Origin of the sequence: Methylorubrum populi, from assembly GCA_036946625.1 — a bacterium.
Lineage (GTDB): Bacteria > Pseudomonadota > Alphaproteobacteria > Rhizobiales > Beijerinckiaceae > Methylobacterium > Methylobacterium populi_C.
Genome location: JAQIIU010000003.1, coordinates 567,242 through 678,714 on the forward strand (window position 1 = coordinate 567,242; position 111,473 = coordinate 678,714).

Here is a 111,473-nt window from a genome sequence, read left to right on the forward strand (position 1 = left end):
CGGCAACGATATGATCGTGCCGGGCGTCCGCGAAAACCCCTTACGACTCGTCGTTCTTCGCCCTCTTGTCCGCCTTCTTGGCGGCGGGCTTGGCCTCGGGCTTCTTCGCCGCCGGCTTGTGCGCCGGTTTCGCAGCGGGCTTGGCCGCAGCCTTCGGCGCGGATTCGACCGCGGTGTAGGCGCTGGTCGCGGCCGGCACGCCCTTGTCCTTGCCGGCGATCTTCGCGGCGGGTTTCGGCGCGGTCACCGCGGCGGCGCGGGCCTTGGCCGCCTTCTCCGCCGCCGCCTGCCGGGTCGCTTGGCGGGCGGCCTCCTTGGCCGCCTTGGCCTCGGCGCGCTTGCGCTGGGCGGCCTCCTGCGCCGCCTGCCGGGCCGCCTGCTTCGAGGCCTGCGCCTCCTGCTCCTCGCGGGCGAGCGCCATCGCGCCCTCGGTCGGGCTGCTGCCGGTCCAGACGGGAATCGGCTGCAGCGGCGCCCGCGGCGGCAGGGTGCGCCCGCGAACGTTGGCGCTGCTCAGGGCCGCGAAGGCGAGGCTGGAGGCGTCCGCGGTCGCCGAGCCGAGGAGCTGCGTCGCCGCGCCGCTGACGGCCGGGCCGCTCGCGGTCAGGGCGCCGGGCCCCTCGTCGACCGGTATCGGCTTGCGCTTGTCGCAGATGTAGGGCCGCATGTCCGGCGGCGCGGCGACGTTCGAGGAAGGCAGCGAGTCCAGCGTCGGCGCGGTCCAGCCCGCGGACTGGCCGAAGCCGTAATCGAACAGGTCGGCGGCCTTGATGTCGCGCTCGCGGGCGCTCGGCTGGCCCATCACCACGGCGATGATCCGGCGGCCGCCCCGCGTGGCGCTCGCCACCACGTTGAAGCCGCCCGAGCAGATGAAGCCGGTCTTCATGCCGTCGGCCCCGGCATAGCGCCCGAGCAGGCCGTTGTGGTTGGCCATCACGGCCTTGCCGTACTGGATCGCCGAGATCGAGAACAGGCCCTGCTGGTCGGGGAAGTCGCGCATCAGGGCCCGCGCCAGGATCGCCATGTCGCGGGCGCTCGTCCACTGCCGCGGCTCGGGCAGGCCGTTGGGATTGTACCAGCGGCTCTCGCGCATGCCGATCTTGTGCGCGGTCTCGTTCATCATGTCGGCGAAGCCCTCGACCGAGCCGCCGAGCCCTTCGCCGATCGCCCAGGACACGTCGTTGGCCGACTTGACCATGATGATCTTCAGGGCGTTGTCGAGGGTGATCCGGGTGCCCGGCCTGAAGCCCATCTTCGAGGGCGGCTCGGCGGCGGCGGCGGCTGAGATCGTCAGCAGCGTGTCGAGGGAGACCTTGCCCTGGCGCACCATGTCGAGGGCGACGTAGGTGGTCATCAGCTTGGTGATCGAGGCCGGATACCAGGGATCGGTCGCGCCCTGGCTGTAGAGCACCTTGCCGGACTCGGCCTCCACGACGAGGATCGGCGCGGTCACCGCCGCGGCCGTTCCCGCCATCAGGCCGAGGGCGGCGAACGCGCCGATCAGCCGTCCCCAAACACGGTTCACCATCGGGCCAATCTCGAAAGGGTGTGAGGGCGCGGGACGCCGCGGATCAGGGATTTTCGTTGCCGGCACCGGACGCGTCGAGGAGGGGCGTCCGGCAGGTTCGGAGAGGATATCCGCCCATCAACGTGCCCTCCGTGGCAAGAGCATGGCAGAGCGAGCATGGCAGAGCGGGCGGTCGAGTCCACGGTGACGCTACCGATCCCGGCCGTGTTCCCGAAAAATCCGGCACCGCTTGGCCTTCCGCCGCTCCCGGGGCTATGGGCAGGGACGCTACGCGAAACGAAACCCGATGTCCTACGCGGTCAAGGAACTCTTCCACACACTTCAGGGCGAGGGCGCCCAGGCCGGCCGGGCAGCGGTGTTCTGCCGGTTTTCCGGCTGCAATCTCTGGTCCGGACGCGAGGCCGACCGGGCGGAGGCCGCCTGCCGCTTCTGCGACACCGATTTCGTCGGCATGGACGGGGATGGCGGCGGGCGTTTTTCCGACGCCGCGGCGCTCGCCGCCGCCATCGCCGCGACCTGGGCCGGGGGCGCGGCCAACCGCTACGTCGTCTTCACCGGCGGCGAACCGCTGCTCCAGCTCGACGAAGGGCTGATCGCCGCGGTCCATGCCCACGGCTTCGAGGTCGCGGTGGAGACGAACGGGACGCTGGCCGCGCCGCCCGGCATCGACTGGATCTGCGTCAGCCCCAAAGCCGGCAACGCACTGGTCCAGGCCTCCGGGCACGAGCTGAAGCTCGTCTATCCGCAGGCCGAGGCCCTGCCCGAGCGCTTCGCGGATCTGCCCTTCCGCCACCGCTTCCTCCAGCCGATGGACGGGCCGGAGGCGGCCGCCAACACCGCCGCGGCGGTCGCCTATTGCCGGTCGGACGCCCGCTGGCGGCTCTCGCTCCAGACGCACAAGATCATCGGGATTCCGTGACGGCTCGGACGGCGGGTGCATCGATCCGGGGATGATGGTGGCGCTGCTGCTCTACGGCTACAGCCGCGGCCTGTACTCCTCGCGTCAGCTCGCCCGGGCCTGCGCTGAAGGGCAGCGCGTGATCGGGCCGACGGGCGCGGTGCGCGTCATGGTGGCCACGAAGCCGGTGGACTTCCGTAAGGGCGCGGACGGTCTGGCGGCGCTGGTGCGCGAGAGCCTGGGCGCCGACCCGTTCAGCGGCGCGGTCTACGTCTTCCGCGCGCGGCGTGCCGACCGGATCAAGCTCGTCTACTTCGACGGTACCGGGGTGTGCCTGCTGTCGAAGCGGCTGGAGGACGGGACGTTCTGCTGGCCGGCTGTCACCGACGGGGTGGTGCGGCTCACGGCGGCGCAGCTGCAGGCCCTCCTGGAAGGGCTCGACTGGCGGCGCGTGCACACGGTTCGGCCGGCGCCCGTGCCGGTGGCCGCGAGCTGACCCCGGGGGCTGATCGCGCTGGCAAACCCTTGCGATCCATGCTCAAATCGCCCCCGTGAGCGAGCCGAGCCCGCGCCTGCCGGACGATCCCGCCGCCCTGAAGGCGATGCTGGCGGCGCGCGAGGCCGAGATCGACCGGCTGCACCAGATCATCAGGGAGCTGCAGCGTCACCGCTTCGGGCGCCGGGCCGAGAGCCTGCCCGTGGACCCGCTGCTCCTGGGCCTGGAGGAGGTCGAGCAGATCGAGGCGGAAGGCTTCGCCGAGACCGACGCTGCCGACGAGATCGCCCGCGAGAGCCGCGCCCGCACGCGTCGCGCCAACCGCGGCTCCCTGCCGGCGCATCTGCCGCGCGTCGAGCGGGTGATCGACCTCGACGACCGCACTTGCCCCTGTTGCCGCGGCGATCTGCACGTCATCGGCGAGGATGTCGCCGAGCGCCTCGACGTCGTGCCGGCCCAGTTCCGGGTCGTCGTCACCCGCCGGCCGAAGTATGCCTGCCGGGCGTGCGAGGACGTGATCGTGCAGACGCCGGCGCCCGCCCGCCTCGTCGAGGGCGGGATCCCGACAGAGGCGAGCGTGGCGCACGTGCTGGTGTCCAAATACGCCGACCACCTGCCGCTCTACCGACAGGCGCAGATCTACGCGCGCCAGGGCGTAAACCTCGACCGCTCGACCCTGGCCGACTGGGTGGGCAAGGCCGCCTTCCTGCTGCGGCCGGTACACGCGCGGCTGTTCGAGCGGCTGAAGGCGTCGGATCGGCTGTTTGCCGACGAGACCACCGCGCCGGTGCTCGACCCGGGCCGCGGCCAGACCAAGACCGGCCAGTTGTTCGCCTACGCCCGCGACGACCGGCCCTGGGGCGGCCTCGACCCGCCCGGCGTCGCCTACCTCTACGCGCCCGACCGCAAGGCCGAGCATCCGATCCGCCACCTCGCCGGCTTCGTCGGCACGCTGCAGGTCGACGGCTATGCCGGCTGCGAGGTGCTGGCCGCGCGCGGCGGCGTGAGCCTCGCCTTCTGCCTTCTGCTGGGCGCACGTGCGGCGGCGGTTCTACGAGCTGGCCAAGGCCGGCCCTGAAGGCGCTGGTCCGAGCCCGGGGCGGGGTGCCGCTCGATCTCGGTATCGCGTCCGACAACGTGGCCGTCCTTTCCGTCACCCTTCACGGGCGCTCGCAACGGAGGGAATCGATCTTCTCGTCACGTCGGGTGGGGCATCGGTCGGAGACTTCGATCTGCTGAGCCCGATCCTCGGCGGCCTGGGCTTCGAGCCTGCGTTTCGAAAGGTCCGCATGCGGCCGGGCAAGGCGACCCTGTTCGGGCGGCTCGGACACCTCCCAGTCTTGGGGCTGCCCGGAAATGCCGTGGCGGCGCTGGTGAGCGCGCTCCTCTTCCTCAAATCGGCGATGTCGCGGCTGGCAGGGGCCGGATGGGCGGGGAACTGTCGCCAGAGCGAGCCGTCCTGGCGACGCCACTGCCGGCAACAGGGCCGCGCACGACGTTTCTGCGGGGCCAACTCGGCCGCGATGGGCAGGGCATACCGACGTTTTCCGTCCTGGCGGATCAAGACAACGTCATGCTCTCGAGGCTGGCTCTCGCCGACGCTCTCGTCATCCGCCCGGCCGATGCGCTTCCGGCCGCAACGGGCGAGCCGGTGGCAGTCCTCCGTTTCGATCTCAGCCCCGGTTTCTAAAGGGAGGACGCATCCGCCGAGATCGGCCGCCATGACGCGGGCCTCGTCTTCGTCCGTGCAGGCGCTTAGAACGATTCGAACAGCGCGAGGAGAGTGATGGCCCGCTTGAGCATCCGCATCGATCTCGGACCGGATTGGCGGATCGGGCCGGGCAAGGTTCAGCTCCTCGAAGCGATCGCCGAGCACGGCTCGATCTCCGCGGCGGGTCGGGCGCTGGGCATGTCCTACCGCCGCGCCTGGCTCTTGGTCGAGGACATGAACAAGGGCTTCGGGCGCCCGGTGATCGAAGCGCAGATCGGCGGCAAGGCGGGTGGCGGTGCCCGGCTCTCGGCCTTCGGCACCGACGTCGTCGCGCATTACCGGGCGATCGAGCGCGCCGCCGAGAAGGCGGCCGCACCGTTCCTCGCCCGCCTGACGCAACCGGCCGACCCGGCCGCGTAGGATCGTCAGTTCGGAATGGCTCTGGCCAAGGTGCACGTTTTGCGTCACTGACGCTATATCTGATTGGATATAGCAGTCACACAGAGTCGCTCGTGGCGCACGGCTCTTATCACGATGGACCCGCCCTGCTCGCCCTGAAATCGAGCGTCGGACGCCCCGTTCCCCTGTCGCCGGAGGCCGTCGTGGCGGCGGAGAGGCCGAGGGACCGGATCTGGGAGCTGACTGAGACGCTGCATTGCTCCATTATCGGAACCTGTCTGACCACGGCCGACGGCCGGTCCCTGCTGGCCAAGCTCGGCGTCGCGGCGGCGCGCACGATGAGCGAGCACCGGCTGCACGGCGAAGTCGTCCACCTCGCCCGGCGTAAGGACGGGGGCGGGAAGCTGCTGCAGAAGATGCTCGATCGCCGCCACGAGCGGGAGATCCGCCGCTTCGACAAGGCCCGTACCGTCGATGAAGTGCGCGCCCTCTGGCGCGAGTCGGATGCGAAGGGATCGCCGGTGGGTGCAGACCTCACCAGCGGGCGGTGGCTTTGGAGCGATGGAAGCTTGGCGGGCATCGAGCGGACCATCGCGAACGGTGTGCCTGAGCCGAAGGAGCATGGGGGGGCCATGCCTCCGATGGACGGTGTCGCCCTGTCTGAGCCCGATCTGAAGGCGGTGGCGGCCTATGTCTGGGCCGTTGGGCATTCTTCAGCCTTAGCCGATCCAGCCACACGACCGAGCCGGAACGTCACCGCTGTATCCAAAATACCATAGCGATAACGGCCGGTCCGAGATAGCCTGATCTTCAGCTCGTTCCTGAGACCAGCGAGTGATCCTCCGGCGTACCCCTCCCATGGGGTGCGCCGCTTTCATGCCGCGATTGGCTGACGTAGGTGAGGACGAGGGACGCGAGCGCCCTACAGTCGACACCGTTCTCGAAGCGGAGGGCGAGCGGCATGGCAACGCCGGTCCCGGCCCTGACGGGGGGCGTCGAACCCCACGATCCAGGCGCTCCTGCTAACCAGCGCATGGCGTTGGCATCATGCCGGGCGACGGATCGTCGGTGTTGTCGAAGTTCCTTCTTCTAAGGGAGTTGGACATCGGCTCGAGGATCTTGCGACCGGTGCGCAGTACGAGATCTACCAGGAGTTGGGATCCGGCTCCGGAGCCTGCCGGCTCTGCGGTTCGGGGATCATCGAGGCTTGTGAGAGTGTCTGCCGCCAAATCGCCGCCGGTTGCGATCTCGTGGTAATCAGCAAGTTCGGCAAGCTCGAAGCGACCCGTAGCGGCCTCATCGCAGCCTTCTCCGCGGCGATCGTGGCGGAGAAGCCGATCCTGACAGCGGTTGCTCCGAGCTTCGTGGAAGCATGGCAGTGCTTTGCCGGCCCGCTTGCCAGCTTCTCGGCTCCGGACGAGGAAGCGATTGAAGCATGGTGTTTGATGCAAAAGGCCAAATCTTGCGGAATCTAAAAACATATTGCGATATTGTACCTTCACTTGCTTGATAGGATACACTGAATCAGCATTCATATTTGCAGAATACGGAAGATTTAACCTCTTTCGACCGCGAAATATCCAGCTCGTTTGTGACACGTTCGACCACATGATAGACGAGATGTATTTCAGGTCTCGCTGGATCAGGTGTTTGCAGAAGTCGCCCGGTCCAACTGGTCACCGTGCCGGGCGCGGATGAGCTCGTGACGAAACCGATCAACTCGCCTTCGGCAGAACCAACCAGAATTCGTCCTCGACACGGTGCTACAATCTCAGCCCGACTTGGCGTGTACGTTCCCGAGATCGCCTCGCCATACTGGGACAAGTGGATCTCGGCACCACATTCATTGCGCCAGCGGCCCTCGAACATTGGCTTCCTCACCTCTGTCTGTACGCCTGTCCGTCATGCATGGCGGGTGCGGATGAATATCGTTATGCAATTTCATATATAGCGAATGATCCTCCTTGTCGCCTCGACCCCGCTGCGCCCCATGCACGGGTGGGCTGCAGATGCAGGATGTCCGACAAGGCTCATACTCACCAGAGTCGGATGCTGCCGCGTCGTCTCAAGTCAGGCCAACCCCTTACGTTTGATGAGGCCGGCTGAGGCGGGCCTCTTTTCGCCGGAAGATAGATGTCTCATCAGATCTCATAAAATATTTCGGCCTTTCGATTTTTTATGCACGCCGGCAGAATATAGAACCAGCATCGAGACTGCTATTACAGCGAAGATTGCAATCAGCATGATCGCTTCGTCTCCTCGCTAACGGACGCCGGCTTTCAGCGTGAGGAAAGGCCCCACACCGTCTCCAGCATTTCCGAGGCCTCAGTGCGCCGGCGCCGGATGCCTGAGGACGTACCTCCTAAACAGCATTCCGGCGGCGACGATCGTCAGGGCACCGGTCAGAACCGGAACGATGAGAAAGTTCCAACTCGCCCCCGCCAGGATCACGACGATCGGATCGGCACCGGCCGGGGGATGAACCGTCTTCGTAAGAAGCATGGTGACGATGGCGAGGCCGACGCCGAGACCGAAGGCCAGGGCCGTCGAGCCCAAACAGGAAAAGATGAGGAGGCCCATCACCGTCGAGACGACGTGGCCGCCGATCACGTTGCGCGGCTGAGCGAGGGGGCTCTGCGGCAAGCCGAACACCAGCACGCAGCTGGCACCGAATGGTGCGATGAGCAGACCTGCCCCGAACCGGGCTGTGACCTCCGCCAGCAGGAAGATGACGCCGAAGCCACCGAGTCCAGCCATGAGGATCGAGCCCGTTGCGGTAAGAGGCACGGCGCGTGCGAACCGTTGCCTCAGGCTCTGATGCGACGCCATGAGTCTCCAAGCCTTGTCGGTGCGGGTCGTCTGAAGGAGTTGACTGGGGCGGCCGGGCGCCGACAGGGTGCCCGGCCGGGGGAGCCTCAGGCTTTTTTGCCGGCGCTGTAGGAATGCGCGCCGACACCGGCGAGCGTGCCGCCTTCGACGATCAGGTACTCGTTCCGGATCTGCCGCTTCTCGAAGTAGCATTCGAGGATCTCGCGGGTGCCGGCCGCGTAGCGAGTTTGGGCGGAGAGCGAGGTGCCGGAGATGTGCGGGGTCATGCCGTGATGCGGCATCGAGCGCCACGGATGGTCCTCGGGCGCTGGCTGCGGATACCAGACATCGCCGGCATAGCCCGCGAGCTGTCCGCTCTCGAGGGCGCGGACGATGGCGTCGCGATCGGCGAGCTTGCCGCGGGCCGTGTTGACGAGATAGGCGCCGCGCTTGAACAGCTTGAGCGTCTCGTCGTTGATCATGCCCTCGGTCTCCGGGTGGAGCGGGCAGTTGAGGGTGACCACGTCGCAGACGCCGTACATCTCCTCGCGGCTGGCGTGCCACGTCAGGCCGAGTTCCCGCTCGACCGACTCGGGCAACCGGTGGCGGTCGGTATAGTGCAGGTGCATGTCGAATGGCTTCAGGCGCTTCAGCACCGCGAGGCCGATGCGGCCGGCGGCCACCGTGCCGACATGCATGCCCTCGACATCGTAGGAGCGCGCGACGCAGTCGGCGATGTTCCAGCCGCCCTTCATCACCCACTGATAGGACGGGATGTAGTTGCGCACGAGGCCGAGGATCATCATCACCACGTGCTCGGCGACGCTGATCGAGTTGCAGAAGGTCACCTCGGCGACGGTGATGTCGTGCTTGATCGCCGCGTCGAGGTCGGTGTGATCGGAGCCGATCCCGGCGGTGACGATGATCTTGAGGTTCTTGGCCTTCTCGATCCGCTCGGCGGTCATGTAGGCCGGCCAGAACGGCTGGGAGATCACGATCTCTGCGTCGTGAAGATGCTGGTCGAGAACGGAATCGGAGCCCTCCTTCGAGGAGGTGACGATCAACTCGTGACCGAGGCCTTCGAGGTATGTGCGCAGGCCCAGTTCGCCGGAAACGCTCCCGAGCAGGGTGCCGGGCCGGAAGTCGATGGCCTTGGGCGTCGGCAGCGTCTGGCCGTCGGAATAGCGCTCGATCTTGGGTAGATCGTCGCGGGCATATGAGGTCGGATATCCGTCGACGGGATCGTCGTAGAGAACGAGAACGATCTTGGCCATCGCTGACTCCCTTTGTCGGCTTGCAAAGGGGATCGCCTCAGTCGAGCAAAACTGATCACGATGCGTGCGTTGCATTGCGTTGACAGGCGTTTCCCCGCTCGAAGATGTGCCGGCTCTGTCTTTTACTGCAAGCCGGCTCGAGCGAGATGAACTTCCGTTCTCATCACCTCGATATCAAATGAAAGTCCTTGATGATCTGATCGACGCGGCCGATCAGGGCGAAGGCAGCGCCGCCGTCCAGGCCGGGGATTCTTCCAGCCGGAAGTTCAGCGTGGCGCGCAGAAGCGCGGAGGCCATCGGCGGCAGGGGATCACGGTCGGTGAAGACGAGCCCGACACTCTGCCGGGGCGTCGTTTCCGCGAAGTCGCGCATGGCCAGGGCATCGGTGCCGCCGAACAGGTGCCGGAAAGTATGCGGCACGATGCTGACGAACCCGCCCTCACGCAAATGCGCGCAGACACCGAGGAACGAGTTGCTGACGACGGTCGGGCGCAGGACCACTCCGAACGTATCCGCCAAGCCGTCGAGGATCCGGCGGTTCTGCATCTCCTCGCTCAGCAGGCAGAGCCGCTGGCGGCTCGCCTGCACCCAGCTCACCCGCGCCTCGGCCGCCAGCGGATGATCGGCCCTCATCGCGAGGATGTAGCGCTCGTGATAGAGCGGCACGCGCCGCACCCGTTCGAGCGGTTCGTTCTCGAGATAGGTCAGGCCGGCCTCGATCTCGAAGCCGTCGAGGCCCTTCTGGATCTCGCGGGAGGAGAGCGAGCGGATCTCGATCGAGGCGTCGGGATGCACCTCCCGGAACCGCGTCGAGAGGAAGCCGACCGCGCCCATCGCCGCCGGAATGACGCCCAGTCGCAGCGTGCCCTTGAGGCCGGTGCGAAGCCCGGACAGATCCTCTCGCAGGCTGTCGTAATCGATGAGGATCTGGCGCGCCCATGCGAGGAGATGTTCCCCCTCGACGGTGAGGCCCACGAAGCGCTGGTTGCGAACGACGAGGGCGACCTGAAGATCCTCCTCCAGCTTGCGCAGAGCCGCGGAGAGCGTCGATTGCGTGACGTTGCAGGCTTGGGCGGCCCGAGCGAAATGCCGCTCGCGCGCAAGGGTCACGAAGTAGGAGAGGTGCCGAACCAGCATGGCAACGCACGAAGCCTGAGAACGGACACGGTATGTCCAATTGAATATAGCCCATCAGCCGATGGTTTGCGCCGCAGATCGCCGTCATCAACGATCGTCGCCATCGCCATCGAGGATCGCGCAGGGGCGATCGGGATAGGAAAGCTCGCTCCGGCTCAGGAAGCCGAGATCCGTCAGGTCGTGCAGGTAGGTCAGAAGCGCCTCGCTCTGCGCCGCTTCGTAGACGTATCCATGCGCTGCGATGGCTTCCGCCAGCGTGGCGGCCCTGCCATCGTGAAGGTAGGGGGCGGTCTCCGGCCGCAACGCATAGTGGATCACGGGCGTCGGCAGCAGGTTCGCGACAGCTCCGAGCCCTACGGGCAGGGCGATGGCCGCTTCGGCATCCGGACCAGCACTGACGGGAGCCATCTGGCTCCATCCCGCCAACTCGGCCGGCGGCGCCAATGGCGCCGCAGGGAGATAGGACCATGTCCAAACCGTCGCAGGCATAGGGACATCGAGGCCGTGAAGCCGCAGGTCGTCATCGATCCAAATCTTTTGATCGTAGTAGTAGGCGGCTTCGTGGCCGTCCTTGCGAATGACGTTTCGCATTTCCTCAAAATACAAATTGGCATCAGATCCGAAATCGTCTACAATTTTCGCCGCGTTAGCGAGCCGTCTGGCTGTGATAATCGAGATTTCGTCCGCACTGCCGATCCGGAAGGTCTTACGCTTTCTGCGCAGATGCCATGTCGCGGTCTTGGAGCCGAGACGTAGGACTAGCTCAACCTGTTTGCCGTCGCGCCATTCCACGATCGTGCCCTTCAGCGCGCCGGATTGGACGTACTTTCTGGCCTGAAGGACCATGTCGCTCGTGATCACGAGAGTTGCGTCCGTCAGCGGCACCTGCACCTTCCGACCCTCCTCGGCCGTCAGGTTTCGGATCTTTGGTGCTGCCTCCGGCAACCTTCTCAGACCTCCGGTCATTAGTCGCTCCGTACAACCATCTGTACAACCGTGGCAGGCAGCGCCAGCACCTCACGCTGAACCGAAAAACTAGTTTTTCAATGAGTTACGGGGCATACCAGCGGATGGAGCGAAGGTATGTTTTAAGATTTTAGCCGCCGATCCGCTTCCCAAGCTGAATATCATCGGTTCGATCCCGATCGCCCGCTCCAACTAAGTGTCTCTCAGAGCCTGTTTGACTGCAGTGATCCTATCTCGCCCCTCATCCTGAGGTGCCGCGTGAGCGGCCTCGAAGGGGGCTCCAGATCCCGCGCGATTCCTGGAGCACCCTTCGAGGCCTCCGCTCCGCTCCGGCACCTCAGGATGAGGGTTCAGGATGGGAGTAGGATCTTCCTCTCGCCTTGCCGTTGCCTGACGAAGACACGGCGGCCGGTCAAACAGGCTCTCACAAAACTCCCGCTGCGCCGTCGCACCCGGAGCGAGCGCGGTCGGTGATCGGAAGTTTTGTGAGGCACTCTAACCTGCTGAAGCGTCAGCCTTTTTAACGCTCTACCGCTGACCTCGCGTTCCCCATGTTCCCCGTCGCGTTCCCCAAGGTCTGTTCAGGCCCCGTTCTTCATGCCCCGATGAGCGATGCGAAGCGTCGCCACCTTGCGTGATTTTCCGACCGCGCCGCGCGAGTAGCGCGCCGTCGTCGAAGCTTGCGTGTGGGCGGCCGCGGCCCGTGCGTCGTCGAGATCGGCGCCCGCATCCTCGGCTTCCGTGATGGTGCCGGCTCGGGCGCCCATGTTCCAGACGGCATCCGGGATGCCGGCCGCGCGTGCTACGACGCGCCACTCACGACCGAAGGCATCGCCGACGTAAGGCCGGCCTTCATCGACGGTCAGCGGCCCGACACGGCGATCTGTCGGGATCTGCGCCGCGGCCGCCTGGACGTGCGGGCAGAGTGTGAGATCGTGGGTCGCGATCGCCCCCGTCTTCGAGGTCAGGCAACCTTGGGCTGCGGTGGTGTGGGCGGTGATCGGCAATCCGGATGTGTCCAGCGTCAATGCATCGACGTGAAGGCCGTCCGGGACCGATGGCAGGGACGGCTTCGAGATCAGCATCGCGAGGCCCTCGTTCACCACGAAGGACAGCGCCCGGATCAGCCAACGGCCTCCTCACCCGCACGGGCCGCCGCAGCGGCCCCCTCAAGCGGCGGAACGCGAAGTCTCCCGACAACGGCGTGCGCCACGGCACGCGGCCCGCGGCGGGATGCCGATCGTGCAGGATGGTGAGCGCCTCTCTCGCGTCACGTCGCGCCCTTGAGAAAAATCCCTGACATTTCAGGATGTTTTCGCAATATTTCGATCCGCGCGGCGGAACGAACGGAGGCTTTGTGAACGTTTTATGACATGTTGAAGCGCACGATCGTCGTGCGTGGAGGAGGCCCATCACGATGCGGATCGTCCCAACCCTCGCAGCCGGCTTCGCGCTCGGCGCCGTCGGCGCCACGCCCGTTTGCGCCGCGCCCGCCCTGCCGCAGCCGAGTCTCGTCGCGCCGCGCACCGTCGAGACCGTGGACTGGCATCCCAGCACCCGCCACTGGGACCATCACTTCCACGCGCACCAGCCCTCGCTCCGCTACCATCAGCCGACCGAGGCGGAGCGCCGGATCCATCGGTCGATGCGCCGCCCGGCTCCGCACGCCCTGGGGGCCGAACGGTCCGGTTCCTACGGCCGGCTCGGACCGACCACCGGGATCCGGCGCTTCTGATCGGCGCGCGCACGACAGCGCTCGGCGCGGGTGCCCGAACTTTCCGGAAGGGACCGTGTTGAGGGACACGGCTTTTCTCGAGACAGGACATCCCATGCGGTTCACCACCCTCGCGCTGGCCCTGGCGCTGAGCATCCCGGCCGCCTGTGCCACGGCACAGGCGGGGGAAGAGGAACGGCCGGTGCCCTCGCCGCCGAGCCCGAAGGCCTCGGCCACGGGGCCGCGGTCGGTGCCCGGCCCCGGCACCGCCGGCACCCCGAACGAGCCGGCGGTCGTCGGCGGCACGCCGGGCGCGGTGATCGGCGGTACGCCGACCGGCGGACCGCCCGGCACCGGCGGCACCGCGGGCGGTCCGTCGCTGAGCGGGCAATGATATACCTCTACGCGGATAGCATCCCGGTTTTGGTCTGTCCGATGAGGTGGAAGCGGTCCGTGATGAGGCTGACCAAGTCGGCCTGGTGCTCGTGCAAGCGTTGGAAGAAGTCGTCGAAGGCCTGCTTGAACAGCGCGAACTTGGCGTAGGCCTTGTTGAACAGCACCTTGCGCTTCATGAAGTGCCAGAATCGCTCGATCAGGTTCAGGTTGGGCGCGTAGGACGGCAGATAGACCAGCCGCAGGCGACCGTCAGGCTGGTCGCGCCCCGTCCTCAGTTCGCGCGAGCGATTGTAGCGGGCGTTGTCGAGCACGACGGTGACGCTCTCGGCCGCCGGATGGCAGGCCGCGAGGGTCTCGAACAGGCGGATCATCGCCGCGCTGGTGATCTTCTCCTCCTGATGGTGGATCAGGCTGCGATCCGGCCAAGAGAGAGCACCGTTGAGGTTGAGCCGGGTGCGGCCATGGTTGGATTTCAGTTCGCATGGTTGGATTTCAGTTCGACGGTGGCGCCCCGCCGGATCCAGCCGTGCGCAGGCCGACCCGTGTAGGAGGGGTGGCAGCCGTCGACGAAGTCGAGCGGCGCGTCCGGCCCGGCCGCTTGCATCAGCGGGGCCAGCGTGGCGTCGAGGAAGGCCTGCTGGATGAGAGCATCCGCCTTGGCCGGCACGGATTTGGGCTTCTTGAACACGAAGCCCATCTGCCCGAGCAGGCGGGCCATGGCATGCGGAGCGTAGACGAGGCCGAAGGCCGCCTCGACCTGGGCGCACACGGCCTTGGCCGTCTGAGGCACCGCGGCGGCGATCCAGTCTGACAGGGCAGCCCGCTGAACGGCCGACAGGCGCGAGACCCGTCCCGCGTAGGCCAAGCTCTCCACGCCGGCCCGGCCGCGCTCAAAGTAGAGGGTGCGGTGTTCGGCCACCGTGCTCGCGTCGAGGTACAGCGCCGCGGCGATCCGGGCCGGCATCCAGCCGTCGTCGAGCAACAGCAGTACGTTCAACCGCCGGTGCACCGCACTGTTGAGTTGGCGCCGCATCAGCGCCAGGAAATGCGCCCGGTCCGCGGGAGACAGAATCAGCCCTGCCATCTCCACATGGAATCACGCAAACCCGCACTCGCAAACCCAAAAACAGGATTCCTTCCGAGTCGCGGTATACCAACCGGCGATGAGGATCACGCATCGCCGGTTGCCCGCGAAGGCGCGACGGCGGATGTCCGCCGGACGCAGGGAAAACGACCATCGGTCGGCGTCCAGGCAGCTTGATAGAATCGGCCGGGCGGCGGAAAGGCGTGGCCGTCTTGCGCGACCGCGATTAAGTTCGGCGCATGAGTCTCGCTTCTCCCGCCCGCTCCGCCCTCGCGCTCCTGCTCGGACTCACCTTGAGCGTGCCGGCCCGGGCACAGGCGGTCCCGCCCGCGCCCGAGCCGGCGCCGATCCAGTCGGACGAGGCGCGCCTGCTGCCGGTGCTGGCCACCCGCGGCATGGTCTCCTCGCAGGATGCACGCGCCACCCGGGTCGGCGTCGCGATCCTCGACAAGGGCGGCAACGCGGTCGATGCGGCGGTGGCGGTCGGCTTCGCGCTCGCCGTCACCCTGCCGCGGGCGGGCAATCTCGGCGGCGGCGGCTTCATGATGGTGCATCGGGCCGGGCGCAACGAGACCGTGGCGATCGACTATCGCGAGACCGCGCCCGGGGCAGCCACGGCCGACATGTTCCTGAACGGCCAAGGCGAGCCGGACCGCGGCGCCTCGACCCGGACCGGCAAGGCGGTCGGCGTGCCGGGCACGGTGCGGGGCCTGGCCGAGGCGCACCGGCGCTACGGCTCGGGCAGACTCACTCTGGCCGAGCTGATCGCCCCGGCCGAAAAGCTCGCCCGCGAGGGCATCCCGGTCGAGTCGGGGCTGGCCGATTCCCTGCCGCGGGCCTCGGGACTGCTCGGGCAATGGCCGTCGAGCCGGGCCGTGTTCTTCGAGGGCGACCACGTGCTCCCCCGCGGCGCGACGCTGCGCCAGCGCGACCTCGCCGACACCCTTCACGCCATCGCGGTCCAGGGACCGGACGCCTTCTACGAGGGACCGATCGCGGAAAGAATCGCGGCGGCGGTGCAGGGCGCGGGCGGGATCATGACGGCGGCCGATCTCGCCGCCTACCGGCCGGAGATCCGCAAGCCCGTGCGCGGCACCTATCGCGGCTACGAGATCGTCTCGATGCCGCCGCCGAGTTCCGGCGGCGTGCATCTCATCGAGATCCTCAACATCCTGGAGGGCTGCGACCTCGCCGGCATGGGCGCGGGCAGCGCCCAGGCGCTCCATACGCTGGCCGAGGCGATGAAGCCGGCCTACGCCGACCGCGCGACGTGGCTCGGCGACCCGTCGCGCACGCGGGTCCCCGTCGCCGGGCTCACCGCCAAGCCCTACGCCGCCTCTTTGCGCGAAACGATCGATCCGGCGCGGGCGCGGCCCGCCGCCGAGGTGCGCGCGGGCGACCCGCTGCCCTACGAGTCCGACCAGACCACGCATTTCTCGGTGGTCGATGCCGAGGGCAACGCCGTCTCCAACACCTACACCCTGAACTTCTCCTACGGGATCGGGCTGGTGGCCGAGGGCACCGGCGTGCTGCTCAACAACGAGATGGACGACTTCTCCGCCAAGACCGGGGCGCGCAACGCCTACGGCCTCGTCGGCGGGGAGGCCAACGCCGTGGCGCCGGGCACGCGCCCGCTCTCCTCCATGACGCCGACCTTCGTGTTCCGGGACGGCCGGCTGTTCCTCGTGACGGGGAGCCCCGGCGGCAGCCGCATCATCACGACGACGCTCCAGGTCATCGTCAACGTGCTCGATTTCCGCATGAACCTCGCCCAGGCCGTGGCGGCGCCGCGCATCCACCACCAGTGGCAGCCCGACGTGCTGATGGCGGAGGAGGGGATCTCGCCCGACACGCTCGCCCTGCTGCGGGCCAAGGGCCACACCGTGAAGGTCGGCGCGACCTCGGGCTCGGCCAATTCGGTGATGGCCGAGGACGGCCTGCTCGCCGGCGCCTCCGATCCGCGCCAGCGCGGGACGCTCGCCGAGGGGCGATGAGGATCCTGCGAAGCGGGGTTGTGGTGGGCAAGGCCGCGCCCACGCGATAAAGGAGCCCCGCGCCTCACACGCGGATCCAAGATGCTCCTCCTCCGTTCGCTCGCCTTCAGCCTCGCGTTCTACGTCGCGACCGCGCTCATCGCGGTCCTGGGGCTGCCGGCGCTCGCCTCGCGCAAGGCGGTGATCCGGGTGGCGCAGTTCTGGGGCGGCACGGTGAACGTCCTGCTGCGGGTCGTGGCCGGCACGCGGGTGGAGTTCCGCGGCCTGGAGAACATCCCGGAGGGTCCGCTGCTGGTGGCCGCCAAGCATCAGTCGGCCCTGGAGACGCTGGCGCTGACGGTCGCGTTCGAGGACTTCGCCTACGTGCTCAAGCGCGAGCTGATGTGGATTCCCGTGATCGGCTGGTATCTCGGCCGGGGCGGCATGGTGCCGATCGACCGCTCCAAGGGCGCCCGGACCATGTCCGCGCTGAACGCGGCGGCGGCGCAGGCCGTCCGCGAGGGGCGCCAGCTCATCATCTTCCCCGAGGGCACCCGCCGCCCGGCCGGCGCGCCGCCCGCCTACAAGCAGGGCGCCTCCCACCTCTACGCGGCGCTGAACGTGCCCTGCCTGCCGGTGGCGCTCAACACCGGCCTGTACTGGCGCCGCCGGGGCTTTCGCCGGATGCCGGGCACGACGGTGATCGAGTTCCTGCCGGCGATCCCGCCGGGCTTGAGCCGCGCCGCCTTCCTCGCCGAGGTGCAGACCCGCATCGAGACGGCCTCCGACGCCCTGCTGGCGGAAGGCCGGGCCGACCTCGCCCGCCACGGCCATCCGGTCGCCGTGGCGATGGCTGGTTCGGCGCCGGCGGCGGAGACGTCGGGGACGCTCTGAGATCAGGCGGACGCCAAGAGTGCCTCACAAAACTCCCGGCCACCGGTCGTTTCCCCTTCGGGCGCGACGGCGCAGCGGGAGTTTTGTGAGAGACACTAAGACGCGCACGGCCGACCGTCCGCCATGCGAGGTGGGCCGCCACATGAGGCGTTCTTGCCGGAGTTACGTTTTGTAGCTACATTCTGGTATGGGCTTTCAGTGGGATCCTGAGAAGGATTCGGTCAACCAAGCCAAGCATCTCATCAGCTTCCGGCAGGCGGCCGAGATTTTTCGGAGCTTCCGGCTGACCCGCGAGGACACCCGGCGCGATTACGGCGAACGCCGCTTCATCGCCCTCGGGGAATACGACAACGAGGTGCTGCGGGTGGTCTACACCCTGCGCGATGGAGACGTTCGCATCATCTCGGCATGGAAGGCGAACAGGCATGACCGAAAAGCCTACGCAACCGCGCGGCAAGCTCGTCCGCTTCGACAGTCTCGACGACATGCCGCCGGCCGCACCGTTGAGCCGCGCGTTCAAGGATCTGACCGAGGACGAAGCCGAGGGCCGTGCGGCCGGAGATCCGGATGCGGGTCCGATCCCGGTCGGGTTTTGGGATACGGCGAAGCCTGTCGAGACCGAGACGAAGGAGCAGATCACCTTGCGGCTCGATCCCGACGTGCTCAGGCATTTCCGAAGCACCGGAAAGGGTTATCAATCCCGGATCAACGCCGTGCTCAAAAGCTACGTGCGGGCGAAAGAGAAGGCGGTCTGATACGCCATCCGGTTGATGAGTTCGGCCTCTCCTGCGTCATCGCGAGGCGAAGCCGTGGCGATCCAGGGCGCGCCCTTTCCGGACAGGGCGCGCCCTGGATCGCTTCGCGGCCGCTCGCGAGGACGGAGGGGGGCCAAACCCGAAGCGATCAAGCGAGAAACGGTATGAAACCGTTTTTCCCGCGGGCGATTCCTGTAGACTGCGCCACGAAGACCGCCGACATTGATCGCGCGGAGCGTGGCCCGCTCGTTCGCACGTGCGTACGGTGTCTGTCCGGCGGCTCCACCGGCGCTTCGGGGTCAGGCCTCGCTTGACCTCAGCGCCTCTTGGGCACCTCTTGCAGAAGGGCGCGCACGGCACCGGGCCCGCGCAGGACGACCCGGCGGCCGGGGAAGCGCTCGACCAGGGCGAGGTTGCGTGCCCGGCGGATGCGGTTCCACGTCGCCGTGTAGCGCAGGAATTCGAAGGTGAGCTGCTCGGGACAGCCCTCGGGGCCTTCCGGGCGAACCCGCCTCAAGCTCGACAGGGTTCGCCGCAGCACCCGCGCGGTGCAGAGCCAGGCCGGCATGTCGAGGTAGATCACCGTGTCGGCCCGCGCGAACCGGGGCGCGATCGTGTCCGTATAATTGCCGTCGACCACCCAGGCGGGGAAGGCCACGATCCGCTCGACCTCGGCGCGGAAGGCCGCGGGCTCGGCCTCGACCCAGCCCGGGCGCCAGCCGTGGCGGGCCCCGAGACGTCGGGCCAGCGTCGATTTCCCGCTGCCCGGAGGCCCGAGGATCACCACCCGCCGCGGCGAGGCGTCCGGCGCAGGGGTCACCCCCGCGTCCCGCCGCGCCTCAGCAGGAACACGCCCTGCGCGCCGATCAGGTTCCAGAACCACCACGGCATCGAGAAGCGCATCGGCCGTCCCCGCGCGTCGAGGGCGGTGGCCTTCTCGATGCGGGCGCCGACGTCGCGGCACAGGCCGACGAAGTCGCGGATGGTGCAGTGGTGGATGTTGGGCGTCTCGTACCACGTCTCCGGCATGATCTCGGTGACCGGCATCCGGCCGCGGAAGGCGAGTTCGGCCCGCACCCGCCAGTGGCCGAAATTCGGGAACGAGATCACGACCTGCCGCCCGATCCGCAGCAGGTGCTCCAGCACGATGCGCGGGTTGCGGGTCGCCTGGATGGTCTGGGACAGGACCACCACGTCGAAGGCGTCGTCGGGGTAGTTGGCGAGATCGGTGTCGGCGTCGCCCTGGATCACCGGCAGGCCGCGGGCGAGGCAGGCGTTGACGCCCTCGCGCGACAGTTCGATGCCGCGTCCGTCGACCCCGCGGCGGTCGCGCAGGAGCGCCAGCAGCGAGCCGTCGCCGCAGCCGATGTCGAGCACGCGCGCGCCCGGCGGCACGAGGCCGAGCACGACGATGTGGTCGATGCGCGCCGCGCCCTCGCCGCGGGGCAGGGCCTCGGCGGCCTCCCAGGGCGCGCCGGAGGCGGCGTCGGTGAAGCTCTCGCTCATGCGTCTCAGACTCCCCGCGCCCGGGCGGCGGCGTCGATGAAGCCGCGGGCGGCGGAGAACATCGCCGGCTCGTCGAGCAGGAAGGCGTCGTGGCCCTTGTCGCTCTCGACCTCGACGAAGGCGACGGGCGCCGCCACCGCGTTCAGCGCGTGGACGATGGCGCGGGAATCGGCCGTCGGGAACAGCCAGTCCGAGGTGAAGGACATCACGCAGAAGCGGGTCTTCGAGCCGCGGAAGGCGTTGGCCAGCACGCCGCCATGGTCCTCGGCGAGGTCGAAATAGTCCATCGCCCGGGTGAGGTAGAGGTAGGCGTTGGCGTCGAAGCGCTCGACGAAGCTGAGGCCCTGGTGGCGCAGGTAGCTCTCGATCTGGAAGTCGGCGTTGAAGGAGAAGGTCGGGGCCGCCCGGTTCTGCAGGCGGCGGCCGAACTTGCGGTGCAGGGCCGGCTCGGACAGGTAGGTGATGTGCGCGCCCATCCGCGCGACGCCGAGGCCCTTGGCCGGCCGGGTGCCGGCTTCGAGATAGCGGCCCTCCTCCCAGGCCGGGTCGGCCATGATCGCCTGCCGGCCGACCTCGTGGAAGGCGATGTTCTGCGCCGAGTGCCGCGCACCGGTGGCGATGGGCATGGCGGCGAAGACCCGCTCGGGGAAGAGCGAGGCCCATTGCAGCACCTGCATCCCGCCCATCGAGCCGCCGATGCAGAGGAACAGGTCGGGGATGCCGAGCCGGTCGAGCAGCATGGACTGGGCCCGGACCATGTCGCGGATCGTCACGAGCGGGAAGTCGAGCCCGTAGGGACGGCCCGTTTCCGGGTTGAGCGAGGCGGGTCCGGTCGAGCCCATGCAGGAGCCGATGACGTTCGAGCAGACGACGAAGTAGCGGTTCGTATCGACCGGCTTGCCCGGTCCCACCAGCGTTTCCCACCAGCCTGGCTTGCCCGTCACGGGGTGGGGTTGCGCGAAATGCTGGTCGCCGGTGAGGGCGTGGCAGATCAGCACCGCGTTCGAGCGCTCGGCGTTGAGGGTGCCGGCGGTCTGGTAGGCGATCTGGAACGGACCGAGCCGGGCGCCGGAATCCATGGCGAGCGGCTCGTCGGCGGAGAACGGCATCACGGGGCTGCGCGGATCGGAGGACGGGGAGGCTTCGGCCCCCGCCCGGCGCAGGTCTTCGCGCGGGGTGGTCCCGGCGCCGCGCTCGGCGTTTGAGGTGAGGGTGGAATCCATCGCGTGTCCCGGGCACCGGCCCCGCAGCGGCCCGGCACCGACATGTCGCGCCGGCATCACGGGCGGCCTCGCGTGACGATGCGCCCGCATGACGCCGCATGACTTGGCCGGCTGACGACAGGAGGTAATGTGCGGGCCTTCGGGCGTCAACGCGTTGCGGGCGCACGGTCGGACGGCGGCGTTCGAGGGCGCGCATGCCTTCGCCATGGCCCTTCACCCTGGGGTTTTCCTTCTGCCCGCGCGGCGGCGGGGTCTCCGCCGGATGCAGCGATCCCGACCATCGCTCCAAGCCCCGCCACCTCCAAGCCCCACCACTCGGTATGGCGCCGGCCGGAACGCCCTGCGGCGGTTCGTCTTCGCGGCAGCCGGACGCGTTCCGTGCTATCGATTGCGCACGATTGATTGTTTCGGCCGATCGCCCTTGCAGACCGCCCGTGCCGAGGGAGTCCGCCTCCCGGGGACGCGAGCGGGCCGCCCGCCCCATTCGGAGACCCTGCCCATGAACCGCCGCCAGACCCTGCGTGCCGGCGCCTCGCTGCTGGGCCTCTTCGCGGGCTCGCGCCTGATGGAAACGGTCGCGGGCCCCGCCCGCGCCGCCGGCTTCGAGGTCGAGCGCTCCGAGGCCGCGTGGCGTAGCCTGCTGTCGCCCGCCGCCTACGCGGTGCTGCGCGAGCACGGCACCGAGCGGGCGCATACCAGCCCGCTCGACGGCGAGAAGCGCCCCGGACGCTTCGTCTGCGCCGGCTGCGACCTGCCGCTGTTCGCCTCGCAGACCAAGTTCGACAGCGGCACCGGCTGGCCGAGCTTCTTCGAACCCCTGCCCGGCGCGGTCGGCACGCAGGTCGACACCGCCTACGGCCTGCGGCGCACGGAGGTGCATTGCCGCCGCTGCGGCGGCCATCTCGGCCACGTGTTCGAGGACGGCCCGAGGCCCACCGGCCTGCGCTACTGCATGAACGGCGTCTCCCTGCGCTTCGAGCCCGCCGCCGGACCGGCCTGACACGAGGATCCCATGACCGCGACGCCCGAACGCTTCCGCCCGCGCACGCCGCTCCTGCTCGGCGGCCTCGCCCTCATCGCCTGCGCGAGCCTGCCGCCGGCGTCCGCGGAGGGGGCCGGGCAGCGCCTGCCCGAAGCGGCCATGATCGCGAGAGAAGGTTCGGGCCTGCGGACCGCGACCTTCGCCGGCGGCTGCTTCTGGGGCGTGCAGGGCGTGTTCCAGCACGTGAAGGGCGTGACGAACGCGGTCTCCGGCTATGCCGGCGGCCATCGGGCGAGCGCCCGCTACGAGCAGGTCGGCACCGGCCGCACCGGGCATGCGGAGGCGGTGCAGGTCACCTACGACCCGTCGGCGATCCGCTACGACGAGCTTCTGCGGATCTTCTTCTCGGTGGCGCTCGATCCGACCGAGGTGAACCGGCAGGGCCCGGATACCGGCCCGCAATACCGCTCGGCGATCTTCCCGGCGGACGAGAGCCAGGCGAGGGTGGCCCGGGCCTACATCGCCCAACTCGACGGGGCGAAGGTCTTCCCGAAGCCCATCGCCACCCGGATCGAGTCCGGCGCCTTCTATCCGGCGGAAGGCTACCACCAGGACTTCATGGCCCTGCATCCGGACAACGGCTACATCGTCGTCAACGACGCGCCGAAGCTGCGGGATCTCAAGGCGCTGTTCCCCGAGCGGGCGAACGCCCAGCCGGTGCTGGTGGGCCGCCCGCCGGCTTGAGCGGCTTCCCCCCCCCTCCCTGTGAAGGGAGGGGGGACCGCGATCACGCCTTCTCGGGCGCGACCTGCTCCAGGCCGCCGACATGGCGCTGGGCGTAGAGCGGCAGGCCGATCTGGCCGATCAGGTCGAGCTGCGTCTCGAGGAAGTCGATGTGACCCTCCTCGTCCTCGGCCAGATCCTCGAACAGCCGCTTGGAAACCCGATCGTTGATCGAGTCGCAGTACTTGGCGGCTTCGAGATAGAGCGAGCGCGCCTCGTTCTCGGCGGCGAGGTCGCATTCGATGATCTCCTGCACGTTCTGGCCGATCCGCAGCGGATCGAGCTCCTGCAGGTTCGGGAAGCCGTCGAGGAACAGGATGCGGTCGATGAACCGGTCGGCGTGGTTCATCTCCTCGATCGATTCCTTGCGCCAGAACTTGGCGAGGTCGACGTAGCCCCAGTCGTTCAGCAGGCGGAAGTGGAGCCAGTACTGGTTGACCGCCGTCAGCTCGCTGCGCAGGCCGCGGTTGAGATATTCGATGACCTTGGCGTCGCCCTTCATCCGCCTCTCTCCTCGTGAGGCGTCGGGACGAACGGACGGTCGTCTCAGGCTGCGACGCCCTCGGGCTCCCTTGTAGTTTGGAATGATCCCAAACTGCAAGACACCTCGCAGGGGGCCGAACAGGCATGGCCGCCATGCGCGGCGGTATGGGCCTGCGCCTCGTCGAGCGTCTTGCGCAGGATCGAGCGGATGGTGCGGGCGCAGCGCCCGCATTTCGCGCTGCAGCCGAGGCAGCCGTAGACCTGGGCCGGGGTGCGGGGACAGCCCGGTCCCGGCTGCAGGCACGCGCGGACCTGTCCGTCGGAGAGGACGTTGCAAGAGCAGACGATCATGCGGGCTATCGCAAACCTGTCGTGCCTGTCGAAGAAGCCGGACCCCGAGGAGAGCCGACCGGAGCCCGAAGCCTTCCGATCATTCGCGCCGCTCAAGACCACCGGAAACCGGCCGTTTTGGGGCGGGCGCAGATTAGAACGATTGAAAAGATCAAGCTTTTCAGCAATTTAGCGGCCCAAGCGGCCTCTGGCAACTCCAGAAGGGTTCGATCGAACACGGCGCGCGTCTCCGCCGCGGACGGCTTCCGCCCCGCCCGACAGCCCCATGGCCGGGATCGCGCCCGGTCGAAACTCTTCATCGGCCACGCGAAAATCCGCCGCGACGGGCCGGCGGCGCGGACGGGGCCCGTTCAGTGCGCCATCAGCACCGGCACGGTCGCGTGCGACAGGATGTGGCTGGTCGGCCCGCCGAAGATCATCTGGCGCAGGCGGCTCTGGGTGTAGGCGCCCTTGATCAGGAGGTCGCAGCCGAACGATTCGGCGGTGTCGAGGTAGAGTTCACCCGGCGTGCGGCGACCGGCGGGCAGCGCCTTGTGCCCGGCCTCGATCCCTTCGCAGGCGAGCGCACGGGCCACGTCCTCGGCGCTGGGCCCCGGCACCATGCCGCCCTCGGCGCTGAGCACGAGGACGCGCCGGGCGCGGCGCAGGAACGGCATGGCGAAGGCGACGGCCCGCGCCGTCTCGGTCGAGCCGTTCCAGGCGATCAGCACCGCCTCGCCGAGGCAGGACGGGGCGGTGGGCGGCGCCAGGACGATCGGCCGCCCGCTCTCGAACAGGGCGGTCTCGAAGGTGGTCATGCGCGGCGCGCCGTCGTCGGGGCCGGGCCGGCCGACGACGGTGGCCGAGAACAGCCGCGCGTACTGGCCGAGGAAGGCGTCGCCCGGCGGCACGTCGGGCTGCCAGCGGTAGCGGGGGCCGGCATTGGCCGCCGCGTCCGGGGCGATGGAGGCGCCGGGCTCGCGCCGGGGCAGGCCGGCGGCCTCCATCGCCGCCACGAAGCGCCGGCCCGCATCCTGTGCCTCGGCCTGGTCGGCCTCCTCGTCGCGCAGCCACGTCATGCCGCCGACCATGTCGACGGGGACGTATTCGGCGAGCGCCGGGCGTAAGGACACGCCCTCGATCAGGCTGCCGAAGCGGCGCGCCACCAGCACCGCCGTGTCGAACACCGAGGGCAGGGCGTCGTGGAGGGTGACCGGAACGAGCAGGGTCTTCATGGCCGGCCTCCGAGGCGTGCGAGGAACGCTGTGCGTGACAGGCGGAGGCTAGAGCGAAACCGCACGGCGGAAAACCGCTCCCCACGGCGCCGCCCCCAGCCCTTATGTCTCCGGGCGCGCGGCACTTTTCGTGCCGGGCACGGAGGAGACGGCGCGGTCGAGCCGGCGGCGAACGCGGCGGGTCAGAGGCCGCTCGACGAGGCGGTGGGCGAGAAGCGCCGCGGGCAGGGTCAGCGCGACCATCAGGATCAGGCTCGGCCAGGGTCCGAGGAGGGGGGCGAGGCCGCTGCGCAGCAGGATCTCGCGGACCCCGCGCAGGACGAAGGGATGCAGCAGGTAGAGGGCGTAGGAGGCATCGCCCAGCCGCTCCGCGAGGGCGAGAGCATCGTCCCGAAAGGTGGCTGCCGGCTTGTCTGAAAAGACGATGCAGAAACAAGAGTTTCGAGCATCGTCCTGGATCCGGTATCCAGGACGATGCTCGAGCGCCCGGGCGCCCGCGCCGTGGGAGGGGCCGGGCCTGTCCCGCCCGAACACCGCCGCCGCGACGAGGAGCGCGGCGGGCAGGCCCCAGGCGAGGAACCGCAGCGACGGCTCGGCCGGCGCCGCGGCGAGCCCCGCCACCCCGGCGGCGGCGAGCGCGAGCCGGCCGAGGCCGCCCAGGCGAACCCCTTCGGCCCGGGCCAGGGCGAGACCGGCCCCGAAGGCGAATTCGAGGACGATCGGATCGGACCAGAAGGCGAGGGGGACCGGGAGACCGGGGATCAGCCGGCCGACCCCGACGCCGAGCGCGAGCGCGCCCGCGAGCCACGCCACCGCCCCGCGCCGGGTGAGGCCCAGACCGAGGGCGAAGAGTCCGTAGAAGGCCATCTCGTAGTTCAGGGTCCAGCCGAGCCCGTAGAGCGGCAGCACCGCCCCGTCGGCCCGCGCCGCCGGCCAGAACAGGAACGAGGCCAGGGAATGGGCCCAGCCCGGGCGGCCGCCCTCGCCGCCGAGCAGGGCCGGTGCCGCGAGGCCGAGAGCGAGGTAGAGCCCGCTCACCAGCCAGTAGAGCGGCGCGAGGCGGGCGAGGCGGTGGGCGAGGAAGCGGCCCCGCGCCCCGGGCTGCCCGTAGAGCGGGCCGGCGGCGTGGACGATGATGAAGCCGGAGACGACGAAGAAGACGTCGACCCCCGCCGGCCAGGGCAGCCAATCGCCGGGGACGAAGCCGGTTCCCGTGCGTCCGGCCAGGATCGCGGCCTCGTTCTGCCCGTGGTGAATCACGACGAGCAGTGCGGCGAAGGCGCGGAGCGCCTGCACGAGGACCAGTTTTCCCCGGATGGGGTCCGATGCAAAAAGCCTAGTCAAATTCGGGGAACCAGACAGCAAGGTCGCCGTTGTCGCGTCGAAGTGATCTTCGCGGCCTCGACCGGTCCATCCGGGCGTCGAGGCCAGTTGGTATGTCGGCCATCCGATATCAGAGGTTCCTTATGTTGAAGAAATACGCTGCTGCGTCCGCTCTCGTCGTCGCCATGGCGACCCCCGCTTTCGCCCAGGTCGGCGGCGATTTCCGCCTGGATGCCATGCAGGCGAATGCCTTCGAGATCCAGTCCGCTCAGATCGCGCTCCAGAAGAGCCGCAACCCGTCGGTGCGGGCCTATGCCCGCGAGGCGCTGCGTGACCATCAGGCCGCCAACGTCGCCCTGGCCGGCGGCGAGCGCAACTACGCCGCCGCCCGTCAGGCCGGTCCCGGCGGTGTGGTCGGCGGTCTGGTCGAGGCTCCGCTCGCCATCGCCGGCGGCGCGGTCGGCGCGGCCACGGGCGTGGCGACCGGCGTGGTCGGCGGCACCCTGCAGGGCGGCCCGGTCGGCGGCATCGAGGGCATCGGCACCGGCCTGAGCAACGGCGCGACCGCCGGCGCCCGCGCCTTCGACGTCGACACCACCGCGGGCACCACGGTCGTGCAGCCGAACCCGCAGCAGCAGCAGATGCTGGCCGAGCTGAACGCCACCCCGCCCGGCGCCCGCTTCGACCGTCTCTACGGCCGCCAGCAGGTGATGGCCCACCAGATGTCGATCGGCATGACCCAGTCCTACGCCCAGGGCGGCCCGAACCCGGCCCTGCGCAACTACGCCCAGCAGGCCCTGCCGGTGCTGCAGCAGCACTACGCCCAGGCCCAGCGCCTCCCGGGCGCCCGCTGAGGCGGGCACGGACATCCACCATCGATCGTGAGAGCGGCGGGCCGAAAGGCCCGCCGTTTTCGCGTTGGGGTACGTGGCAGGTCGCACCGCTTCCGTCCCCTTGCCGGGGGAATCGACGCGGGTCCCGACACGAAAAGGCGCCCCCGAAGGTTTTCGGGGGCGCCGTGACAGTTCGTCGGGGAAGAGGCGGTCCTCAGGCCTCGGTGCAGCCGATCAGCGCCGAGGAGGCCAGCGTCTGGCCGTCGCGGGCGACCACGGACTGGAACTCGCCGGTCTTCGGGTCGCGGATGCGCAGCTCGCCCGTGATGATGCCGAAATGCGCCCCGTGCAGGTGGAGCCGACCCGCCTCGACCGCCTCGCGGATGAAGTCGAAGGTCATCAGGTTCTCGAGGCTCTGCCCGATCATCGCGTATTCGAGACGGGTGAGGTAGCCCTCCTTGTCCTTGCCGTCGCCGGCCGCGGCGAGCTTCTTCGTCGCCGGCTCGACCAGCGAGACCCAGCGGCCGATGAAGTTGCCCGTGGAGAGCGGGTCGGAGCCGTGCCCGGCCGCCTTGATGCCGCCGCAGGTGGCGTGGCCGAGCACGACGACGTGCTTCACCTTCAGCGCCTGCACCGCGAACTCGATCGCCGAGGAGGTGCCGTGATAGGCGCTGTCGTGCTCGGCCGGCGGCACGATGTTGGCCACGTTGCGGATCGTGAAGATCTGGCCGGGGCCGGTGTCGAAGATCACCTCCGGCGCGACGCGGCTGTCGCAGCAGCCGATCAGCAGCACGTCCGGTTCCTGGCCGTCCGTGCCGAGCGTTTCGTACTTGCGCCGTTCGTTCGGCAGCCGCTCGCCGAGGAAGCTGCGGTAGCCATCGGTCAGAACCTGAGGAAACATAGCCAACTGTCCTTCTTTTTCCGTGCCGTGATCGGGATGCGCTTACCAAACGGATTGATCGTCCGAATCCATCCCCTCCGGCGGATGCGCTTGCGCACACGGTGCACTTCGGGCCGGCCGAACGAAAACCTTCGGAGCGCCGCTCGCCGGACGCGAGCGCCCCCTCGCCGTCCGGCGCACGAGGCGGAGACGCGGCCGTGCGGCGGGGAGGCTCAGGCGTTCCGCCAATACAGGCGGAGGGGCTGGTCCGGAACGCCGCCGGAGGCGATTCGTTGCGCCAGCGCGGCCAGTCCCGCCGGCTCGATTCGCTCGGCCGAGGCCGCGAGTTCGTCGAGCGGCCACCAGCGGGTGCCGCGCACCGGGCTGTCCTCGGTCTCGGCAAGGCGGCTCGTATCGACGCGATCGCTCGCGAGGCGGACCACGAAGTAGCGCTCGCGGGCATGGCGCGGCGTGCGGAACAGGTGGAACGGCCCGTCGCAGACGGCGACGCAGGGGCCGAGTTCGACCTCCGCGACGCCGATTTCCTCGGACAACTCGCGCCGGCAGGCGGCCTCGTGGCTCTCGCCCGGTTCCAGCCCGCCGCCGGGCATGAACCAGAAGCCGAGGGCGTCGGGCCTGCCGGGATCGATCGGTCGCACCGCCTCGTACTCGATCAGCAGCAGGCGGTGCGCGGGATCGAACACCAGGGCGCGGGCGATGTCGCGGATCGGCAGGTCCGCGTCGGGGCGGTCGGTCACGGCGTCATCCTCATGGCAAGGGCGGGTGAATCGGGGCGGGCGCCCAGATCGCGACGGGCAGGCCATAGCTGTCGCGCTCGATTCGGTCGGGAAGCGGCGCGGCGCGGCCCCCGGCGATGTCGCGGGCGACGACGAGGGCGGCCATGGCGTCGAGATGGTCGTCCGCGGCGACCTTCGGCGGCGACCTTCGGCGGCGGCTTCGAGGCGACCAGCGCCTGCGGCAGCCCGGCGGCGATCAGCAGCGCCCGGCGCTCGGCCAGACCCGCGGCGCGGGCCGGCCCCTTCTTGCCGGCGGCGAGGCGGCGGTCGCCGTTGAGGCGGAAGAAGGCGACCTCCGGATGGACCTCGTGCAGGCGTTCCCGCAGGTCGGGCCGCGCCCGCAGCAGGCCGTCGGCCTCGCGGACGTAGCGCAGGATGTTCCAGAGCTGGATCGAGGGGGCGAAGGGCGGCTCGGAGCCGGCCCGCGACAGCGCCTTGGCCTCCTCGTAGCTCCCGGCATGGACCGCCGCGCGCGGCGGCACCGGGAAGACGCTGGCGCGGCCCGCGCCGAGAAACGCCCGGGCCGCCCGGTCGGCGGAGCGCCCGCCGCCGGTCACCCGGTCGGGCAGGCCGATCGGCACGTCGATGCCGGCGATGACCGGCGCCTCCGGGCCGTCGAGCAGATCGGCGATCCGCGCGAACCGGGCGCAGCGCCAGCGGGCGGGATCGTCGAGGTCGATCAGCACGCCGGCCCAGGCGCCCCGGCACCCGTCGAGTCCCGCCACCCAGCGCGCCATCCGTCCGCCCCCGATTGCCCTGCGCCGCAGCCTGGCCGAAAGGTCTTCTCCTCGCGCGTCTCTTCACGCGTCAAGACGGCAGCCGGGAGCACCCTCGTGAAGGTCGGCCTCCACATCCTCGATCCGCGGCTCGCCGGCTGGGGCTTTCCCCGCCGGGGCAGCGCGGCGTCCGCCGGGCTCGACCTGCACGCCTGCCTCGACGCCCCCCTGACCCTCGAACCGCAGGCGCCGCCCGCGCTGATCCCGGCCGGCGTCTCGGTGCGGATCGGCGATCCGGACTGGTGCGGGCTCGTGTTCGCCCGCTCGGGGCTGGGACACCGGGAGGGGCTGGTGCTCGGCAACGGCACGGGCGTGATCGACGCCGATTACGAGGGCCCGCTGCTGATCTCGGCCTGGAACCGCAACCCTCCGGCAAGCGGCGCGGCGATCCGCATCGAGCCGGGCGAGCGCATCGCGCAGCTCGTCTTCACCCGGGTGCTGCGGCCGGATTTCGAGATCCTCGAGGAAGCCCCCGCATCGGACGGCCGTCCGTCCGGACGCGGCCAGGGCGGCTTCGGCTCGACGGGCCGGCGCTGACGACGGGGCGATCGAGGGTCGAACGACGTCTCTTCTGTCATCCGCAGTACAAGCTTGGCCATTCGAAGTCGCAGGCTCCGGTGAAGCAAGCTCGACCGCAATAAACGCTGCGGCGACGATTGAACTCTTTTCCGTGCGTCCCGTTGGTTCGTCACGATTCCTCGCGAGACGCGCCATGGCCGCCCACGACATCCTCGGCTTCTTCGAACACCGCACCGACGGGGCCTGGGTCTGCGTGAAACCCTTCACGCTCAACACCCGATCGACCCGGATCGACATCCGGCGCGGCATGCGCTTCGAGTACGGCCGGCGCGTCGGCGGCCTGGATCTCGCCGAGTATCTCGAACAGCTCGGCTCGCAGTTCGGCTCCTGACGCCGCTGCCCCTCAGAACCGGTAGGCGGTGCGGCAGGCCCCCCAGTGGCGCCCGAGGACGCGGATCGGCGCATCGACCTCGCGCACCAGGATCGACCGGGTGCCGACCTCCCGCCGGTAGGACTGCACGGTGAAGGGGCGGGTCGAGCGTGAGGCGGTGATGCCGGTACGGTCGTCGAAGATGCGCCGGTTGCGGCAATGGGCGTCGTTCCACGCCGGATCGCCCGGCCGCTGCGGCTGCGACGCCCGCGCGTTGTGCACCGGCAGGAAGCCGTTGCGATCGGTCGGGATGCAGAACAGCATCCGCGGATCGGCCTCCAGCGGCGGCTCGATCAGCGGCGGCAGCAGGCGTTCCAGCGGCGCGACCGCGGCGGTCAGGTATTGCTGCGGATCGGTGCCGGGGATCGGCCGGTAGGCCGTATCGAACAGGGCCTCCGGCGTCAGGCGGCCGGCCGCGATCTCGGCTTCCATCGCCTCCGCCATCCGGGCGGCGAGCCCCTGCGCCGCCGCGATCATCGGCGCATAATCCGCCTCGATCTCGGCCAGGGTCGCGGCGAGGGCCGCCTCCATCGCCGGGGACAGGTCCGCGAAGGCGCAGTGCAGGCCCATGGCGCTCAGCCCTACGACCCGCACGTCGATCCGGCCGATCCGCTCGATTTCCAGGGACAGCCTCGCGCCGGGCTCGGCCGGAGCGCCCGCCGGCGCCTCCACGAGGACGCCGCCCCGGCTCAGGTCGATCGTGCGGCCGGCGGTGCCGGCGAAGGTCACGGCCCGTTCGGCGGGATAGCGGTCGAAGCGGCGGCGGTCGCCCATCTCGGTCTGGCGGATCACGGCGACGAAGCGGCGCCCGAGCGCCTCGGTCTGCACCGAGGCTGCGGCGCTGGCGCCCTCGGCCCGCAGGGCGAGCCCGTCCACCTCGGTCGCCGCCGCGGTCGCCGCACCCGCATCGCGGCTCACGCCCGAGACGAAGGCGGCGGCCGCCTGCGCCTCCGCCGCGAGGGCGCTCACCGTGGCGGCCTGCTCCCCGGTGACGCCGCGCACCGTGGCGAAGGCCGGGCGCATGGCCTCGACCGCCCCGGCCATCGCCGCGATCGCCGCGCCCGAGGCGCTGGCCCCCTCGCGCAGGCGGGCGATGCGGTTGCGCACGTCCGCCGCTGCGCGGCCGGTCTCGACCGCGAGCGCCTTGACCTCGCCCGCCACCACGGCGAAGCCCCGGCCGGCTTCGCCCGCGCGGGCGGCCTCGATGGTCGCGTTCAGCGCCAGCAGGTTGGTCTGGCGCGAGACCGCGGCGATGGTCTCGACCACGCTGGCGATCTCGTCGCCCGCCCGCTCCAGTTCCGCCAGAAGGATGCGCGCCTCCACCGAGCGGTCGGTCGCGGTGGCGAGATGGTGCCCGGCCTCGTCCATCGCCCCGGCGATGCGCTCGGAGGTCGAGGACAGGGTCCGGCTGGTATCGAGCATCTCCGCGGTCATGCCCGCCGCGCCTTCCGATGCGGCGGCGAGCCGCTCCATCTGCCCGCGGATGGCGGCGACGCCCGCCTGCATCCGGCCGACCTCCTCGCGCGTCGCGGCGATCGAGCCGCCGACGCCGTCGATCGCGTTCATCACGTCGGTCTCGACGACGTCGATGGTGGCGCGGTCTGCGGCGCGGGCCGCGCCTTCGCCCTCCGACGCGGGCATCCCGGCCGGCGGCGCCTCGGCGGGCGGCACGGCCGAGGACGGTTCTTCGGACTTGGAAGGAGACTCGGCAGGAGCGCGCGAAAGGAAACCCATGCGCGGAACGTTGCAGCACTGCCGTTAAGGTTGCGTTTCCGCGCGCAATGCAAGTTCGATCACATTTTCCAACGGCGTTTCACGAGCTGGCCATGCGATGCGAGAGATGCGGGTCTGAAGATCGATGTTTCCGCCGCGGACGGAAGCCGAGGTGGCCCGGATCGGATCGAGCGGCACCTCGACCCGGGATCGGGTCCCACCCCATTGCAGGGTCAGGCCGCCATCGACCATCAGGGTGTGGCCGGTCACGGCGTCGGCCTCATCCCGATGCGAGGTGAGGCAGAGCATGGTCCCGGCGATCTCATCCGGCCGGCGCGGTGCCACGGGATGCGTTCGAGATCGCGGTCGCCCGGCCGATCCCGGAATCGGCGCCGGTGATCGGGGCGCGCTTGCCTTCGAGCTGCATGCGGTATCCCGGAGGCTCATGCCCGCGGGATGCCCGTCCGGAACCTTGCGCAGGGCCGGTTGCGGGAGGGCGCGTTCCCGGGGCAATCGGAGTGCGGGCGGCGATGTTGCGGCCCTCTTGGTCCCGCCTCACGCGCGCCCCTCGCGGGCCGGCCGTGGAACAGCCTGCCCCTCTGGGGCTTTGTGAAGCCGACTGCCCGCATCAAACGGTTTTGACGCAGGCGGCGTCGAAGCTTAGGTGTTGACGACGATGCCCGCCGCCACGGCCCGCCTTCTTCCCCCCTCCGACGAGACCGCGCCGACCACGCACGACCGGATCGTGGAGGCGGCGGCGCGGTCCTTCCGGGAGATCGGCTACCAGAAGACCACGGTCGCCGACATCGCCCGCACCCTGAAGATGAGCCCGGCCAACGTCTACCGCTTCTTCGACTCGAAGAAGGCGATCAACGAGGCGGTGGTCGAGCGGCTGACCGGCGAGGTCGAGGCGATGATCGTGAGGATCGCCGAGACGCCGAACCTCGACGCCCCCGAGCGGCTGACCCGGATCGTCACGGCGCTCCACAACGATTGCCACCGCCGCTTCGAGGCGCATCCGCGCGTCCACGAGATGGTCGAGGCGGCGATGAGCGAGAGCTGGGCGGTCTGTCAGGCCCATGTCGACCGCATCGGCGCGGTGCTCGCGCGGGTGGTGGCCGACGGGGTGCGCGAGGGCGCCTTCACGGTCGCCGATCCGAAGGGCGCGGCGGCCTGCCTCCACGCCGCCATCACCCGCTACTGCCATCCCGTGCTGGTGAGCCGCCAGCCCGAGAGGGTCGAGCCGCCGCTGCCGGCGATGATCGCCTTCCTGCTCGGGGCGCTGCGGCCGGCGGGCGACGGTTGCCGCCATCCCAAGTAAGACCAACCGGCGCTGATCCCGACGCATCGCCGGTCGCCCGCGCGAAGGCGTGGCGGCGGGCGTCCGCCGGACGCAGGGAAGACGACCATCGGTCGGCGTCCAGGCCGCTTGGTATAAATCATACCGTTTCCGATCGATCGCTTCGGGTTTGGCCCCCCTCCGTCCTCGCGAGCGGCCGCGAAGCGATCCAGGGCGCGGGCATGTCCGGAAAGGGCGCGCCCTGGATTGCTTGCGCCGAGCCTCGCAAGGACGCAGGACAGGCCGAACGCATCGACCGGATATCGTATCACTCCGACGCGGCACCCGGCGTCGGGGCCGGCTCCGAGACGGCGGGCTGCGGGCCGTCATAGCCCTCGATCACCAGGATGTCGGCCTCCGCACCGCCCTTCTGCAGGGCGCGGGCGGACTGGTAGAGGTCGGAGTTCCAGCAGGCGAGGGCGTCGTCGTAGCTCGGGAACGCGACGACGACGTTGCGCGCCCGCGCCTGCCCCGCCACCGCCTCGAAGGCGCCGCCGCGCACGAGGAAGCGTCCGCCGAAGCGGGCGAAGGCGGCGCCGTTGGCGGCCGCATAGGCCTTGTAGGCCTCCGCGTCGCTCACATCGACCCGCACGATCCAGTAGCCCTTGGCCATCGTCTCCTCCTGTCATGTCCGATGACGGTTCTCGCCCCTGGTATCGGAGAGGCGCCGTGAGGGCGAGCACGGACAGTGTGAGACGGCCTCTCGTTCTTGATTTGTTCGTTATGTCGCCTATCGTATCCGCAGCCTCGAATCGAGCGGAGACATCGGATGCAGCCCTATCTCACCCTCGGCGCCCGCGACGCCGCGACCGCCCACGCCTTCTACGACGCCGTCCTGGCGACGGTGGGCTGGGGCCTGCACGCGGATTTTCCGGGCTGGCGCGCCTACTCGCCGGCGGGGCGCGGCGAGGGGGTGATCGTGTGGGTCTGCACGCCCTTCGACGGTCGGGAGGCGAGCGCCGGCAACGGCACGATGATGGGCTTCCCGGCGCCCTCGCGGGCGTCGGTCGATGCCTTCCACACCGCCGCCATGGCCCATGGCGGAACCGACGAGGGGGCGCCGGGCCTCAGGCCGCAATACGGCCCGAACTGGTACGCCGCCTATCTGCGCGACCCGACCGGCAACAAGCTCGCCGCGGTGTTCGGAGGCTGAGCCACCGGAGACCTTGCGTCCTACCGTTTCCGATCGATCGCTTCGGGTTTCGCCCCACGCCGTCCTCGCGAGCGGCCGCGAAGCGATCCAGGGCGCGACAGGTCCGGACAGGGCGCGCCCTGGATGGCCACGGCTTCGCCTCGCAAGGACGCAGGAGAGGCCGAGGTCATCGACCGGATGGCGTATCAGGCCATCTCGGCCACGATTTTTTCCGCGACCGCGCGGGGGTCGTCGGCCCCGGTGATCGGGCGCCCGACCACCACGTGGTCGATGCCCGCCGCCCGCGCCTGTCCCGGCGTCGTCACCCGCTTCTGGTCGCCGGCCTCCGCGCCCGCGGGCCGGATGCCGGGGGTGACGATCAGGCCGGAGGGACCGATCCGATCCCGCACCGCCCCCGCCTCGGCCGCGGAGCAGACGATGCCGTCGATGCCGATCTGCGCGGCCTGCTCCGCCCGGCGCGCGACGAGGTCGGCCACGGGCAGCGCGTAGCCGGCCTCCGCCGCGTCCGCGTCGTCGTAGGAGGTCAGCACCGTGACCGCGAGGATCTTCAGGCCCGTGCCCCGCCCGCGGACCGCCGCCCGCATGGTCTGCGGATAGGCGTGCACCGTCAGGAAGGTCGCGCCGAGCAGGGAGGCCGAGCGCACGCCCTCCTCGACGGTGTTGCCGATGTCGTGGAGCTTGAGATCGAGGAAGGTCTTCCTGCCATCCGCCGCGAGGCGGGCGGCGAAGTCGAGCCCGCCCGCATAGGCCAGCCGGTAGCCGATCTTGTAGAAGGTCGCCGCGTCGCCGATGCGCGCGACGAGCCGCTCCGCCTGCGCGACGTCCGGCAGGTCGAGGGCGACGATCAGGCGGTCGCGGGGGTCGGCAGACTCCGGCATCGAGCTCTCGTTCGTGGGCACGCGCGGCAGCGATCCTCCTGCGGGACGCGCCTGTCAACGCCGGAGATCCATCGCCGCCGCCACCTCGGCCCGCAGCACCGGCAGGAGTTCCGCCTCGAACCAGGGGTTCTTCCGCAGCCAGCCGTTGTTGCGCCAGGAGGGGTGGGGGAGCGGCAGCACCCGCGGGCGGGTGGACGCCGCGAGGATCGCGCGCCAGCCCGCGACCGTCCCGGTCAGGCCGCCCGGCCGGGGCCCGAGATGCCAGGCTTGCGCGGACTGCCCGATCACTAGGATCAGAGCGAGCTGCGGCAGCCCGGCGAGGAGCTCCGCCCGCCATGTCGGCGCGCATTCCCGCCGCGGCGGCCGGTCGCCGCCCCTGGCATCGAGGCCCGGGAAGCAGGCGCCCATCGGCAGGATCGCCACCCGCGCCGCGTCGTAGAAGGCCGCCTCCGGGAGCCCGAGCCACGCCCGCAGGCGAACCCCGGACGGGTCGCCGAACGGCACGCCGCTGCGATGGGCCCGGTTGCCCGGCGCCTGGCTCGCGATCAGCAGCCGCGCGGTGGCGCTGCCCTGGACCACGGGCCGCGGCTCGTGCGGCAGGGGCGCGCCGTAGAGGGGCGCGTCGCGGCAGAGCCGGCAGGCGCGCAGGCGGGCGGCGGTGGCTTCGAAGCGGTCGGGGAGAGAGGGCATCGCCCCGGAGATGGCGCGGATCGCGCGCCGGAGCGATGCGTCACCGCGCCCGAGGCTCACCGATCCCAACGCCATCTTTTCGGGACGATCCTTGAGAGCCTGTTTGACTGCGGTGATCCCATCTCGACCCCTCATCCTGAGGTGCCGCGTGAGCGGCCTCGAAGGGTGCTCCAGGTTCCGCGCGATTTCTGGAGCACCCTTCGAGGCCTCCGCTGCGCTCCAGCACCTCAGGATGAGGGTTCAGGATGGGAGCAGGGCTTTCCTCTCGACTTGCCGTTGCCTGACGAAGACACGTCGGCCGGTCAAACAGGCTCTCAAAGATGGCGTTTGAAATCCATCCGCTGGTGAAGGATGCGGATGAGCTCGATGCCGCCATCGGCGCCTGGGCGATAGAACAGGACGTGTGACCCCACGGACAGGCGGAAATACCCCTTGCGAATCTCGTCGGCTCTTCGGCCCGGAGCCGAACCCTCAGCCAGCTTATCGAAGCTCACGGCGAGGAGGCGGACGGAGCGGTCGGCCTGATCCACGCCCCAGCGTTCGGCCGAGTCGTCCCATAGCCGGCCGAGGTCCGCGCGCGTCCTCGGCGAGAGCCGGACGCTCACCCGCGGACCGAGCCCGCACGCTTTTCCCGGAGAAAGGAGTCCGTATCGAAGGGCTCCGGGGGACCGCTCTCCTCACCCTCGATCAGCGCGGCCCGGAGCGTCTCATACCGTTTCCGCTTGATCGCTTCGGGTTTCGCCACCCTCCGTCATCGCGAGCGGCCGCGAAGCGATCCAGGGCGCGACCTGTCCGGAAAGGTCGCGACCTGGATCGCCACGGCTTCGCCTCGCGATGACGCAGGAGAGGCCGAAGTCATCAACCGGATATCGTATCTAAAGGTGGCCTCCCGCTCCTCAAGCAGGCGAAGACCGGCGCGAACCACTTCGCTCGCGGAGCCGTAACGCCTACCTTCGACTTGCCGATCGACGAACTGCGCAAAGTGCTCGCCGAGCGAGACGGACGTGTTTCGCGTCATATTTCGCGTCATGGGCGCCCTCCGACCGGCAAGCTGTACCCGATTTTGGTACTTCGCAATCCCGATCGGGCCCGATCAGGGATGTGCCGGGCTGCGCAAGCTTGGCACGAACCGCGCAGGCCCTACCTCACCCTGCGCGCGCATCCGGTGCGCCGAAGGGAGGCTTCGCTTGGCAGGATCGCGCGCGTCACGGCTGGGGGCGGGCGTCGGCCCGAAATATCCGCAGGTCGTCGTCCTCGTCGGCGCCACCGGCGACCTCGCCCAGCGCAAGCTGCTGCCGGGCCTGTTCCACCTGTTCAGCGCCGGCTTCATCCCGGATCTCAGGATCGTCGGCGTGTCGCTGGACGATCTCGGCGTCGAGGCGTTCCGCGAACGGGCGCACGGGGCGATCGACCGGTTCTTCACCCGCCATGCCGGCGAGGCGGAATGGGCGGCGTTTTCCGAGAGGCTCGACTACGTGCCGCTCTCCGCGGGCGCCGAGGCGCTGGCCGCCGCCTCGGCCCGGGCCGAGGCGGCGCTCGGGCGGGAATGCCGGCGCCTGCATTACCTGAGCGTCCCGCCGGCCGCGGCGCTGGCGGTGGTGCGGCTGCTGGCCGAGGCGGATCTCGCGGCGGGCTCGCGCATCGTCATGGAGAAGCCGTTCGGCACGGATCTGGAGAGCGCCGTCGCGCTCAACGAGCGGCTGCACGAAGTCTTTTCCGAGGAGCAGATCTTCCGCATCGACCACTTCCTCGGCAAGGAGGCGGCGCAGAACATTCTCGCCTTCCGCTTCGCCAACGGCCTGTTCGAGCCGATCTGGAACCGCACCTTCATCGACCACGTGCAGATCGACGTGCCGGAGACCCTGGGCCTCGGCACCCGCGCCGCCTTCTACGAGGCGACCGGCGCCTATCGCGACATGGTGGTGACCCACCTGTTCCAGATCCTCGGCTTCATGGCGATGGAACCGCCGACCTCGCTCGAACCGGAGCCGATCGGCGAGGAGAAGAACAAGGTCTTCCGAAGCATGCTCCCGCTCGATCCGCGGGAGGTGGTGCGCGGGCAATATGCCGGCTACCGGTCCGAGCCCGGCGTCGATCCGCAATCGGACACCGAGACCTTCATCGCCCTGAAGTGCCGCATCGACAACTGGCGCTGGGCCGGCGTGCCGTTCTTCCTGCGCACCGGCAAGCGGATGGCGGAGGGGCAGCGGATCATCTCGATCGCCTTCCGCGAACCGCCCAAGAGCATGTTTCCGGCCCATTCCGGCGTCGGCGCGCAGGGGCCCGACCACCTCACCTTCGATCTCGCCGACGCCTCGAAGATGTCGCTCTCCTTCTACGGCAAGCGGCCGGGGCCGGGGATGCGGCTCGACAAGCTCTCGCTCCAGTTCGCGATGAAGGATACCGGCCTGATCGGCGAGGTGCTGGAGGCCTACGAGCGGCTGATCCTCGACGCCATGCGCGGCGACCACACGCTCTTCACCACCGCCTCCGGCATCGAGCGGCTGTGGGACGTCTCGACGCCGCTGCTGGAGGCGCCCCCGCCGGTGCGGCTCTACGCGCCGGGCTCCTGGGGTCCGAAATCGATCCACCAGCTCGTCGCCCCGCAGGCGTGGCGCCTGCCCTTCGAGCGGGAATGGCGCAACACCGAGGAGCCGGGCTGGGCGCCGGACGGCGGCGGCACCGCAGGGCAATGATTCGCGCCCGGCGTGATGATCTGGGATGATTCTCAGATTAGTCTCAGAACAGTGGCCGACAAGACCGTTGCCGGCTCACGGCCAATGGGAGCTTGAAGCCAGGCTTGCTCATCGAGCCGATTTGTCTAGATTGCCCCACTACAGATTCGATTGACGGACACTCCGCCGCGCGAGCCGCATGAGCCTGACGACTGCCCAGATCCTCGATCTCGCCCCCGACGCGTCGAGCCGCAAGGCCGGGCAGGACCAGGCGAAACCGCAGAAATGGGCCGGCCTCGGCCGGGCGGGGACGGTGATCTGGGGCGAGATCAAGGGCAGCGGCGCGAGCCCCTACCGCACGGTCGCGGATCTCGCCGGCCCCGCCTCGAAATGCACCTGCCCGAGCCGCAAGTTTCCCTGCAAGCACGGCTTGGGCCTGATGCTGGTCGATGCGGGCGCAGCCCTCGCCGAGGCCGAGCCGCCGGACTGGGCCGCCGCCTGGATGAAGGGGCGCGAGAGCCGCGCCGCCGCGGCCGAGACCCGGGCGCAGGCGCCGGCCAAGCCGGTCGACGAGAAGGCGCAGGCCAAGCGTCGCCAGGCCCGCGAGGATCGCGTCGCGGCAGCCCTCGACGCGTTCGACCTCTGGCTGCGCGACCTGATGCGGCGCGGTCTCGCCGCCGCGCGCTCCGAGCCTTACGCCTTCTGGGACCGCATGGCCGGGCGCCTCGTGGACGGTCAGGCGCCGGGCCTCGCCCGCCGCGTGCGTGCCCTGCCGGGGCTGATCGCCGCCGCGCCTCAAGCAGGCGCCCCCCGGCCGGAAGCCGCGCTCGGGCTCGGCCTCGGCCGGCTCGCCCTGCTGGTCCGGGCCGCACGCCGCCTCGACGCCCTGGCGCCCGAGCCGGCGGCGGGCGTGCGCGCCGCGCTCGGCTACCCCGTCACCGCCGAGGAGATGGCGGCCCGGCCGGACCATGCCGACGACTGGGCGGTGCTGGCCCACGCGGTCGAGGAGGAGGACCGCCTCACCGCCCGCTCGGTCTGGCTCGTCGGCCGCGCGAGCGGCGCCCTGGCCCAGGTGCTCGATTACGGGACCGGCGGCTCGCCCTTGCCGCCGGCCCCCGCCGCCGGCCAGGATTTTTCCGGGGCGCTCGCCTTCCAGCCCGGCGACCCGCCGCTGCGCGCCGTTTTTCGCGATGGGCGCGCGGGCCCGGCGGCACAGGCGGCGCTGCCCGGCGCGGCCAGCGTCGCGGCGGCGCGGGAGGCCTTCGCCGAGGTGCTGGCGCGCGCGCCCTGGACCGAGCGCTGGCCGGTGCGGCTGAAGGGCGTGCGGCTCGGGCGGCTTGCCGCCGCGGCGGCCGGCGGCAAGACAGCTCATTTGCCCGCCTTCGCGGCGGGGGACGAGACCGGCTGCCTCGCGCTGCGGGCCGACCCGCGCCTGCCGAGCCTGCTCGCGGTGGCGGCGGGCCGGCCGGTCGACCTGTTCGGCCTCTACGACGGCTACGGCCTGCATCCGCTCGCCCTCGTCACCGAGGGCCGCCTCTACGCGATGCCGGCGCAGGGCGCGCAGCCGGTCCTGCTGCAGGTGGCCTGATGGAGGCTGCCGACTTCGCCGCGGACGGCTGGGAGCCGGCGCTCGCCGCCGCGCTCCTCGGAGCCGAGCGGGCTCTGCCCACCGCCCCCGGTCCGCTGGCCGATCTCGTCGCCGATCTCGCCGCGGAGAGCGATCCCGGCGCCGCCCTGCTGGCCCGGCTCGCCGCGGAAGGCGTCCACCACCTCGCCGGCACGGAACTCGGGCCGGGGGCGCTGGCGCCGACCGAGCCGCGGGAAACGTTCGGGCCCGAATGCCCGCCCGCCGCCGCGACGCGGCTCCACGGCCTCCTCACCGACGGTTCCAGTGCGCGCAACCGCGTCGAGGAGTGGTTCGAGCTCGCCGCCGCGGGGGGACTGCGCCCGCCCGCTTGGCTGCTCCAGGCGCTGATGCTCCACCGCGACAGCCTGCCGGCGACCGCCCCCGCCGTCGTCGGCGGCGAGCTCGACTGGCTCGCCCGTGCCTGCGGCGAGGCCCAGGCCCAAGGGGCAGACGCGGCGGAGGCGTCGGACTGGACGGAAGGGAGTGTGGCCGAGCGCCGCGCCGCCTTCGCCGCCTTCCGCGCGCGCGATCCCGAGGGCGCGCGCGCCGCCCTGGAGCCGGTGTTCCGCAAGGAGAAGGCCGACATCCGCGAGGCCCTGGTCCACGCGCTGGAGACCGGCCTGTCCCCGGCCGACGAGCCCTTCCTCGAAGCCTGCCTCGACGACCGCGCCGGCGGCGTACGGCTGGCCGCGCAGCGCCTGCTGCCGGGGCTTCCCGGCTCGCGCTACGTGGATCGCATGGCGGCGCGGGCGCGGGCCGCGCTGAGCGTCGAGAGCAAGCGCCGGCTGCTCGGCGGCACCACGCACACACTCGTCGTCACCCTGCCGGAGGAGAGCCCCGAACTCGCCCGCGACGGCGTCGAGGCGAACACCTGGGAGCGGCGGGGCGGCGGTGCCCGTGCCTCCCTGCTGCGGGCGATCCTGGCGCGCGCGCCGCTCCACGCCTTCGCCGAGCATCCGCCGCGGCTCTGGATCGAGCTGGCCCTGCGCAGCGAGTGGGCCGAGCCGGTCTTCCACGGGCTGTTCTCGGTGGCCAAGCGCACGCTCGACCCGGCCTGGACGGAGACGATGGCCGACGTCATGGCCGAGGCCCACGAGGGCAAGGTCGCCGGGGTGCGCCGCACCAACGAGGTTCCGGGGATGTGGGCGGAGGCGCTCGATCTCCTGCCCGACGCGGCGTGGGAGGCCCGGGTCGCGGCGCTGATCCGCGCCCGCAAGATCGAGGTGGTGCTGGCCGTGCTGGGCCAAGGCCCGGAGCACTTTTCGGAATCCTTCAGCGCCGCCCTGCTCGACTGGCTCGCCTTCGTCACCCGCGGCTCGGACGCCCTGCGGCGCGACCTCGCCAAGCCGTGGGTGATCGCCCGCCTCGGCGACCGGCTCTGGCCGAGCGACGACAACGCGGCCTCCGCCGCCGCCATCCTGGCGCGCCTGCCGGGGGAGGACGGCGACCGCCTGCGCACGCAGCTCACGGGATTGACCGGCGTGCTGGAACTGCGCGCCGCGATCCGGCGCGACTTCCAGCCGGAGACGACAGCAGGGGGGATTGCCCAAGGATGACATCGACCACCGGAGTCAAGGCCGCGCAGCTTCGCCAGGCCGCCGAGGACGCCTTCGCCGAGGAGATCGCGGCCCTGCGGGACGCAGACGACCGGCCGCGCCCGCCGAACTGGCAGATGTCGCCTCAAGGAGTCGTCACCTACCTCCTGGGCGGGAAGCTGGCATCCGGCTTCGAGGTCACGCCGAAATACATCGGCGACCGGCGCCTGATGGAGGTCGCGGTGGCGACGCTGGCCACCGACCGGGCGCTGCTGCTGCTCGGCGTGCCGGGCACCGCCAAGAGCTGGGTCAGCGAGCATCTGGCGGCGGCGATCTGCGGCACCTCGCGCCTGATCGTGCAGGGCACCGCCGGCACCAGCGAGGAGGCGATCCGCTACGGCTGGAACTACGCGCTGCTGCTCGCCAAGGGCCCGAGCCGCGAGGCGGTGGTGGGCTCGCCCGTCATGCGGGCGATGAGCGAGGGCCGCATCGCCCGCGTCGAGGAACTGACCCGCATCCCCTCGGAGACACAGGACAGCTTCATCACCATCCTCTCGGAAAAGACCCTGCCGATCCCCGAACTGAACGAGGAGGTGCCGGCCCAGAAGGGCTTCAACCTCGTCGCCACGGCCAACAACCGGGATCGCGGCGTCAACGAATTGTCGAGCGCGCTCAAGCGCCGCTTCAACACCGTGGTGCTGCCGCCGCCCGCCACCATCGAGGCGGAGATCGCCATCGTCGAGAGCCGCGTCGCCTCGCTCGGCCGCGCCTTCGAGATCCCGGCCGAGCCGCCGGGCGCCGACCAGATCCGCCGCGTCGTCACGATCTTTCGCGAGTTGCGCGAAGGGGTGACGGCGGACGGCAAGAGCAAGGTGAAGCAGCCGTCCGGCACGCTCTCGACGGCGGAGGCGATCAGCGTCGTCGGCAGCGGGCTGGCGCTCGCCGCGCATTTCGGCGACGGCCGCCTCTCGGCCCACGACCTCGTCTCCGGGATCAGTGGCGCCGTGGTGAAGGACCCGGTGCAGGACGCCATCGTCTGGCGCGAATACCTCGAGACCGTGGTCAAGGAGCGGGACGGCTGGAAGGATTTTTACAAGGCCGCCCGCGCGAGCGCGTGATCTCGCGATGCCCGATATCCGCCTCTTCGGCATCCGCCACCACGGCCCCGGCTCGGCCCGCTCGCTCAAGGCGGCGCTCGACGGGTTCAACCCCGACTGCCTGCTGATCGAGGGGCCGCCGGATGCCGACGCGCTGATCCCGCTCGCGGCGCAGGAGGGCATGGCGCCCCCCGTCGCGCTCCTCGTCTACCGGCCCGACCGGCCGCGGACCTGCGCCTTCTTCCCCTTCGCGGCGTTCTCGCCGGAATGGGTGGCGATGCGCCACGGAATCGCGGCGGGCGCCACCTCGCGCTTCATCGACCTGCCGCACGCGATCCAGCTCGCCGACGGCTTCGGCGTGCCGGACGCGCCCCCCGAGGGCGAGGCCGCGCCGATCGATGCGGAGCCGGTCGCCGAGGCTTCGTCCGAGGCCGGGCTCGCCCCGGCACCGGCCGCGATCCGGCGCGACCCGCTCGGCGAACTCGCGGCACTCGCCGGCTACCCGGACGGCGAGCGCTGGTGGGACGCGCTGGTCGAGAGCCGGGCGGGCGCGGACGGCGACGTGTTCGACGCGATCGGCGAGGCGATGGCGGCCCTGCGCGAGGGCGCCGAGCCCGACACCGACGAGGTTTTCCGCGAGGAGACTCGTGAAGCGCATATGCGCTCGGCGATTCGGCGGGCGGCCAAGGAGGGGTTCGAGCGGATCGCCGTGGTCTGCGGCGCGTGGCACGTGCCGGCACTCGCCCGCCACGATGCCAAGGGCCAGGCAAGCGCCGACGCCGCGACTCTCAAAAACCTGCCCAAGACCAAGGTCGCCGCCGCCTGGGCGCCGTGGTCCTACGAGCGGCTGGCCTTCGCCTCCGGCTACCGCGCCGGGGTGCTCTCGCCCGAATGGTACGACACCCTGTGGCACCACGAGGGGCGGGTCGCCGCCCGCTGGCTCGCCCGCGCCGCCGCCCTGCTGCGCGAAAACGATCTCGACGCCTCGCCCGCCTCGGTGATCGAGGCGGCCCGGCTCGCCGAGGCGCTGGCCGGCTTCCGCGGCCGGTCCCGGCCCTCCCTCGACGACCTCGACGAGGCGGCTCAGGCCACGCTCTGCTTCGCCGACCCGGCGCCGATGGGGCTGATCCGGCGCAAGCTCGTCATCGGCGAGCGCCTCGGCGCCACCCCGCCGGACAGCCCCGGCACCCCGGTCGAGGCGGATTTCGCGGCGCAGTGCAAGCGCCTGCGCCTGAAGCCCGTGGCGGCCGCGGGCGAACTCACCCTCGACCTGCGCAAGGAGACCGACCTCGCCCGCAGCCACTTCCTCAACCGGCTGAGCCTGATCGGCATCCCCTGGGGCACCCGGCGCGAGGCGCGCGGGCGCGGCACCTTCAAGGAGGGCTGGTTCCTCTCCTGGCAGCCGGAATGGGTGGTGGAGCTGGTGGCGGCCTCCGCCGAGGGCGGCACGATCGCCGAGGCCGCCGCCGGCCGGGTGCGGAGCCGCGCGCGGGAGGCGACCCGCGTCGCCGAACTCTCCGGCCTGATCGGCACGCTGCTCGACGCCGACCTCGCCGACGCCACGGCCGAGGTGATCCGCGCGCTCAACGACCGCGCCGCAGTCTCGGCCGACGTGTTCGACCTGATGGAGGCGCTGCCCCCGCTCGCCGAACTCGCCCGCTACGGCTCCGTGCGCTCCTCCGACACCGAACCGGTGCTCGCGGTGGTGCGGGGCCTCGTGCCGCGGGCCGCCGCCGGGCTGGTCGCCGCCTGCCAGAGCCTCGACGACGACGCGGCGGCGGCGGCCAAGGCGCGCATCGTCGCCGTCTCGGGCGCGGTCGCGCTGATCGAGGAGCCCGAGCTGAAGGCGGTCTGGCAGGAAGCCCTGCGGGCGCTGGCCGATCAGGAGCACGTCCACGGCCGCGTCGTCGGCCGCGCCGTGCGCCTGCTGTTCGACGAGCGCGCCATCGCGGCGGGGGAGGCCGGCGAGCGCCTGCGTCTCGCCCTGTCGCGGGCCACGGGCGCGGTCCCGGCCGCCGCCTGGATCGAGGGGTTCCTGGAGGACAGCTGCACGGTGCTGATCCACGGGCGGGACCTGCTCGCCGTGGTCGACGAATGGCTCTGCGGCCTCGACGAGGCTCTGTTCACGGAATTGCTGCCGCTGGTGCGCCGCACCTTCGCGACGCTGGCGCCCGCCGAGCGCCGGGCGGTCGGCGAGGCGCTGGCCCGGCCGGGCGGGGCCGCCCCCGGCGCGGCGGAGGGGCCTCGGGGCTTCGATGCGGCGCGCGCGGCCAAGGTGCTGCCGGTCCTGCGCCTGCTGCTCGGCCCCGAGCCCAGGACCGCGGACGAAACCACCGGAGACGCCGCATGAGCCAGCCTGCGAACGAGACGGAGCGTCTGCGCCGCTGGCGCCTCGTGCTCGGCGGCGGGGCCGCGGAAGGCACCGGCTGCACCCTGACCGAGCGCGACCAGCGCATCGACCGGGCGCTGGGCGCCCTCTACGATTCCGACCGCAAGGGGGGCCTCGGCGCCTCCGCCCCTTCCGTGCCGCGCTGGCTCGGCGACATCCGCGACTACTTTCCGGCCTCCGTGGTGCAGGTGATGCAGCGCGACGCCTTCGAGCGGCTCGACCTCAAGCGGATGCTGACCGAGCCGGAGATGCTGGAGGCGGTCCAGCCCGACGTCTCCCTCGTCTCGACCCTGATCTCGATGCGCGGCCTGCTCGGCGGGCGCACCAAGGAGACGGCGCGCCTCGTGGTGCGCAAGGTGGTGGACGCGCTGATGAAACGGCTGGAGGAGCCGCTGCGGCAGGCGGTGACCGGGGCGATCGACCGCGCCAGCGTCAACCGCCGCCCGCGCCACGCCGAGATCGACTGGAACCGCACCATCCGGGCGAACCTGCGCCACTATCAGGCGGAGTACCGCACCGTCATCCCCGAGACGCGCCTCGGCCACGGGCGCAAAAGCCGCGGATCGCTGAAAGACGTGATCCTGTGCATCGACCAGTCGGGCTCGATGGCCAATTCCGTGGTGTATTCGAGCATCTTCGGGGCGGTGATGGCCTCGCTGCCCGCCGTCTCGACCCGGCTCGTGGTGTTCGACACCGAGGTGGTCGATCTCTCCGACGCGATGGACGATCCGGTCGAGGTGCTGTTCTCGGTCCGGCTCGGCGGCGGCACCGACATCAACCGGGCGGTGGGCTACTGCGCCTCGCGCATCACCCGGCCCGAGGACACGGTGCTGGTCTTGATCTCCGACCTCTACGAGGGCGGGGTCGAGGCCGGCCTGCTCGCCCAGGCGCAGCGCCTCGTTGCTGCTGGCGTGCAGGTGGTGGCGCTGCTGGCCCTCTCCGACGAGGGCGCGCCGGCCTACGACCGGGGGCTGGCCGCGCGGCTCGCCGCGCTCGGCGTGCCCGCCTTCGCCTGCACGCCGGACCTGTTCCCCGACATGATGGCGGCGGCGATCCGCAAGCAGGATCTCAACGCCTGGGCCGCGGGCGCCGGCATCGCCGCCGTCCCGGCCGCCGCCCGCGACGGCTGAGCGGCCCCGACATCCTCGGCCTGATATCGTTTCCGATTGATCGCTTCGGGTTTCGCCCCCCTCCGTCATCGCGAGCGGCCGCGAAGCGATCCAGGGCGCGACAGGTCCGGAAAGGGCGCGCCCTGGATGGCTTGCGCCGAGCCTCGCAAGGACGCAGGACAGGCCGAACTCATCAACCGGATGTCGTATGACATCCTCGAACCCTGAAATCCGGGAGACTCTTCCTGCCCGTCGTCCCCGCCATCTCCGGCCGCCCACCCGTTCCGGACGCGCCGCTGACCTTCGAGGCTCCGCTGACCGACGCGCACCGGGTCACGGGCAACCTCTACGCGCAGAGGGCGCCGCTCGCAGCGCAGAGGCGGCGCATCCTCACGCTCGGCCTGCCGGTGCTGTGGTTCCTGGCCCTGCTCGGTGCGGTCTCGGCCTGGGCGACGGCGGGCGGCCGGCGCAGCCTGTCGGCGCTCTGGCGCGACCTGCCGGGCTTCGACCTGCTGCCGCTCGCCGCCTGTCTCGCGCTGATCGCGCTCACCCTGCTCGCCACCTACGCGCTCCACCCTCGGTTCGCCCGCCGCCGGGTGCGGGCCCTGATGGGGCCGCCCGGACGGGAGGGGCCGGTCCCGGTGCGCTACCGGCTCGACGGGGCCGGGCTGACCCAGACCGCGCCGGATCTCGTCAGCTTCGTGCCCTGGCCGCGCATCGGCGGTCTCGGGGAGGACCGGCACCATCTCTTCATCCCGGTCGGGATCGGGGACGTCCCGATCGTCCTGCCCAAGTCGCATCTGGGCGCGGAGGCCGCCGCGGGCGTCCGGCGCTGGACGCAAGCCTGCGCCGACCGGCCCGCCCCCGCCCCGCCGCCGGCCGAACCGGAGACCGCGCCCGGAGCGGTGCGCGCCACGATGCGCCTGACGGCGGAGGAGCGGGTGCCGATCATCCTGCGCGCTCTGGAAAATCCGTGCGCGCGGCGCGCCCGGCTCACCGGTGCCGCCGCGTGGCTCGTCGGCCTGACCCTGCTCTACCCCGCCCTGCTGGCGATGCTCTGGGCGGTCGATCCCTACCGGGTGCCGCTGGCCGACGCGCTGCCGCTCTTCGCCGAGATGGTCGCCGGCGATGCTTGGAAGCCCGCCGCCTTCACCGCGGCGGTGATCGCCCTGTTCTTCGCGGCCCACCCCTACGCGCGCCGCTGGTTCGCGGGGGATCTCGCCAAGCAACTCGAGGCCGAGGCGCCCCCGGGCGAGGCCGCGATCGCGATCGACGAGACCGGCATCGTCACGGCGCAGGACGGCGCCCATGCCCGCCTCGGCTGGCCGCTGTTCCGCGGGTGCGAGCGGGTCGGCGATCTGGTGATCCTGCCGATGCGCTGGAACGACGTGCTGCCCGTGCCGCTGCGGATCTTCGAGCCGGAGGCGCGCGCCCGCTTCGAGGCCCTCGCCGAACGCCACCTCCCGAAGGAGACCCGCGCCCGATGACCGACGCCCTCCGCCGCGGCCGCGCGGCCCTTCTCCCGTCCTGCCTGTTCCTTGCTCTGCTCGCGATCGCCCCGGCGCGGGCCGAGGAGGCGCCGGAGACGACCGAGGACTCCGCGGTCGTGGCGCCGGACGAGACCGACGCCCCTGCGGGCCCGATCACGCTGCGCCTCGACCAGGGCTTCGTGCTCGACCTGCCGGCGGGCTGGGTGCTGGAGGAGGCCGACGCGGATCCCGGCGACGCCACCGGCCGGCGCGTGGTGCGGGTCGTGTGCGAGACCCCGGCCTGCGCCCGCACCCAGGAAGCCTGCACCCTGCGCCTGCGCACGAAGGCGGTCGAGGGCGAGGACGACGCGGCCCGCCTCGCCGGGCTCCACGCCGCGCCGCTCTCCCGCTACTTCCGCCTGCGCGCGGTGCTGAAGAGCACGAGCCCCGGCGCCTCGATCCGCCGCCCGCTCCGGACCGAGCGGTTCGGCGCGCGCGACTGGATCGCGGTCGAGACCGAGGCGGCACCGCGGTTCAAGTCGGGCCTGTTCGCCGAGACGGTGATCGACGGCCGCTATCTCGGGGCGATCTGCAAGACCTGCGAGACCGGCGCGGTGCGCCACGAAGCCGCCCGGGCGATCCTCGGCAGCGTCCGCCGGGTGGAGCGCTCGGCGGCGCGCTGAGAGGGCGATCGAGCGGAGCGCCGTCTCGACCGCCGCCGGCACCTGCTTGGCCGCCATCTCCGGCACCTGCACGGTGACGAGGCCGGTGCCGGGGGCACCGCGCACCACCGCGACCCACTTGGTGTAGGCCAGCCCGTTGGCGTTCTGCGTCCCGCGCAGGACGAAGCCCTTGCCGCCGGCCACCGCCAGCGCCTCGCTGCCGCCCTTCACCTTGAAGCCGGTCGGAGCCAGGGCCTCGGCGGTGAAGCGTCCGGCGATCTGGTCCCAGGCCTCCGGCGGCCTCTCCACGAGGACGATCGAGGCGCCGGCGCGATGCTCGAAACCGGCGAAGCCCTTGGCCGGGGTCATGCCGGGCGGCGGCACGAGGCCGAGGGCGCCGGCGGGCGGAAACACCGGTTCGGCGGCGTGCGCCGGCATCGCCAGCAAGGCGAACAGCCCCGCGAAAAGCCCGCGCGGCACCGGCCGGCGCGGGAGGAAACGAATGCGGGACCAATCCATCATGCACGGCTCCTGCGAGGGGCCGTTCCGGGCCCGGCCCGGGGGCAGGCACGCCGCATCCGGGCCGGCGGACCGGAGGCCGCCCGATCGAATCGCGGTGCAGCCTAGGGTCAAAACCCAATCAGCTCGACCGCGTGAGCGGCTGCTTCCGACCCAAGCCCGCCGTTTCGCCAGCCAACAGCGCTCCCCGAAAGCGGTCACTCCTCGGCCGTCCGGGAACTTCGGCTCGGGGTGGATGAACGAACCCGCTCGCGCGGGATGGGTGGCAGCTTCGAGGTCGGCGGATTGACCCGAACGCCCTGCGCCGATTGAGGGGCGCCCAGCTCGGGCGGACGATCCCGGCTCCCTTCCTTCGAGCGGAGCCATCCCATGACCGTCCTTGCCGTTCCCGCCGCTGCCGGCGGCTCGCTGCGTCAGCGCCTGATCGACGATATGACCCTGCGCCGGTTCTCCCGGGCGACGCAGCGCAACTACATCCGCGACGTCGGGCGGCTGGCTGCCTTCCTGCGGCGATCGCCCGATACCGCGACCGGCGACGACCTGCGCCGCTTCCAGATCGCTCAACAGGAGGTCGGCCTCGGCGTGCCGACGATGAACGCCATCGTCTCCGCCCTGCGCTTCTTCTTCGTCCACACGCTCAACCGCCCCGATCTCGCCCGCAGGCTGGTCCGCCTCAACCAGCCGCGCACCCTGCCCGATGTGCTGAGCGCCGACGAGGTCGGGCGTCTGCTCGATGCCACGGTCTGCCTGAAGCATCTCGCCGCCCTGTCGCTCGCCTACGGCGCGGGCCTGCGCGTGGCCGAGGTCGCCGCACTCAGGATCGGCGATATCGACTCGACCCGCATGATCCTGCGGATCGAACGCGGCAAGGGCGGCCGCGACCGCAATGCCATGCTGTCGGCCGATCTCCTGGACCTGCTGCGGCGCTGGTGGAGCGAGGGCCACCGGCAGGGTGTCCTGCAGCGTCAGGGCTGGCTGTTCCCCGGGCAGGACTGGGCACGGCCGATCAGCACACGCCAGCTTCACCGCGTCGTCGTCGAGACGGCGCGCGCGGCCGGGATCTCCAAGCGCGTCGGTCCCCATACCCTGCGCCACTCCTTCGCCACCCATCTCCTGGAGGACGGCGTCGACATCCGCGTCATCCAGGTCCTGCTCGGGCACAGCCGGCTCGACACCACCGCCCTCTACGCCAAGGGCGCCACCCGGACGGTGCGGGCCGTGACGAGCCCGCTCGACAGGCTCGCCCTGTTCCATAGACAGGGGCCCGCGCCGGGCTGAGACGATGCCCGCCGCGACGGCCGCCACCATCGAGCTGGCCGACGTCTTCCGCGCCGCCGGTCCGGCCTATCGCGCCGAGCAGGCCGGGCATCTGAGCCTGGATACGCTGAAGGTGATGGCGGCGATCGAGCGCTGCCGCACCGCCAGCCTCGGCGGCCACGTCGAGGGCTGCGACGCGTGCGGCCACCTGCGCGTCGCCTACAACTCCTGTCGCAACCGGCATTGCCCCCGGTGCCAGGGCGCGGCCGCCCGCGACTGGCTCGCCGCGCGCGAGGCCGACCTCCTGCCGGTCGGCTACTTCCACGTCGTCTTCACCCTGCCGGCCGAGATCGCCGCCATCGCCTTCCAGAACAAGGCCGCCGTCTACGACCTGCTGTTCCGGGCGGCGAGCACCACCATGATGCGGATCGCCGCCGACCCGAAGCACCTCGGGGCCCGCATCGGCCTCACCACCGTGCTCCACACCTGGGGTTCGGCCATGACCCACCATCCCCATGTCCACATGATCGTCCCCGGCGGCGGCCTCTCCCCGGACGGGACCCGCTGGATCGCCGCGCGCCCCGGCTTCCTCCTGCCGGTGCGGGTGCTGGGCCTGCTGTTCCGCCGCCTGTTCCTCGAAGGGCTCGCCGCCCTCCACGCGGCCGGGGCGCTCGCCTTCTTCGGCCCCCTGGCCCCACTCTCGGATCCCAGGGCCTTCGCCCGTGCGCTCGCCCCGGTGCGCCGGAAGCGCTGGGTGGTCTACGCCAAGCCGCCCTTTGCCGGACCGAAGGCCGTCCTCGCCTATCTGGCGCGCTACACCCACCGCGTCGCCATCTCCAGCCGACGCCTCCTCGCCTTCGATGGGGCGAGCGTCAGCTTCCGCGTCAAGGACTACCGGCGCGACGAAGCCGGACGGGCACGGGTCATGACCCTGTCGGCCGCGGAGTTCATCCGGCGCTTCCTGCTTCACGTCCTGCCGCGCGGCTTCCACCGCATCCGGCACTACGGCTTCCTCACAGGCTCGAACCGGAAGGCGGTTCTAGCGCACATCCGCACCATCCTCGGCGTCCCGGCCCCGCCTCGGCCCACCGCCGACGCACCCGATCCGCCAGACGGCCCCGGCCAAGCCCGGCCGCCTTGCCCCTGCTGCGGCGGTCCCATGACGATCGTCGGAGCCTTTGCGAGGTGGCATCGGCCCCGTGGACCGCCGTTCCGCTCCCCACCGAACCGGGCGTGGACGCCATGACCCGGCATGGCCTGACGTCACCAAAGACCCGCAGAGCTGCGCTCCGGGGCACGCCTTCGCACGGGCCGACCGCCAGGATGAGCCTCACAAACGCGGTCGTCGAACCCCGGTGCGCATCGCCAGGCCCTGGGGGCCCGCCAGTCCGAGACCTCTCAGCCACACAACCGGCGAGGTTTGCCCGCCGTCGCTCCGCCACTGGGGGCGACGCCCGGCCCAAATCCCCATAGGCCCGCCCGCCATCCCGCGGGTTCGTTCATCCACGACTTTCGTACGCCTCACGGCGACCGAAACTCTTCAGGTTGGACCGCTCACGACCCCTTGCCGGCCCTCGGAAGGTCCGCTTTTCGGCCGCTTGGCGGCCGCTGAACCATGACTGGAACGGGTGGGTTTTGCCGGTCCGCCTGATTGATGCTGCCTTGATGAAACAGACGTTCCATCAAGGGGGCTACAGCTTTTATCAGCTTTCGTTCTTTACAAGTACTCCATACGGATATTTCGATGAGCCCTCTCGACGAGGACGCTTGGGATGCATGGTCCCCCCACGAACTCGGTCAGCGTCTCCGAGAAGCAATCCTCCCATGGTACGTCGCAGGCGGATGGGCTCTGGACGTTTGGCATGACAAGCAAACGCGTGAGCACGAAGACTTAGAGTTTGTTGTTATTCGCAATGATGTAGATCATTTTCGCACCATTTTACATGAGCTAGATTTTTTTACCGTAAAAGACGGAGCAATCGAATATTTGCCCCCGTCAGCCCACCTGCCAAGCGATGTGTGGCAGCTTTGGGGGGGAGACATGCGGCAAGGTTGTTGGCGAGTGGACCTGATGATCGAGCAAGGGACGCCAGACCTATGGGTCTACAAGCACGATCGGACAATAAATATGGCACGCTCTGATGCTGTTCGTGTGAGCGAAGCGGGCATCCCATACCTTGCTCCAATGAATGCCATATTGTTTAAAGCCAAGCATTGCAGAAATAAAGATCAGATAGATTTCAAACTTTGTTTGCCTAAATTTTCTGCCGAAGAGAAGGAGCAATTGATTATCTGGTTGAATGAATTGCACCCTGACCATGAGTGGATTACAAATCTGCAAATTAGCCGACAGTGCTGAGATCACACAGGTGAAGGTATTGGGGTGGGGCGCAGGCGGAACGTCCGCTCGCGAGCAGTCGATCAATTTCCGCTCCCCTGAAGAGTTTCGGTCGCCGTGAGGCGTACGAAAGTCGTGGATGAACGAACCCGCGGGATGGCGGGCGGGCCTATGGGGATTTGGGCCGGGCGTCGCCCCCAGTGGCGGAGCGACGGCGGGCAAACCTCGCCGGTTGTGTGGCTGAGAGGTCTCGGACTGGCGGGCCCCCAGGGCCTGGCGATGCGCACCGGGGTTCGACGACCGCGTTTGTGAGGCTCATCCTGGCGGTCGGCCCGTGCGAAGGCGTGCCCCGGAGCGCAGCTCTGCGGGTCTTTGGTGACGTCAGGCCATGCCGGGTCATGGCGTCCACGCCCGGTTCGGTGGGGAGCGGAACGGCGGTCCACGGGGCCGATGCCACCTCGCAAAGGCTCCGACGATCGTCATGGGACCGCCGCAGCAGGGGCAAGGCGGCCGGGCTTGGCCGGGGCCGTCTGGCGGATCGGGTGCGTCGGCGGTGGGCCGAGGCGGGGCCGGGACGCCGAGGATGGTGCGGATGTGCGCTAGAACCGCCTTCCGGTTCGAGCCTGTGAGGAAGCCGTAGTGCCGGATGCGGTGGAAGCCGCGCGGCAGGACGTGAAGCAGGAAGCGCCGGATGAACTCCGCGGCCGACAGGGTCATGACCCGTGCCCGTCCGGCTTCGTCGCGCCGGTAGTCCTTGACGCGGAAGCTGACGCTCGCCCCATCGAAGGCGAGGAGGCGTCGGCTGGAGATGGCGACGCGGTGGGTGTAGCGCGCCAGATAGGCGAGGACGGCCTTCGGTCCGGCAAAGGGCGGCTTGGCGTAGACCACCCAGCGCTTCCGGCGCACCGGGGCGAGCGCACGGGCGAAGGCCCTGGGATCCGAGAGTGGGGCCAGGGGGCCGAAGAAGGCGAGCGCCCCGGCCGCGTGGAGGGCGGCGAGCCCTTCGAGGAACAGGCGGCGGAACAGCAGGCCCAGCACCCGCACCGGCAGGAGGAAGCCGGGGCGCGCGGCGATCCAGCGGGTCCCGTCCGGGGAGAGGCCGCCGCCGGGGACGATCATGTGGACATGGGGATGGTGGGTCATGGCCGAACCCCAGGTGTGGAGCACGGTGGTGAGGCCGATGCGGGCCCCGAGGTGCTTCGGGTCGGCGGCGATCCGCATCATGGTGGTGCTCGCCGCCCGGAACAGCAGGTCGTAGACGGCGGCCTTGTTCTGGAAGGCGATGGCGGCGATCTCGGCCGGCAGGGTGAAGACGACGTGGAAGTAGCCGACCGGCAGGAGGTCGGCCTCGCGCGCGGCGAGCCAGTCGCGGGCGGCCGCGCCCTGGCACCGGGGGCAATGCCGGTTGCGACAGGAGTTGTAGGCGACGCGCAGGTGGCCGCACGCGTCGCAGCCCTCGACGTGGCCGCCGAGGCTGGCGGTGCGGCAGCGCTCGATCGCCGCCATCACCTTCAGCGTATCCAGGCTCAGATGCCCGGCCTGCTCGGCGCGATAGGCCGGACCGGCGGCGCGGAAGACGTCGGCCAGCTCGATGGTGGCGGCCGTCGCGGCGGGCATCGTCTCAGCCCGGCGCGGGCCCCTGTCTATGGAACAGGGCGAGCCTGTCGAGCGGGCTCGTCACGGCCCGCACCGTCCGGGTGGCGCCCTTGGCGTAGAGGGCGGTGGTGTCGAGCCGGCTGTGCCCGAGCAGGACCTGGATGACGCGGATGTCGACGCCGTCCTCCAGGAGATGGGTGGCGAAGGAGTGGCGCAGGGTATGGGGACCGACGCGCTTGGAGATCCCGGCCGCGCGCGCCGTCTCGACGACGACGCGGTGAAGCTGGCGTGTGCTGATCGGCCGTGCCCAGTCCTGCCCGGGGAACAGCCAGCCCTGACGCTGCAGGACACCCTGCCGGTGGCCCTCGCTCCACCAGCGCCGCAGCAGGTCCAGGAGATCGGCCGACAGCATGGCATTGCGGTCGCGGCCGCCCTTGCCGCGTTCGATCCGCAGGATCATGCGGGTCGAGTCGATATCGCCGATCCTGAGTGCGGCGACCTCGGCCACGCGCAGGCCCGCGCCGTAGGCGAGCGACAGGGCGGCGAGATGCTTCAGGCAGACCGTGGCATCGAGCAGACGCCCGACCTCGTCGGCGCTCAGCACATCGGGCAGGGTGCGCGGCTGGTTGAGGCGGACCAGCCTGCGGGCGAGATCGGGGCGGTTGAGCGTGTGGACGAAGAAGAAGCGCAGGGCGGAGACGATGGCGTTCATCGTCGGCACGCCGAGGCCGACCTCCTGTTGAGCGATCTGGAAGCGGCGCAGGTCGTCGCCGGTCGCGGTATCGGGCGATCGCCGCAGGAAGGCAGCCAGCCGCCCGACGTCGCGGATGTAGTTGCGCTGCGTCGCCCGGGAGAACCGGCGCAGGGTCATATCGTCGATCAGGCGCTGACGCAGCGAGCCGCCGGCAGCGGCGGGAACGGCAAGGACGGTCATGGGATGGCTCCGCTCGAAGGAAGGGAGCCGGGATCGTCCGCCCGAGCTGGGCGCCCCTCAATCGGCGCAGGGCGTTCGGGTCAATCCGCCGACCTCGAAGCTGCCACCCATCCCGCGCGAGCGGGTTCGTTCATCCACCCTAAGCCGCCGGTTAGGCCAGTACAGTTTGGGCGCACTTAAACCGAACCGATGGATCCCGGCTTGAACGTCCGGTTTCGGCCGCAGCGCGGAAGCCCGCTTCCCACCCCTTTTTTGAGCCCTCCCGATGAGCGCCGGATTCCGCTCCCTACCGCACCCCCTCCGGCCGGTCCCCGGCGGCCCAGGCGAGGGCCTGTTCCAGGCGGTCGTTGCCCCAGAACAGCTCCCCGTCCTCGGTGAGGAAGCTCGGCGCGCCGTAGATGCCGCGGGAGCGCGCCTCCTCGCCGGCGACCTTGAGGCGGCCCTTGCTGGCCTCGGACGAGGCCGCCTTCAGGATCTGGGTGCCGTCGAGTCCGAGCCCGTCGAGGATGCGTCCCACCGCCGCCGGCTCGGCGATCGAGCCGCCTCTCGAAAAACTCGTGGCGAACACCGCCCGGGTGAACGGCACCAGCCAGTCGTGATCGGCGCCGTAGACGGCGACGCGGGCGGCGCTCAGGGAATTCTGCGGGAACGGGTTCGGGCGCGTGACCGGCGGCAGCCCGAGCCGGGCGGCCTCGCGGTCGAGATCGCGCCACATGTTGCGGCCCTTGACCGGGTAGAGGGTGAAGGGCGAGTTGGTCCACCCCTGCGCCGCGAAGATCGGCCCGAGCAGGAAAGGGCGCCAGCGCAACGACACGCCGGCCGCCTCCGCCAGCGCCTCGATCCGCATCGCGGAGAGGTAGGAATAGGTCGAGGCGAAGTCGTACCAGAATTCCAGGGTCGGCCGCCGCGGCATTCGTCGGTTCTCCGGTCGTCGCGCCCGTCCTGCCGGTGACCCTACCGCCTTCGATGGCGCGCGCCGGAGCAGGACGGCTCGGAGACGGGGCAACGGGCATGCCACCCCGCCGGTTGCGCGCCGCGCGCCTCCGCTGTTAATCCGCCTCGACCCTGTTGCCCGAGCCCGCCATCATGTCCGACGCCTCCCCGAACAAATCCGTCAAGAAGGTCGTGCTGGCCTATTCCGGCGGCCTCGACACCTCGATCATCCTGAAGTGGCTCCAGACCACCTACGGCTGCGAGGTGGTGACGTTCACCGCCGATCTCGGCCAGGGAGAGGAACTGGAACCGGCCCGCAGGAAGGCGGAGCTGCTCGGCATCAAGCCGGAGAACATCTTCATCGAGGATCTGCGCGAGGAATTCGTGCGCGACTACGTGTTCCCGATGTTCCGCGCCAACGCCGTCTACGAGGGCGTCTATCTGCTCGGCACCTCGATCGCCCGGCCGCTCATCGCCAGGAAGCAGATCGAGATCGCGGAAGCGGTCGGGGCGGACGCCGTCTGTCACGGCGCCACCGGCAAGGGCAACGATCAGGTCCGGTTCGAACTCGGCTACTACGCGCTCAAGCCCGACGTGACGGTGATCGCCCCCTGGCGCGAATGGGACCTGCGCTCGCGCGAGCAACTGATCGCGTTCGCCGAACGGAACCAGATCCCGATCGCCAAGGACAAGCGCGGCGAGAGCCCGTTCTCGGTCGACGCCAACCTCCTGCACGCCTCCTCCGAGGGCAAGGTGCTGGAGGATCCGGCTACGGAAGTGCCGGATTACGTCTACTCGCGCACGCTCTCCCCCGAGGAGGCGCCGGACCGGCCGACCGTGATCGCCATCGGCTTCGAGCGGGGGGACGCCGTCTCGATCGACGGCGAACGCCTCTCGCCCGCGACCCTGCTGGCGAAGCTGAACGAACTGGGACGGGCCAACGGCATCGGCCGGCTCGATCTGGTCGAGAACCGCTTCGTCGGCATGAAGAGCCGCGGCATGTACGAGACGCCCGGCGGCACCATCCTGCTGCCGGCCCACCGCGCCATCGAATCGATCACGCTCGACCGCGGCGCGGCGCATCTCAAGGATCAGTTGATGCCGCAATACGCGGAGCTGATCTACAACGGCTTCTGGTTCTCGCCGGAGCGGGAGATGCTCCAGGCGCTGATCGACAGGAGCCAGGAGAAGGTGACCGGCACCGTGCGGCTCAAGCTCTACAAGGGCGGCGTCCACGTCATCGGCCGGGAGAGCCCGCACTCGCTCTACGACCAGGATCTCGTCACCTTCGAGGAGGGCGCCGTCGCCTACGACCACCGCGACGCGGCGGGCTTCATCAAGCTCAACGCGCTCCGGCTGCGGACGCTGGCGCAGCGGAAGAAGCGCGAGGGGTGAGACGGCTTCCGGTTGCTGACTTCGGCCTCTCCTGCGTCATCGCGAGGCGAAGCCGTGGCGATCCAGGGCGCGCCCTGTCCGGACCTGTCGCGCCCTGGATCGCTTCGCGGCCGCTCGCGAGGACGGAGGGGGGCCAAACCCGAAGCGATCGATCGGAAACGGTATGAGACGGCTTCCGACGGTTCAGGCCCTGGGGTCCGGTTTCGCCGGATCGCAGGCGCCCGGTGATCGGACGCCGATGGCGACTCGTCCGTGAGCCTCGCGCCGCTGGATGGCTTCGGCTCCGCCTCGCGATGACGCGGAGGGCGTTCCACACCGTCCTTGCGAGCCGTCAGGCGAAGCCATCCAGGACCGCGACGCAAGACGGACGAGGCGTTCCAGGGGGGCGACACCATTCACCGGCCGTATCGGCCGAAGCCGCGCAATGATTTCATCCGACCGCGATCGATGGGCCGCCGCTTCATCGACGCGGCGGAAGCGGATCATGCCGCTTCCCAGCCGCCCGCGCCCTGCCGGAACGGTCCCGGCCCGAGGTCGCCGTAGCGCAGAAAGATCTGCATGACCGGCTGCATCTCGCGGTGCAGGCGCTCCAGGCGGCTCTCCTGCGCATCCGACATCACGGCACGGCCGTCGGCGTCCTTCGCAGGCGGCTCGCCGAGATGGACCGCCATCTCCACCGTGTACCACGTCATGTCGCCGTAGGGCCGCTTCGGATCGACGCTCGGCACGTCGTACTCGTCGTCCCATTCGAGGCTCAGATGCGGCAGCAGCCGCAGATGCGCGTCGGTCACTTCGAAGGTGATGTGCTCGGGCGTCTCGCCGGTGGCCGCGTCGCGGAACACGTCGAAGACGTCGGCCGAATCGAGCTTGGCCAGCGGGTTGTGGTACTGGTAGCGGCCGGGCTTGAGCACCGCGTTCCGCAGGAACGCGGCGAGGGCGTCGCCCATCGCCCGGTGTTCCTCGTCCGCGCCCTCGTCGTCGCCGGTGACGTTGAAGATGTCGCCGTCGCGGTCGGTGCTGCCGTAGGGCGCGTCGGGGTGGATCATCGGCGCGCCGGACTCGGCGCCGTTCCAGGCCACCACCATCCGCCGGATCAGCGCGATGCGCTCCAGCGTCAGGTCGAAGGTGTCCGTCTCGCTCATGTCGCCGGTCTGCCTCTCGCGCCGCCCGGAAGCCGGATGTCCCGGGTTCCACGCTCAGTGGCGCGGCGCGCGGCTTCGCGCAAGCGGTGCGAGAGCTCAGGCCAGGGCAATCGCTTCAAGCGATTGCCCTGGGTTTTTTGCAAGCCTCAGACGCCGGCGCCCGCGTCCGCGGGCTCAGGCTTTCGCTCCGCTTGATGCTTTTCAGGACATCCGTCCTGAAAAGCCCGCTCCGCGCGGCGCTCTTCGCGCCGCGAAGCCGCTCATGCGGCTTCGAGCGATGGCCCTGGAACTCAGGCCGCCGGCTTCACCGCCTCGCGGGCGACGAGGGCGGCGACCGCCTCGGGCAGGGCGTCGAAGTGGTCGATGACCCAATCGGGCCCGAGGTCGCGCATCGGCACCGGGGTGTAGCCGAAGGTGACGCCGACGACCGGGATGCCGGCGGCCCTGGCCGCGGCGACGTCGGCCTTCGAATCACCCACCATCACCGCGCGGGCGGGATCGCCCCCGGCGCGCTCGACGGTCGCGGTGATGTGGCGCGGGTCGGGCTTCGAGAAGGCGAAGGTCTCCTTGCCGACGATCGTTGCGAAGCGGCCGGCGATGCCGAGGGCCTCCAGCAGCGCCACGGCGTGGGACTCGACCTTGTTGGTGCAGACCGCGAGGCGAAAACCCTCCGCCTCGAGCCGGTCGAGGGCGCCGACCACCCCGGGGAAGAGATGGGAATTGTCGGTGAGGTGGGCGCCGTAATGGGCGAGGAAATCCTGGAACAGCGTCTCCAGCCGCTCCGGCGTCAGGGGGGCGCCGGCGACCGCGAAGCCGCGCTGGATCAGGGCGCGGGCGCCGGCACCCAAGAGGTCGCGGGCCTGTTCCGGGGGCAGCGGCGCGTGACCCTCGCGGGCGAGGATGACGTTGAGGGTGCCGATCAGGTCGCCCGCGGTCTCGGCGAGGGTGCCGTCGAGATCGAACACGACGAGGGGGGGGCTGTGGGCGGTCATCGGCGTCCCGGCTGGTTCCATCGTCAAGCTGGCTAGCGGTCGTGTCCCGCACGATCAACCCTGGCGGTTGACGCGCGGTTAGCGCAGGCCGCCGGTGTTGCTTCCCGGCCCAAGCTCCGCCACGGAGCGGGTGCTTGATCGCCGCCTCGCCGATTCGACGCCGCCCCGCCCCCTCCGTTCCGCAAGAAGACGAAATCCGCAGCCATGCGCCTCACCCCGAGCCCGTCCCTCGCGCGCCTGTCCACCCTTGCGGCCGTCGCCGCGCTCGCCGGCCTGCCGCAGGCCGCCCGCGCCGCCGGCCCCTACGAGTTCGTGGCGGCGCCCGCGGTCGACCTGAACCGGATCTACCGGATCGACCGCTCCACCGGCGAAGTCACCTCGTGCCAGTACGGCCTGCGCGACGACAGCGTCGGCGTCACCCTGTGCTTCGCGGCCGGGGAGGGGGCCGGGCCGCAGGCGCCGGGCGAGTACGGTCTGATCGCCTCGCGCCATGCCCGCGAATCCGGGATCTACCGGGTCAATTACCGCACCGGTGAGACCAGCGCCTGCTACGTCCAGATCCGCCAGGAACTGGTGGTCTGCACCGAGCAGGCCGGCCCGCCTCCGGCCGGCACCGCGAGCGGGGCGGGCGCGGCCGCGACCGGCCCGGCCCCCGGCCGTGCCGGCCCGAGCGCCACGCCGCCGCAGGGGACGCGGCCCTGAGCCGAAGAGCGGCAAGTCCGGTGTCCGGCCGTGCCGATCCGCCCGTCCGCGCCTCCGTCGTCATTCCGGGGCGCTGATTAAGCGAACCCGGAACCCATGATACGACTCCGGTCGATGCGTTCGGCCTGTGTGTCCTTGCGAGGCGAAGCCGTGGCCATCCAGGGCGCGCCCTTTCCGGACCTGTCGCGCCCTGGATCGCTTCGCGGCCGCTCGCGATGACGGAGGGGGGCCAAACCCGAAGCGATCGATCGGAAACGGTATGATCGGGCGAGGCCGGACTACCATCGGCATCGCGGCTGGATTCCGGAGCCGTGAACCCGCGTTCGGAACCCTAACCACCACGCGTCCGGCTTTTGCCGCGGCCGGCAGGCGTGCTAGGGCCTGCCCTCCCCGATACCGCCAGATCCGACGGTCCGATGCAGCCGATGAACCCGCTTCCCGAGGTCGTTTCGTGAGCGCGCCGGATCTGAAACGGGCGGCGGCGGCGCGCGCCGTCACCCTGGTCGAGGACGGGATGCGCCTCGGCATCGGCACGGGCAGCACCGCGGCGGCCCTCATCGTGCTGCTGGGCGAGCGGGTGCGCGCCGGGCTCGACGTCGTCGGGGTGCCGACCTCGGAGGCGACCCGCATCGCCTGCGAGCGCGAGGGCATCCGCCTCGCGACCCTGGAGGAACTGCCCGAACTCGATCTCACCATCGACGGCGCCGACGAGGTCGACGGCAGCCTGCGCCTGATCAAGGGCGGGGGCGCCGCCCTGCTGCGCGAAAAGATCGTCGCGGTGGCGAGCCGCCGCATGGTGGTGATCGCCGACGCGTGCAAGCGGGTCGAGACGCTGGGCGCCTTCCCGCTGCCGGTCGAGGTCAACCTGTTCGGCCTCGGCGCGACGACCCGCGCCGTCGAGGCGGCGGTGGCGCGGGCTGCTTGCGCGGGCGAGGTCGTGCGCCGGGTCGACGGCGCCGGCCGGCCCGTCCTCACCGATGGCGGCCACGCCCTCCTCGACCTGCGCCTCGGCCGCATCCCCGATCCGGAGGAGCTGTCCGCCCGGCTCTGGGCGGTGCCCGGCGTGGTCGAGCACGGCCTGTTCCTCGGTATCGCCGACGCGGCCATCCTCGCCGAGGACGCGGGCGGCGCGGCCGTGGTCAGCGTCCTCGGAAACCTCTGATTTCCTCGTCCCGGTCTCCCATTCTTCCGGAGCTTCTCCCGCATGTTCCCCCGTCTCGCCGCCCTGGGCGGTCCCGTTCTCGCGGCCCTGCTGGCGCAGGCCGCCCTGGCCCCTGCGGCGCTGGCGCAGCAGCCGGGCGCCAAGCCTCCGGCCGCCTCCTCGAAGCCGACCGCGAAGCCCGGCTCGGCGCCGCCCCAGGCCCCGGCGCCCGAGCCCGAGCCGAGCCCGTCCCACCTCGCGCTGGCGCGCGAGGTGATGCTGAGTTCCGGCATCGCCCGCTCGTTCGACGCGATCATCCCGACCATGGCCGAGCAGATCCGCAAGAACGCGGTGACGCGACCCGATCTCGCCAAGGATCTCGACGAGGTGCTGAAGAGCCTCGCGCCCGAGATGGACATGCAGAAGCAGCGGCTGATCACCATCGCCGCGCGGATCTACGCCAAGCGCCTCAGCGAGGATGAGCTGAAGGACATCGTCGCCTTCTTCCGCTCGTCCGCGGGCAAGCGTTACGTCGAGACCCAGCCGCAGATCCTCGACGACATGGTCGGCGCCATGCAGGACTGGACCCAGGAGGTCTCGGAATACATCATGGTCCGCACCCGCGCCGAGATGGGCAAGCGCGGCCACCAGCTCCAGTGATCGCCGGCCCCGCCGCGGCGGCGCGTCTCCACGCCGCCGGCACGCTCGCGCTGGCGCTGGTCGCCCCGGCGATGGCGCTCGCCAACCGGTCGAGCCCGCTCGTCGTCGGCCTCGCCGCGCTGCTGTTCCTCGCCGGTGCCGTCGCCGAGCGCGGCGAGCGCACCGTCGACCTGCTCGCCCCCCTGCGCGGCCCGCTCGGCCTCGCCGCGCTGGCCTTCCTCGGCTGGTGCGCCGTCTCGCTGGCCTGGAGCCCGTTTCCCGGCCTGTGGGCCCGGGTGCTGACGGAGTTCCTGCCGACGCTGACCGCCGCCGCGATCCTCGCCCGGCTCGGCCCCTCCCGGCTGCCGCCGTGGGGTTTGCCGCTCGCCGCCTGTCTGCTCGCGCTCGCCTGCCTCTCCATCGCGGGGAGCCTCGCCCTCGGCCTCGCGCCGCAGGTCTGGCTCGGGCAGCGCGCGGCCCTGTTCATGTTCAACCGGCCGCTGCTGACGGTGCTGCTGCTGGCCGGGCCGCTCGCCGCCTTCCTCGCCCTGCGCGGGCAGGGAATCGCCGCCCTGGCCCTGCTGGCGGTCGCCGCCCTCGCGATCCTGCGCTCGATCAGCGGCGCGGCGGCGCTCGGGCTTCTCGCCGGTGGGCTGATGTTCGGTGTGGGGCGGTTCGCGCCGAAACCCGTCGCGCTCGGCCTCGCCGCATCCACCGTCGCGCTCGCCTTCGCCCTGGCGCCGGTCGAGGGCGATGTCCTCCACCGCTTCATGCCGGAGGCGGCGCACGAGCGGCTGGTCCAGAGCTCGTCGCGGGCGCGGGTCGTCATCGCCCGGAGTTTTGGCGCGGCGGTACGCCAAGCGCCCTGGATCGGCTCGGGCTTCGGCATGGCGGCGCGCTTCCCCGAAGTGCCGGCGGCGGCCGCGCTGGAGCCGGAGAGGCGGGCGATGCTGGCCGTCGGCCACCCGCACAACAGCTTCCTCCAGATCTGGGCCGAACTCGGCCTCGTCGGCGCCGTCCTGGCGGCCCTCGTCGCGTTCCTGGCCCTGAGAGCGGCGGCAGCCCTGCCGCGGCTCCTGTTCGCCACCGCCCTCGGCCTCCTCGGGGCGGCGGTGGCGGTGATGTTCGTCGAGCACGGCGCGTGGCAGGGGTGGTGGACGGCGGGCTGCGGGGCCGCCATCACATGGCTGCGGGCGGCGGCCTACGCCCGGCCCGCGCACGAGAGTGCATGAACGAGGGCGCATGAGCGAGACCGAGATGAGCCAGTCCTTCGACGTCGACCTGTTCGTGATCGGCGGCGGTTCGGGCGGGGTGCGGGCGGCCCGCATCGCCGCCGGCCACGGCGCGCGGGTGATGCTGGCGGAAGAAGACCGCGTCGGCGGCACCTGCGTGATCCGCGGCTGCGTGCCGAAGAAGCTGATGGTCTATGCCGGCCGCTTCACCGACGCGTTCGAGGACGCCGCCGGCTTCGGCTGGCGCCTGGAGCCGCCCTCCTTCGACTGGACCGCCCTGAAGCGCGCCCGCGACGCCGAGGTGGCGCGGCTGGAGGGCATCTACGGGCGCAACCTCGCGAGCGCCGGCGTCGCGGTGGTGGCCGACCGAGCGGTGATCGAGGATGCGCACACGGTGCGCCTCGTCGACGCCGACCGGCGCGTGAGCGCGCGGGTCATCCTGATCGCGACCGGCGCGACGCCGGTGCGCGAGCCGGTCATCCCCGGCGCGGAACTCGCCATCGACTCGAACGGCGTGTTCGAACTGGAGCGCCGGCCCGAGCGCATCCTCGTCGTCGGCGGCGGCTACATCGCCGTCGAGTTCGCCGGCGTCTTCGCCGGCCTCGGCTCGAAGACGACGCTGCTGCACCGGGGCAAGAGCCTGCTGCGCGGCTTCGACCCGGAGATCGCGACCGCGCTCGGCGAGGCTTACGCCCAGCGGATGGACCTGCGCCTGGAGCGTACCGTCGAGCGCCTGGAGCGCGACGGCGATGCGATCCGCGCGACCTTGGGCGACGGCCAAGACCTCACCGTCGACTGCGTGCTGATGGCCACCGGCCGGCGCCCGAACGTCGCGGGTCTCGGCCTGGAAAAGGTCGGCATCGGGCTCGACGTGCGCGGCGCGATCCCCGTCGAGGCGGATTCGCGCACCCGCGTGCCCTCGATCTACGCGATCGGCGACGTGAACGGCCGCGCGGCGCTGACCCCCGTCGCGATCCGCGAGGGCCACGCCTTCGCCGACACGGTGTTCGGCGGCAAACCCTGGTGCGTCGATCACCGCCTGATCGCCACCGCCGTGTTCTCGACGCCGGAGATCGGCGTGATCGGCCACAACGAGGACGTGGCGCGGCGCTGCTACGAGGCGATCGACGTCTACAAGGCGAGCTTCCGCCCGATGAAGGCGACGCTCTCGGGCCGCGACGAGCGGGTGCTGATGAAGCTCTTGGTCGACCGCGCCAGCGACCGGGTGGTCGGCGTCCACGTGATGGGGCCGGATGCCGGCGAGATCATCCAGGCGGTCGGCATCGCCGTCACCATGGGTGCGACCAAGGCCGATTTCGACCGCACCATCGCCGTGCATCCGACGCTCGGCGAGGAACTGGTGACGATGCGCACGCCGTTCGTGGTCAAGCATCCGGTCGGGGTGGGGTAGGACAACCGGCCCGAGGGCGCCTCTCTCGAGACGCCCCCTCGAACGCAGCAGCGCCGCATCGCTCGGCGGGTTTCGATCGGTCGCTTACTTCGCGGGTCGCTTACTTCGCAGTCTTGGCCTCGTGCGACGAGCCTGCATTTTGTGCGTTCGTCTTCGCATCCGTCGCGTGAGCCGCCTTTTGCGGGAGACCGACCGCGTCGATCACGTCGAAGCGCATCCGATCCTCCGCGGTTTTCAGCAGCGCGTTCGCCTCGTAGTACTTGCCCTGCTCGATCAGCGCTGCGGCCTGATCGATATCCGTCGCGGTCTTGTCGAGCGGCAAGACCGCCATGATGAAGTTGACATCGACGTCGGCAAGCTTGAGTTTTTCCAGCGCGGCCTTCTTGTCTCCCTTCATGAGGCTCTTGTTCGCGTCCGTCACCGCGGAGGCCTTGGCTGGCGTCGCCTGGAAATCCTCGCCGAGCGTCAGTTGCGCATCGACCGGGAGCCAGGCGATCTGCTCCGATGAGGGAATCTTCTTGTCGGGCGTTTTGTCCGTCGCTTTGGCCGAAGCCGACAGGTCGGCCGGTGTCTTGAGGTCGGCCTCCGCCTTGTTGAACACGGCGTCGTCCGTCTTCGCCTTCGCCAGCGCCGCCTTGGCTTTGCCGATGAAGTCCTTCGCCTGGGCGGGGGCGGCATCGAAGATGGCGACGCGGGCGAGGTGCATGTCGCGGAACGCCTGAGCGCCGTCCTTCGAGAGCTTGCCGACATCCTTGTCGACGGCCTTCTGGGCCGGTGTCTCCTTCGTGACCGCCGGCGGCGTTGCCTGCTCGGCAGCGAGGGCCGCACCACCCAGAACAGTCGTCGCCAAGAGGGCGACAGCAAGGGATCTCCGGTAGGACATGGCAAGTCCAATCTTGGTTTGGTTGCTTTCATTTGTTTGTGTCGAGTGTCGTCGCTCGACTTATATTAAAGTCCTGCCGGAAAACCCCGTTGCCGAAGTAAAGGATTAAAATATGTTAATGTTCTCTCCGCCTGAGGGATCGGTTGAAGGCGCCCGTCGTCATCGAATCCGACCGAGGCCACGGAGAGTGCCGGTCGGCTCCGTGCCTTCACGAGGCATCGGTGACGGATCCGAAATCGTCGCCGAACGGAGCTTCGAAGTCGCCGTCGCAACCCTTCTGCCGCACCGTCTCGTCTGCCGGATGAGGCCGCTACTCCGCCGCCGGCAGGCTCAGCGACAGCAGCCGCGCGGTGCGCGTCCGCCCGCCGTTTCCCGGCTCACCCCCCGGCTCGAAGGCCCGGCGGCCGTCGTCCAGGGCGCCGTTGACCGCGTCGATGGCGAGGATCAGGGCGCTGATCATCCGCGAGTCGATGCTGCGCTCGCGGGCCTGCCTCACCACGTCGGCGATGAGCGCGTCGGTCTCGTGGGTCAGCGTTTCGAGGGCGGCGGCCGACTGTGCCGTGCGGGCCTCCGCCAGGATGTCGAGCAGCCGGTCGAGGATCACGTCGATGCGCTCGCGCCGCTTGCGGGCGAGCCGCTGGCCGAGCCACGCCACGCCCGAGCCCAGCGTGCCGCCGAAGAAGGCGAACAGGTAGATCCAGTCCTCGTAGCGGTCGAGGAAGGTCTGCTGCTCGCGCTCGAAGTAGTCGACCGCGCCGGGGTGGTTGGGGAGCTGGGCGCTCGTGGCGGTGACGGTGGTGTCGTAGTCCGGCGGCTTCATCTGGTGGGCGATCGGCGCGGCGGCGGCGAGCCGCGAGCGCCATTCGAACAGGTGCTGCACGACCGAAGCGACGGCCACGCGGCTCACCGCGCCGCGGGCCATCAGGCGATAGGAGACGCCCACGGTCTCGACATCCTCCTCCGGCCGCTTCGGCCGCCCGCCGAAGGTGCCCGCGGACAGGGTGACCGCCTGGAGCGCCGGCATGCGCTGCACGATCGCCTTGCCGTCCGGCACGCTGACGAGGGTGACCTTGCGTTCCGGCGAGGCCGCCTCGACCGCGCGCAGCATGCCCTGCGCCGGCTTGGCGGTGGGGGAGGCGATGATCGCCACCGCGTCGACCCGCTTCGCCTCCAGGGCCTGGGCGACTTCGGTGGCCTTCAGCGGCACGAGGCCGACATGCCCCGCCGCGAGCGGCTGGGTGCCCAGGGCGTCGTCCTCGGAGGCCGCCTTGAAGTCGTAGAAGTCGAGCAGGCTCGTCAGCACCGGCAGGTCGGCGACGTGGCGCGTCACCACGCCGAGGCGCCGGGTCGAGAGATCGGAGAAGCTCTCGATCTCGGCGGCCTCGGGCGCGGCGACGATCAGCGCCTCGTCGTGGAGGATCGCCAGCGTCAGGCCGTTGTCCGGCAGCTTCACGTCGGGCCGCACCACGGCGAGATCCGCCTTGCCCTGCTCCAGCGCGGCGGCGCTGTCGCGCACGTCGTCGAACGGCACGACCCGCAGGCGCACGTCTTCGCGGTTGCGGCTCAGCGCCCGGGCGTAGGTCTCGATCAGGGCGGCCTCCGCGCCGTCGCGGGGGCCCACCGCCACGGTCAGCAGGGCGGGGCGGGAGAAATAGACGACGAGGCCGGCGACGGCCGCGAACCCGAGGGCCAGCAGCACGAACAGCCATTCGCGTCTCATGAGGATGGCCGCCATGCGGCGGCGGAGCCCTCGAAATCGCGTGCGATCCATCCAAGATTCATGAATCGAAAACCTGTCCGGATCGTGAAGAACGGATGATGGCCCGCACCGGTTCACCCGAACGCCAAGCAAGGCCCGAGCCGCCGGTCACCGCGGCGTGGCTCGAACGCGTGGCCCTGCACTACCTCGATCGCTACGGCGCCTCGACCGAGATGCTGCGCCGGGTGCTGGCGCGCCGGGTCGAGCGCCGCTGCCGCGCCCGCGAGGAGGACCCGGCGACGCACGCGAACGTGATCGACGAGGTCGTCGCCCGCTCGCGGCGCGCCGGTCTGGTGGACGATGCGCGCTTCGCCGCCGCCCGCCTGCGGGGCCTGAGGAGGCGCGGAACCTCGACCCGGCAGGCGCAGGTGCGGCTCGCCGCCAAGGGGATCGACGCCGGCACGATCGCCGAGGCGCTTGCCGAGGAGCGCGACGCGTCCGCCGTCCCCGGGGAGGGCGGGGCCGATACCGAGGAGCGGGCGGCCCAGGCCTATGCCCGCCGCCGCCGCCTCGGCCCCTACCGCCGCCCCGGGACCCGCGAGGCCCACCGCGACCGGGATCTCGCCGCCATGGCACGGGCCGGCTTCTCCTACGGGCTCGCCAGGGCCGTGATCGGCGGCGAGGGCGACGCGGAGGCGCTGACGGCCGACGAAGATTGAGGGTTCGAGCCCCTCGACTTGCGCGGTCCTCGCTCCACCTCGCCTGCGACGCGGAGCGGCATCCGCTCCGGATCCTTCGGCGATCGCCGGCGGATCCGAATTTCTGTTGTGACGCGCTCTGTTCGCGCCGAACCGGTGATCACTCCCGGTGACCACTTCGGCGAAAGAGCGCTCGAGACGACGAGGACGACAGGCATGACCGACCGCCACGCGAGCGCCCACTGGGAGGGCGACGGCAAGACCGGCAAGGGCAGGATCACGACGCAGTCCGGCGTGCTCTCGGACAACCCCTACGGCTTCAACACCCGTTTCGAGGACGAGCCGGGGACCAATCCGGAGGAGCTGATCGCCGCGGCCCATGCCGGCTGCTTCACCATGGCGCTGGCCTTCCAGCTCCAGTCCGCCGGCCTGAAGGCGACCTCCCTCGACACCAAGGCGGTGGTCACGCTCGTTCAGGACGGCGACGGCTTCAAGGTCACCCAGTCGGCCCTCACCCTGAAGGCGGTGATCCCCGGCATCGACCAGGCGAAGTTCGACGAGCTCGCCGGCAAGGCCGAGAAGGGCTGTCCGATCTCGAAGCTGCTGAACGCCGAGATCACCCTCGACAAGACGCTCGCCCAGGGCTGACGCCGACCGCATGGCTTCGGCGGAGGCCGGCTTGCGGCCGTCATTGCGAGCGCAAGCGAAGCAATCCAGACGGCGCGCCCTGTCCGGAGAGGGCGGCGCACTGGATTGCTTCGGCTTCGCCTCGCAATGACGGAGAGGGGCCATCCGGTCCGCCGCATTTCCGGTGCGCAGGCCAACGCGTCGCATTGATCCGGGCGCGGGCGTGTTCATCTTCCGTTCGATGGACGAGACCCTCGCGCGCAAGCTGCGCATCCTCGCGGATGCGGCCAAATACGATGCCTCCTGTGCCTCCTCCGGCGCGCCCAGGCGCAAGGCCGGCGCGGACGGGCTCGGCTCGACCACGGGCGCCGGCATCTGCCACGCCTACACGCCGGACGGGCGCTGCGTCTCCCTGCTCAAGATCCTGCTGACCAATTACTGCCTGTTCGACTGCGCCTACTGCGTCAACCGGCGCTCCTCGAACGTCGCCCGCGCCCGCTTCTCGGTCGAGGAGGTCGTGACGCTCACGGTCGAGTTCTACAAGCGCAACTACATCGAGGGGCTGTTCCTCTCCTCGGGCATCATCCGCTCGCCCGACTACACCATGGAGACGCTGACCCGCGTCGCCAGGAAGCTCCGGCGCGAGCACGGATTCCGCGGCTATATTCACCTGAAGTCGATCCCCGCGGCGAGCCCCTGGCTGATCGAGGAGGCGGGGCTCTACGCCGACCGGCTCTCGGTCAACCTCGAACTGCCGACCGAGGCGAGCCTGATCCGCCTCGCGCCGGAGAAGGACGGCGCGGCGATCGAGGAGGCGATGGGCCAGATCGGCGAGCGCATCGTCCAGGCCAGGGAGGAGCGCCGCCGCTTCTCCCCGGCCGGGCAGTCGACGCAGGTGATCGTCGGGGCGGATGCCACCACCGACGAGGCGATGATCCGCAAGTCCGCGCTGCTCTACGGCACCTACGGGCTCAAGCGCGTCTATTACTCGGCCTTCAGCCCGATCCCCGACGCCTCGGCCGCCCTGCCGCCGCAGGCCCCGCCGCTCCGGCGCGAGCACCGGCTGTATCAGGCCGATTGGCTGATCCGGTACTACGAGTTCTCCCCCGACGACGTGGCCGGCGCCGCCGAGGGCGGCATGCTCGCCCTCGACATCGACCCCAAGCTCGCCTGGGCGCTGAAGAACCGCCACCGCTTCCCCGTGGACGTCAACCGCGCCGACCGGGAGATGCTGCTGCGGGTGCCGGGACTCGGGGCGCGGGCGGTCGACGCGATCGTCAAGGCGCGCCGCCACGGACGCCTGCGCCTCGACGACGTGGCCCGTCTGACCTCGGGGCTGAAGCGCGCCCGGCCGTTCCTGATCGCCGAGGATTTCAGGCCGACGACGCTGACCGACCGGCTGGACCTGCGGGCGAAGCTCGCCGAGCCGGCCGAACAGTTGAGCCTGTTCTGATGGAAGAGGCGCCGCGCCCGCAAAACCCTCTCCCCTCTGCGGGAGAGGGGGGAGGGCTTCTGGGCCGTGGCATCCGCGCCGCCGGTCTCGCTCCCGGCGCGGATCTCGCCGGCTTCCGCGCCGCGGCCCGCCGTCTGATCGCCGCGGGCGTCTCTCCGGACGACATCGTCTGGCAGACGGAGGCCGCCAGCCTGTTCGCCGCCGCGCCCATCCCCGCGGACGGCTCGCCGCTGCATCTGCCCCGGGCGGTGGCCGACCTGATCCCGATGGTCGTGCCCCATCGCGATCCCGAGCGCTACGGTCTGCTCTATGCCCTGATCTGGCGGGTCAGCCGCGGGGAGCGGGCGCTGATGGAGGTGGCGAGCGACCCCCTCGTCCACCGCCTCCACCGGATGCGGAAGGCCATCGGGCGCGACCTGCACAAGATGCACGCCTTCCTGCGCTTCCGCCGGACGCCGGGGGAGGGCCCGGAGCGCTTCGTCGCGTGGTTCGAGCCCGACCACCACATCCTGGAGGCCGCCGCGCCGTTCTTCGTCGACCGTTTCCGCGCGCTGAACTGGTCGATCCTGACGCCGGAGGGGTCGGCCCATTGGGACGGCGCGCTTCGCTTCGGCCCGCCCGGCCGCCGCGAGGACGTGCCGGAGGGCGATCGCTTCGAGGCCGGCTGGCGCGACTACTACGAAAGCACCTTCAACCCGGCCCGGCTCAACCTCGACGCCATGCGCGCCGAGATGCCCCGCAAGTACTGGCGGAACATGCCGGAAACGGCGGCGATTCCCGCCCTGGTGCGGGCCGCGGGCGCCCGCGCCCGGGCGATGATCGAGAGGGAGCCGACCATGCCCGCCAAACGCGACCCCGTCCGCGCCGTCGCGCGGATGGCGCAGGACGAGCCGGAGACGCTCGAGGCCCTCAACGCGATCATCGCCCGCTCCGAGCCGCCGGTGCCCGGCGCCACGCAGGCGGTGCTCGGCGAGGGGCCGGTCGGCGCGCGGATCGCCTTCGTCGGCGAGCAGCCGGGCGATCAGGAGGATCGGCAGGGCCGTCCCTTCGTCGGCCCGGCCGGGCAGCTTCTCTCGCGGGCGCTCGAAGAGGCGGGGATCGACCGGCGCGAGGCCTACCTCACCAATGCGGTCAAGCACTTCAAATTCAGCTTGCGCGGCAGGCGCCGCATCCACGAGAAGCCGACGGCCGGCGAGGTGAGCCATGACCGCTGGTGGCTCGAGCGCGAACTCGGCTTCGTCGGCCCGAAGCTCGTCGTGGCGCTGGGCGCCACCGCCGTGCTGGCGCTGACCGGCAGGCAGATCCCGATCACCCGCGCCCGCGGCCCGGCCGATTTCCACAAGGCGTTCGAGGGGTTCGTCACGGTCCACCCCTCCTACCTGCTGCGCCTGCCCGACGAGGCGAGGGACGTCGCCTATCGGGCCTTCGTCGACGACCTGCGGCGGGCCCGCGCCATGGCCGCGTGAGGCGGACGAGGCCGCGTCCGACCTCGCGAATTCCGCACTGTCTGGAAACGACGCCCGCCGTCCCCGTCTTTCACGGATCGGAGGCCGGCCGACGGAAGGCCTCCGTCGTGCGCGGCACGGCTCCCGATTTCACGCGGCGGAGGTTTCATGTCCCGGGCAGCGACGGACGGCCGCCCGGTGAACGGCCGCCCGAACGTCTCGACCGGATCGGCCCCGATCCACGCCATCCGCTTCCTCCGTCGTCGTTCCGGAGCGCCGACAAGCGACCCCGGACCCGAAGGGGCGCGCCGGAGGCGTGCCATCCACGACGGGCCGCGACGCCCGGGCTTCGGCGACGCATCACGATTGGATTCCGGGTTCCGCTGCGCGGACCCGGCATTGTCTGTTGTCGTGCTGGTCAGGTGAGGGTGTTTCGCGCCCGCGGGATGCCTGGTCCGGGTGGCCACCCGGACCAGGCGCGGGACGCCGACCGTCCCGGAATGGGGCTGCAACGCCCGTCGTCATCCTGGTCGGCGTCCCGCTTCCCTTGCCACGCTTGATGAGTTGCCTGGCCCCCTCGGCTCGCGAGCCCGACGCCCGCAGACAATCGCAAGCCGCATCAGGATAGCCTCCATGCCGGAGCCCGTCACCACACCGATCCTCACCCCGCCCCCGACCCACTTCATCGGCTGCGACGTCGGAAAGCACGCCATCGTCGTCTTCGACAGCCGCGCGGGCAGCCCGCGCACCCTGGCCAACACGCCCGCGGCGCTCGCCGCCTTCGCCGCCCGCCTGGACGCCACCGGCCTCGTCGTCTGCGAAGCCACCGGCGGCTACGAGGACGCGCTGCTCGCCGCCCTGCTCGCCGCCGGCATCCCGGCCCACCGCGCCGACGCGCGCAAGGTCAAGGCGTTCATCCGCTCGTTCGGCACGCTGGGCAAGAGTGACGCGCTCGATGCCCGCGCGCTGGCGCGCTACGCTGGCGAGCGCCATGCCCGCCTCGTGCGCTGGCATGCCCCCGACCCGCAGCGCGAGCGCCTGCAGACCCTGGTGCTCACCCGCGCCGACCTCATCGCCCAGCGCACCGCCTGCACCAACCGGCTGGCCGCCCCCGGCGCCGAGCCGGGGCGCGCCGACCTCGAAGCCCTGCGCACCTGCCTCATCGCGCAGATCCAGGCTCTCGAGACGGCCATCACAGCCCTGATGCGACGCCTCATCGTCATCGCCAACGCATGTCGGCGCGACGCCTACCCCACCCCAGCAGACAACCAGCACAAACTGAGTTGATGACGACGGTGAGGACCGATCGGCAGCCTGAAGGCTTTCTGTGTGAACCCGAGTTCGCAGTCCGGTCAGGGGGTCGGCGAATCCAACTCCGAAAACGGCTCGCTGCGGTGCCCCTCGCACACGTCCTCCTCGTCGTGCAGGACGCTGAGCGCGCCCGCCTCCTCGCGTACGACCAGCTTCGGCCGCTCCGGCTTGCCGAAGGTGCGGCCCTTCATCCGGGTCGAGACGCAGGTGAGCCGGCGACCGCCGTCCTCGAACGGGCCGGCGATGCGGCTGTGCTCGAACCGCACCGGGATCAGCGAGACTGCGCCGAAGGCGACCTGTCGGCGGGCGAGCGCGGCGATCCGCTCGCGCACGGTGCCGGCAGGGGCGGTCGGAGCGGGTGGGGCAGCCGTCGTCGCGGTGCAGCCGCCCGCGGCGAGGACCACCGCCAGAATCACCCCGCCGTGCCGTGCCACCATCGCCGAATCTCCGCAACGCGGGGAAGCGTAGCCGTTTCAAGCAAGGCGGGAAACAAGGCCAGGGCTATCGCTCGAAGCCGCTTGAGCGGCTTCGCGACGCCAAGGGACACGACCAAGAGCGCCGCGCGGAGCGGGTTTGTCAGGACATTCGTCCTGACAAACATCGAGCGGAGCGAAAGCCCAAGGGGCCGAGATGTCCGCGGAGGCGGGCGCCGGCGACTGAGGCTGGCCAAGAAAACCCTGGACAAGAAAACCAGGGCCATCGCTTCAAGCGATGGCCCTGGAAACAAGGCTTTCGCCGCAACCCGATTTCGGGCGGCCGGGCAGTCCCGTTCCGGCGCGGGAACGACTATCTCCGTCTCATGCAGTGGATCGACGAAGGCCTCGTGCTCGGCCTGCGCAGGCACGGCGAGACCGGAGTCGTGCTCGAACTGATGACGCCGGAGCACGGGCGCCATCTCGGGCTCGTCCATGGCGGGCGCTCGCGGCGGATGCAGCCGATGCTCCAGCCCGGCAACACCCTGCGCGCCACGTGGAGGGCGCGGCTCGACGGAGCGCTCGGCTCCTATGCGGTCGAGCCCCTGAACCTCGGCGCCTCGCGGCTGATGGGTTCGGGGCTCGCGCTCTACGGCATCGGTCATCTCTCGGCGCTGCTGCGGCTCCTGCCCGAGCGCGATCCCCACCCGGCGCTCTACGCGGCGGCGCAGATCCTCGTCGGTCACCTCGACGATCCCGAGATCGCCCCCGCGCTGATGGTGCGGTTCGAACTGGCCCTGCTCGCCGGGCTCGGCTTCGGCCTCGACCTGTCGCATTGCGCGGCGACGGGGGCCAACGACGCCCTGGTCTACGTTTCTCCGAGGAGCGGGCGCGCGGTCAGCGCCTCGGCGGGCGAGCCTTTTCGCGATCGTCTGCTGCCCCTGCCCCCCTTCCTGCGCGACCGCGACCGGCCCGGCAGCGGCTGGCGCACGCCGGACGCCCACGCCGTTCGCGAGGGGTTTACCTTGACGGGCTATTTCCTCGATCAGCACGTCTGGCGTCCCCGTGCGCAGGACGCGCCGGAGGCGCGGGCACGATTCGTCGCACTCGGCACGGGCCATAGCCGATGATGTTCGTGTTATGTTCCAAACGGTTTTCATTCGTGCCGCGATCGGTCATGACCGTCCGCGATGCGCCCGGCGAGGAATCGCCGCCCCGCCCGTGCGGGGACGGACGCCGACGCGGGGTCGTCGTCCGGTCCGGATTGACGATGGGGAGTGAGTGATGGGCCAGCCCGTCCTGCCGCCGCCGAGCGACGGCATCGAGAGCGTCGAGCTGAAGACGGCGCTGGAAGAGCGCTACTACGCCTACGCGCTCTCCACGATCATGCAGCGCGCCCTGCCCGATGCCCGCGACGGCCTGAAGCCGGTGCACCGGCGCATCCTCTACGGCATGCGCCTGCTCCGGCTCGACCCCACGGCGGCCTTCAAGAAATGCGCGAAGATCGTCGGCGACGTGATGGGCGACTTCCACCCCCACGGCGACCAGGCGATCTACGACGCGCTGGTGCGCCTCAGCCAGGACTTCGCCCAGCGCTACCCGCTGGTCGACGGCCAGGGCAATTTCGGCAACATCGACGGCGACGGCCCGGCGGCCTACCGCTACACCGAGGCGCGGCTCACCGAGGTGGCCCGCCTGCTGCTCGACGGGATCGACGAGGACACGGTCGATTTCCGCCCCTCCTACAACGGCGAGAAGGAGGAGCCCGTCGTCCTGCCGGCGGCCTTCCCGAACCTTCTGGCCAACGGTTCGCAGGGCATCGCGGTCGGCATGGCGACCTCGATCCCGCCGCACAACGCCGCCGAACTCTGCGACGCGGCGCTCTACCTGATCCAGAACCGCGAGGCGACCTCCGAGCAGCTCTGCACCTTCGTGCAGGGACCGGACTTCCCCACCGGCGGCATCCTGATCGACTCGCCCGACGTGATCCGCGAGGCCTACCGCACCGGCCGCGGGGGGTTTCGCGTGCGCGCCCGCTGGGCCAGGGAGGAGCAGGGCCGCGGCACCTGGACCATCGTCGTCACCGAGATTCCCTACGGCGTGCCGAAGGCGCGGCTGATCGAGAAGCTCGCGGATCTCCTCCAGGAGAAGAAGCTGCCGCTTCTCGCCGACGTGCGCGACGAGTCGGCCGAGGACGTGCGCGTCGTGCTGGAACCGCGTTCCCGCTCGGTCGATCCGGTGATGCTGATGGAATCGCTGTTCCGGCTGTCCGAGCTGGAGGCGCGGGTTCCGCTCAATCTCAACGTGCTCGTCGGCGGCGTCGTGCCCCGGGTGATCGGGCTGGCCGAGTGCTTGCGCGAGTGGGTCGACCATCGCCGCGTCGTGCTCCGGCGCCGCTCCGGCTACCGCCTCGGCCAGATCGAGCGCCGCCTCGAAATCCTCGGCGGCCTGCTCATCGTCTATCTCGACCTCGACGAGGTGATCCGCATCATCCGCGAGGAGGACGAGCCGAAGGCGGCGCTGATGGCCCGGTTCGACCTCACCGAGGTCCAGGCCAACGCCATCCTCGACACCCGCCTGCGCTCACTCCGCAAGCTCGAAGAGATGGAGCTGAGGCGCGAGTTCGACGAACTCACGAAGGAGAAGGAGGGGATCGAGGCGCTGCTGGCTTCCGAGAAGCTGCAATGGGCCGACATCACCCGGCAGATCCGCGCGGTGAAGAAGACGTTCGGGCCCGAGACCAAGCTCGGCCGCCGCCGCACCACCCTCGAAAACCCGCCCGACACCGCCGGCATCGACTTCACCGCCGCCATGGTCGAGCGCGAGCCGATCACCGTCATCCTGTCCGAGAAGGGCTGGATCCGCGCGCTGAAGGGGCACGTCGCCGACCTGTCGGGCGTGACCTTCAAGGGCGACGACACCCTCAAGGTCGCTTTTCCGAGCGAGACGACGGCAAAAATCCTGCTGCTCGCCTCGAACGGCAAGGTCTTCACCCTCGAAGCGTCGAAGCTTCCGGGCGGGCGCGGCTTCGGCGATCCGGTGCGGCTGATGGTCGATCTCGACGACGGCACCGAGATCGTCGCGGCGCTGCCCTACCGGCCCGAGAGCAAGCTGCTGGTCGCCGGCTCGGACGGGCGCGGCTTCATCGCGCCCTCCGACGCGCTGGTCGCCAACACCCGCAAGGGCAAGGCGATCCTCGGCCTCGACGAGGGGACGCGCGCGGTGCTGCTGGCGCCGGCCGAGGGCGACCACGTCGCCGTCTGCTCGTCCGACAAGCTGATGCTGGTCTTCCCCGTCTCCGAGGTGACGGAACTCGGCCGCGGCAAGGGCGTGCGCCTGCAGCGCTGCCGCCAGAGCCGGCTCGCCGACGCCTGCGTCTTCATCCTGGCGGAGGGCCTGCCCTGGCGCGACGGGACCGGTCAGGCGAAGCTCGCTCAAGGCGCGATGCTGGAGAAGTGGATGGGCCACCGCGCCGAGGCCGGCACCCTGATGACCCGCAGCTTCCCGAAATTCGAGCGGTTCGGGAAATAGCCGGGTGTCGCGCTTCCGGATCGCTTCGCCTGATACGACATCCGGTTGATGGCTTCGGCCTCTCCTGCGTCATCGCGAGGCGAAGCCGTGGCGATCCAGGGCGCGCCCTTTCCGGACCTGTCGCGCCCTGGATCGCTTCGCGGCCGCTCGCGAGGACGGAGGGGGGCCAAACCCGAAGCGATCAAGCGGAAACGGTATGACAGGTCGCAACGGCGGTGCGGGCTTCCCTCCCCGTCCTTGCGAGGCGAAGCCGCAGCGATCCACTGCGGCGACGGATCCGGACAGGTCGCGCGGCGGCGTCGTTTGCCCGGCGCTCGCGATGACGGGCGAGATCGAAATGGCCGGCCGGGAACGGTCGAACGCGATGGGCCTCGGCGGTGCCCTTTCGGGGCACCGTCAGGTCAGCGCCGGCGGAACTGCTGGCCGCCGCGCTGGGGCGGACGCGGGCCGGAGGAGCGCTCGTCCTTGTGGCGGAACACGAGGCGGCCCTTCTCGAGGTCGTAGGGGGACATCTCGACGGTGACGCGGTCGCCGGCCAGGGTCTTGATGCGGTTCTTCTTCATCTTGCCGGCCGTGTAGGCGACGATCTCGTGACCCTGGTCGAGCTGCACGCGGTAGCGCGCGTCCGGCAGAATCTCGACGACCAAGCCGTCGAACTGCATCAATTCCTCTTTCGCCATGCACCTGTCTCCGGCCGGGCTGCCTGCACGGGGCGCTCCGGCAAAGTCAAAAATCGGTCTGTCGTGCAAAACGCGCGGCGCTGCGGGTCCGATCCGCTGACGGAGAGGCGCAAGCGATGCCGGGCGTCGGGCGCCTTTCGCAAAACTCCCGGATCAGGGAGCCCTCCCTCCGGCCGGATGACGGCACGACGGGCGTTTTGCGAAGGGCACCGAGCGTGGGACTTAAGCGCCGGGGGCGCTTCGCGCAAGAATGACCGCCGCCGAACCGGGCGTTAACGTCAATCCGCGGCTTTGGAGACGGGAATTCATCCTCACGGCGCGACTTCGCTGCCGGCAAAGTCGAGCCGGCCGTCGGGGAGCCTGCGCCAAGCATGGACGGAGAAGGGGGGCCTCGTCAGGTCGCCGCGGGTATCGAAGGCGATCTCGCCGAGCACCGTGCGGAGTGGGACGCCTCCGTGCAGGAAGGCGGCGACCTTGGCGGGTTCGACCGAGCGGGCGCCCTCGATGCCCTGGCGGACGACCTCGACCGCCGCGTAGCCTGGCCCGGCGAACATCTCGGCCTCCGGACCCGGCGGCGACCGCCGTGCGCCCCGCGGCTCGGGCGGGTGCGGGGCCGCGGGCGCCAGCGTCATCAGCGTGCCCTCGGCCCCCGGGCCGGCACCCTGCGCGAAATCCTTGTCGAGCAAGCCGTCGCTGCCGATCACGGTGGCCGTGAGACCCGCCTCGCGCATCGCCCGCACCAGCGTCGCCGCCGGGGCGGACAGGCCGCCGAAATAGACCGCCTCGATCCCGAGCGCCCGCAGCTTGGCCACCAGGGCGGCGACCTCGCGGTCGTCGCGGGAGACGCCCTCGAACAGCCGCTCCCCGCCGCCGCGGACCTTCAGGGCGCGGGCAGCCTCGTCGGCGAGCGCGCGGCCGAAGCTGGTCCTGTCGTGGACGACGGCGACCGGCCGGTCCCGGAACCGTTCGGCGAGCAGCGTGCCGCCGAGCGCCCCCTGCTGCGCATCGCTCCCCGAGAGCCGGAACAGCAGGTTCGCGCCCCGGCGCGTCAGCGGCGCCCAGGTCGCGCCGGGCGTGACCGAGACGATGCCGGCCTCCTCGTAGACCGGGCTCGCCGCGGCGGTGGCGCCCGAGGTGAGATGACCGACGACGAAGCGCACGCCGCCCTCCGCGAAGCGGCGCGCCACCGCCGCCGCCTGTTTGGGATCGCCCGCGTCGTCCTGCACCACGAGATGGAACTTGCGCCCGGTCACGCCGCCCGCCCGGTTGATCTCGGCCACCGCCTGCTCGGCCCCGAGCCGAGCGCCCTGGCCGAAGCCGGCATCCGGCCCGCTCAAGGGGACGGCGAGCCCGATCTTCAGGGGCTCGGCCGCGCCGGCCGGACCGGCCAGCAGCGTCAGGGCGAGGAGGGCCGGCAGCGCGCTCCGCTTCGTCACGGCCGATCCCCGTCCGGTCGTTCGATCCACACGGCTTCTTGATGACGGCCGGCCGCGCCCCTTGCAAGGATTCCCGGGATGCGCCCCTTCGCGCCGCATTGCGGAAACGTCCCGCGCGCCTACCTCTTCCGTCACGGGACGGTCGGGGGCGGCGGAACCGGCATTCTCTCAGAGCCTGTTCGACCGGCCGACGTGTCTTCGTCAGGCAACGGCAGGGCGAGATGGGATCACTGCAGTCAAACAGGCTCTCAGGACGTGAAACCATGCTCTCCACCGAGGACGACATCCTGCGCGCGGCCGAGGGCTGGCGCCGCGAGGGGCGGGCGGTCGCGCTCGCCACCGTGATCGAGACCTGGGGCTCGGCGCCGCGCCCGGTCGGCAGCCACCTCGTCATCGACGGCGACAGCCGGTTTCTCGGCTCGGTCTCCGGCGGCTGCGTCGAGGGCGAGGTCATCACCGAGGCGCTCGACGTGATCGAGGACGGCCGCCCCCGCACCCTGGAATTCGGCGTCGCCGACGAGACCGCGTGGCGGGCCGGCCTCTCCTGCGGCGGCCGCATCCGCGTCTTCGTCGAACGCGTCGATTGAGGCGTGCCCGTCCGTGCCGATCCCACTCATCCCCTCATCCTGAGGTGCCGCAGCGAAGCGGAGGCCTCGAAGGGGGCTCCGGTTCTCGCGCGATTCCTGGAGCACCCTTCGAGGCCGCTTCGCGGCACCTCAGGATGAGGGAGCGGGTTGGACGAAGGCCGCTTGCCTCTGCCGGCTCTTCGAGCCGAATTCCGACTCGGCCAACCCCCGACTTGCCGGATCGCTCTCCGAGACCCCCATCGAGACCCCCATGCGCCTCGACACCCTGTCGGCCCTCAATGCGGAGCGCGCGGCGCGCCGCGCGGCCCTGATCGTCACCGATCCGGCGGACGGCGGCCAGCGCCTCGTGCGCGCCGCCGAGATCGACGCCGACCCGCTCGCCGGCCTGCTGCGCGCGCGCCTGCGCAGCGGTCGCAGCGGCCTCGGCGAGGGGCCGGACGGGCACCCGGTCTTCGTCGCGGTCCACGCGCCGCCGGTCCGCTTCGTCGTGGTCGGCGCCGTGCACATCTCCCAGGCGCTGGTGCCGCTGGCCGGACAGCTCGGCCTCGACCTCACGGTGATCGACCCGCGCACCGCCTTCGCCAGCCCGGAGCGCTTTCCCGGCGTGCGGCTGATCGCGGAGTGGCCGGACAGGGCGCTGGAACAGATCGGGCCGCTCGACGCCTACACGGCGCTCGCCGCGCTCACCCACGACCCCAAGATCGACGATCCCGCCCTCGTCGCGGCCCTGCGGGCGGAGTGCGCCTATGTCGGCGCCCTCGGCTCGCGCAAGACCCATGCGCGCCGCGTCGAGCGGCTGGAGCAGGCCGGCTTCGACGCGGCGGCGATCGCCCGCATCCACGCGCCGATCGGGCTCGACATCGGCGCGGTCTCGCCGGCCGAGATCGCCCTGTCGATCCTGGCGCAGCTCGTCGCCACCCTGCGCAAGGACCGCGTCGAGGCGCCCGATGCCGCGCGGGCCGGGGCCTGAGCCGTGCGGTTCGGACCCGTCGCCACCCGCGACAGCGCGGGGCTGATCGCCGCCCACACGGTGCGGGCCGAGGGGGCGAGCCTGAGGAAGGGCCGGCCGATTCCCGCCGAGGAGGCGATCCGGCTCGCCGCATCCGGCATCCCCGAGATCCTGGCCGCGCGCCTCGACCCCGGCGATGTCGGCGAGGACGAGGCCGCCGCCCGCCTCGCCCGCGGTCTCGCGGGCGCGGGCCTGCGGCCGGAGCCTCCGTTCACCGGGCGCTGCAACCTGCTGGCCGAGACGGCGGGCGTGTTCGTGGTCGAGCCCGCCCGGATCGATGCGGTCAACGCGGCGGACGAGGCGATCACGGTCGCGACCCTGCCCCCCTTCCGGCCGGTGGCGGCGGGCGAGATGGTCGCGACGATCAAGATCATCCCCTATGCGGTCGCCGCCGCGCCGCTGGAGCGGGCGCTCGCCGCTGCGGCCGGCGCACCGCCGATGCGGCTCGCGCCCTATCGCCTGAGGCACGTCGGCGTGGTCTCGACCCTGCTGCCCGGGCTGAAGGCCTCGACCGTCGCCAAGACCCTGCGTGTCCTGGCCGACCGGCTGGCCCCGGCCGGCGCCGGGATCGTCGGTGAAACCCGCGTCCGGCACGCGGCCGGCGCGGTCGCAGCCGCCATCGCGGGCGCGGTCGCGCAAGGGGCGGAGCTGGTCGTGGTGTTCGGCGCCTCGGCCATTGCCGACCGGCGCGACGTGATCCCCGCCGGGCTCGAAGCGGCGGGCGGCCGGGTCGAGCAGTTCGGCATGCCGGTCGATCCCGGCAACCTGCTCCTGCTCGGCGCCCTCGGATCGGTGCCGGTGATCGGCGCGCCGGGCTGTGCCCGCTCGCCGAAGGAGAACGGCTTCGATTTCGTCCTGCACCGCCTGCTCGCCGGGCTGCCCGTGACCCGGGCCGACATCGTCCGCCTCGGCGTCGGCGGCCTGCTCACCGAGATCCCGTCGCGCGGTCAGCCGAGGTCGGGCGGTGACGCGGCCTGAGCCTTCCGTCGGCGCGGTGATCCTCGCCGCCGGCCTCGGCTCCCGCTTCGGCGCCGCGCCGAAGATGCTGGCGCCCTATGCCGGCATGCCGATGGTGCGGCGCGCCGCCGAGGCGGCCCTGGCCTCGCGGGCGAGGCCGGTCGTCGCGGTGCTCGGCGCGCATGCCGAGGCGCTGAAGGTAGCGCTCGCCGGCCTCGGCCTGACACTGACCGAGAATCCCGACCCCGCCGCCGGGCTCTCGGCCTCGCTGCGCCTCGGCCTCGCCGCCCTGCCGCCGGGAACGGAGGCGGCCGTGGTGCTGCTCGGCGACATGCCGCGGATCGGACCGGCCCATGTCGATGCGCTGATCGCGGCCTATGCGAGCGCCGCGCCGCGTCCGGCCGCCGTGGTGCCGGTGAGCGGGGGGCGCCGCGGCAATCCGGTGCTGCTCGATCTCGCCCGCCTCGCCGACGATCTCGCGGCGCTGACCGGCGACCGCGGGGCGGGGCCGATCCTGAAGGGGCGCGGCGACGTGCTGGAAGTCCCGGCCGACCCGGCGGTGGCCTTCGACGTCGACACGCCGGACGCGCTCGACGGGTAAGGCCGGGTCAGGTCCGGCGCGGGTTCCGCTTCGCCTCCGCCCGGCACCGGTCGGAACAGTAGCGCACCGCGTCCCAGGCCCGCTCCCACTTCCTGCGCCAGGTAAAGGGCCGGCCGCACTGCGCACAGATCTTTTCCGGCAGATCGCCCTTGCGGCGCATCGGCGGCACGGATTCGGGACCTCGCTCGAAAGAGATCAGCGCCCGATCTGCCTCGCCTCGTCGAGCGGCACCGGGCTCCAGCGGGTGATCTGGACGTAGCCGTCGCGGGCGGCGACCAGGACGTGGCGGCGGTGGCGGTGCACCACCGTGCCGGGGGCGTGGCCGTGCGCCTCCGGCCAGCCGTCGGCGGCGGCGACGAAGATCCGGGCGCTGCCGAGCCGGGCGATGGTCTCGACCGCTCCGAAGGCGCGCACGTGGCGCAGCACCTCGGCCACGTCCCGGCGGAAGTCGAGGGTGCGGTCGGCGTCGTTCATCCGCGGCCAGTAGGAACCGTCGCCCTGCGGCTCCGGCCGACGCCAGCGCTCGGCCAGTTCTCTCCCGATCGGCCCGAGCGCGAGGCGGCGGCCCGCCATCTGGCAGCGGGCGAGCAGCGTCTCGTGCGTCTCCCGCTCGTCGAGGGGGAAGATATCCTGCGCGAGGATGTCGCCTGTGTCGAAGCCCTGCTCGGCCAGCACGTGGGCGGTGACGCCCCAGCTCTCGTAGCGGTCGAGGATCGCCTTGAACAACGGGTAGGGCCCCCGCCCGATCGGCAGCGGCGAGGGGTGGACGTTGAGCGCGTAGCGCATCCGCCCGTGCCAGCCGCGCACCAGCCAGGGATAGCCGGCCACGACCAGGGCGATGTCGCGCCCGTGCTCCCCGGCGAGCCGCTCGATGTCGTCGGGCAGGAGCCGCGAGAGCTGGATCGGGATGCGGTGGCGCCGCCCTTGAGCCACCACGACGTCGTTGAAATCGTAGAGGCCGTCGCAGGGCCGGGTGAACAGCTTGACCGGCGTCCAGCCCGCCTCGACCAACCCGTCGAACACGCCGCCGAGGAAATCGATGCCGGCGAAAGCGAATTTCATGGGCGACGATGTCCCGTCCTGTCGTCGTGACGACGTCGTGTCCTGCGACGGTCCGCGCGGGCACTCGGAGCGACCGCCGGCTCCACGCTGAGCGGCCATGCCTTAGCTAATCGATTTCTCGGGTGCCCACAAAAGGCTTCGGTCCGAGGGGTGAGCGACGGGTGAGGCGCGGCCTCACAGCGCGTTCCAGATCGCGAGGGAGAGGTAGGGGCTCACCCGTTCGAGCGGGGTCTCGATCTGGCAGCCGGCGGCGAGACGGAAACGGTAGCCGCCGAATCCGTAATCGGTGGCGTGGAGGCCGACGCTCCACTTCCGGTACCCGGTGCGGTCGGCGTAGACGGCGACCTCGGGGCCGAGATAGGCGCCGAACAGGGCATAGCCCCAGGACAGGCGGCCATAGGCGTCGCCGCGGGCGGAGCCCAGGATCACCGTCGCGGTCGCCAGCGTCGCCTCCGAGGGCCGCGCCCAGACCTCGCCGTGCAGGCGCATGCCCCCGCGCAGGGGCAGGACCGCCGGGCCGCCCGGCCCCGCCAGCGTTTCCCAGGACGCTTCGGGACCGGCCAGGACCGTCACCGCACCCCACTCCCGGATGAACTGGTAGCCGCCGAGCGCGGCGCCGAGGAGTGTGGCGCGCACCAGGACCGGCGCCCGGAACCCGTTCTCCAGCCGCACCCCGCTGCCCATCGTCACCAGGGCGACGGGGCCGTCGCGTTCGAACCGGTCGAAGGCGAGCTTCGCCCCGCTCGCGGAGAAGGTCGAGGCACCGGCCTCCAGGCTGCCGAACAGCACGGTCCGCAGGCCACCGTCCTCGCTCCGGGCCGGGCCGCAGGCGAGGACGAGCAAGCCGAGAAGCCCATGTGCGCGACGGCACGCGACCCGCCCGAGCGTAGACGAGCGGCGTGCGTCGACCTCCGGTGGAGCCACGGCCAGCATCAGGCGTCGTACTTGGACCGATCGAAGGACCGCAGGTTGTCACAGATGAGGGCAATGTTTAAGTCTTCTTAAGAAGTAGACGCGCAGAGCTTGTGCAATATTATCTGAAGTAATCGTCATCAGGTATTCGGAAACCTGAGGATGCCTTTTGCCGGGGGACGCGGCGGGGGTGTGCCATCCGCGTGCTTGGCGGACGGCCTGCATTGGGCTAGAGCCCGCTCACCGAAAACCCAACGGCCGAGCCGGTTTGTCCTCCGCTGCGCGCACCTCCGACGTTCTCACCATGCTCGCGAGCCAGGAGAGCGAGCGGCTGACCGTCGGCGACATCATCGCCGTGCTGCGCGATCGCGCCTTCGCGCTGCTCGTGGTGCTGCTCGGCCTGCCCAACTGCCTGCCGATGCCGCCGCCGATCCCGCTGGTCTGCGGCTTGGTCCTGCTCGGCATCGCCGTCCAGATCGTGGCCGGCATGTCCGCCCCCTGGCTGCCGCGGCGCCTGCTCGATCAGTCGATCGCCCGCGCGACGGTGGAAAAGGCGGTGAAGCGGGCGGTGCCGCTGCTGCGCCGCCTGGAGCGCTGGTCGCGCCCGCGCCTGAGCGTGTTCGACGGCGCCATCGGCATGCGCGGCATGGGCGTGCTGATCCTGGCGCTGGCGCTCGCCCTGATCGTGGCGCCGCCGTTCTTCGGTCAGATCCCGCTCGGGCTCGCCGTCTCGCTGATCGGCCTCGGGCTGGTGGAGCGCGACGGCTTCGTGGTGCTGATCGGCCTCGTGATCGGCGGCATCGGCGTCGGCATCTCGATCGGTTTCGTCTACACGCTGTTCGCCAGCGTCATGGGCGCGCTGGCGTGGCTCTCGCAGGCGATCCCGGGACTCGGGCTGTAGGGCCTTCCGCACAAGGCCGGCGCGAGCGCGGGTGGTGTCGAGGTGTCCTCATCGGAAGCCGGGCCCGCCGAACGAAAACGCTCACGCCTCCAGGTGACGCCGCCGCACGAGGCGGTGGATCAGGCCGCCGCGGGGGCCGACCAGCATCGAGGCGAGGTAGAGCGCGCCCGCCGCCAGCACGATCGCCGGTCCCGTCGGGAGCCGGATGCCGGCGTGATAGGAGACGAGCAGGCCGGTCACGCTGGAGAGCAGCGAGACCAGCATCGCGACGGGGATCAGCCCCGACAGGTCGGCGGCCCAGAACCGGGCGGTGATCGCCGGCAGCAGCATCAGGCCGACCGCCAGCAGCGTGCCGAGCGCCTGGAAGCCGCCGACGAGGTTGACCACCACCAGCGCCAGGAAGGCCGAATGCACCGGCCCGCCGGCCCGGCTCACCGTGCGCAGGAACAGCGGATCGACGCACTCGATCACCAGCGGGCGGTAGAGCACGGCCAGGGCGGCCAGCGTCAGGCTGCTGATGCCGCCGAGCAGCGTCAGCGCGTCGTCGTCGAGCGCCAGCACGGTGCCGAACAGGATGTGCAGGAGATCGACCTGCGAGCCCCGCAGCGACACGAGGAAGACGCCGCCGGCCAGCGAGATCAGGTAGAAGGCGGCGAGACTCGCATCCTCCTTCAGCACGGTCGAGCGGGTGACGAGCCCGGCGGCGAGCGCCACCGCGAGCCCGGCCACCAGTCCCCCCAGGGTCATCGCCGGCAGCGACAGCCCGGCGACGAGGAAGCCCGCGGCGGCCCCGGGCAGGATCGCGTGGCTCATCGCCTCGCTCATCAGGCTCATCCGGCGCAACATCAGGAAGACGCCGAGCGGCGGCGCCGACAACGACAGGGCGAGGCAGCCGGCCAGCGCCCGGCGCATGAAGCCGAACTCGGCGAAGGGGCCGATCAGGAGATCGTGGAGGCCGGCGAGGGTCACGAAGCGGTCCGGTGATGGGCATGGGCATGGCCGTGCCCGTGGCGATCGTGCGCGGCGGTCGGCGCGTCATCGGCGGAACGAGGTCCGTGATGCGCGTCGTGGCGGCAGATCGCGGCGGCCTCGTCCCAGGCCTCGGACAGGCGCAGCGCCCGCGCCAGCACCGGCGGCGTCAGCACCTCCCGCGTCGGCCCCCAGGCGATCGGGCGGCGGGCGAGCACGAGGGTCGAGGGGAAGTGCGCGCGCACCTGGGCGAGGTCGTGCAGGGCCGCGACGACGGTGCGGCCCTGGCGGTGCCAGCCGCGGATCAGCGCGAGCAGGTCGGCGGTGGTGCGCTCGTCGATGCCGGTGAAGGGCTCGTCGAGCAGGATGATCCGCGCATCCTGCAGGATCAGCCGGGCGAACAGGGCCCGCTGGAACTGGCCGCCGGAGAGGGTGCCGATCGGCCGGTCCTCGAAGCCGGTGAGCCCGACCGCGGCCAGCGCGTCGAGCAGCCGGGGGCGCTGGCGGGTCAGGCTGCGCCAAGCGCCCAGCGGACGCCACAGCCCCATCGCCACGAGGTCGAGCACGCTCACGGGGAAGCTGCGGTCGATCTCGGCGGCCTGCGGCAGGTAGGCGACGGCACCCGCGCGCGGCCCCGCCTCGACCGCCCCGTCGAGGGGGCCGATCTCGCCGATGATGCCCTTCAGCAGGGTCGACTTGCCCGCTCCGTTCGGCCCGACCACGGCGAGCAGGTCGCCCGGTGCGATGGTGCCGTCGAGGTGGTGCACCGCCGGGTGCCGGTCGTAGCCGAGCGTCAGGCCGCGGAAGCGGATGGCGCCCGTGCACGCCGCCGCGGCGTTCACGACGTCGCCCACAGGATCACCCCCCAGAGCAGGCCCGACAGGACCAGGGCGGCCGCGAGGCGCAGGCCGGCTCCGCTGCGGAACAGCGAGCGGCGCGGGAGGCGGACGGTCCCGCCGGCACGGGTCATGGAAGCTCCGAGGATGGGCCGGCGCGGGCCGTGTCGCGGCAAGGGCGGGAGGCCGCGACCCGCATCGTTGCCCGAACGCGGCCGGACGCTTATCCTGGGTGGGCTGATACACTGTAACACGGACCGAGTTCAATCGGCCCGTTCGGTGCCGATACCGGGGAGGTCGGGATGCGCGCTCACGCGCAGCGGGATCACGATCACGACCACCGTCACGATCATGATTCGCACGATCATGATCCGTCGGGCTGCGGCGCCGCGGACGTGGTCGAGCGGGCCGAGCGCCTGTGCCGGGAGCGCGGCCTGCACTTCACGCGGCTGCGGCGGGACGTGCTCGCGGCGGCGGCGGCGGAGCATCGGCCGCTCGGCGCCTACGACATCGCCGAGCGGATGAGCGCGCCGGGCCGCCGGGTCGCGGCGGTGTCGGTCTACCGGGCGCTCGACTTCCTCACCGAGCAGGGCTTCGTCCACCGCATCTCCAGCCGCAACGCCTTCGTCTCCTGCGGGCACGAGCACGGGGCGGGGGCGGGCCTCGTCTTCCTGATCTGCCGCACCTGCGGCGGCATCGACGAGATGACGGCGCCGGCCGTCGAGAGCGCCCTCGACCAGACGCTCGCCGGAGCCGGCTTCACCCCGACGAGCCGCATCCTCGAAGTCGAAGGCGAGTGCGGTGCCTGCCGCGGGCGCGGGGACGCGCCTGAAGGATAGAGCCTCGTCCTGGACCCGATCCTGGATCCGATGTCCGGGACGAGGCTCGGGCGCGTTCTGCTCAGAACGCGTTCCGGTAGGCCCTCGGCGAGACGATCGTCCGGAAAAGGATCGTCATGTCGAGCCAGAGCGACCAGTTGTCGATGTAGTGCAGGTCGGCCTGGACGCGGGCTTCCATCGCCGCGTCGGTCAGGGTCTCGCCGCGGAAGCCGTTGACCTGGGCCCAGCCGGTGATACCGGGCTTCACGTTGTGGCGGCGGGCGTAGAGGGCGATGCGCCGCTCGAAGCTGCGGTCGTGGGCGAGCGCGTGCGGGCGCGGCCCGACGAGCGACATGTCGCCCCGGATCACGTTGAGGAGCTGGGGCAGTTCGTCGAGGTTGGTCCGGCGCAGCAGGGCGCCGACGCGGGTGATGCGGTCGTCGTTGCGCGAGGCCTGCCGGAAGGGAGCGTCGGGGGCGGCCCGCATGCTGCGGAACTTGTAGACGCCGAAGGCCTCCTGGTTGAAGCCGTAGCGCCGCTGCCGGAAGAAGACCGGGCCGGGGCTGTCGAGCTTGATCAGCACGGCGAGCGCGATGAACAGGGGCGCGAGCAGCAGGAGCCCGATCCCGGCCAGCGTCACGTCGAAGGCGCGCTTGAGCAGGATCTCGCCGACGGAGAGCGGCCGGCGGCCGATGTTGAGGCCCGACAGCCGCCCGACCCGGGCGACCTGAAGGTCGGGGAAGCGGTCCATCATCGTGCCGGGCCGCAGGTGCAGGGCCGCCGGCACCCGCAGGAAGGCGTCGATGCAGCGCTCGATATCGGCGGCGGCCGACCACGGCACCAGCACGAACACGTCGTCGGGCCGCAGGAAGCGCACCACCGAGACCGCGAGGTCGAGATCCTCGGCGAGCAGCGCCTCCGCGCTTCCGGGGCCGGGGCCGGGATCGAAGCGGCGCAGGTAGCTCGTGCCGACGATGCGCAGCCCGAGCGCGTCGACGTCGTTGTTGGCGTAGAAGTTCGCGATGTCCTCCTCGTAGCCGACGAGATGGACGCGGCTCGCCGAGGCCGAACGCGAGGTGCTGCCGCGGCGCACCAGCGCCACCATCGTCGCCCGGACGAGGATCGTGACGGGCAGTCCGACGAGGAAGAAGGCGACCGAGGCCACGCGGGAGAAGTCGTGGGTGGTCTTCGTGGCGAAGCCGACGAGCAGGGCCACGGCCCAGGCCAGCAGCCAGAGCGTCGCCGTGCGCTGCAGGTGGGGCGTCCGCGACAGGCAGTGCTCGATTCGGTACTCGCCGCGGGCGAGGTTGGTCAGCACCACGATCAGCGCCAGGAAGCCGGCCGTCTGGAGGTTCAGGCTGCGCGACAGCGGGATCAATGCGCCCCCGGAGGTGTAGGCGTAGTAGGCCGCATCCATCGCGAACCCGACCATGACGATCGCCGCGAGATCGGCCGCGAGCAGCGAGGCCGAGATGCCGATGCGCAGGGCCGTGCGCCGCCGCCGCGGCAGCAGGGAGGCCCAGACGGCACGGCGCACCCGGTCGGCGGGCAGGTGCTGGTACTGCTCGGGTGGGCGCTCGTGAAACATCGTGTCCCGTGCCGTGATGCCCTGGGGCCGTGGTCTGTCCCGAAGCGGGACGGTTTCGGTCGCCACCACGGGTTGCGCGCCTCTCAGCGCAAACCGCGCACCGGTTTCGCTCGACGGCATTGCCCCATCGAGGGCGGCCTGACATACGAAGCCCCGGCCCTTCCCCCCGGAAGGGCCGATCCGCAATCAGTGCCGTGCCAGCCGAACGCGCCTCCGGTCGATCCCGATCCGACTCACGTCCGGCCCGCACGGCGAGAACGCGCTTTTCGCGGACGGATTCAAACCGATTCTTTCGCCGACGGCCTGAGAAACCGGCTCCGGCTTTCGGAACAATCGGAGCGAGGCGGCCGCCGGCCTGAAGACCGGCGATGCCAGGACGGAGAACGGCATGAGAGCCGAGGCGGGCGAGAGTCCGGGATTGCAGGGCGTGTCCGAGGTGCCGGCGCGGGCGGCTCCGGTGCAGGCCTCGCCCGCGCAGGCCTCGGGCCCGGCGCTCGCGGTGCTGATGGGCCTCAGCCTCTCGCACCTCCTGAACGACCTCGTGCAGTCGCTCCTGCCGGCGATCTATCCCCTGCTCAAAGCGGGCTTCCATCTCGATTTCGGACAGATCGGGCTCATCACCTTCGTGTTCCAGGTGACGGCCTCGCTGCTCCAGCCGGCGGTGGGGCTCTACACCGACCGGCGCCCGCTGCCCTTCTCGCTGGCCGCCGGCATGGGGCTCTCGCTCGGAGGCCTCGCCCTGCTCTCGGTGGCGCCGGCCTACGGCGCCCTGCTCGCCGCCGCGGCGCTGATCGGCCTCGGCTCGGCGATCTTCCATCCGGAGGCGAGCCGGGTGGCGCGGCTCGCCTCCGGCGGGCGCTACGGGCTGGCGCAGTCGGTGTTCCAGGTCGGCGGCAATGCCGGCACCGCACTCGGGCCGCTGCTCGCCGCCTTCGTCGTGGTGCCGCACGGCCAGGGCAGCGTCGCGTGGTTCTGCCTCGCGGCCCTCGCCGGCATCCTCGTGCTCTCCATGGTGGGCCGCTGGTACGCGGGGCAGATCGCCGGGACGGCGCGGGTCGCCCGAAAGGCTTCCGGGGCCGCGTCCGGGCCGCTGAGCCGCGGGCGGGTCGTGGCGACGGTGGCGATCCTGCTCGGGTTGATCTTCTCCAAATACTTCTACATGGCGAGCTTCTCGTCCTACTACACGTTCTACCTGATCCACCGCTTCGGCGTGCCGGTGGCGCTGGCCCAGGTCTACCTGTTCGTCTTCCTCGGCGCGGTGGCGGCGGGCACGATCCTCGGCGGCCCGGTCGGCGACCGGTTCGGACGCAAGCTCGTGATCTGGATCTCGATCCTCGGCGTTCTGCCCTTCTCGCTCGCCCTGCCGCACGCGGATCTGTTCTGGACGGTGATGCTGTCGGTGCCGATCGGCCTGATCCTGGCCTCGGCCATGCCCGCGATCCTGGTCTATGCACAGGAATTGTTGCCGGGGCGGATCGGGCTCGTCGGTGGCCTGTTCTTCGGCTTCGCCTTCGGCATGGGCGGCCTCGGGGCCGCGCTGCTCGGCGAGATGGCCGACCATGTCGGCATCGAGCGGGTCTACGACCTGTGCGCCTTCCTGCCCGCCCTGGGCCTGCTCGCGGTGTTCCTGCCGCGGCTGCGCTGAAGATCGTGCTCGAGGATCACCCTCCCGGGCCCGGGTCCGGGAGAGGGCGTTTTCCCGGTCAGGCCGCCTGTTCGGCCTCGGGCCGGGCGACGGTCTGGATCGACTCGAAGCCTTCGAATTGCGGGTGGCCGAGATAGAGCGGCTTGGTGCCCGGCACGCGGCCATGCGCCTTGCGGAACTGCTCGGAACGGGTCCAGGCCTCGAAATCGGCCCGCGAGCGCCAGATCGTGTGCGAGGCGTAGAGGATGTGATCCTCCGCCTCCGGGCCTCTGAGCAGGTGGAACTCCACGAACCCTTCCATCTCGCCCAGACGGCTGTCGCGCCCGAGCCAGACGCTCTCGAAATCCTGCGCCGACTCCTTGACCACCTTGAATCGGTTCATTGCGATGAACATGCCGGAACGCTCCCGATTGCATCGGGCCGGCCTGGCTTCGGCCGCCCGATTTTGATGACTCTACGTAACTTCGCCCGTAAGCTGAACCCGGATGGGCCGCACGCCTTTCGGTACGGTCCGCCCGGCTTCAGCGAATTCGCGAGAAATTCCGAGAAATCCCATGAAACGCCAACGGAGGTTGTCGATTTTGCCGCATGAACGTTCCGCGAACGGAAATGTCCAGCAAACTGAAAACTCCCTTCGCCAGCAGGTAGGCCCTTGCTTTTCGTATGCACTTCATGGTGATGCTGCGGCTAGGCTAAACCACAGCGATACGGTTGCCTCCCGATGCCTCTCTGCGGTTCACTCCGGCAGTAGAAGCTCTCCAGGGCACCCGAAGTTGCAGTCCAGAACTCCAGCGCCGCCGACCTGAGGTCCTTGGGTCGGTCCGCGACATCGAACAGGGACCGTGCCGTAAGATGATGCCGAAACAGACAACCGATGTCGACCGCCTCGTCGGACTCCGGATCACCGCGTTGCGCAAGGCACGCGGCCTGAGCCAGACCGCGCTCGGGACCGCGGTGGGCGTGACCTTCCAGCAGGTCCAGAAATACGAGAAGGGTCAGAACCGCGTCGGCGCCGGTCGCCTGCGCGAGATCGCCCGGCTCCTCGAAGTGCCGGTCTCGGCCTTCTTCGAGGAGGGCGACGGCGCCGCCGCCCAGGAGCAGACGGAGGTGTTCGGCTTCCTGCGCGCCCACGGCGCCGTCGACCTGCTGCGTGCCTTCGCCTCGATCGAGGACGACCAGATGCGCCGCGAGGTTCTGGCGCTCGTGCGCAGCGCCGCCCGCCTCGGCCGCAAGAAGGACGCGGTCATGGACGTACCCCTGGACGCGTAGCGGCCGCGGAGCCGGACGGGCCGGCTCCGCGGCACCGGCTTCCGGGTGCCTTCACCCGCGCGCTGTCGCGCCTTTCGCCCCATTCGCTCGTTCGCCCTCACCGGGCCGGTGCGGCTGCGTCACGGTCCCGTCGCGTCCGCGATCAGGTGGAAGAAGCTGCCGGTGACGTGGCCGCGGCGGTGGCCGGCGAGCCCCAGCGGCGTGCCCTCCGCATCCGTGACCCGTGCCAGGGCGAGGTCGGCCTCCGGGGCCGGCGTCAGCTCGCTCGCGTAGTGGAATTCGTGCCCGATCAGGCGCGTGCCCGCGGCCCCGAGCAGCCCGTCGGCGACGAGGCGCGCCACGCGGTAGCCGAGATGGAGCTTGCGCTTCCGGTAGGAGGTCGCCACCGGCAGCAGGCCCGCCATCGGATGGGTGACGCCCTCGGCATCCTCCAGGCTCGCGCCCAGCACCATGTAGCCGCCGCACTCGCCGTGCACCGGCTTGCCTTGCGCGAAGCGCCGCAGGCCCGCGAGGAACCGGCTCGCCCCGGCGAGCGTGCCGGCGTGCAGTTCCGGATAGCCGCCCGGCAGCCAGCAGGCGCCGCAATCGCCGGGCGGTGCCGCGTCGGCGAGGGGCGAGAACGGCACGATCTCGGCGCCGGCCGCGCGCCAGCCCGCGAGCATGTGGGGGTAGAGAAACGAGAAGGCGGCATCCCGCGCCACGGCGATCCGCTGGGCCGGCGGCTTCGGCAGGCCTGCGAATGCGGCCGGGGAGCGGCCGGCCGCGGCGGCGAGAATCGCGTCGAGGTCGAGGCAGGCTTCCGCCAGATCGGCCAGCCGGTCGAGCCGGGCGTGGAGGTCGGCGGTCTCGCCGGCCTGGACCAGGCCGAGATGGCGCTCGGGCAGGACGAGCCCCGCCTCGCGCGGGAAGGCGCCGAGCACCGGCAGCCCGACCCGCGACAGGCCCGCCTCGACGAGGCGACGATGGCGCGGGCTCGCGACCTTGTTGAGGATCACGCCGGCGATCCGGATCCGGGCATCGTAGGCGGCGCAGCCGAGCGCGACGGCGGCGGCCGATTGCGCCGCGCCCGACACGTCGAGCACCAGCACCACCGGCCAGCCGTAGCGCGCGGCGATGTCGGCATTGGCCCCCGTGCGGCCCTCGCCCGCGACGATGCCGTCGTGCAGCCCCATCGAGCCCTCCGCCACCACCAGCGCGGCGTCGCGCGCGGCCAAGCCGGCGCAGGCGTCGAGCAGCGCGTCCGGCATGGCGAAGCTGTCGAGGTTGAGGCTCGGCGCGCCCGTCGCCGCCTCGTGGAAGGCGGGGTCGATGTAGTCGGGCCCGCATTTGGCGCCGCGCAGGGCCACGCCCCGGCGGCGCAGCGCCCGCATCAGCGCGAGCGTCACCGTGGTCTTGCCGGAACCGGAGCGCGGCGCCGCGACGAGGAGGCCGGGGGCAGGGGTCACCGCGGCGCCTCGTCCGACGTCGCATCCGGGGTGCCGACCGCGCCGTGGGGCCGGAAGCGGCGGTCGTAATCGGGGGCGTAGAGGGCGCTCTCGCGGAAGTCCGGTGGGTCGAGGGCCGGGCCCACCAGGATCAGCGCGGTGCGCTCGATCCTTTCCGCCCGCACGCGTTCCGGAAGATCGGCGAGCGTGCCGGTCAGCACCTGCTCGTCGGGCCAGGTCGCGCGGAACACCACCGCGGCGGGACAGTCCGGTCCGTAGAAGGGGAGGAGATCGGCGCAAGCCCGCTCGACCACGTGGATCGACAGGTGCAGCGCCAGGGTCGCGCCGGTGGCGGCGAAGGCGGAGAGCCGCTCCCGCTCCGGCATCGGGCTCGCCCGGCCCGCGGTGCGGGTCAGCACCACCGATTGCGTCAGCCCCGGCACGGTCAGTTCGCGCCGCAGCAGGGCGGCGGCGGCGGCGAAGGCGGGAACGCCCGGCGTCACCGTGTAGGGAATGCCGAGAGCATCGAGCCGGCGGGTCTGCTCGGCGAGCGCGCTCCAGACCGAGAGGTCGCCCGAATGCAGCCGCGCCACGTCCCGCCCCCGCGCGTGCGCCCGTTCGATCTCCGCCATGATCGCGTCGAGATCGAGGGGAGCGGTGTCGACGATGCGCGCGCCCGGCGGGCACCACGACAGGATCTCGGGGGCGACCAGCGAGCCGGCATGGAGGCAGACGGGGCAGGCGGCGATGCGATCGCGCCCGCGCACGGTGATGAGGTCGGCCGCGCCCGGCCCGGCGCCGATGAAATGGACGGTCATGGGCGCCCGCTTACAGCATCGGACCGGGCGTTGGGGAGAGCGGCGCGCCCGACGCCGGCCTCAGTTCACCTCGACCTGCACGACCCCCGGCACGGCGCGCAGCGCACCCGCCACCTGCGGCGTCGCCTGATAGCGGTCCTTGAGGCGCACCTCGACCTCGCGATCGCCGCCGTCGAGGATCAGGATCAGCGACACCTCGCCCTCGCCGCGCAGGGTCAGGCGCTGCTGCACCGAACTGAGGGCGCGGTCGTCGCGCAGGAAGATGCGCATGCCCTTCTGGTGGCGGGCGGCGGCCTGGTCGAGGGGTTCGGCGGCGGTGATGCGGGCGCGCACGTCCTCACCCTCCAGGTTCGCCTGGATCGTCAGCACCAGCGGACGGCCGGGTTCGAGGATGTCGCGGTACTGGTTGAGACCTTCGGAGAAGATGATCGCCTCGAAATGGCCGGTCTGGTCCGAGAGGATGACGATGCCGAGCTTGTTGCCGCTCTTGGTGCGCCGCTCCGAGCGGTCGAGCACCGAGGCCGCCACCCGCCCGACGCTGGCCGTGCCCGCCCGCACGGCCCGGCAGAAATCGGCCCAGGACTGGACCCGCAGCTTTTCGAGGATCGGCCCGTACTCGTCGAGCGGATGGCCCGAGAGGAAGAAGCCGATGGCGTCGCACTCGCGCTTGAGCTTGTCGGTGTGGGTCCAGAACTCGTGGGGCGGGATGCGCAGGCCCACATCGGCGGACGCGACGCCGCCGAACATGTCGGCGATCCCCGAGGTCTCGGCCTCCGCCGCGCCTTGAGCCATCTTCATCATCGGCTCGACCGCGGCCCAGGCCCGCGCCCGGTCGGGCTCGATGCCGTCGAGGGCGCCCGCCGCGATCAGGTTCTCCAGCGTGCGCTTGTTGACGTGGCGCGGGTTGAGGCGCCGGGCGAAGCAGGCGAGATCCCTGAACGGCCGGGTCCCGCGCGCGGCGACGATGGATTCCACGGCCGAGCGGCCGACGCCCTTGATCGCGGCGAGCGCGTAGAGGATGCGCCCCTCACGCACGTCGAACACGACGCCCGAGGTGTTCACCGACGGCGGCTCCACGGTGATCTTGAGGCGCTGCGCGTCCTGGCGGAATTCGGCGAGCTTGTCGGTGTTGTCGATGTCGAGCGTCATGGCCGCGGCCAGGAACTCGACCGGGTAGTTCGCCTTCAGGTAGGCGGTCTGGTAGGTCACCAGGGCGTAGGCCGCCGCGTGGGACTTGTTGAAGCCGTAATCGGCGAACTTGGCGAGCAGGTCGAAGATCTCGTCCGCCTTGGCCTTGGTCAGCCCGCGCTCGGTGCAGCCCTTGACGAAGCGGTCGCGCTGGGCGTCCATCTCCGCCTTGATCTTCTTGCCCATGGCGCGGCGGAGCATGTCGGCTTCGCCGAGCGTGTAGCCGGCGAGAACCTTGGCGACCTCCATCACCTGCTCCTGGTAGACGATGATCCCGAAGGTCTCCTTCAGGATCGGCTCCAGCATCGGGTGCGGGTACCAGCTCGCCTCGTTGCCGGCGTCGCGCCCGAGCTTGCGCTCGCAATAGACCGGGATGTTGGCCATCGGGCCCGGGCGGTAGAGCGCCACCAGGGCGATGATGTCCTCCAGGCGGTCGGCCTGCATCTCGCACAGCGCCTTTCGCATGCCGGCCGATTCCACTTGGAACACCGCGACGGTCTCGCCGCGCCCCATCGGCTCGTATGTCTTCGGGTCGTCCAGCGGGATCCGGGCGAGATCGACCTCGATGCCGCGCTGCTTGAGCAGGTCGGTGCAGCACCGCAGCATCGTGAGGGTCTTGAGTCCCAAGAAATCGAACTTCACCAGCCCCGCCTGCTCGACCCACTTCATGTTGAACTGGGTCACCCGCATGCCGGTCTTCGGGTCTCGGTAGAGCGGCACCAGCTCTTCGAGCGGCCGGTCGCCGATCACCACGCCGGCGGCGTGGGTCGAGGCGTGGCGGTGCAGGCCCTCCAGCTTCTTCGAGATCTCGATGAGGCGGGCGACGATCGGCTCCTCCCCGATCGCCTGCTGCAGCTTGGGCTCGCCCTCGATCGCCTGGGCCAGCGTCACGGGGTTGGCCGGGTTCTGCGGCACGAGCTTGGTCAGCTTGTCGACCTGTCCGTAGGGCATCTCCAGCACGCGGCCGACGTCGCGCAGCACGCCGCGGGCGAGCAGCGTACCGAAGGTGATGATCTGCCCGACCTGGCCCTCGCCGTAACGCTGCTGCACGTAACGGATCACCCGCTCGCGGCCCTCGACGCAGAAGTCGATGTCGAAATCCGGCATCGAGACGCGTTCGGGGTTGAGGAAGCGCTCGAACAGCAGGCCGAAGCGAAGCGGATCGAGGTCGGTGATGAGGAGGGACCACGCCACCAGCGAGCCGGCGCCCGAGCCGCGGCCCGGCCCGACCGGGATGTCGTGGTCCTTGGCCCACTTGATGAAGTCCGAGACGATCAGGAAGTAGCCCGGGAACTTCATCTTGACGATGACGTCGAGCTCGAACTTCAGGCGCGCGCGGTAGTCGTCCTCGGAGAAGCCCGGGGCGATGCCGTGCTGCTTCAGCCGCAGGTCCAGTCCGGCTTCGGCCTGGCGGCACAGCTCGGTCGGCTCGTCGGCGGCCACCGCCTGCACCGGCGCGCCTGCGGCTTCGGCGAGCGCTTCGGCCATCGGCGGAGTCTCGCCCGCCGCGACGCTGGCGAAGTTCGGCAGGATCGGCTTGCGGGTGCGCGCCCGGTAGGAGCAGCGCATGGCGATCTCGACGGTGGCCGAGAGCGCATCCGGCAGGTCGCGAAAAAGCTCCATCGTCTCGGCGCGCGTCGTGAAGGCGTGGCGCGGCGTCAGCCGGCGGCGGCGCTCGTCCGAGACGAGGCGCCCTTCCGCGATCGCCAGCAGGGCGTCGTGGGCCTCGTAATCGCCGGGCTTGGCGAAGAACGGCTCGTTCGTGGCGACGATGCCGAGGCCGTGGCCGTCGGCGAGCCGCAGCAGGTCACGCTCGACCGCGCGCTCGTCGTCGAGGCCGTGGCGCTGGATCTCGACGTAGAGACGCTCCTCGCCGAAGGCGGTCTTCAGGAATTCGAGGCGCCTGGCGGCCTGGTCGTGCCGCCCGGCGCGGAGCGCCGTGTCGAGCGGACCGGTGAGGCCGCCGGAGAGCGCGATCAATCCCTCGACGGCACCTTCCAGCGCCGCGACCGCGACCCGCGGCGGCTCGCCGAGCTGCCCGTCGAAATAGGCCCGGCTCGCGAGCCGCAGCAGGTTGCCGTAGCCGGCCTCGTCCTGAGCCAGCAGCACGATGTTGGCGCAGCCCGCTTGGGACAGGCGCGCCATCGGGTCGGGCGCCTCGAAGCAGATCGTGAGCTGCAGGCCCGCGATCGGCTGGATGCCGGTGCCGGCGGCCTTCTCCGAGAATTCCAGCGCGCCGAACAGGTTGTTGGTGTCGGTGAGCGCGAGCGCGGGCTGCCGGTCGGCGGCGGCCGCCTTGACGAGGTCGGCGACCTTCACCCCGCCTTCGAGCAGCGAGTAGGACGAATGGACGTGGAGATGGACGAATCCGACTTCTTTGAGCGTGCGCGCCATCGGGTTCTTTTTGCTCGGCCTTGCGTGGCCCGCCAGGATCCCGGTTCGGTGCCGGAGAGTCGATCCGCTCGAACGGGTTTGATCGCGATATCCACCGGCCATGCCCGGCCTGCATCAGGCCCGGCGGGAAACGCAGCCTCACGTCGGGCAAACGGCGCGATTTCCCGTGCACGAGCCGATACGGCAAGGAACGAAACGGGATCGCTTAATGGATCGGCGCCAAGGCGACCGCCCAGAGCGCGACCGCACCGAAGAGCAGGCCGAAGGCGGTGAACTCGACGAGGCCGGTGAACAGCACGCGCTTGGTCATGGCTTCCACTCCCTGTTGACGGGGCGAGTTTTGTTCTTGTTTTGTTCTGTGTAAAGACGTGGACGCGCTCGGACCGGCGAGATGGTGAACGATGTGTTGTTGGCGCCACGTCGGCCGCGGGTTCCAGTGCCCATGTGGTACGAAGCGGCAACAGCGCGCATTTCTCCGACACCCGGATTCGCCTGCCGATTGACAGACGAGAGCCCGCGGGCGCACGCGATGGGCAAGGATCCGCGGCCTCACGAATGCCGGTCGCCGGGTCCGACGCGGCTTCCGCGGGAGGGCTGGCGGATGCCGGCTCACCCGTGGGCACGACACCGACCCAGCCGACGCCGTTCGGCGCGAGAAGACGTCCGGATCATGCTGCACGGGAAGACCGTCGTGGTGGTCATGCCCGCCTACAACGCGGCCAGGACCCTGCATCGAACCGTCGCCGAGATCCCTCGGGACGTGGTCGACGAGGTCATCCTGATCGACGACGCGAGCTCCGACGACACGGCGCGGATCGCCGACGAACTCGGCCTGCGCACGCTCGTGCATCCGAACAACCGCGGCTACGGCGGCAACCAGAAGACCTGCTACCGGGTCGCGCTGGAGCGGGGCGCCGACATCGTCGTGATGCTCCACCCGGACTACCAGTACGCGCCCCGCCTCGTCACGGCGATGGCCTCGATGATCGTCTCGGGCGAGTACGACGCGGTGCTGGCCTCGCGCATCCTCGGCAACGGCGCGCTCGCGGGCGGGATGCCGCGCTGGAAATACGTGGCCAACCGCGGGCTGACCCTCGTGCAGAACCTGCTGATGGGCCAGAAGCTCTCCGAGTACCACACCGGCTACCGCGCCTGGAGCCGCACGGTGCTGGAGCGGCTGCCGCTGCTGCGCTGCTCGGACGATTTCGTGTTCGACAACCAGATGCTGGCCCAGGCCGTCCATGCCGGCTTCCGCCTCGGCGAGATTTCCTGCCCGACGCGCTACTTCCCGGAAGCCTCCTCGATCAATTTCCGCCGCAGCGTCGTCTACGGACTCGGCGTGCTGGGCACCTCCCTCGAATACCGTGCCCACCGGATGGGCCTGCGCGCCTCGCCGCTGCTGGCGGAGATGCGCTCGGGGCAGCTTCTCGGCGCCGGAACGGGGGAGTGAAGACCATGCCGAAGCGGTTCGATCTCCGCCGCGCGCTCGCGCCCGCGGCCATCCTGCTGGTCGGCCTGTCGGGGGCCGCCGCCGGTCTGCTGGCGCCGGAGGCGGCGGCCTCCGCCTCGCGGCAGGTCGCGGCGGCCTGCGACGCCGCCGGCCCGGCCGGCTGGGCCCTGCTCGTGGCGATCCAGGTCGCGGTCGCGGCGAGCGGCATCCTGCCGGCCTCGCTGTTCGGCGTCCTGGCCGGGGCGCTCTACGGGCCGGGGACGGGCTTCGGCCTCGCCGCCGCCGGCACGCTCTTGGGGGCGGGCCTGAGCTTCGCCCTCGGCCGGGCCTGGGCCGCCCGGCGGCCGCGCCCGGGCAGCAATCGCCTTCGGCAGATCGACGCGATGATCGTGCGGGACGGCTGGCGGGCGGTGTGCCTGCTGCGGCTCTCGCCGGTCATGCCGTTCGCCCTGACGAGCTGGGCGCTCAGCCTGAGCCGGGTCTCGCCCGCCGCCTACGGCCTCGGCACGCTCGCCGCCCTGCCCTCGCTGCTCGTCTACGTGGTGACCGGCAGCCTCAGCCGCACGGGTACGGCGGATCTCGCCCGAACCGGATTGTTCGCCCTCGGCGCGGTGGCGACGCTGATCCTCGCGATCCGTCTGCGGCGCAGCCTCGCGCAGCGGATCGGCGAGCCGGACGCGATCGTCGCGGACCCGGCGGCGTGAGGCACCCGCGTTCCGGCGACGTCGGCGGCGCGCGCGCCTGCATCGCCGCCTTCCTGCTGCTCGCCCTGCCGGTGAGCCTCTGGTTCGCGCTGAAGACGCCGCTCGGCGACGTCGCCGACGAGCCGGCCCATCTCATGCGCGCCGCCGCCCTGCTCGACGGGCAGATCGTCGGCCACCGCGAGACGGTGAGGCTGCCGGACGGGCGCGCCTTCGTCGCGGCGGGCGTCACGGTCGATCCGGTCTGGAAGGCGATGAGCCGCAGCCGCGATCCGGCCGACGTGTCGCGACCGGCCGACCCGCCGCCCGATCCGGCGCTCGGCAGCGGCCCCTGGGACGCGACGCGGCGCTTCGAGGCGCTCTACACCATCGGCACCTACTTCCCGGCCTTCTACGCGCCCGGAGCGCTGGGCCTCGCCGCCGGGCGGCTGACCGGCGCCTCGCCCCGCGAGGCCGCCATCCTCGGCCGCCTCGCCGCGACGTTGGCCTATGCCGGCCTTGCCGTCGCGGCCCTGGCGCTGGCGCGGCGGGGCCGGCTGCTGCTGCTCGCGACGCTCGCCCTGCCGATGTCGCTCTCGCTCGGCGGCTCGTTCAACCACGACGGCCTCATCATCGCGGCCGCCTGCCTCGCCGCCGCCCTGCTGTCCCGCAGTTGGGACGATGCGCCGGGCGCGCCACGGCGGCCCGCCTCGTGGCTCGCGGCGGCGCTGATCGCCCTGATCGTCCTGGCCAAGCCCCCCTACGCGCCGCTCGCCGTCCTGCTGCTGCCGCCCCTGCGGCGGCCGGGCCTGCCGCTGCGGGCAAGCCTCATGGCGCTCGCGGTGCTGCCCGGGGTGCTGTGGGCCGGCTTCACCGTCGCGCACGTCGCGACGCCGGTGCCGCGCGCCGCCTACGAGGCCGGCCCGCTCTGGCCGGGGCCGCGCCCGGCCGTGTTCGCGGCGACCGATCCGCAGGCGCAGTTCCAGGTGCTCGCCGCCGCGCCGGCCCGGATCGCGACGCTGCCGGCGGGCTACCTGTTCACGCTCAAGCACGCGCTCTGGCTCGGCCGGACCGGCATCGGCCTGCTCGGCTGGCTCGACCGTCCGCTCCCGACGCCGCTGTACCCGCTCTGGGCGCTCGGGCTCGTCGGCGCCCTGCTGGCGGGAGGCCGGGCGCGGGACGGCGGCTGGGTCGAGCGCGGCGGGCTGCTCCTGCTCGCCGCCCTCGCCTGCCTGTGGGGCATCCTGCTGTCGCAGTACCTGACTTGGACCCATGTCGGCGAGCCCCGCATCGACGGGCCGCAGGGCCGCTACCTGCTGCCGCTGATGCCGCTGATGCTTCCGCTGCTGGCATCCGGCGGCGCCGGCGCGCCCTGGCGGCGTGCTGCCGGCTGGCTCCCCATCCTCGCGGCGGGGGCCGGCCTCGCGCTCGTCCCCGCGCTGATGCGGCTGTGAGAGCCTGTTTGACCGACCAACGTGTCTTCGTCAGGCAACGGCAAGGCGAGGGAAGGTCCTACTCCCATCCTGAACCCTCATCCTGAGGTGCCGGAGCGCAGCGGAGGCCTCGAAGGGTGCTCCAGGAATCACGCGGGATCTGGAGCCCCCTTCGAGGCCGCTCACGCGGCACCTCAGGATGAGGGGCGAGAGGGGAGCACCGCAGTCAAACAGGCTCTGATACGGGATCGGCTCGGATCGGGCGGAGATCCGCATCAGACCGGGTAGGAGAGTTGCCGGAGCATGCCGCCGGCGACGCGCCGGAACGCCTCCTGATCCTCGGCGCTCATCTCGCGCCGCCAGACCTCGGCACGCTCGGGCAAAGGTGGCTTCGAGGTCAGCGTGAACAGCCCCTTCCGCTGCTCCGCCGTGATGCGCCGGGTTCCCCAATGCACGTCCTTCAATTCGGTCAGCCGGGCGGCGGCCCGCTCGTGGGCCCGAAGCTGATCCTCGTGGAACGGCAGGTCGATGAACGCGCCGATTTCGGTCAGCACCTTGCGCGGATCGGCCACCAGTTCCTCGAAGCGCACCTCCAGGTAATGCGGCACGAACTGCGCCTCCTGACGGATCTGGCGCAAATGCCACATCCAGAACGCCGCGGCGTCCTCCGCGTCGCGGCCGGGCCCGAACCACAGTTCGCGCAGGCTCAAGGCGACGTCCCGGCCGTCGCGGACGATGTGGATGAAGCGGGCTTCCGGAAGGGCCTCTCGGATCGTCGTCATCCGGCTGCCGTGAAGGGGGGTCTTGTCACCGATCCGGGAAACGCCGAAACGGGCGGCATACGCCCGGTAGATCGCTCGCAGCCGATCGCCCGGCGCCGCGAAGGGCTGCGCCAGGATCGCGTCGAGCGCCGCCTCGCCGATCTCCATGTCGCCCCAGTTCGGGGCACCCGTCAGCGCCTTCCGGAACGCATCGGCCGGAGCGTCCGGCCGAAGCGCGGCGAGGGCGCCGCCGAGCCAGTTCGTCTCCGGCGTCATCGCCAAGTCCGGGTGGGCATCGAGCAGAAGGCGCAGCAGGGTCGTGCCGGATCGCGCGACGCCGACCACGAACGGCATCGGGGCACGGGACTCGTCCGCCGGCAGGCGCCTGGGCGGGACGTAGGGCCCCGGCTGATCGAAGACGAGGTGTTCGATCCGTTTCCGGTCCTTGCGCCATCCGTCGCGATCGAGATCGTGCAGTTGGTCGGGTTCCGGAAGGCGGGCGAAGTCGAGCGTGGTCGCGACGCGATTGTGATGCCAGCCCTTCTCAAGCTCGCGACCGCAGAACACTCGGCCGAGATATTGCGACTTGAGATGCCCCAGGGACAAGGCGATGTAGTGCCTCAAGATGAAATTCTCGGGAAAGAGCTTGAGATGCTCGCCGTATTCCTGATGGCCGCCCGTCGCGGTCAATTGCCTTGCCAGAGCCTTCTTCTTCCAGGCCCTGACGAGGCGATTCGGCACCGGCTCGAAGAAATAATATCGGCGCATCTTCGCAACGTGATCGTCATCCTCGAAGTTTTCTCCCGCACAGGGCGCGAACACGAATTCGTCGAAGTTGATGGCGTTCGCCCCCGCGGCGTCAGCGGTTGCGATGGCGGAACGAAGGTCGGGAAAGCCTTCCGGAGCCTGCAGGATTTCGTCCGCATCCTGGTGGATGAACCAATCCGCCTCGATCTCCTCGGCGAGCCGCTGCTTCATCTGCAGTTGCTGCGTGAGCTCGAAATAGCCCCGGTACGGGAGCGTCTCGATCCGGAACACGCCCCGATCGCGAAAGCGCTCAGCGATCGCGCGCGTCCGGTCCGTCGACTCGTTGTCGATGATGCAGACGTCGATTCCCTGCCGATGAAGATGATCCAGGGTTCGCGGCAGCATCAACTGCTCGTTCCGGGCGGAAATGATTGCGACGATACGCATATCGGACTCCGGACATTCAGGGCGCCGATCGGTCGGCCGGTTCGCCGCTGCTTCGATCCCGTCGATCCGGCCACGGGGCCCGGCTCGATCGGTTCTATCACGAGCCGCCCGCCTCCCGCCGAACGGGAAGCCGTAGGGGTGATGGTGGGACGGCTCACGCCACCTGCTCGATCATTCCCTCGCGGATCGTCACGCGGCGGTCCATGCGGGCGGCCAGATCCATGTTGTGGGTCGCGATCAGCGCCGCGAGGCCCGAGGCGCGCACGAGCTGGAGCAGGATGTTGAAGACCCGGCCCGAGGTCTGCGGGTCGAGGTTGCCGGTGGGCTCGTCGGCCAAGAGCAGGCGCGGGCCGTTGGCGACCGCGCGGGCGATGGCGACGCGCTGCTGCTCGCCGCCCGAGAGTTCGGCCGGGCGGTGCGGCAGGCGGTCCTTCAGGCCGAGGAAGCTCAGGAGTTCGGCGGCGCGGGCCTCCGCCTCCCGGCGGGCGAGCCCGCGGATGAGCTGGGGCAGCACCACGTTCTCCAGCGCCGAGAACTCGGGCAGCAGGTGGTGGAACTGGTAGACGAAGCCCATCTCCTCGCGCCGCAGCCGGGTGCGCTCGCCATCCGACATGCCCGCGGTCGGCTGGCCGCCGATATAGACCTCGCCGCCGTCTGGCCGCTCCAGCAGGCCGGCGACGTGGAGCAGGGTCGACTTGCCGGCGCCCGAGGGCGCCACCAGGGCGACCAGCTCGCCCGGCCAGATCGCGAGATCGGTGCCGCGCAGGATCTCCAGCGCGTCCTCCCCTTGCGCATAGCGGCGCTGGACGCCCGAGAAGAACAGGGCCGGCACCGGCTGGGCGGCGCCGGCATTGGTCTGAGCCATGAGGGAAAAGCCCGTCAGCCGTAGCGCAGGGCCTGCACCGGATCGAGCCGGGCGGCGCGCCAGGAGGGATAGAGCGTCGCCACCAGCGACAGCAGGATCGAGGTGACGACGATGATGACGACCTCGCTCGCGTTCATCTCGGCCGGGATCTCGGCGAGGAAGCGCACGGTCGGGTCCCAGGCGCCGGGAAACAGCGTGCGCTGGATCGGCTTGATGTTGAGGGTGAACAGCACGCCGCCGACGAGCCCGATCAGGGTGCCGACGAGGCCGATCAGCGCCCCGTTGATGAGGAAGACCCGCATGATCGTGCCCGGCGTCGCCCCCATGGTGCGCAGGATCGCGATGTCCGAGGACTTGTCGCGCACGAGCAGGATGAGCCCCGAGACGATGTTGAGGGTCGCCACGATGACGATGAGGTTGAGGATCAGGAACATCACGTTCCGCTCCACCTCCAGGGCGCCGAAGAAGGTGCGGTTGGTCTGGCGCCAGTCGGTCAGCAGCACCGGGCGCTCGGCCGCCATCTCCAGCGGCTCGCGCATCTCGCCGACGGAATCGGCATCGTCGAGATAGATCTCGATCACGCTGGCGTCGCCGTCGCGGTTGAAGAAGGCCTGCGCCTCGGTGAGCGGCATGAAGGCCATGGTGGTGTCGAAATCGGTCACGCCGATCTCGAAGATCGCCTTGACCGTGTAGGCCTTGGTGCGCGGCGCCGTGCCGAAGGGCGTGCTCGCCCCCTTCGGCGTCGAGAGCGTCACCTGATCGCCGGCCTGGAGCCCGAGGGAATCGGCGAGCCGCTTGCCGAGCGCCACGCCGGTGCCGTCGTCGAACCCTTCCAGCGTGCCGCTCTTCACGGCGCCGGAGACCGCCGGGATCTTCGGCAGGTCGGATTCGCGCACGCCGCGCACCAGCACGCCGGAGCCGCCATAGGGCGAGGAGGCGAAGGCCTGCCCCTGCACCATCGGCACCACGGCGCGCACGCCCGCCACCTTCTCCAGCCGCTCGGAGAGATCGACGTAATCGGTGAAGAGCCGGTCGATCGGCGCGGCGAAGACGTGGCCGTTGAGCCCGATGATCTTGGAGCGCAATTCCGAGCGGAAACCGTTCATCACCGAGAGCACGATGATGAGGGTGGCCACCCCCACCGCGATGCCGAGCACCGAGAACAGGGCCACCACCGAGACGCCGCCGCCCCGGCGGCGCGCGCGCAGGTAGCGCCCGGCGATCAGCCATTCGAAGCCGGCGAAGGGCCGGGTCGAGGCGGTGGCGCGGGCGCTCCGCAGCCGTGACAGGAGGCCCGCCACGCCGACGCCTCTCCCCTTGCCGAGCGCGAGCGCCATGTGAGCCGCTTCCTCAGACGCGCCGGATCCGGGCGGGCAGATCGACGGGATCGAGGGTCTCGCGCTCGCCGCTGGCGCGGCGCTTCAGCTCGACCCTGCCCTCGGCCAGCCCCTTCGGGCCGACGATCACCTGCCAGGGCAGGCCGATCAGGTCGGCGGTGGCGAACTTGGCGCCGGGCCGCTCGTCGCGGTCGTCGTAGAGCACGGAGAGGCCGGCGGTCTCGAGCGCCGCCTGGATCTCGGCGCTGGCCGCGTCGCAGGCGGCGTCGCCGACCTTGAGGTTGATCAGCGCCACGTCGAAGGGGGCGATCGCGTCGGGCCAGATGATGCCGGCCTCGTCGTGGCTCGCCTCGACGGTCGCGGCCACGAGCCGGCTCGGGCCGATGCCGTAGGAGCCCATATGCACCGGCCGCTCCCCCCCGTCGGGACCGGTGACGACCGCCTTCATCGGCGTCGCGTACTTGGTGCCGAAGTAGAAGATGTGGCCGACCTCGATGCCGCGGGCGGAGAGGCGCGCGGCCTCCGGCACCTCGGCGAAGACCGCCTCGTCGTGCATCTCGTCGGTGGCGGCGTAGTGCGAGGTCCAGGCGTCGACCACGCCCTGGAGGCCGGCCACGTCGTCGAAATCGACCGACGGAGGCGGCACCGGCATGTCGAGATAGGCGCGGTCGCAGAAGACCTCGCTCTCGCCGGTGTTGGCCAGGATGATGAACTCGTGGCTGAGATCGCCGCCGATCGGCCCGGTATCGGCGCGCATCGGAATCGCCCTCAGGCCCAGCGCCTCGAAGGTACGCAGGTAGGCGACGAACATCTTGTTGTAGGAGTGGCGCGCGCCCGCCTGATCGAGGTCGAAGGAATAGGCGTCCTTCATCAGGAACTCGCGCGAGCGCATGGTGCCGAAGCGCGGGCGCACCTCGTCGCGGAACTTCCACGAGATCTGGTAGAGGTTCTTCGGCAGATCCTTGTAGGAGCGCGCGCTCGCGCGAAAAATCTCGGTGACGACCTCTTCCGCCGTCGGTCCGTAGAGCAGGTCGCGCTCGTGGCGGTCCTTCAGGCGCAGCATCTCCTTGCCGTAGGCCTCGTAGCGGCCGGATTCGCGCCACAGGTCGGCGGCCTGGATCGTCGGCATCAGGATCTCGATGGCGCCCGAGCGGTCCTGCTCGGCGCGGATCACCTGGCAGACCTTGTTGAGGACGCGCAGGCCCAGCGGCAGCCACGCGTAGATCCCGGCGGCCTCCTGGCGGATCATGCCGGCGCGCAGCATCAGGCGGTGCGAGACGATCTCCGCTTCCTTCGGCGTCTCGCGCAGGATCGGCAGGAAGTAGCGGGAGAGACGCATCGATCGACCTTGGAAGACGGCGGGCGCGGCCGGCGGCGCGGAAGACCGGCCCGGCGTGCGAGGGCACACAACACAGGGCGCTCCTAAAACACAAGCGCCCGGCGACCACAGGATCGGTCCGTAATACGGCGGAATGGAGCCGGCGAAGCGGCCTCTCGCCGCTTCGTGAATCGTCCGGGAGAGTGTTTGCCGCGAGTCTTGCAAAAAAGCGCCGCGAACCCTCTCTACCCTGATGACAAAGAGAAATCTTCTTCCTATAAGCAGCGCCGTGATGGTCGCAGCCCACGAGGCCGCGCACGGTCCGGGTCTTGGGAGGAACAACCAGCCGCCGCGCCGTAAGAAATGCGCGAGACAAATCCGGCTGAAACAGACTGCAGTCGCTTAAAGCAAGGCCTCGGGCCTTGCTTTTTGTTTTTGAGCCGTATTCTTCGCCGATACGACTCGGCGGCCGCGGCGGACGGAGCGGCGCGATGGAGAAGCGGCGCAGCACCGGTACGTTCAGGGTGGGGCCGAACCGATCGGTGCGGCCCGCCCGCGTCACAACCGGGCGAGCGGGAAGATCAGGAGGGCGGCGAAGAAGGCGATGCCGGCCAGGACCGTCGTCAGCAGCGCCTTCTCGCGCAGGCGCGGGCTCGCGGGCGCGCCCGGATCCTGGCCCGGCACCAGCCGCTGCGGATCGGCCTCGGCGGCATTGCCCAGCGGCAGGATCGCGAACAGGAAGGTCCACCACAGCACGAAGTAGAGCGCCAGGGCGCCGAACACCGTCAGGGCGAACCCCTTCACGGCCACGGCGGCCATGATCCCGACCAGCACCGCCACCGTCAGCAGGGTCAGCGGGGTCGAGGCGGCGAGGATGCGCAGGGGCGAGCGGGTCATGGATTTCGACGGGTCATGGAAGGGCGCAGCCGGGCGGCGGCACGCGTCGCGGCCGGATGCCCGCACCGTCATCGCGCGCGGCCGCGAAGCGATCCAGGGCGCGGGCATGTCCGGAAAGGGCGCGCCCCGGATGGCCACGGCTTCGCCTCGCAAGGATGCAGGACGGCCGAAGCCATCGACCGGGCGTCGCGTATCAGACCTGCTCCAGTTCCACCAGCGTCCCCAGAAAATCCTTGGGGTGGAGGAAGAGCACCGGCTTGCCGTGGGCGCCGATCTTCGGCTCGCCGGTGCCGAGCACGCGGGCACCCGCCGCCTTCATCTTGTCGCGGGCGGCCAGGATGTCCTCCACCTCGTAGCAGACGTGATGGATGCCGCCGGCCGGGTTCTTGTCGACGAAGCCCTGGATGGTCGAGTTTTCGCCGAGCGGCGACATCAGCTCGACCTTGCTGTTGGGCAGTTCCACGAACACCACGGTCACGCCGTGCTCCGGCTGCGGCAGCGGCTCGGTGACCTTGGCGCCGAGGGTGTCGCGGTAGATCGCGGTCGCCGCATCGAGATCCTTCACCGCGATGGCGACGTGGTTGAGTCGTCCGATCATGTTTTCTCCCTCCCTGCCGATCCCGTCATTGCGAGCGGCAGCGAAGCAATCCAGCGGCGCGACATCTCCGGATGATGCGGAGCGCTGGATCGCTTACGCCTCGCCTCGCAAGGACGGGGCGCCTTTACGAGCCGATCACACCTCCACCACCTGCACGTGGCAGGCGGGCTTCTTGCCCCAGACCTCGTTGACGGCGGAGCGCACGGCGCGGTCGACCGCGTTCTCCACGGCCTCCGAGTCCTTCATCTTGCCGCGCGATAGGCCGTTGAGCGTCCGGTTGACCGTATCGACCACGGTGTCGAGCAGGGGCTCGCCGTCGCGGCCGCGGTTGGGCAGGCCCATGATGTCGACCGCCGGCTCGCCGGCCACCTCGCCGCGCTCGTCGATGGCGAGCGCCACCGAGACGATGCCGGTCTGCGACAGCTTGCGCCGCTCGGGGATCGCCCGGTCCTTGGCGTCGATCAGGACGTTGCCGTCCTTGTAGAGGCGCCCGGCGCGGACGTGCTCGACCACCTCGGGCTTGCCGGGAGCGAGACGCACCACGGCGCCGTTGCGGGCCTTCACCACGGTCTCGACGCCCTGCGAGCGGGCGAAGCGCGCGTGCTCGTCGAGATGCAGCGCCTCGCCGTGCACCGGCACGACCGATCGGGGCCGCGTCCAGGAATACATCGCCACCATCTCCTCGCGCCGGGGATGGCCGGAGACGTGGACGAGCTCGGTCCGGTCGGTGATGACCTCGATGCCGTCCTCGATCAGGTCGTTGATGATGGCGCCGACATCGCGCTCGTTGCCGGGGATGGCGCGGGAGGAGAAGATCACCCGGTCGCCGGCGGTCAGCGAGATCGCCGGATGGTCGTGGCGCGACACCCGCGCCAGCGCCGCCCGCGGCTCGCCCTGCGAACCGGTGAGCAGGCAGACCACCTTGTCGCGCGGCACGTGGGCGTAGGAATCGGCCGAGAGGAAGTCCGGCAGGCCGTCGAGGTAGCCGCACTCGCGGGCGACGTCGATCACCCGGTCCATGGCGCGTCCCACCGCGATCACCTGACGGCCGCAGGCCTGCGCCGCTTCCGCTACCGCACGGATGCGGGCGACGTTCGAGGCGAAGGTCGTCACCGCCACGCGGTGGGGTGCGTTCTCGATCAGCTTCCTCAGCGTCGCCGCGACCTCGGTCTCGCTCGGGGAGCGGCCCTCGCGCAGCACGTTGGTCGAGTCGCAGACCAGCGCCAGGACGCCCTCGTCGCCGAGCGCCGTGAACGCCTCCGGCGAGGTCGAGTCCCCGGCCACCGGCGTGTCGTCGAGCTTCCAGTCGCCGGTATGCAGCACGAGGCCGTGCTCGGTGCGGATCGCCACCGCGTTCGATTCCGGGATCGAGTGCGCCACCGGCACGAACTCGATGTCGAACGGCCCGACCGTGACGCGGCGGCCCGGCTTGATCTCGCGCAGGTCCACCTTCGGCGCGCCGGGCTCGGAGAGGCGGCGGGTCTCCAGCAGGTTCTTGGCGAAGCGCGTGGCGTAGACCGGCGCCTTCAGGCGCGGCCACAGCTCGGAGATCGCGCCGATATGGTCCTCGTGCGCGTGGGTGATGAAGATGCCGAGGAGATCCTTCCTGCGCTCCTCGATGAAGGCGAGATCGGGGAACATCAGGTCGATGCCCGGCAATCCTTCCTCGCCGGCAAAGCCCATCCCGCAATCGACCATGATCCATTTGCGCTGCTTCTCGGGTCCGATCCCGTAGAGGCCCGCATTCATCCCGATCTCGCCCACGCCGCCGAGCGGCACGAAGACGAGTTCGTCCTGCCGTGTCGTCATCTTGTTCTTCTATCCAGTCTCAGGCCGCCGTCGCGGCACGTCCGAAATGCACCTCGCCCGCCGTCACGGTTCGCCGTGTTCCATCCGGGGCGAGGATCACGAGCCGCCCCCCCTCGTCGATCGTTTCGAAGATGCCCGTCAGCGTGGCCTCGGCCATGCGAACCGACACGGGGGCACCCACCCCCGCCGCGCGCTCCAGCCACCGCCGCCGGACGTTCGAGAATCCGCGCCCCTTGTTCCAGATCCGGACCGCTTCGACAAACCGTTCCGACAGGAATTCGAGCAGCATCGGCGCATCCGCCGCGGAAAAGGCGGACAGCGCCGCCGCCGGATAGGGCAGACCGTCGGGTGCGGCCGCGACGTTGACGCCGAAGCCGATCACCACGGCCCGCCGCCCGCCCGGCAGCGACTCGGCTTCCAACAGGATGCCGGCGAGCTTTTTGCCGTCGGCGAGGACGTCGTTCGGCCATTTCAGATGGATGGCCGCCGAGGCAGGGGCAATGCCCTGCGGCGCCAGCGCATCCCCTCTCCCCGCGCGCGGGGAGAGGGCTTCGGCGACCTTGTCGTCGCCGAAGCGAGGCGGCAGCCGAAGGTGAGGGGGCGTCTCAGGATAAGTCTCTTGCGGAAACGCCTCCTCACCTTCGCTCCCGCTCGTCGCGCCGACGACAGGGGCGTCGCGACCCTCTCCCCGCGTACGGGGAGAGGGGACCAAGCGGCACGCATCGCGAAGGGCATCGACCAGCGCCACGCCCGCCACGAACCCCAAGGTGGCGACCATCTCCGGTGCCACGCCCGCCACCGGCATCAGCAGGCTGGCGGCGAGGTTGCCCTCCGGCGAGGTCCACGCGTTGCCGCGGCGGCCGCGGCCCGCCTCCTGGCGGCGGGTCGCGACCCAGAGCGGTCCCGTCTCGCCGCCATGGGCGAGGCGCATCGCCTCGCTGTTGGTCGAACCGAGCCGGTCGTGGCTGTGCAGCCGATGGCCCTCGGCCCGGGCCGCCTGGCTCAGCCGGAACCGCATCCGCCTCAGAACAGCGCCTTGGCGGCGTCGCCCGCCGCCGCGACCAGCGGGGCCGGGATGAGGAAGAACAGCACCACAACGACGCTGGAGGCGCCGAGCACGATGGCCGAACCCGGCGGGATCCGCTCGTAGGGCGCCCGCGCCTCGTCGAAATACATCACCTTGACGAGGCGGATGTAGTAGAACGCGCCGACCACCGAGGTCATCACGCCGACCACCGCCAGCGTCACCAGACCCGCCTGGATGGCGGCGGCGAAGA

Annotated in this window: 109 protein-coding genes and 5 pseudogenes (1 of these 114 cut by a window edge); 57 read left to right on the forward strand and 57 right to left on the reverse strand. The window is 70.8% G+C overall.

The genetic code is table 11. The features are described 5' to 3' along the window. Positions 1-40: 40 nt before the first annotated feature. A complete protein-coding gene (locus PGN25_13980; protein MEH3118661.1) occupies positions 41-1,528 on the reverse strand; it encodes a D-alanyl-D-alanine carboxypeptidase in 1,488 nt (495 codons plus the stop codon). A gap of 286 nt (positions 1,529-1,814) precedes the next feature. Here PGN25_13980 and queE point away from each other — a divergent pair, with 286 nt between their 5' ends. The 9 genes and pseudogenes from queE to PGN25_14025 all read left to right on the forward strand — a co-directional run bounded on the left by queE (position 1,815) and on the right by PGN25_14025 (position 6,507). After that, positions 1,815-2,447: a 7-carboxy-7-deazaguanine synthase gene (queE, locus tag PGN25_13985; protein ID MEH3118662.1), complete on the forward strand. Its 633-nt coding sequence runs from the start codon at positions 1,815-1,817 to the stop codon at positions 2,445-2,447. Positions 2,448-2,472: 25 nt separating this feature from the next. Continuing rightward, positions 2,473-2,556 (forward strand): annotated as a pseudogene (locus tag PGN25_13990) (transposase). A gap of 9 nt (positions 2,557-2,565) precedes the next feature. Then, on the forward strand, positions 2,566-2,922 hold the full coding sequence (gene tnpB / locus PGN25_13995) for an IS66 family insertion sequence element accessory protein TnpB (GenBank protein ID MEH3118663.1): 357 nt from the start codon (positions 2,566-2,568) through the stop codon (positions 2,920-2,922). Between the two features lie 106 nt (positions 2,923-3,028). Then, positions 3,029-3,998: pseudogene (locus PGN25_14000) on the forward strand (IS66 family transposase). A 159-nt stretch (positions 3,999-4,157) separates the two neighbouring features. Beyond that, positions 4,158-4,259: pseudogene (locus PGN25_14005) on the forward strand (hypothetical protein). A gap of 89 nt (positions 4,260-4,348) precedes the next feature. Next, positions 4,349-4,612, forward strand: coding sequence for a hypothetical protein (locus tag PGN25_14010; protein ID MEH3118664.1), 264 nt, complete (start codon positions 4,349-4,351; stop codon positions 4,610-4,612). Between the two features lie 96 nt (positions 4,613-4,708). After that, positions 4,709-5,053, forward strand: a complete 345-nt coding sequence (locus PGN25_14015; protein MEH3118665.1) for a winged helix-turn-helix domain-containing protein — start codon at positions 4,709-4,711, stop codon at positions 5,051-5,053. Between the two features lie 92 nt (positions 5,054-5,145). Next, complete coding sequence (locus tag PGN25_14020; protein ID MEH3118666.1) at positions 5,146-5,811, forward strand: hypothetical protein; 666 nt, start codon at positions 5,146-5,148, stop codon at positions 5,809-5,811. Positions 5,812-6,093: 282 nt separating this feature from the next. Further along, positions 6,094-6,507, forward strand: coding sequence for a DUF2478 domain-containing protein (locus PGN25_14025; protein MEH3118667.1), 414 nt, complete (start codon positions 6,094-6,096; stop codon positions 6,505-6,507). Positions 6,508-6,556: 49 nt separating this feature from the next. Here the strand turns inward: PGN25_14025 and PGN25_14030 are convergent, their stop codons facing one another. The 6 genes from PGN25_14030 to PGN25_14055 form a co-directional block, all read right to left on the reverse strand. Continuing rightward, on the reverse strand, positions 6,557-6,901 hold the full coding sequence (locus PGN25_14030; GenBank protein MEH3118668.1) for an avidin/streptavidin family protein: 345 nt from the start codon (positions 6,899-6,901) through the stop codon (positions 6,557-6,559). 456 nt (positions 6,902-7,357) lie between these two features. Then, entirely contained in the window at positions 7,358-7,861 is a 504-nt protein-coding gene (locus PGN25_14035) for an HPP family protein (GenBank protein MEH3118669.1), read from the reverse strand. 86 nt (positions 7,862-7,947) lie between these two features. After that, positions 7,948-9,114, reverse strand: a complete 1,167-nt coding sequence (locus tag PGN25_14040; protein MEH3118670.1) for an NAD-dependent formate dehydrogenase — start codon at positions 9,112-9,114, stop codon at positions 7,948-7,950. A gap of 213 nt (positions 9,115-9,327) precedes the next feature. Continuing rightward, a complete protein-coding gene (locus PGN25_14045) occupies positions 9,328-10,251 on the reverse strand; it encodes a LysR family transcriptional regulator (GenBank protein MEH3118671.1) in 924 nt (307 codons plus the stop codon). A gap of 87 nt (positions 10,252-10,338) precedes the next feature. Beyond that, positions 10,339-11,217 carry a hypothetical protein gene (locus tag PGN25_14050; GenBank protein ID MEH3118672.1) on the reverse strand — a complete coding sequence of 293 codons (879 nt, stop codon included), beginning with the start codon at positions 11,215-11,217 and terminating at the stop codon, positions 10,339-10,341. A gap of 581 nt (positions 11,218-11,798) precedes the next feature. Then, the gene (locus PGN25_14055) at positions 11,799-12,302 is read right to left on the reverse strand and encodes a hypothetical protein (protein MEH3118673.1); all 504 of its coding nucleotides are present in this window, start codon (positions 12,300-12,302) and stop codon (positions 11,799-11,801) included. Between the two features lie 332 nt (positions 12,303-12,634). Between PGN25_14055 and PGN25_14060 the strand changes: the two genes are divergently transcribed. Together PGN25_14060 and PGN25_14065 are read left to right on the forward strand one after the other, a co-directional pair. Further along, the gene (locus tag PGN25_14060) at positions 12,635-12,952 is read left to right on the forward strand and encodes a hypothetical protein (protein ID MEH3118674.1); all 318 of its coding nucleotides are present in this window, start codon (positions 12,635-12,637) and stop codon (positions 12,950-12,952) included. Between the two features lie 94 nt (positions 12,953-13,046). Continuing rightward, the gene (locus tag PGN25_14065) at positions 13,047-13,325 is read left to right on the forward strand and encodes a hypothetical protein (protein ID MEH3118675.1); all 279 of its coding nucleotides are present in this window, start codon (positions 13,047-13,049) and stop codon (positions 13,323-13,325) included. Between the two features lie 7 nt (positions 13,326-13,332). Here the strand turns inward: PGN25_14065 and PGN25_14070 are convergent, their stop codons facing one another. Next, the gene (locus PGN25_14070; protein ID MEH3118676.1) at positions 13,333-13,887 is read right to left on the reverse strand and encodes a transposase; all 555 of its coding nucleotides are present in this window, start codon (positions 13,885-13,887) and stop codon (positions 13,333-13,335) included. Then, positions 13,800-14,411, reverse strand: coding sequence for a winged helix-turn-helix domain-containing protein (locus tag PGN25_14075; protein ID MEH3118677.1), 612 nt, complete (start codon positions 14,409-14,411; stop codon positions 13,800-13,802). The genes PGN25_14070 and PGN25_14075 overlap by 88 nt, the downstream gene beginning before the upstream one ends. A gap of 239 nt (positions 14,412-14,650) precedes the next feature. On the opposite strand from PGN25_14075, the gene ggt reads away from it, so the two are divergent. The 4 genes and pseudogenes from ggt (at position 14,651) to PGN25_14095 (ending at position 18,033) form a co-directional block, all read left to right on the forward strand. Further along, positions 14,651-16,405 (forward strand): gamma-glutamyltransferase, encoded by a 1,755-nt coding sequence (ggt, locus tag PGN25_14080; GenBank protein MEH3118678.1) that lies wholly within the window; start codon positions 14,651-14,653, stop codon positions 16,403-16,405. 81 nt (positions 16,406-16,486) lie between these two features. Beyond that, positions 16,487-17,278 carry a lysophospholipid acyltransferase family protein gene (locus PGN25_14085; protein MEH3118679.1) on the forward strand — a complete coding sequence of 264 codons (792 nt, stop codon included), beginning with the start codon at positions 16,487-16,489 and terminating at the stop codon, positions 17,276-17,278. A 187-nt stretch (positions 17,279-17,465) separates the two neighbouring features. Then, a pseudogene (locus tag PGN25_14090) lies at positions 17,466-17,645 on the forward strand (BrnT family toxin). Between the two features lie 58 nt (positions 17,646-17,703). Beyond that, positions 17,704-18,033 carry a BrnA antitoxin family protein gene (locus tag PGN25_14095; protein MEH3118680.1) on the forward strand — a complete coding sequence of 110 codons (330 nt, stop codon included), beginning with the start codon at positions 17,704-17,706 and terminating at the stop codon, positions 18,031-18,033. Between the two features lie 316 nt (positions 18,034-18,349). Here PGN25_14095 and PGN25_14100 read toward each other — a convergent pair whose 3' ends face one another. Genes PGN25_14100 through PGN25_14110 form a run of 3 tightly spaced genes read right to left on the reverse strand, consistent with a single transcriptional unit; the run spans position 18,350 to position 20,762 of the window. Next, a complete protein-coding gene (locus PGN25_14100) occupies positions 18,350-18,853 on the reverse strand; it encodes a hypothetical protein (protein ID MEH3118681.1) in 504 nt (167 codons plus the stop codon). After that, entirely contained in the window at positions 18,850-19,539 is a 690-nt protein-coding gene (gene metW, locus PGN25_14105; GenBank protein ID MEH3118682.1) for a methionine biosynthesis protein MetW, read from the reverse strand. Before metW ends, PGN25_14100 begins: the two co-directional genes overlap by 4 nt. Before the next feature lie 5 nt (positions 19,540-19,544). Beyond that, positions 19,545-20,762 (reverse strand): homoserine O-acetyltransferase, encoded by a 1,218-nt coding sequence (locus tag PGN25_14110; protein ID MEH3118683.1) that lies wholly within the window; start codon positions 20,760-20,762, stop codon positions 19,545-19,547. 499 nt (positions 20,763-21,261) lie between these two features. On the opposite strand from PGN25_14110, the gene msrB reads away from it, so the two are divergent. Continuing rightward, the gene (msrB, locus tag PGN25_14115) at positions 21,262-21,762 is read left to right on the forward strand and encodes a peptide-methionine (R)-S-oxide reductase MsrB (GenBank protein ID MEH3118684.1); all 501 of its coding nucleotides are present in this window, start codon (positions 21,262-21,264) and stop codon (positions 21,760-21,762) included. Positions 21,763-21,774: 12 nt separating this feature from the next. Beyond that, on the forward strand, positions 21,775-22,488 hold the full coding sequence (msrA, locus tag PGN25_14120; GenBank protein ID MEH3118685.1) for a peptide-methionine (S)-S-oxide reductase MsrA: 714 nt from the start codon (positions 21,775-21,777) through the stop codon (positions 22,486-22,488). Positions 22,489-22,531: 43 nt separating this feature from the next. On the opposite strand, the gene bfr is transcribed toward msrA, so the two are convergent. The 4 genes from bfr to PGN25_14140 all read right to left on the reverse strand — a co-directional run bounded on the left by bfr (position 22,532) and on the right by PGN25_14140 (position 25,871). Continuing rightward, positions 22,532-23,029 carry a bacterioferritin gene (bfr, locus tag PGN25_14125; protein MEH3118686.1) on the reverse strand — a complete coding sequence of 166 codons (498 nt, stop codon included), beginning with the start codon at positions 23,027-23,029 and terminating at the stop codon, positions 22,532-22,534. A 44-nt stretch (positions 23,030-23,073) separates the two neighbouring features. Next, a complete protein-coding gene (locus PGN25_14130) occupies positions 23,074-23,361 on the reverse strand; it encodes a (2Fe-2S)-binding protein (protein MEH3118687.1) in 288 nt (95 codons plus the stop codon). Between the two features lie 350 nt (positions 23,362-23,711). Then, on the reverse strand, positions 23,712-24,575 hold the full coding sequence (locus PGN25_14135; GenBank protein MEH3118688.1) for a universal stress protein: 864 nt from the start codon (positions 24,573-24,575) through the stop codon (positions 23,712-23,714). 102 nt (positions 24,576-24,677) lie between these two features. Then, positions 24,678-25,871, reverse strand: a complete 1,194-nt coding sequence (locus tag PGN25_14140) for an acyltransferase (protein ID MEH3118689.1) — start codon at positions 25,869-25,871, stop codon at positions 24,678-24,680. A gap of 170 nt (positions 25,872-26,041) precedes the next feature. Between PGN25_14140 and PGN25_14145 the strand changes: the two genes are divergently transcribed. Further along, positions 26,042-26,752: a DUF4142 domain-containing protein gene (locus PGN25_14145; GenBank protein MEH3118690.1), complete on the forward strand. Its 711-nt coding sequence runs from the start codon at positions 26,042-26,044 to the stop codon at positions 26,750-26,752. Positions 26,753-26,945: 193 nt separating this feature from the next. On the opposite strand, the gene PGN25_14150 is transcribed toward PGN25_14145, so the two are convergent. From PGN25_14150 to PGN25_14160, 3 genes are all read right to left on the reverse strand, one after another. Then, entirely contained in the window at positions 26,946-27,632 is a 687-nt protein-coding gene (locus PGN25_14150) for a carbonic anhydrase (protein MEH3118691.1), read from the reverse strand. A gap of 212 nt (positions 27,633-27,844) precedes the next feature. Further along, entirely contained in the window at positions 27,845-28,369 is a 525-nt protein-coding gene (locus tag PGN25_14155) for an NUDIX domain-containing protein (protein ID MEH3118692.1), read from the reverse strand. Beyond that, positions 28,366-29,145 (reverse strand): DUF429 domain-containing protein, encoded by a 780-nt coding sequence (locus tag PGN25_14160; protein ID MEH3118693.1) that lies wholly within the window; start codon positions 29,143-29,145, stop codon positions 28,366-28,368. Before PGN25_14160 ends, PGN25_14155 begins: the two co-directional genes overlap by 4 nt. A 96-nt stretch (positions 29,146-29,241) precedes the next feature. Between PGN25_14160 and dut the strand changes: the two genes are divergently transcribed. Then, positions 29,242-29,721, forward strand: a complete 480-nt coding sequence (gene dut, locus PGN25_14165; GenBank protein MEH3118694.1) for a dUTP diphosphatase — start codon at positions 29,242-29,244, stop codon at positions 29,719-29,721. Positions 29,722-29,896: 175 nt separating this feature from the next. Beyond that, positions 29,897-30,094, forward strand: coding sequence for a hypothetical protein (locus PGN25_14170; GenBank protein MEH3118695.1), 198 nt, complete (start codon positions 29,897-29,899; stop codon positions 30,092-30,094). 12 nt (positions 30,095-30,106) lie between these two features. Here PGN25_14170 and PGN25_14175 read toward each other — a convergent pair whose 3' ends face one another. Next, positions 30,107-31,804: a methyl-accepting chemotaxis protein gene (locus PGN25_14175; protein ID MEH3118696.1), complete on the reverse strand. Its 1,698-nt coding sequence runs from the start codon at positions 31,802-31,804 to the stop codon at positions 30,107-30,109. An 87-nt stretch (positions 31,805-31,891) separates the two neighbouring features. Then, on the reverse strand, positions 31,892-32,155 hold the full coding sequence (locus tag PGN25_14180; protein ID MEH3118697.1) for a hypothetical protein: 264 nt from the start codon (positions 32,153-32,155) through the stop codon (positions 31,892-31,894). A 367-nt stretch (positions 32,156-32,522) separates the two neighbouring features. On the opposite strand from PGN25_14180, the gene PGN25_14185 reads away from it, so the two are divergent. Then, a complete protein-coding gene (locus tag PGN25_14185) occupies positions 32,523-33,167 on the forward strand; it encodes a TetR family transcriptional regulator (protein ID MEH3118698.1) in 645 nt (214 codons plus the stop codon). Between the two features lie 286 nt (positions 33,168-33,453). Here PGN25_14185 and PGN25_14190 read toward each other — a convergent pair whose 3' ends face one another. Continuing rightward, on the reverse strand, positions 33,454-33,798 hold the full coding sequence (locus PGN25_14190; GenBank protein ID MEH3118699.1) for a DUF1330 domain-containing protein: 345 nt from the start codon (positions 33,796-33,798) through the stop codon (positions 33,454-33,456). Between the two features lie 156 nt (positions 33,799-33,954). Here PGN25_14190 and PGN25_14195 point away from each other — a divergent pair, with 156 nt between their 5' ends. Beyond that, positions 33,955-34,338: a VOC family protein gene (locus tag PGN25_14195; GenBank protein MEH3118700.1), complete on the forward strand. Its 384-nt coding sequence runs from the start codon at positions 33,955-33,957 to the stop codon at positions 34,336-34,338. 185 nt (positions 34,339-34,523) lie between these two features. Here the strand turns inward: PGN25_14195 and pyrF are convergent, their stop codons facing one another. From pyrF to PGN25_14220, 5 genes and pseudogenes are all read right to left on the reverse strand, one after another. Beyond that, positions 34,524-35,216: an orotidine-5'-phosphate decarboxylase gene (gene pyrF / locus PGN25_14200; protein MEH3118701.1), complete on the reverse strand. Its 693-nt coding sequence runs from the start codon at positions 35,214-35,216 to the stop codon at positions 34,524-34,526. Positions 35,217-35,270: 54 nt separating this feature from the next. Then, positions 35,271-35,906: a uracil-DNA glycosylase family protein gene (locus PGN25_14205; protein ID MEH3118702.1), complete on the reverse strand. Its 636-nt coding sequence runs from the start codon at positions 35,904-35,906 to the stop codon at positions 35,271-35,273. A 314-nt stretch (positions 35,907-36,220) separates the two neighbouring features. Continuing rightward, on the reverse strand, positions 36,221-36,511 hold the full coding sequence (locus tag PGN25_14210; protein ID MEH3118703.1) for a type II toxin-antitoxin system RelE/ParE family toxin: 291 nt from the start codon (positions 36,509-36,511) through the stop codon (positions 36,221-36,223). Then, on the reverse strand, positions 36,508-36,651 hold the full coding sequence (locus PGN25_14215; GenBank protein ID MEH3118704.1) for a type II toxin-antitoxin system ParD family antitoxin: 144 nt from the start codon (positions 36,649-36,651) through the stop codon (positions 36,508-36,510). Before PGN25_14215 ends, PGN25_14210 begins: the two co-directional genes overlap by 4 nt. Before the next feature lie 138 nt (positions 36,652-36,789). Beyond that, positions 36,790-36,924 (reverse strand): annotated as a pseudogene (locus PGN25_14220) (type II toxin-antitoxin system ParD family antitoxin). Positions 36,925-37,093: 169 nt separating this feature from the next. Between PGN25_14220 and zwf the strand changes: the two are divergent. From zwf to PGN25_14275, 11 genes are all read left to right on the forward strand, one after another. Beyond that, positions 37,094-38,602 (forward strand): glucose-6-phosphate dehydrogenase, encoded by a 1,509-nt coding sequence (gene zwf, locus PGN25_14225; GenBank protein ID MEH3118705.1) that lies wholly within the window; start codon positions 37,094-37,096, stop codon positions 38,600-38,602. A gap of 178 nt (positions 38,603-38,780) precedes the next feature. Further along, a complete protein-coding gene (locus PGN25_14230; protein ID MEH3118706.1) occupies positions 38,781-40,169 on the forward strand; it encodes an SWIM zinc finger family protein in 1,389 nt (462 codons plus the stop codon). Beyond that, positions 40,169-41,764, forward strand: a complete 1,596-nt coding sequence (locus tag PGN25_14235) for a DUF5691 domain-containing protein (protein ID MEH3118707.1) — start codon at positions 40,169-40,171, stop codon at positions 41,762-41,764. Before PGN25_14230 ends, PGN25_14235 begins: the two co-directional genes overlap by 1 nt. Continuing rightward, positions 41,761-42,861, forward strand: coding sequence for an AAA family ATPase (locus tag PGN25_14240; protein MEH3118708.1), 1,101 nt, complete (start codon positions 41,761-41,763; stop codon positions 42,859-42,861). Before PGN25_14235 ends, PGN25_14240 begins: the two co-directional genes overlap by 4 nt. Positions 42,862-42,868: 7 nt before the next feature. Continuing rightward, positions 42,869-45,190, forward strand: coding sequence for a DUF5682 family protein (locus PGN25_14245; GenBank protein MEH3118709.1), 2,322 nt, complete (start codon positions 42,869-42,871; stop codon positions 45,188-45,190). After that, positions 45,187-46,359 (forward strand): VWA domain-containing protein, encoded by a 1,173-nt coding sequence (locus PGN25_14250; protein MEH3118710.1) that lies wholly within the window; start codon positions 45,187-45,189, stop codon positions 46,357-46,359. The genes PGN25_14245 and PGN25_14250 overlap by 4 nt, the downstream gene beginning before the upstream one ends. A 386-nt stretch (positions 46,360-46,745) precedes the next feature. After that, complete coding sequence (locus PGN25_14255; GenBank protein ID MEH3118711.1) at positions 46,746-47,825, forward strand: YcxB family protein; 1,080 nt, start codon at positions 46,746-46,748, stop codon at positions 47,823-47,825. Further along, a complete protein-coding gene (locus PGN25_14260; GenBank protein MEH3118712.1) occupies positions 47,822-48,490 on the forward strand; it encodes a hypothetical protein in 669 nt (222 codons plus the stop codon). The genes PGN25_14255 and PGN25_14260 overlap by 4 nt, the downstream gene beginning before the upstream one ends. 867 nt (positions 48,491-49,357) lie before the next feature. Further along, entirely contained in the window at positions 49,358-50,266 is a 909-nt protein-coding gene (locus PGN25_14265; protein ID MEH3118713.1) for a tyrosine-type recombinase/integrase, read from the forward strand. Positions 50,267-50,270: 4 nt separating this feature from the next. Further along, positions 50,271-51,491, forward strand: coding sequence for an IS91 family transposase (locus PGN25_14270; GenBank protein ID MEH3118714.1), 1,221 nt, complete (start codon positions 50,271-50,273; stop codon positions 51,489-51,491). 498 nt (positions 51,492-51,989) lie between these two features. Continuing rightward, entirely contained in the window at positions 51,990-52,604 is a 615-nt protein-coding gene (locus tag PGN25_14275) for an amino acid transporter (protein ID MEH3118715.1), read from the forward strand. Between the two features lie 375 nt (positions 52,605-52,979). On the opposite strand, the gene PGN25_14280 is transcribed toward PGN25_14275, so the two are convergent. The 3 genes from PGN25_14280 to PGN25_14290 form a co-directional block, all read right to left on the reverse strand. Then, on the reverse strand, positions 52,980-54,200 hold the full coding sequence (locus tag PGN25_14280) for an IS91 family transposase (GenBank protein ID MEH3118716.1): 1,221 nt from the start codon (positions 54,198-54,200) through the stop codon (positions 52,980-52,982). Between the two features lie 4 nt (positions 54,201-54,204). Beyond that, the gene (locus tag PGN25_14285) at positions 54,205-55,113 is read right to left on the reverse strand and encodes a tyrosine-type recombinase/integrase (GenBank protein MEH3118717.1); all 909 of its coding nucleotides are present in this window, start codon (positions 55,111-55,113) and stop codon (positions 54,205-54,207) included. 286 nt (positions 55,114-55,399) lie between these two features. Beyond that, a complete protein-coding gene (locus PGN25_14290; GenBank protein ID MEH3118718.1) occupies positions 55,400-56,026 on the reverse strand; it encodes a 2-hydroxychromene-2-carboxylate isomerase in 627 nt (208 codons plus the stop codon). 173 nt (positions 56,027-56,199) lie between these two features. Between PGN25_14290 and PGN25_14295 the strand changes: the two genes are divergently transcribed. Beyond that, positions 56,200-57,441 (forward strand): argininosuccinate synthase, encoded by a 1,242-nt coding sequence (locus PGN25_14295; GenBank protein ID MEH3118719.1) that lies wholly within the window; start codon positions 56,200-56,202, stop codon positions 57,439-57,441. A gap of 482 nt (positions 57,442-57,923) precedes the next feature. Here the strand turns inward: PGN25_14295 and PGN25_14300 are convergent, their stop codons facing one another. Further along, positions 57,924-58,583, reverse strand: a complete 660-nt coding sequence (locus PGN25_14300) for a hypothetical protein (GenBank protein ID MEH3118720.1) — start codon at positions 58,581-58,583, stop codon at positions 57,924-57,926. A 290-nt stretch (positions 58,584-58,873) separates the two neighbouring features. Continuing rightward, positions 58,874-59,575 (reverse strand): phosphoglycolate phosphatase, encoded by a 702-nt coding sequence (gph, locus tag PGN25_14305; GenBank protein MEH3118721.1) that lies wholly within the window; start codon positions 59,573-59,575, stop codon positions 58,874-58,876. Positions 59,576-59,779: 204 nt separating this feature from the next. Here gph and PGN25_14310 point away from each other — a divergent pair, with 204 nt between their 5' ends. The 5 genes from PGN25_14310 (at position 59,780) to gorA (ending at position 64,700) form a co-directional block, all read left to right on the forward strand. Next, entirely contained in the window at positions 59,780-60,277 is a 498-nt protein-coding gene (locus PGN25_14310) for a hypothetical protein (GenBank protein ID MEH3118722.1), read from the forward strand. Between the two features lie 451 nt (positions 60,278-60,728). After that, positions 60,729-61,439, forward strand: coding sequence for a ribose-5-phosphate isomerase RpiA (rpiA, locus tag PGN25_14315; GenBank protein ID MEH3118723.1), 711 nt, complete (start codon positions 60,729-60,731; stop codon positions 61,437-61,439). 42 nt (positions 61,440-61,481) lie between these two features. Next, on the forward strand, positions 61,482-62,078 hold the full coding sequence (locus tag PGN25_14320) for a DUF2059 domain-containing protein (GenBank protein ID MEH3118724.1): 597 nt from the start codon (positions 61,482-61,484) through the stop codon (positions 62,076-62,078). A gap of 71 nt (positions 62,079-62,149) precedes the next feature. Further along, entirely contained in the window at positions 62,150-63,289 is a 1,140-nt protein-coding gene (locus tag PGN25_14325) for an O-antigen ligase family protein (GenBank protein MEH3118725.1), read from the forward strand. A 10-nt stretch (positions 63,290-63,299) separates the two neighbouring features. Beyond that, positions 63,300-64,700 (forward strand): glutathione-disulfide reductase, encoded by a 1,401-nt coding sequence (gene gorA, locus PGN25_14330; GenBank protein ID MEH3118726.1) that lies wholly within the window; start codon positions 63,300-63,302, stop codon positions 64,698-64,700. 100 nt (positions 64,701-64,800) lie between these two features. Here the strand turns inward: gorA and PGN25_14335 are convergent, their stop codons facing one another. Next, positions 64,801-65,583: a YfdX family protein gene (locus PGN25_14335; GenBank protein MEH3118727.1), complete on the reverse strand. Its 783-nt coding sequence runs from the start codon at positions 65,581-65,583 to the stop codon at positions 64,801-64,803. 310 nt (positions 65,584-65,893) lie between these two features. Then, positions 65,894-67,303, reverse strand: coding sequence for a C4-dicarboxylate ABC transporter substrate-binding protein (locus PGN25_14340; protein MEH3118728.1), 1,410 nt, complete (start codon positions 67,301-67,303; stop codon positions 65,894-65,896). A 95-nt stretch (positions 67,304-67,398) separates the two neighbouring features. On the opposite strand from PGN25_14340, the gene PGN25_14345 reads away from it, so the two are divergent. The 5 genes from PGN25_14345 to PGN25_14365 all read left to right on the forward strand — a co-directional run bounded on the left by PGN25_14345 (position 67,399) and on the right by PGN25_14365 (position 72,792). Beyond that, positions 67,399-68,001 carry a RecX family transcriptional regulator gene (locus PGN25_14345; GenBank protein ID MEH3118729.1) on the forward strand — a complete coding sequence of 201 codons (603 nt, stop codon included), beginning with the start codon at positions 67,399-67,401 and terminating at the stop codon, positions 67,999-68,001. Between the two features lie 195 nt (positions 68,002-68,196). Next, on the forward strand, positions 68,197-68,628 hold the full coding sequence (locus tag PGN25_14350) for an OsmC family protein (GenBank protein MEH3118730.1): 432 nt from the start codon (positions 68,197-68,199) through the stop codon (positions 68,626-68,628). Between the two features lie 220 nt (positions 68,629-68,848). Continuing rightward, a complete protein-coding gene (locus tag PGN25_14355) occupies positions 68,849-70,060 on the forward strand; it encodes a putative DNA modification/repair radical SAM protein (protein MEH3118731.1) in 1,212 nt (403 codons plus the stop codon). Continuing rightward, the gene (locus PGN25_14360; GenBank protein MEH3118732.1) at positions 70,060-71,526 is read left to right on the forward strand and encodes a UdgX family uracil-DNA binding protein; all 1,467 of its coding nucleotides are present in this window, start codon (positions 70,060-70,062) and stop codon (positions 71,524-71,526) included. Before PGN25_14355 ends, PGN25_14360 begins: the two co-directional genes overlap by 1 nt. Before the next feature lie 612 nt (positions 71,527-72,138). Continuing rightward, the gene (locus tag PGN25_14365; protein MEH3118733.1) at positions 72,139-72,792 is read left to right on the forward strand and encodes a transposase; all 654 of its coding nucleotides are present in this window, start codon (positions 72,139-72,141) and stop codon (positions 72,790-72,792) included. Between the two features lie 65 nt (positions 72,793-72,857). On the opposite strand, the gene PGN25_14370 is transcribed toward PGN25_14365, so the two are convergent. Next, positions 72,858-73,253 carry a hypothetical protein gene (locus PGN25_14370; protein ID MEH3118734.1) on the reverse strand — a complete coding sequence of 132 codons (396 nt, stop codon included), beginning with the start codon at positions 73,251-73,253 and terminating at the stop codon, positions 72,858-72,860. A gap of 362 nt (positions 73,254-73,615) precedes the next feature. Between PGN25_14370 and recO the strand changes: the two genes are divergently transcribed. Continuing rightward, on the forward strand, positions 73,616-74,359 hold the full coding sequence (gene recO, locus PGN25_14375) for a DNA repair protein RecO (protein MEH3118735.1): 744 nt from the start codon (positions 73,616-73,618) through the stop codon (positions 74,357-74,359). A 154-nt stretch (positions 74,360-74,513) separates the two neighbouring features. Further along, positions 74,514-76,760, forward strand: a complete 2,247-nt coding sequence (parC, locus tag PGN25_14380; GenBank protein ID MEH3118736.1) for a DNA topoisomerase IV subunit A — start codon at positions 74,514-74,516, stop codon at positions 76,758-76,760. A 401-nt stretch (positions 76,761-77,161) separates the two neighbouring features. On the opposite strand, the gene infA is transcribed toward parC, so the two are convergent. Together infA and PGN25_14390 are read right to left on the reverse strand one after the other, a co-directional pair. Then, entirely contained in the window at positions 77,162-77,440 is a 279-nt protein-coding gene (gene infA, locus PGN25_14385; protein ID MEH3118737.1) for a translation initiation factor IF-1, read from the reverse strand. A 311-nt stretch (positions 77,441-77,751) separates the two neighbouring features. Beyond that, complete coding sequence (locus PGN25_14390) at positions 77,752-78,876, reverse strand: branched-chain amino acid ABC transporter substrate-binding protein (GenBank protein ID MEH3118738.1); 1,125 nt, start codon at positions 78,874-78,876, stop codon at positions 77,752-77,754. A 263-nt stretch (positions 78,877-79,139) separates the two neighbouring features. On the opposite strand from PGN25_14390, the gene PGN25_14395 reads away from it, so the two are divergent. The 4 genes from PGN25_14395 (at position 79,140) to PGN25_14410 (ending at position 82,030) form a co-directional block, all read left to right on the forward strand. Next, positions 79,140-79,463 carry an XdhC family protein gene (locus PGN25_14395; GenBank protein MEH3118739.1) on the forward strand — a complete coding sequence of 108 codons (324 nt, stop codon included), beginning with the start codon at positions 79,140-79,142 and terminating at the stop codon, positions 79,461-79,463. A 250-nt stretch (positions 79,464-79,713) separates the two neighbouring features. Next, entirely contained in the window at positions 79,714-80,433 is a 720-nt protein-coding gene (locus PGN25_14400; GenBank protein ID MEH3118740.1) for an XdhC family protein, read from the forward strand. A 3-nt stretch (positions 80,434-80,436) separates the two neighbouring features. After that, the gene (locus tag PGN25_14405; GenBank protein MEH3118741.1) at positions 80,437-81,450 is read left to right on the forward strand and encodes a molybdopterin-binding protein; all 1,014 of its coding nucleotides are present in this window, start codon (positions 80,437-80,439) and stop codon (positions 81,448-81,450) included. After that, positions 81,437-82,030 (forward strand): nucleotidyltransferase family protein, encoded by a 594-nt coding sequence (locus PGN25_14410; GenBank protein MEH3118742.1) that lies wholly within the window; start codon positions 81,437-81,439, stop codon positions 82,028-82,030. The genes PGN25_14405 and PGN25_14410 overlap by 14 nt, the downstream gene beginning before the upstream one ends. Positions 82,031-82,037: 7 nt before the next feature. On the opposite strand, the gene PGN25_14415 is transcribed toward PGN25_14410, so the two are convergent. The 3 genes from PGN25_14415 to bcsS form a co-directional block, all read right to left on the reverse strand. Then, on the reverse strand, positions 82,038-82,199 hold the full coding sequence (locus tag PGN25_14415) for a DUF2256 domain-containing protein (protein MEH3118743.1): 162 nt from the start codon (positions 82,197-82,199) through the stop codon (positions 82,038-82,040). 26 nt (positions 82,200-82,225) lie between these two features. After that, on the reverse strand, positions 82,226-83,092 hold the full coding sequence (locus PGN25_14420) for a formyltransferase family protein (GenBank protein MEH3118744.1): 867 nt from the start codon (positions 83,090-83,092) through the stop codon (positions 82,226-82,228). 174 nt (positions 83,093-83,266) lie between these two features. Next, complete coding sequence (gene bcsS, locus PGN25_14425; GenBank protein ID MEH3118745.1) at positions 83,267-83,935, reverse strand: cellulose biosynthesis protein BcsS; 669 nt, start codon at positions 83,933-83,935, stop codon at positions 83,267-83,269. 337 nt (positions 83,936-84,272) lie between these two features. Between bcsS and PGN25_14430 the strand changes: the two genes are divergently transcribed. Continuing rightward, positions 84,273-84,905, forward strand: coding sequence for an exopolysaccharide biosynthesis protein (locus PGN25_14430; protein MEH3118746.1), 633 nt, complete (start codon positions 84,273-84,275; stop codon positions 84,903-84,905). 81 nt (positions 84,906-84,986) lie between these two features. Here PGN25_14430 and PGN25_14435 read toward each other — a convergent pair whose 3' ends face one another. From PGN25_14435 to PGN25_14445, 3 genes are read right to left on the reverse strand one after another with little or no spacing between them, the layout of a single operon-like run. Further along, on the reverse strand, positions 84,987-85,817 hold the full coding sequence (locus PGN25_14435; GenBank protein ID MEH3118747.1) for a metal ABC transporter permease: 831 nt from the start codon (positions 85,815-85,817) through the stop codon (positions 84,987-84,989). Positions 85,818-85,870: 53 nt separating this feature from the next. Beyond that, positions 85,871-86,716, reverse strand: a complete 846-nt coding sequence (locus tag PGN25_14440) for an ABC transporter ATP-binding protein (protein ID MEH3118748.1) — start codon at positions 86,714-86,716, stop codon at positions 85,871-85,873. Next, positions 86,713-86,844 carry a hypothetical protein gene (locus PGN25_14445; GenBank protein ID MEH3118749.1) on the reverse strand — a complete coding sequence of 44 codons (132 nt, stop codon included), beginning with the start codon at positions 86,842-86,844 and terminating at the stop codon, positions 86,713-86,715. The genes PGN25_14440 and PGN25_14445 overlap by 4 nt, the downstream gene beginning before the upstream one ends. Before the next feature lie 261 nt (positions 86,845-87,105). On the opposite strand from PGN25_14445, the gene PGN25_14450 reads away from it, so the two are divergent. Beyond that, entirely contained in the window at positions 87,106-87,549 is a 444-nt protein-coding gene (locus PGN25_14450; GenBank protein ID MEH3118750.1) for a Fur family transcriptional regulator, read from the forward strand. A 61-nt stretch (positions 87,550-87,610) separates the two neighbouring features. On the opposite strand, the gene PGN25_14455 is transcribed toward PGN25_14450, so the two are convergent. Continuing rightward, complete coding sequence (locus PGN25_14455) at positions 87,611-89,116, reverse strand: sugar transferase (GenBank protein ID MEH3118751.1); 1,506 nt, start codon at positions 89,114-89,116, stop codon at positions 87,611-87,613. Between the two features lie 388 nt (positions 89,117-89,504). Here PGN25_14455 and PGN25_14460 point away from each other — a divergent pair, with 388 nt between their 5' ends. Next, a complete protein-coding gene (locus PGN25_14460) occupies positions 89,505-90,761 on the forward strand; it encodes an MFS transporter (GenBank protein MEH3118752.1) in 1,257 nt (418 codons plus the stop codon). 58 nt (positions 90,762-90,819) lie between these two features. On the opposite strand, the gene PGN25_14465 is transcribed toward PGN25_14460, so the two are convergent. Then, positions 90,820-91,155 carry an antibiotic biosynthesis monooxygenase gene (locus PGN25_14465; protein ID MEH3118753.1) on the reverse strand — a complete coding sequence of 112 codons (336 nt, stop codon included), beginning with the start codon at positions 91,153-91,155 and terminating at the stop codon, positions 90,820-90,822. Between the two features lie 458 nt (positions 91,156-91,613). Here PGN25_14465 and PGN25_14470 point away from each other — a divergent pair, with 458 nt between their 5' ends. Beyond that, positions 91,614-92,030, forward strand: coding sequence for a helix-turn-helix transcriptional regulator (locus PGN25_14470; protein MEH3118754.1), 417 nt, complete (start codon positions 91,614-91,616; stop codon positions 92,028-92,030). Positions 92,031-92,149: 119 nt separating this feature from the next. Here the strand turns inward: PGN25_14470 and PGN25_14475 are convergent, their stop codons facing one another. From PGN25_14475 to dnaE, 3 genes are read right to left on the reverse strand one after another with little or no spacing between them, the layout of a single operon-like run. Beyond that, the gene (locus PGN25_14475) at positions 92,150-93,475 is read right to left on the reverse strand and encodes a cobyrinate a,c-diamide synthase (protein ID MEH3118755.1); all 1,326 of its coding nucleotides are present in this window, start codon (positions 93,473-93,475) and stop codon (positions 92,150-92,152) included. Beyond that, entirely contained in the window at positions 93,472-94,272 is an 801-nt protein-coding gene (gene cobM / locus PGN25_14480; protein MEH3118756.1) for a precorrin-4 C(11)-methyltransferase, read from the reverse strand. Before cobM ends, PGN25_14475 begins: the two co-directional genes overlap by 4 nt. A gap of 60 nt (positions 94,273-94,332) precedes the next feature. Then, positions 94,333-97,854: a DNA polymerase III subunit alpha gene (dnaE, locus tag PGN25_14485; GenBank protein MEH3118757.1), complete on the reverse strand. Its 3,522-nt coding sequence runs from the start codon at positions 97,852-97,854 to the stop codon at positions 94,333-94,335. 670 nt (positions 97,855-98,524) lie between these two features. Here dnaE and PGN25_14490 point away from each other — a divergent pair. The 3 genes from PGN25_14490 to PGN25_14500 are packed head-to-tail and all read left to right on the forward strand — an operon-like array spanning position 98,525 to position 101,438. Next, positions 98,525-99,304: a glycosyltransferase family 2 protein gene (locus PGN25_14490; GenBank protein ID MEH3118758.1), complete on the forward strand. Its 780-nt coding sequence runs from the start codon at positions 98,525-98,527 to the stop codon at positions 99,302-99,304. A 5-nt stretch (positions 99,305-99,309) separates the two neighbouring features. Then, a complete protein-coding gene (locus PGN25_14495) occupies positions 99,310-100,008 on the forward strand; it encodes a VTT domain-containing protein (protein MEH3118759.1) in 699 nt (232 codons plus the stop codon). Then, entirely contained in the window at positions 100,005-101,438 is a 1,434-nt protein-coding gene (locus tag PGN25_14500) for a DUF2142 domain-containing protein (protein ID MEH3118760.1), read from the forward strand. Before PGN25_14495 ends, PGN25_14500 begins: the two co-directional genes overlap by 4 nt. A 254-nt stretch (positions 101,439-101,692) precedes the next feature. Here PGN25_14500 and PGN25_14505 read toward each other — a convergent pair whose 3' ends face one another. From PGN25_14505 to nuoN, 9 genes are all read right to left on the reverse strand, one after another. Next, on the reverse strand, positions 101,693-103,372 hold the full coding sequence (locus PGN25_14505) for a sulfotransferase (GenBank protein ID MEH3118761.1): 1,680 nt from the start codon (positions 103,370-103,372) through the stop codon (positions 101,693-101,695). A gap of 154 nt (positions 103,373-103,526) precedes the next feature. Next, positions 103,527-104,237, reverse strand: coding sequence for an ABC transporter ATP-binding protein (locus tag PGN25_14510; protein MEH3118762.1), 711 nt, complete (start codon positions 104,235-104,237; stop codon positions 103,527-103,529). Between the two features lie 14 nt (positions 104,238-104,251). Continuing rightward, positions 104,252-105,574 carry a lipoprotein-releasing ABC transporter permease subunit gene (locus tag PGN25_14515; GenBank protein ID MEH3118763.1) on the reverse strand — a complete coding sequence of 441 codons (1,323 nt, stop codon included), beginning with the start codon at positions 105,572-105,574 and terminating at the stop codon, positions 104,252-104,254. Between the two features lie 13 nt (positions 105,575-105,587). Further along, positions 105,588-106,913, reverse strand: coding sequence for a proline--tRNA ligase (locus PGN25_14520; GenBank protein ID MEH3118764.1), 1,326 nt, complete (start codon positions 106,911-106,913; stop codon positions 105,588-105,590). Between the two features lie 537 nt (positions 106,914-107,450). Then, complete coding sequence (locus tag PGN25_14525) at positions 107,451-107,789, reverse strand: DUF1467 family protein (protein ID MEH3118765.1); 339 nt, start codon at positions 107,787-107,789, stop codon at positions 107,451-107,453. A gap of 193 nt (positions 107,790-107,982) precedes the next feature. Continuing rightward, positions 107,983-108,387, reverse strand: a complete 405-nt coding sequence (gene mce / locus PGN25_14530; protein MEH3118766.1) for a methylmalonyl-CoA epimerase — start codon at positions 108,385-108,387, stop codon at positions 107,983-107,985. Positions 108,388-108,522: 135 nt separating this feature from the next. Then, positions 108,523-110,196 (reverse strand): ribonuclease J, encoded by a 1,674-nt coding sequence (locus PGN25_14535; protein MEH3118767.1) that lies wholly within the window; start codon positions 110,194-110,196, stop codon positions 108,523-108,525. A 19-nt stretch (positions 110,197-110,215) separates the two neighbouring features. Further along, positions 110,216-111,214, reverse strand: coding sequence for a biotin--[acetyl-CoA-carboxylase] ligase (locus PGN25_14540; GenBank protein MEH3118768.1), 999 nt, complete (start codon positions 111,212-111,214; stop codon positions 110,216-110,218). Between the two features lie 5 nt (positions 111,215-111,219). Further along, positions 111,220-111,473 carry the final stretch of an NADH-quinone oxidoreductase subunit NuoN gene (gene nuoN, locus PGN25_14545; GenBank protein ID MEH3118769.1) on the reverse strand. 1,186 nt of this gene lie beyond the right edge of the window, so 254 of the gene's 1,440 nt are visible here — the last part of the coding sequence; its start codon lies beyond the right edge, outside the window — the gene reads right to left on this strand; the stop codon is at positions 111,220-111,222.

Excerpts from the sequence above, each read along its gene's own strand:
- PGN25_13980 (MEH3118661.1), bottom strand. The coding sequence starts at position 1,528 with ATGGTGAACCGTGTTTGGGGACGGCTGATCGGCGCGTTCGCCGCCCTC.
- queE (MEH3118662.1), top strand. The coding sequence starts at position 1,815 with ATGTCCTACGCGGTCAAGGAACTCTTCCACACACTTCAGGGCGAGGGC.
- PGN25_14010 (MEH3118664.1), top strand. The coding sequence starts at position 4,349 with ATGGGCGGGGAACTGTCGCCAGAGCGAGCCGTCCTGGCGACGCCACTG.
- PGN25_14015 (MEH3118665.1), top strand. The coding sequence starts at position 4,709 with ATGGCCCGCTTGAGCATCCGCATCGATCTCGGACCGGATTGGCGGATC.
- PGN25_14030 (MEH3118668.1), bottom strand. The coding sequence starts at position 6,901 with ATGTTCGAGGGCCGCTGGCGCAATGAATGTGGTGCCGAGATCCACTTG.
- PGN25_14035 (MEH3118669.1), bottom strand. The coding sequence starts at position 7,861 with ATGGCGTCGCATCAGAGCCTGAGGCAACGGTTCGCACGCGCCGTGCCT.
- PGN25_14040 (MEH3118670.1), bottom strand. The coding sequence starts at position 9,114 with ATGGCCAAGATCGTTCTCGTTCTCTACGACGATCCCGTCGACGGATAT.
- PGN25_14045 (MEH3118671.1), bottom strand. The coding sequence starts at position 10,251 with ATGCTGGTTCGGCACCTCTCCTACTTCGTGACCCTTGCGCGCGAGCGG.
- PGN25_14050 (MEH3118672.1), bottom strand. The coding sequence starts at position 11,217 with ATGACCGGAGGTCTGAGAAGGTTGCCGGAGGCAGCACCAAAGATCCGA.
- PGN25_14055 (MEH3118673.1), bottom strand. The coding sequence starts at position 12,302 with ATGCTGATCTCGAAGCCGTCCCTGCCATCGGTCCCGGACGGCCTTCAC.
- PGN25_14060 (MEH3118674.1), top strand. The coding sequence starts at position 12,635 with ATGCGGATCGTCCCAACCCTCGCAGCCGGCTTCGCGCTCGGCGCCGTC.
- PGN25_14065 (MEH3118675.1), top strand. The coding sequence starts at position 13,047 with ATGCGGTTCACCACCCTCGCGCTGGCCCTGGCGCTGAGCATCCCGGCC.
- PGN25_14075 (MEH3118677.1), bottom strand. The coding sequence starts at position 14,411 with ATGGCAGGGCTGATTCTGTCTCCCGCGGACCGGGCGCATTTCCTGGCG.
- ggt (MEH3118678.1), top strand. The coding sequence starts at position 14,651 with ATGAGTCTCGCTTCTCCCGCCCGCTCCGCCCTCGCGCTCCTGCTCGGA.
- PGN25_14085 (MEH3118679.1), top strand. The coding sequence starts at position 16,487 with ATGCTCCTCCTCCGTTCGCTCGCCTTCAGCCTCGCGTTCTACGTCGCG.
- PGN25_14095 (MEH3118680.1), top strand. The coding sequence starts at position 17,704 with ATGACCGAAAAGCCTACGCAACCGCGCGGCAAGCTCGTCCGCTTCGAC.
- metW (MEH3118682.1), bottom strand. The coding sequence starts at position 19,539 with ATGAGCGAGAGCTTCACCGACGCCGCCTCCGGCGCGCCCTGGGAGGCC.
- PGN25_14110 (MEH3118683.1), bottom strand. The coding sequence starts at position 20,762 with ATGGATTCCACCCTCACCTCAAACGCCGAGCGCGGCGCCGGGACCACC.
- msrB (MEH3118684.1), top strand. The coding sequence starts at position 21,262 with ATGAACCGCCGCCAGACCCTGCGTGCCGGCGCCTCGCTGCTGGGCCTC.
- msrA (MEH3118685.1), top strand. The coding sequence starts at position 21,775 with ATGACCGCGACGCCCGAACGCTTCCGCCCGCGCACGCCGCTCCTGCTC.
- bfr (MEH3118686.1), bottom strand. The coding sequence starts at position 23,029 with ATGAAGGGCGACGCCAAGGTCATCGAATATCTCAACCGCGGCCTGCGC.
- PGN25_14130 (MEH3118687.1), bottom strand. The coding sequence starts at position 23,361 with ATGATCGTCTGCTCTTGCAACGTCCTCTCCGACGGACAGGTCCGCGCG.
- PGN25_14135 (MEH3118688.1), bottom strand. The coding sequence starts at position 24,575 with ATGAAGACCCTGCTCGTTCCGGTCACCCTCCACGACGCCCTGCCCTCG.
- PGN25_14145 (MEH3118690.1), top strand. The coding sequence starts at position 26,042 with ATGTTGAAGAAATACGCTGCTGCGTCCGCTCTCGTCGTCGCCATGGCG.
- PGN25_14150 (MEH3118691.1), bottom strand. The coding sequence starts at position 27,632 with ATGTTTCCTCAGGTTCTGACCGATGGCTACCGCAGCTTCCTCGGCGAG.
- PGN25_14160 (MEH3118693.1), bottom strand. The coding sequence starts at position 29,145 with ATGGCGCGCTGGGTGGCGGGACTCGACGGGTGCCGGGGCGCCTGGGCC.
- PGN25_14170 (MEH3118695.1), top strand. The coding sequence starts at position 29,897 with ATGGCCGCCCACGACATCCTCGGCTTCTTCGAACACCGCACCGACGGG.
- PGN25_14180 (MEH3118697.1), bottom strand. The coding sequence starts at position 32,155 with ATGCTCTGCCTCACCTCGCATCGGGATGAGGCCGACGCCGTGACCGGC.
- PGN25_14185 (MEH3118698.1), top strand. The coding sequence starts at position 32,523 with ATGCCCGCCGCCACGGCCCGCCTTCTTCCCCCCTCCGACGAGACCGCG.
- PGN25_14190 (MEH3118699.1), bottom strand. The coding sequence starts at position 33,798 with ATGGCCAAGGGCTACTGGATCGTGCGGGTCGATGTGAGCGACGCGGAG.
- PGN25_14195 (MEH3118700.1), top strand. The coding sequence starts at position 33,955 with ATGCAGCCCTATCTCACCCTCGGCGCCCGCGACGCCGCGACCGCCCAC.
- pyrF (MEH3118701.1), bottom strand. The coding sequence starts at position 35,216 with ATGCCGGAGTCTGCCGACCCCCGCGACCGCCTGATCGTCGCCCTCGAC.
- PGN25_14205 (MEH3118702.1), bottom strand. The coding sequence starts at position 35,906 with ATGCCCTCTCTCCCCGACCGCTTCGAAGCCACCGCCGCCCGCCTGCGC.
- PGN25_14230 (MEH3118706.1), top strand. The coding sequence starts at position 38,781 with ATGAGCCTGACGACTGCCCAGATCCTCGATCTCGCCCCCGACGCGTCG.
- PGN25_14235 (MEH3118707.1), top strand. The coding sequence starts at position 40,169 with ATGGAGGCTGCCGACTTCGCCGCGGACGGCTGGGAGCCGGCGCTCGCC.
- PGN25_14240 (MEH3118708.1), top strand. The coding sequence starts at position 41,761 with ATGACATCGACCACCGGAGTCAAGGCCGCGCAGCTTCGCCAGGCCGCC.
- PGN25_14245 (MEH3118709.1), top strand. The coding sequence starts at position 42,869 with ATGCCCGATATCCGCCTCTTCGGCATCCGCCACCACGGCCCCGGCTCG.
- PGN25_14250 (MEH3118710.1), top strand. The coding sequence starts at position 45,187 with ATGAGCCAGCCTGCGAACGAGACGGAGCGTCTGCGCCGCTGGCGCCTC.
- PGN25_14260 (MEH3118712.1), top strand. The coding sequence starts at position 47,822 with ATGACCGACGCCCTCCGCCGCGGCCGCGCGGCCCTTCTCCCGTCCTGC.
- PGN25_14265 (MEH3118713.1), top strand. The coding sequence starts at position 49,358 with ATGACCGTCCTTGCCGTTCCCGCCGCTGCCGGCGGCTCGCTGCGTCAG.
- PGN25_14270 (MEH3118714.1), top strand. The coding sequence starts at position 50,271 with ATGCCCGCCGCGACGGCCGCCACCATCGAGCTGGCCGACGTCTTCCGC.
- PGN25_14275 (MEH3118715.1), top strand. The coding sequence starts at position 51,990 with ATGAGCCCTCTCGACGAGGACGCTTGGGATGCATGGTCCCCCCACGAA.
- PGN25_14280 (MEH3118716.1), bottom strand. The coding sequence starts at position 54,200 with ATGCCCGCCGCGACGGCCGCCACCATCGAGCTGGCCGACGTCTTCCGC.
- PGN25_14285 (MEH3118717.1), bottom strand. The coding sequence starts at position 55,113 with ATGACCGTCCTTGCCGTTCCCGCCGCTGCCGGCGGCTCGCTGCGTCAG.
- PGN25_14290 (MEH3118718.1), bottom strand. The coding sequence starts at position 56,026 with ATGCCGCGGCGGCCGACCCTGGAATTCTGGTACGACTTCGCCTCGACC.
- PGN25_14295 (MEH3118719.1), top strand. The coding sequence starts at position 56,200 with ATGTCCGACGCCTCCCCGAACAAATCCGTCAAGAAGGTCGTGCTGGCC.
- PGN25_14300 (MEH3118720.1), bottom strand. The coding sequence starts at position 58,583 with ATGAGCGAGACGGACACCTTCGACCTGACGCTGGAGCGCATCGCGCTG.
- gph (MEH3118721.1), bottom strand. The coding sequence starts at position 59,575 with ATGACCGCCCACAGCCCCCCCCTCGTCGTGTTCGATCTCGACGGCACC.
- PGN25_14310 (MEH3118722.1), top strand. The coding sequence starts at position 59,780 with ATGCGCCTCACCCCGAGCCCGTCCCTCGCGCGCCTGTCCACCCTTGCG.
- PGN25_14320 (MEH3118724.1), top strand. The coding sequence starts at position 61,482 with ATGTTCCCCCGTCTCGCCGCCCTGGGCGGTCCCGTTCTCGCGGCCCTG.
- PGN25_14325 (MEH3118725.1), top strand. The coding sequence starts at position 62,150 with ATGGCGCTCGCCAACCGGTCGAGCCCGCTCGTCGTCGGCCTCGCCGCG.
- gorA (MEH3118726.1), top strand. The coding sequence starts at position 63,300 with ATGAGCGAGACCGAGATGAGCCAGTCCTTCGACGTCGACCTGTTCGTG.
- PGN25_14335 (MEH3118727.1), bottom strand. The coding sequence starts at position 65,583 with ATGTCCTACCGGAGATCCCTTGCTGTCGCCCTCTTGGCGACGACTGTT.
- PGN25_14340 (MEH3118728.1), bottom strand. The coding sequence starts at position 67,303 with ATGAGACGCGAATGGCTGTTCGTGCTGCTGGCCCTCGGGTTCGCGGCC.
- PGN25_14345 (MEH3118729.1), top strand. The coding sequence starts at position 67,399 with ATGATGGCCCGCACCGGTTCACCCGAACGCCAAGCAAGGCCCGAGCCG.
- PGN25_14350 (MEH3118730.1), top strand. The coding sequence starts at position 68,197 with ATGACCGACCGCCACGCGAGCGCCCACTGGGAGGGCGACGGCAAGACC.
- PGN25_14355 (MEH3118731.1), top strand. The coding sequence starts at position 68,849 with ATGGACGAGACCCTCGCGCGCAAGCTGCGCATCCTCGCGGATGCGGCC.
- PGN25_14360 (MEH3118732.1), top strand. The coding sequence starts at position 70,060 with ATGGAAGAGGCGCCGCGCCCGCAAAACCCTCTCCCCTCTGCGGGAGAG.
- PGN25_14365 (MEH3118733.1), top strand. The coding sequence starts at position 72,139 with ATGCCGGAGCCCGTCACCACACCGATCCTCACCCCGCCCCCGACCCAC.
- PGN25_14370 (MEH3118734.1), bottom strand. The coding sequence starts at position 73,253 with ATGGTGGCACGGCACGGCGGGGTGATTCTGGCGGTGGTCCTCGCCGCG.
- recO (MEH3118735.1), top strand. The coding sequence starts at position 73,616 with ATGCAGTGGATCGACGAAGGCCTCGTGCTCGGCCTGCGCAGGCACGGC.
- parC (MEH3118736.1), top strand. The coding sequence starts at position 74,514 with ATGGGCCAGCCCGTCCTGCCGCCGCCGAGCGACGGCATCGAGAGCGTC.
- infA (MEH3118737.1), bottom strand. The coding sequence starts at position 77,440 with ATGGCGAAAGAGGAATTGATGCAGTTCGACGGCTTGGTCGTCGAGATT.
- PGN25_14395 (MEH3118739.1), top strand. The coding sequence starts at position 79,140 with ATGCTCTCCACCGAGGACGACATCCTGCGCGCGGCCGAGGGCTGGCGC.
- PGN25_14400 (MEH3118740.1), top strand. The coding sequence starts at position 79,714 with ATGCGCCTCGACACCCTGTCGGCCCTCAATGCGGAGCGCGCGGCGCGC.
- PGN25_14420 (MEH3118744.1), bottom strand. The coding sequence starts at position 83,092 with ATGAAATTCGCTTTCGCCGGCATCGATTTCCTCGGCGGCGTGTTCGAC.
- PGN25_14435 (MEH3118747.1), bottom strand. The coding sequence starts at position 85,817 with ATGCGCCGGGCGCTGGCCGGCTGCCTCGCCCTGTCGTTGTCGGCGCCG.
- PGN25_14445 (MEH3118749.1), bottom strand. The coding sequence starts at position 86,844 with ATGACCCGTGCCGGCGGGACCGTCCGCCTCCCGCGCCGCTCGCTGTTC.
- PGN25_14455 (MEH3118751.1), bottom strand. The coding sequence starts at position 89,116 with ATGTTTCACGAGCGCCCACCCGAGCAGTACCAGCACCTGCCCGCCGAC.
- PGN25_14460 (MEH3118752.1), top strand. The coding sequence starts at position 89,505 with ATGAGAGCCGAGGCGGGCGAGAGTCCGGGATTGCAGGGCGTGTCCGAG.
- PGN25_14465 (MEH3118753.1), bottom strand. The coding sequence starts at position 91,155 with ATGTTCATCGCAATGAACCGATTCAAGGTGGTCAAGGAGTCGGCGCAG.
- PGN25_14470 (MEH3118754.1), top strand. The coding sequence starts at position 91,614 with ATGATGCCGAAACAGACAACCGATGTCGACCGCCTCGTCGGACTCCGG.
- cobM (MEH3118756.1), bottom strand. The coding sequence starts at position 94,272 with ATGACCGTCCATTTCATCGGCGCCGGGCCGGGCGCGGCCGACCTCATC.
- dnaE (MEH3118757.1), bottom strand. The coding sequence starts at position 97,854 with ATGGCGCGCACGCTCAAAGAAGTCGGATTCGTCCATCTCCACGTCCAT.
- PGN25_14490 (MEH3118758.1), top strand. The coding sequence starts at position 98,525 with ATGCTGCACGGGAAGACCGTCGTGGTGGTCATGCCCGCCTACAACGCG.
- PGN25_14495 (MEH3118759.1), top strand. The coding sequence starts at position 99,310 with ATGCCGAAGCGGTTCGATCTCCGCCGCGCGCTCGCGCCCGCGGCCATC.
- PGN25_14505 (MEH3118761.1), bottom strand. The coding sequence starts at position 103,372 with ATGCGTATCGTCGCAATCATTTCCGCCCGGAACGAGCAGTTGATGCTG.
- PGN25_14510 (MEH3118762.1), bottom strand. The coding sequence starts at position 104,237 with ATGGCTCAGACCAATGCCGGCGCCGCCCAGCCGGTGCCGGCCCTGTTC.
- PGN25_14515 (MEH3118763.1), bottom strand. The coding sequence starts at position 105,574 with ATGGCGCTCGCGCTCGGCAAGGGGAGAGGCGTCGGCGTGGCGGGCCTC.
- PGN25_14520 (MEH3118764.1), bottom strand. The coding sequence starts at position 106,913 with ATGCGTCTCTCCCGCTACTTCCTGCCGATCCTGCGCGAGACGCCGAAG.
- PGN25_14525 (MEH3118765.1), bottom strand. The coding sequence starts at position 107,789 with ATGACCCGCTCGCCCCTGCGCATCCTCGCCGCCTCGACCCCGCTGACC.
- mce (MEH3118766.1), bottom strand. The coding sequence starts at position 108,387 with ATGATCGGACGACTCAACCACGTCGCCATCGCGGTGAAGGATCTCGAT.
- PGN25_14535 (MEH3118767.1), bottom strand. The coding sequence starts at position 110,196 with ATGACGACACGGCAGGACGAACTCGTCTTCGTGCCGCTCGGCGGCGTG.
- PGN25_14540 (MEH3118768.1), bottom strand. The coding sequence starts at position 111,214 with ATGCGGTTCCGGCTGAGCCAGGCGGCCCGGGCCGAGGGCCATCGGCTG.